This window comes from Vulcanococcus sp. Clear-D1 (assembly GCF_014654725.1).
In the GTDB taxonomy this organism is placed as follows: domain Bacteria; phylum Cyanobacteriota; class Cyanobacteriia; order PCC-6307; family Cyanobiaceae; genus Vulcanococcus.
In genome coordinates, this window is sequence record NZ_JACVZV010000030.1 from 108,716 (window position 1) to 218,377 (window position 109,662).

114 protein-coding genes, 5 tRNA genes, 1 other RNA gene and 2 pseudogenes (1 of these 122 running past the window's edge) are annotated in these 109,662 nt (G+C 64.4%); 67 read left to right on the plus strand and 55 right to left on the minus strand.

Translation table 11 applies throughout. The features are described 5' to 3' along the window. On the minus strand, window positions 1-1,813 hold the 5' portion of the coding sequence (gene topA, locus H9532_RS12035) for a type I DNA topoisomerase (RefSeq protein WP_296368800.1). Its footprint begins 902 nt before the window's first position; 1,813 of the gene's 2,715 nt are visible here — the first part of the coding sequence; it begins with the start codon at window positions 1,811-1,813; its stop codon lies off the left edge, out of view. A 119-nt stretch (window positions 1,814-1,932) separates the two neighbouring features. On the opposite strand from topA, the gene H9532_RS12040 reads away from it, so the two are divergent. Beyond that, complete coding sequence (locus tag H9532_RS12040; protein ID WP_296368802.1) at window positions 1,933-3,504, plus strand: NAD(P)H-quinone oxidoreductase subunit N; 1,572 nt, start codon at window positions 1,933-1,935, stop codon at window positions 3,502-3,504. Then, window positions 3,504-4,214, plus strand: coding sequence for an ABC transporter ATP-binding protein (locus H9532_RS12045; protein ID WP_296368804.1), 711 nt, complete (start codon window positions 3,504-3,506; stop codon window positions 4,212-4,214). The genes H9532_RS12040 and H9532_RS12045 overlap by 1 nt, the downstream gene beginning before the upstream one ends. Here H9532_RS12045 and H9532_RS12050 read toward each other — a convergent pair. Continuing rightward, window positions 4,211-5,248 carry a M23 family metallopeptidase gene (locus H9532_RS12050; protein ID WP_296368806.1) on the minus strand — a complete coding sequence of 346 codons (1,038 nt, stop codon included), beginning with the start codon at window positions 5,246-5,248 and terminating at the stop codon, window positions 4,211-4,213. The genes H9532_RS12045 and H9532_RS12050 overlap by 4 nt on opposite strands. A 279-nt stretch (window positions 5,249-5,527) precedes the next feature. Here H9532_RS12050 and H9532_RS12055 point away from each other — a divergent pair, with 279 nt between their 5' ends. After that, window positions 5,528-5,710 carry a hypothetical protein gene (locus H9532_RS12055; protein ID WP_296368808.1) on the plus strand — a complete coding sequence of 61 codons (183 nt, stop codon included), beginning with the start codon at window positions 5,528-5,530 and terminating at the stop codon, window positions 5,708-5,710. 111 nt (window positions 5,711-5,821) lie between these two features. Continuing rightward, window positions 5,822-6,091, plus strand: a complete 270-nt coding sequence (locus H9532_RS16065; protein ID WP_366664571.1) for a HEPN domain-containing protein — start codon at window positions 5,822-5,824, stop codon at window positions 6,089-6,091. Window positions 6,092-6,118: 27 nt separating this feature from the next. Here the strand turns inward: H9532_RS16065 and H9532_RS12060 are convergent, their stop codons facing one another. From H9532_RS12060 to H9532_RS12075, 4 genes are read right to left on the minus strand one after another with little or no spacing between them, the layout of a single operon-like run. Further along, the gene (locus H9532_RS12060; protein ID WP_296368810.1) at window positions 6,119-6,874 is read right to left on the minus strand and encodes a biotin--[acetyl-CoA-carboxylase] ligase; all 756 of its coding nucleotides are present in this window, start codon (window positions 6,872-6,874) and stop codon (window positions 6,119-6,121) included. Continuing rightward, window positions 6,856-8,076 carry an aminotransferase class I/II-fold pyridoxal phosphate-dependent enzyme gene (locus H9532_RS12065; protein WP_296368812.1) on the minus strand — a complete coding sequence of 407 codons (1,221 nt, stop codon included), beginning with the start codon at window positions 8,074-8,076 and terminating at the stop codon, window positions 6,856-6,858. The genes H9532_RS12060 and H9532_RS12065 overlap by 19 nt, the downstream gene beginning before the upstream one ends. After that, on the minus strand, window positions 8,063-8,383 hold the full coding sequence (gene trxA / locus H9532_RS12070) for a thioredoxin (protein ID WP_296368814.1): 321 nt from the start codon (window positions 8,381-8,383) through the stop codon (window positions 8,063-8,065). Before trxA ends, H9532_RS12065 begins: the two co-directional genes overlap by 14 nt. Before the next feature lie 32 nt (window positions 8,384-8,415). Next, on the minus strand, window positions 8,416-9,183 hold the full coding sequence (locus tag H9532_RS12075; RefSeq protein ID WP_296368816.1) for a PspA/IM30 family protein: 768 nt from the start codon (window positions 9,181-9,183) through the stop codon (window positions 8,416-8,418). Between the two features lie 88 nt (window positions 9,184-9,271). Here H9532_RS12075 and H9532_RS12080 point away from each other — a divergent pair, with 88 nt between their 5' ends. Beyond that, window positions 9,272-9,826: a DUF721 domain-containing protein gene (locus tag H9532_RS12080; RefSeq protein ID WP_296368818.1), complete on the plus strand. Its 555-nt coding sequence runs from the start codon at window positions 9,272-9,274 to the stop codon at window positions 9,824-9,826. A gap of 18 nt (window positions 9,827-9,844) precedes the next feature. Here the strand turns inward: H9532_RS12080 and H9532_RS12085 are convergent, their stop codons facing one another. Genes H9532_RS12085 through H9532_RS12095 form a run of 3 tightly spaced genes read right to left on the minus strand, consistent with a single transcriptional unit; the run spans window position 9,845 to window position 13,704 of the window. After that, entirely contained in the window at window positions 9,845-11,635 is a 1,791-nt protein-coding gene (locus H9532_RS12085) for a glycosyltransferase family 39 protein (protein ID WP_296368820.1), read from the minus strand. A 33-nt stretch (window positions 11,636-11,668) separates the two neighbouring features. Further along, window positions 11,669-12,745: a glycosyltransferase gene (locus tag H9532_RS12090; protein ID WP_296368821.1), complete on the minus strand. Its 1,077-nt coding sequence runs from the start codon at window positions 12,743-12,745 to the stop codon at window positions 11,669-11,671. After that, the gene (locus H9532_RS12095) at window positions 12,742-13,704 is read right to left on the minus strand and encodes a DMT family transporter (protein WP_296368824.1); all 963 of its coding nucleotides are present in this window, start codon (window positions 13,702-13,704) and stop codon (window positions 12,742-12,744) included. Before H9532_RS12095 ends, H9532_RS12090 begins: the two co-directional genes overlap by 4 nt. Window positions 13,705-13,754: 50 nt before the next feature. Between H9532_RS12095 and sppA the strand changes: the two genes are divergently transcribed. From sppA to H9532_RS12155, 12 genes are all read left to right on the plus strand, one after another. After that, a complete protein-coding gene (gene sppA / locus H9532_RS12100) occupies window positions 13,755-14,567 on the plus strand; it encodes a signal peptide peptidase SppA (protein WP_296368826.1) in 813 nt (270 codons plus the stop codon). After that, on the plus strand, window positions 14,564-14,935 hold the full coding sequence (aroH, locus tag H9532_RS12105; RefSeq protein ID WP_296368828.1) for a chorismate mutase: 372 nt from the start codon (window positions 14,564-14,566) through the stop codon (window positions 14,933-14,935). The genes sppA and aroH overlap by 4 nt, the downstream gene beginning before the upstream one ends. Before the next feature lie 109 nt (window positions 14,936-15,044). Further along, window positions 15,045-15,629, plus strand: a complete 585-nt coding sequence (locus H9532_RS12110) for a DUF2808 domain-containing protein (protein ID WP_296368829.1) — start codon at window positions 15,045-15,047, stop codon at window positions 15,627-15,629. 58 nt (window positions 15,630-15,687) lie between these two features. Further along, the gene (rpmH, locus tag H9532_RS12115; protein ID WP_010303865.1) at window positions 15,688-15,825 is read left to right on the plus strand and encodes a 50S ribosomal protein L34; all 138 of its coding nucleotides are present in this window, start codon (window positions 15,688-15,690) and stop codon (window positions 15,823-15,825) included. A 36-nt stretch (window positions 15,826-15,861) separates the two neighbouring features. Further along, window positions 15,862-16,251, plus strand: a complete 390-nt coding sequence (rnpA, locus tag H9532_RS12120; RefSeq protein ID WP_296368832.1) for a ribonuclease P protein component — start codon at window positions 15,862-15,864, stop codon at window positions 16,249-16,251. After that, window positions 16,248-16,700, plus strand: coding sequence for a PH domain-containing protein (locus H9532_RS12125; protein WP_296368836.1), 453 nt, complete (start codon window positions 16,248-16,250; stop codon window positions 16,698-16,700). Before rnpA ends, H9532_RS12125 begins: the two co-directional genes overlap by 4 nt. A gap of 55 nt (window positions 16,701-16,755) precedes the next feature. Continuing rightward, the gene (yidC, locus tag H9532_RS12130) at window positions 16,756-17,892 is read left to right on the plus strand and encodes a membrane protein insertase YidC (protein WP_296368837.1); all 1,137 of its coding nucleotides are present in this window, start codon (window positions 16,756-16,758) and stop codon (window positions 17,890-17,892) included. Between the two features lie 4 nt (window positions 17,893-17,896). Beyond that, a complete protein-coding gene (locus H9532_RS12135; protein WP_296368839.1) occupies window positions 17,897-18,442 on the plus strand; it encodes a DUF177 domain-containing protein in 546 nt (181 codons plus the stop codon). Continuing rightward, window positions 18,439-19,929: an AAA family ATPase gene (locus H9532_RS12140; protein WP_296368842.1), complete on the plus strand. Its 1,491-nt coding sequence runs from the start codon at window positions 18,439-18,441 to the stop codon at window positions 19,927-19,929. The genes H9532_RS12135 and H9532_RS12140 overlap by 4 nt, the downstream gene beginning before the upstream one ends. A gap of 93 nt (window positions 19,930-20,022) precedes the next feature. Further along, complete coding sequence (locus H9532_RS12145) at window positions 20,023-20,184, plus strand: hypothetical protein (protein WP_296368844.1); 162 nt, start codon at window positions 20,023-20,025, stop codon at window positions 20,182-20,184. Between the two features lie 14 nt (window positions 20,185-20,198). After that, a complete protein-coding gene (locus H9532_RS12150) occupies window positions 20,199-20,363 on the plus strand; it encodes a 2TM domain-containing protein (protein ID WP_296368845.1) in 165 nt (54 codons plus the stop codon). 18 nt (window positions 20,364-20,381) lie between these two features. Further along, window positions 20,382-21,554: an aminotransferase class V-fold PLP-dependent enzyme gene (locus H9532_RS12155; protein ID WP_296368847.1), complete on the plus strand. Its 1,173-nt coding sequence runs from the start codon at window positions 20,382-20,384 to the stop codon at window positions 21,552-21,554. Here H9532_RS12155 and H9532_RS12160 read toward each other — a convergent pair. From H9532_RS12160 to yidD, 3 genes are all read right to left on the minus strand, one after another. Then, the gene (locus H9532_RS12160) at window positions 21,551-23,071 is read right to left on the minus strand and encodes a UDP-N-acetylmuramoyl-L-alanyl-D-glutamate--2,6-diaminopimelate ligase (RefSeq protein WP_296368850.1); all 1,521 of its coding nucleotides are present in this window, start codon (window positions 23,069-23,071) and stop codon (window positions 21,551-21,553) included. The two genes, H9532_RS12155 and H9532_RS12160, sit on opposite strands and share 4 nt — an antisense overlap. A 106-nt stretch (window positions 23,072-23,177) precedes the next feature. Then, entirely contained in the window at window positions 23,178-23,432 is a 255-nt protein-coding gene (locus H9532_RS12165) for a glutaredoxin family protein (RefSeq protein WP_296368851.1), read from the minus strand. After that, window positions 23,432-23,668 (minus strand): membrane protein insertion efficiency factor YidD, encoded by a 237-nt coding sequence (gene yidD, locus H9532_RS12170; protein ID WP_050778733.1) that lies wholly within the window; start codon window positions 23,666-23,668, stop codon window positions 23,432-23,434. The genes H9532_RS12165 and yidD overlap by 1 nt, the downstream gene beginning before the upstream one ends. Window positions 23,669-23,814: 146 nt before the next feature. Between yidD and rpsD the strand changes: the two genes are divergently transcribed. Next, complete coding sequence (gene rpsD, locus H9532_RS12175) at window positions 23,815-24,423, plus strand: 30S ribosomal protein S4 (RefSeq protein WP_010303956.1); 609 nt, start codon at window positions 23,815-23,817, stop codon at window positions 24,421-24,423. Between the two features lie 83 nt (window positions 24,424-24,506). Here the strand turns inward: rpsD and H9532_RS12180 are convergent, their stop codons facing one another. The 6 genes from H9532_RS12180 to H9532_RS12205 form a co-directional block, all read right to left on the minus strand. Then, complete coding sequence (locus H9532_RS12180; RefSeq protein WP_296368854.1) at window positions 24,507-24,737, minus strand: hypothetical protein; 231 nt, start codon at window positions 24,735-24,737, stop codon at window positions 24,507-24,509. A gap of 210 nt (window positions 24,738-24,947) precedes the next feature. Next, on the minus strand, window positions 24,948-25,832 hold the full coding sequence (trpC, locus tag H9532_RS12185; protein ID WP_296368855.1) for an indole-3-glycerol phosphate synthase TrpC: 885 nt from the start codon (window positions 25,830-25,832) through the stop codon (window positions 24,948-24,950). Window positions 25,833-25,836: 4 nt separating this feature from the next. Then, window positions 25,837-27,279: a dihydrolipoyl dehydrogenase gene (lpdA, locus tag H9532_RS12190; RefSeq protein ID WP_296368857.1), complete on the minus strand. Its 1,443-nt coding sequence runs from the start codon at window positions 27,277-27,279 to the stop codon at window positions 25,837-25,839. A gap of 36 nt (window positions 27,280-27,315) precedes the next feature. Further along, window positions 27,316-28,116 carry an RNA methyltransferase gene (locus tag H9532_RS12195; protein ID WP_296368859.1) on the minus strand — a complete coding sequence of 267 codons (801 nt, stop codon included), beginning with the start codon at window positions 28,114-28,116 and terminating at the stop codon, window positions 27,316-27,318. Then, a complete protein-coding gene (locus H9532_RS12200) occupies window positions 28,116-28,364 on the minus strand; it encodes a hypothetical protein (RefSeq protein WP_296368861.1) in 249 nt (82 codons plus the stop codon). The genes H9532_RS12195 and H9532_RS12200 overlap by 1 nt, the downstream gene beginning before the upstream one ends. A gap of 172 nt (window positions 28,365-28,536) precedes the next feature. Continuing rightward, window positions 28,537-28,620, minus strand: a tRNA-Leu gene (locus tag H9532_RS12205). Window positions 28,621-28,767: 147 nt separating this feature from the next. Between H9532_RS12205 and murA the strand changes: the two genes are divergently transcribed. From murA to H9532_RS12230, 5 genes are all read left to right on the plus strand, one after another. Continuing rightward, window positions 28,768-30,063 (plus strand): UDP-N-acetylglucosamine 1-carboxyvinyltransferase, encoded by a 1,296-nt coding sequence (gene murA, locus H9532_RS12210; protein ID WP_296368863.1) that lies wholly within the window; start codon window positions 28,768-28,770, stop codon window positions 30,061-30,063. Window positions 30,064-30,089: 26 nt separating this feature from the next. After that, window positions 30,090-30,171, plus strand: a tRNA-Leu gene (locus H9532_RS12215). Between the two features lie 41 nt (window positions 30,172-30,212). Further along, entirely contained in the window at window positions 30,213-31,424 is a 1,212-nt protein-coding gene (locus tag H9532_RS12220; protein ID WP_296369062.1) for an aspartate aminotransferase family protein, read from the plus strand. Next, on the plus strand, window positions 31,394-32,617 hold the full coding sequence (locus H9532_RS12225) for a Mur ligase family protein (RefSeq protein ID WP_296368865.1): 1,224 nt from the start codon (window positions 31,394-31,396) through the stop codon (window positions 32,615-32,617). Before H9532_RS12220 ends, H9532_RS12225 begins: the two co-directional genes overlap by 31 nt. A gap of 20 nt (window positions 32,618-32,637) precedes the next feature. Beyond that, entirely contained in the window at window positions 32,638-33,162 is a 525-nt protein-coding gene (locus H9532_RS12230) for a pentapeptide repeat-containing protein (protein ID WP_296368867.1), read from the plus strand. Here the strand turns inward: H9532_RS12230 and H9532_RS12235 are convergent. From H9532_RS12235 to H9532_RS12245, 3 genes are read right to left on the minus strand one after another with little or no spacing between them, the layout of a single operon-like run. Further along, the gene (locus tag H9532_RS12235) at window positions 33,159-34,574 is read right to left on the minus strand and encodes an FAD-binding oxidoreductase (RefSeq protein ID WP_296368869.1); all 1,416 of its coding nucleotides are present in this window, start codon (window positions 34,572-34,574) and stop codon (window positions 33,159-33,161) included. The genes H9532_RS12230 and H9532_RS12235 overlap by 4 nt on opposite strands. 7 nt (window positions 34,575-34,581) lie before the next feature. Beyond that, on the minus strand, window positions 34,582-35,883 hold the full coding sequence (locus tag H9532_RS12240) for an amidohydrolase family protein (RefSeq protein WP_296368871.1): 1,302 nt from the start codon (window positions 35,881-35,883) through the stop codon (window positions 34,582-34,584). Continuing rightward, on the minus strand, window positions 35,873-36,211 hold the full coding sequence (locus H9532_RS12245; RefSeq protein ID WP_296368873.1) for a DUF4359 domain-containing protein: 339 nt from the start codon (window positions 36,209-36,211) through the stop codon (window positions 35,873-35,875). The genes H9532_RS12240 and H9532_RS12245 overlap by 11 nt, the downstream gene beginning before the upstream one ends. Window positions 36,212-36,322: 111 nt before the next feature. On the opposite strand from H9532_RS12245, the gene H9532_RS12250 reads away from it, so the two are divergent. Beyond that, window positions 36,323-36,395 (plus strand) — tRNA-His (locus H9532_RS12250). 44 nt (window positions 36,396-36,439) lie between these two features. Here the strand turns inward: H9532_RS12250 and H9532_RS12255 are convergent. Both H9532_RS12255 and H9532_RS12260 read right to left on the minus strand, forming a co-directional pair. Continuing rightward, complete coding sequence (locus tag H9532_RS12255; protein ID WP_296368875.1) at window positions 36,440-37,540, minus strand: DUF1611 domain-containing protein; 1,101 nt, start codon at window positions 37,538-37,540, stop codon at window positions 36,440-36,442. Continuing rightward, complete coding sequence (locus H9532_RS12260; RefSeq protein WP_296368876.1) at window positions 37,540-38,604, minus strand: dipeptide epimerase; 1,065 nt, start codon at window positions 38,602-38,604, stop codon at window positions 37,540-37,542. The genes H9532_RS12255 and H9532_RS12260 overlap by 1 nt, the downstream gene beginning before the upstream one ends. A gap of 185 nt (window positions 38,605-38,789) precedes the next feature. Between H9532_RS12260 and miaB the strand changes: the two genes are divergently transcribed. The 5 genes from miaB to ftsZ all read left to right on the plus strand — a co-directional run bounded on the left by miaB (window position 38,790) and on the right by ftsZ (window position 43,875). Further along, on the plus strand, window positions 38,790-40,184 hold the full coding sequence (gene miaB, locus H9532_RS12265) for a tRNA (N6-isopentenyl adenosine(37)-C2)-methylthiotransferase MiaB (RefSeq protein WP_296368878.1): 1,395 nt from the start codon (window positions 38,790-38,792) through the stop codon (window positions 40,182-40,184). A 53-nt stretch (window positions 40,185-40,237) separates the two neighbouring features. Then, window positions 40,238-41,332, plus strand: coding sequence for a D-alanine--D-alanine ligase family protein (locus H9532_RS12270; protein ID WP_296368880.1), 1,095 nt, complete (start codon window positions 40,238-40,240; stop codon window positions 41,330-41,332). Further along, window positions 41,329-41,739, plus strand: a complete 411-nt coding sequence (locus H9532_RS12275) for a hypothetical protein (protein ID WP_296368883.1) — start codon at window positions 41,329-41,331, stop codon at window positions 41,737-41,739. Before H9532_RS12270 ends, H9532_RS12275 begins: the two co-directional genes overlap by 4 nt. After that, on the plus strand, window positions 41,736-42,635 hold the full coding sequence (locus H9532_RS12280) for an FtsQ-type POTRA domain-containing protein (protein ID WP_296368885.1): 900 nt from the start codon (window positions 41,736-41,738) through the stop codon (window positions 42,633-42,635). Before H9532_RS12275 ends, H9532_RS12280 begins: the two co-directional genes overlap by 4 nt. A 127-nt stretch (window positions 42,636-42,762) precedes the next feature. Next, on the plus strand, window positions 42,763-43,875 hold the full coding sequence (gene ftsZ, locus H9532_RS12285) for a cell division protein FtsZ (protein WP_296368887.1): 1,113 nt from the start codon (window positions 42,763-42,765) through the stop codon (window positions 43,873-43,875). Window positions 43,876-43,884: 9 nt separating this feature from the next. Here the strand turns inward: ftsZ and ffs are convergent. Then, window positions 43,885-43,981, minus strand: an RNA gene (gene ffs, locus H9532_RS12290) — signal recognition particle sRNA small type. 42 nt (window positions 43,982-44,023) lie between these two features. On the opposite strand from ffs, the gene panB reads away from it, so the two are divergent. Next, entirely contained in the window at window positions 44,024-44,845 is an 822-nt protein-coding gene (panB, locus tag H9532_RS12295) for a 3-methyl-2-oxobutanoate hydroxymethyltransferase (RefSeq protein WP_296368889.1), read from the plus strand. On the opposite strand, the gene hemW is transcribed toward panB, so the two are convergent. After that, a complete protein-coding gene (gene hemW / locus H9532_RS12300) occupies window positions 44,763-46,070 on the minus strand; it encodes a radical SAM family heme chaperone HemW (protein WP_296368891.1) in 1,308 nt (435 codons plus the stop codon). The two genes, panB and hemW, sit on opposite strands and share 83 nt — an antisense overlap. On the opposite strand from hemW, the gene H9532_RS12305 reads away from it, so the two are divergent. The 5 genes from H9532_RS12305 (at window position 46,069) to H9532_RS12325 (ending at window position 50,913) form a co-directional block, all read left to right on the plus strand. Continuing rightward, on the plus strand, window positions 46,069-47,220 hold the full coding sequence (locus H9532_RS12305) for a PIN/TRAM domain-containing protein (protein WP_296368893.1): 1,152 nt from the start codon (window positions 46,069-46,071) through the stop codon (window positions 47,218-47,220). The two genes, hemW and H9532_RS12305, sit on opposite strands and share 2 nt — an antisense overlap. A gap of 31 nt (window positions 47,221-47,251) precedes the next feature. Next, complete coding sequence (locus tag H9532_RS12310) at window positions 47,252-47,953, plus strand: ATP-dependent Clp protease proteolytic subunit (protein ID WP_296368894.1); 702 nt, start codon at window positions 47,252-47,254, stop codon at window positions 47,951-47,953. 87 nt (window positions 47,954-48,040) lie between these two features. After that, on the plus strand, window positions 48,041-48,643 hold the full coding sequence (locus H9532_RS12315) for an ATP-dependent Clp protease proteolytic subunit (RefSeq protein WP_296368895.1): 603 nt from the start codon (window positions 48,041-48,043) through the stop codon (window positions 48,641-48,643). Window positions 48,644-48,704: 61 nt separating this feature from the next. Continuing rightward, window positions 48,705-49,700: a ketol-acid reductoisomerase gene (ilvC, locus tag H9532_RS12320; RefSeq protein ID WP_296368897.1), complete on the plus strand. Its 996-nt coding sequence runs from the start codon at window positions 48,705-48,707 to the stop codon at window positions 49,698-49,700. Between the two features lie 22 nt (window positions 49,701-49,722). Further along, entirely contained in the window at window positions 49,723-50,913 is a 1,191-nt protein-coding gene (locus H9532_RS12325; RefSeq protein WP_296368899.1) for a CobD/CbiB family cobalamin biosynthesis protein, read from the plus strand. On the opposite strand, the gene H9532_RS12330 is transcribed toward H9532_RS12325, so the two are convergent. Together H9532_RS12330 and H9532_RS12335 are read right to left on the minus strand one after the other, a co-directional pair. Further along, on the minus strand, window positions 50,907-51,587 hold the full coding sequence (locus H9532_RS12330) for a sugar transferase (protein ID WP_296368902.1): 681 nt from the start codon (window positions 51,585-51,587) through the stop codon (window positions 50,907-50,909). The two genes, H9532_RS12325 and H9532_RS12330, sit on opposite strands and share 7 nt — an antisense overlap. Window positions 51,588-51,662: 75 nt before the next feature. Continuing rightward, window positions 51,663-52,859 (minus strand): glycosyltransferase, encoded by a 1,197-nt coding sequence (locus H9532_RS12335; RefSeq protein WP_296368904.1) that lies wholly within the window; start codon window positions 52,857-52,859, stop codon window positions 51,663-51,665. Between the two features lie 98 nt (window positions 52,860-52,957). Between H9532_RS12335 and H9532_RS12340 the strand changes: the two genes are divergently transcribed. Together H9532_RS12340 and H9532_RS12345 are read left to right on the plus strand one after the other, a co-directional pair. Then, the gene (locus tag H9532_RS12340) at window positions 52,958-53,200 is read left to right on the plus strand and encodes a hypothetical protein (protein ID WP_296368906.1); all 243 of its coding nucleotides are present in this window, start codon (window positions 52,958-52,960) and stop codon (window positions 53,198-53,200) included. Next, a complete protein-coding gene (locus H9532_RS12345) occupies window positions 53,200-53,400 on the plus strand; it encodes a hypothetical protein (RefSeq protein WP_296368908.1) in 201 nt (66 codons plus the stop codon). Before H9532_RS12340 ends, H9532_RS12345 begins: the two co-directional genes overlap by 1 nt. A 91-nt stretch (window positions 53,401-53,491) precedes the next feature. Here H9532_RS12345 and H9532_RS12350 read toward each other — a convergent pair. Then, window positions 53,492-53,576, minus strand: a tRNA-Ser gene (locus tag H9532_RS12350). 36 nt (window positions 53,577-53,612) lie between these two features. Beyond that, on the minus strand, window positions 53,613-55,613 hold the full coding sequence (locus H9532_RS12355; protein WP_296368910.1) for a ComEC/Rec2 family competence protein: 2,001 nt from the start codon (window positions 55,611-55,613) through the stop codon (window positions 53,613-53,615). A gap of 64 nt (window positions 55,614-55,677) precedes the next feature. Between H9532_RS12355 and H9532_RS12360 the strand changes: the two genes are divergently transcribed. Beyond that, entirely contained in the window at window positions 55,678-56,346 is a 669-nt protein-coding gene (locus H9532_RS12360; RefSeq protein ID WP_296368912.1) for a LysM domain-containing protein, read from the plus strand. Here H9532_RS12360 and glyQ read toward each other — a convergent pair. The 4 genes from glyQ to hisF form a co-directional block, all read right to left on the minus strand. Further along, window positions 56,343-57,212, minus strand: a complete 870-nt coding sequence (gene glyQ / locus H9532_RS12365; RefSeq protein WP_296368914.1) for a glycine--tRNA ligase subunit alpha — start codon at window positions 57,210-57,212, stop codon at window positions 56,343-56,345. The genes H9532_RS12360 and glyQ overlap by 4 nt on opposite strands. 243 nt (window positions 57,213-57,455) lie before the next feature. Next, window positions 57,456-58,172, minus strand: a complete 717-nt coding sequence (ubiE, locus tag H9532_RS12370; RefSeq protein WP_296368916.1) for a bifunctional demethylmenaquinone methyltransferase/2-methoxy-6-polyprenyl-1,4-benzoquinol methylase UbiE — start codon at window positions 58,170-58,172, stop codon at window positions 57,456-57,458. Beyond that, window positions 58,141-58,437 (minus strand): hypothetical protein, encoded by a 297-nt coding sequence (locus H9532_RS12375; RefSeq protein WP_296368918.1) that lies wholly within the window; start codon window positions 58,435-58,437, stop codon window positions 58,141-58,143. Before H9532_RS12375 ends, ubiE begins: the two co-directional genes overlap by 32 nt. Window positions 58,438-58,487: 50 nt before the next feature. Continuing rightward, window positions 58,488-59,261, minus strand: a complete 774-nt coding sequence (hisF, locus tag H9532_RS12380) for an imidazole glycerol phosphate synthase subunit HisF (protein ID WP_296368920.1) — start codon at window positions 59,259-59,261, stop codon at window positions 58,488-58,490. A 78-nt stretch (window positions 59,262-59,339) separates the two neighbouring features. Here hisF and H9532_RS12385 point away from each other — a divergent pair, with 78 nt between their 5' ends. Genes H9532_RS12385 through H9532_RS12395 form a run of 3 tightly spaced genes read left to right on the plus strand, consistent with a single transcriptional unit; the run spans window position 59,340 to window position 62,633 of the window. Further along, window positions 59,340-59,552, plus strand: coding sequence for a DUF2862 domain-containing protein (locus tag H9532_RS12385; RefSeq protein ID WP_296368922.1), 213 nt, complete (start codon window positions 59,340-59,342; stop codon window positions 59,550-59,552). Continuing rightward, entirely contained in the window at window positions 59,506-60,573 is a 1,068-nt protein-coding gene (chlG, locus tag H9532_RS12390; RefSeq protein ID WP_296368924.1) for a chlorophyll synthase ChlG, read from the plus strand. The genes H9532_RS12385 and chlG overlap by 47 nt, the downstream gene beginning before the upstream one ends. Before the next feature lie 56 nt (window positions 60,574-60,629). Next, entirely contained in the window at window positions 60,630-62,633 is a 2,004-nt protein-coding gene (locus tag H9532_RS12395) for a transglycosylase domain-containing protein (protein ID WP_296368926.1), read from the plus strand. An 8-nt stretch (window positions 62,634-62,641) separates the two neighbouring features. On the opposite strand, the gene H9532_RS12400 is transcribed toward H9532_RS12395, so the two are convergent. Further along, complete coding sequence (locus H9532_RS12400; RefSeq protein WP_296368928.1) at window positions 62,642-64,006, minus strand: 16S rRNA (cytosine(967)-C(5))-methyltransferase; 1,365 nt, start codon at window positions 64,004-64,006, stop codon at window positions 62,642-62,644. Continuing rightward, window positions 64,003-64,359, minus strand: coding sequence for an MGMT family protein (locus H9532_RS12405; RefSeq protein ID WP_296368930.1), 357 nt, complete (start codon window positions 64,357-64,359; stop codon window positions 64,003-64,005). Before H9532_RS12405 ends, H9532_RS12400 begins: the two co-directional genes overlap by 4 nt. 62 nt (window positions 64,360-64,421) lie before the next feature. On the opposite strand from H9532_RS12405, the gene trmH reads away from it, so the two are divergent. Beyond that, complete coding sequence (trmH, locus tag H9532_RS12410; RefSeq protein ID WP_296368932.1) at window positions 64,422-65,117, plus strand: tRNA (guanosine(18)-2'-O)-methyltransferase TrmH; 696 nt, start codon at window positions 64,422-64,424, stop codon at window positions 65,115-65,117. Between the two features lie 3 nt (window positions 65,118-65,120). On the opposite strand, the gene H9532_RS12415 is transcribed toward trmH, so the two are convergent. Further along, on the minus strand, window positions 65,121-66,011 hold the full coding sequence (locus tag H9532_RS12415) for an ABC transporter permease (RefSeq protein ID WP_296368935.1): 891 nt from the start codon (window positions 66,009-66,011) through the stop codon (window positions 65,121-65,123). Between the two features lie 87 nt (window positions 66,012-66,098). On the opposite strand from H9532_RS12415, the gene H9532_RS12420 reads away from it, so the two are divergent. Continuing rightward, window positions 66,099-66,809, plus strand: coding sequence for a response regulator transcription factor (locus H9532_RS12420; RefSeq protein ID WP_296368938.1), 711 nt, complete (start codon window positions 66,099-66,101; stop codon window positions 66,807-66,809). Continuing rightward, on the plus strand, window positions 66,806-67,165 hold the full coding sequence (locus H9532_RS12425) for a response regulator (RefSeq protein WP_296368940.1): 360 nt from the start codon (window positions 66,806-66,808) through the stop codon (window positions 67,163-67,165). The genes H9532_RS12420 and H9532_RS12425 overlap by 4 nt, the downstream gene beginning before the upstream one ends. Here H9532_RS12425 and H9532_RS12430 read toward each other — a convergent pair. Then, window positions 67,149-68,633, minus strand: a complete 1,485-nt coding sequence (locus H9532_RS12430) for a HAMP domain-containing sensor histidine kinase (RefSeq protein WP_296368942.1) — start codon at window positions 68,631-68,633, stop codon at window positions 67,149-67,151. The genes H9532_RS12425 and H9532_RS12430 overlap by 17 nt on opposite strands. Before the next feature lie 154 nt (window positions 68,634-68,787). On the opposite strand from H9532_RS12430, the gene H9532_RS12435 reads away from it, so the two are divergent. The 7 genes and pseudogenes from H9532_RS12435 to H9532_RS12460 all read left to right on the plus strand — a co-directional run bounded on the left by H9532_RS12435 (window position 68,788) and on the right by H9532_RS12460 (window position 73,187). Continuing rightward, window positions 68,788-69,297 carry a type II secretion system protein gene (locus H9532_RS12435; RefSeq protein ID WP_296368945.1) on the plus strand — a complete coding sequence of 170 codons (510 nt, stop codon included), beginning with the start codon at window positions 68,788-68,790 and terminating at the stop codon, window positions 69,295-69,297. Window positions 69,298-69,316: 19 nt separating this feature from the next. Next, window positions 69,317-70,840 (plus strand): hypothetical protein, encoded by a 1,524-nt coding sequence (locus tag H9532_RS12440; protein ID WP_296368947.1) that lies wholly within the window; start codon window positions 69,317-69,319, stop codon window positions 70,838-70,840. A 20-nt stretch (window positions 70,841-70,860) separates the two neighbouring features. Beyond that, window positions 70,861-71,433, plus strand: a complete 573-nt coding sequence (locus H9532_RS12445) for a GspH/FimT family pseudopilin (protein WP_296369065.1) — start codon at window positions 70,861-70,863, stop codon at window positions 71,431-71,433. Then, window positions 71,411-71,497: pseudogene (locus tag H9532_RS16070) on the plus strand (prepilin-type N-terminal cleavage/methylation domain-containing protein); the annotation flags it as partial. The gene H9532_RS12445 and the pseudogene H9532_RS16070, both read left to right, overlap by 23 nt. Before the next feature lie 54 nt (window positions 71,498-71,551). Continuing rightward, the gene (locus H9532_RS12450) at window positions 71,552-71,758 is read left to right on the plus strand and encodes a hypothetical protein (RefSeq protein ID WP_296368949.1); all 207 of its coding nucleotides are present in this window, start codon (window positions 71,552-71,554) and stop codon (window positions 71,756-71,758) included. A gap of 189 nt (window positions 71,759-71,947) precedes the next feature. Further along, a complete protein-coding gene (locus H9532_RS12455; RefSeq protein ID WP_296368951.1) occupies window positions 71,948-72,568 on the plus strand; it encodes a calcium-binding protein in 621 nt (206 codons plus the stop codon). A 187-nt stretch (window positions 72,569-72,755) separates the two neighbouring features. Next, window positions 72,756-73,187, plus strand: a complete 432-nt coding sequence (locus tag H9532_RS12460) for a hypothetical protein (RefSeq protein WP_296368953.1) — start codon at window positions 72,756-72,758, stop codon at window positions 73,185-73,187. 24 nt (window positions 73,188-73,211) lie between these two features. Here the strand turns inward: H9532_RS12460 and H9532_RS12465 are convergent, their stop codons facing one another. From H9532_RS12465 to H9532_RS12480, 4 genes are read right to left on the minus strand one after another with little or no spacing between them, the layout of a single operon-like run. Beyond that, a complete protein-coding gene (locus tag H9532_RS12465) occupies window positions 73,212-73,844 on the minus strand; it encodes a prepilin-type cleavage/methylation domain-containing protein (RefSeq protein ID WP_296368954.1) in 633 nt (210 codons plus the stop codon). Window positions 73,845-73,848: 4 nt separating this feature from the next. Then, window positions 73,849-74,352 (minus strand): GspH/FimT family pseudopilin, encoded by a 504-nt coding sequence (locus H9532_RS12470; RefSeq protein WP_296368957.1) that lies wholly within the window; start codon window positions 74,350-74,352, stop codon window positions 73,849-73,851. Next, a complete protein-coding gene (locus H9532_RS12475) occupies window positions 74,352-74,774 on the minus strand; it encodes a hypothetical protein (RefSeq protein ID WP_296368959.1) in 423 nt (140 codons plus the stop codon). The genes H9532_RS12470 and H9532_RS12475 overlap by 1 nt, the downstream gene beginning before the upstream one ends. After that, a complete protein-coding gene (locus H9532_RS12480; RefSeq protein WP_296368961.1) occupies window positions 74,774-75,220 on the minus strand; it encodes a hypothetical protein in 447 nt (148 codons plus the stop codon). The genes H9532_RS12475 and H9532_RS12480 overlap by 1 nt, the downstream gene beginning before the upstream one ends. Here H9532_RS12480 and H9532_RS12485 point away from each other — a divergent pair. Next, complete coding sequence (locus H9532_RS12485; RefSeq protein WP_296368963.1) at window positions 75,219-76,034, plus strand: hypothetical protein; 816 nt, start codon at window positions 75,219-75,221, stop codon at window positions 76,032-76,034. The two genes, H9532_RS12480 and H9532_RS12485, sit on opposite strands and share 2 nt — an antisense overlap. Here the strand turns inward: H9532_RS12485 and H9532_RS12490 are convergent. Continuing rightward, the gene (locus H9532_RS12490) at window positions 76,021-76,740 is read right to left on the minus strand and encodes an alpha/beta hydrolase (protein WP_296368965.1); all 720 of its coding nucleotides are present in this window, start codon (window positions 76,738-76,740) and stop codon (window positions 76,021-76,023) included. The genes H9532_RS12485 and H9532_RS12490 overlap by 14 nt on opposite strands. Next, complete coding sequence (lepA, locus tag H9532_RS12495) at window positions 76,737-78,545, minus strand: translation elongation factor 4 (RefSeq protein ID WP_296368967.1); 1,809 nt, start codon at window positions 78,543-78,545, stop codon at window positions 76,737-76,739. Before lepA ends, H9532_RS12490 begins: the two co-directional genes overlap by 4 nt. 83 nt (window positions 78,546-78,628) lie before the next feature. On the opposite strand from lepA, the gene H9532_RS12500 reads away from it, so the two are divergent. The 3 genes from H9532_RS12500 to serS are packed head-to-tail and all read left to right on the plus strand — an operon-like array spanning window position 78,629 to window position 80,631. Then, window positions 78,629-78,967 carry a multidrug efflux SMR transporter gene (locus tag H9532_RS12500; RefSeq protein WP_296368970.1) on the plus strand — a complete coding sequence of 113 codons (339 nt, stop codon included), beginning with the start codon at window positions 78,629-78,631 and terminating at the stop codon, window positions 78,965-78,967. 56 nt (window positions 78,968-79,023) lie between these two features. Then, window positions 79,024-79,314 (plus strand): NifU family protein, encoded by a 291-nt coding sequence (locus tag H9532_RS12505; protein WP_296368973.1) that lies wholly within the window; start codon window positions 79,024-79,026, stop codon window positions 79,312-79,314. Window positions 79,315-79,356: 42 nt separating this feature from the next. Continuing rightward, entirely contained in the window at window positions 79,357-80,631 is a 1,275-nt protein-coding gene (gene serS / locus H9532_RS12510; protein WP_296368975.1) for a serine--tRNA ligase, read from the plus strand. 140 nt (window positions 80,632-80,771) lie between these two features. Here the strand turns inward: serS and mqo are convergent, their stop codons facing one another. Beyond that, the gene (mqo, locus tag H9532_RS12515) at window positions 80,772-82,229 is read right to left on the minus strand and encodes a malate dehydrogenase (quinone) (protein ID WP_296368978.1); all 1,458 of its coding nucleotides are present in this window, start codon (window positions 82,227-82,229) and stop codon (window positions 80,772-80,774) included. Window positions 82,230-82,276: 47 nt separating this feature from the next. Between mqo and rseP the strand changes: the two genes are divergently transcribed. The 3 genes from rseP (at window position 82,277) to H9532_RS12530 (ending at window position 86,058) form a co-directional block, all read left to right on the plus strand. Then, the gene (rseP, locus tag H9532_RS12520) at window positions 82,277-83,365 is read left to right on the plus strand and encodes an RIP metalloprotease RseP (RefSeq protein WP_296368980.1); all 1,089 of its coding nucleotides are present in this window, start codon (window positions 82,277-82,279) and stop codon (window positions 83,363-83,365) included. A gap of 52 nt (window positions 83,366-83,417) precedes the next feature. After that, entirely contained in the window at window positions 83,418-83,720 is a 303-nt protein-coding gene (rpsN, locus tag H9532_RS12525; protein ID WP_296368983.1) for a 30S ribosomal protein S14, read from the plus strand. Between the two features lie 184 nt (window positions 83,721-83,904). Beyond that, window positions 83,905-86,058, plus strand: a complete 2,154-nt coding sequence (locus H9532_RS12530; protein WP_296368986.1) for a polyribonucleotide nucleotidyltransferase — start codon at window positions 83,905-83,907, stop codon at window positions 86,056-86,058. A 68-nt stretch (window positions 86,059-86,126) separates the two neighbouring features. Here H9532_RS12530 and H9532_RS12535 read toward each other — a convergent pair whose 3' ends face one another. Continuing rightward, on the minus strand, window positions 86,127-87,047 hold the full coding sequence (locus tag H9532_RS12535; protein ID WP_296368987.1) for a 3'(2'),5'-bisphosphate nucleotidase CysQ: 921 nt from the start codon (window positions 87,045-87,047) through the stop codon (window positions 86,127-86,129). Window positions 87,048-87,070: 23 nt separating this feature from the next. On the opposite strand from H9532_RS12535, the gene rsmI reads away from it, so the two are divergent. Next, window positions 87,071-87,943, plus strand: coding sequence for a 16S rRNA (cytidine(1402)-2'-O)-methyltransferase (gene rsmI / locus H9532_RS12540; RefSeq protein ID WP_296368989.1), 873 nt, complete (start codon window positions 87,071-87,073; stop codon window positions 87,941-87,943). Further along, a complete protein-coding gene (locus H9532_RS12545; protein ID WP_296368991.1) occupies window positions 87,943-88,182 on the plus strand; it encodes a hypothetical protein in 240 nt (79 codons plus the stop codon). The genes rsmI and H9532_RS12545 overlap by 1 nt, the downstream gene beginning before the upstream one ends. On the opposite strand, the gene H9532_RS12550 is transcribed toward H9532_RS12545, so the two are convergent. Further along, window positions 88,164-88,595: a hypothetical protein gene (locus H9532_RS12550; protein WP_296368994.1), complete on the minus strand. Its 432-nt coding sequence runs from the start codon at window positions 88,593-88,595 to the stop codon at window positions 88,164-88,166. The two genes, H9532_RS12545 and H9532_RS12550, sit on opposite strands and share 19 nt — an antisense overlap. A 30-nt stretch (window positions 88,596-88,625) precedes the next feature. After that, a complete protein-coding gene (locus tag H9532_RS12555) occupies window positions 88,626-89,387 on the minus strand; it encodes a helix-turn-helix domain-containing protein (protein WP_296368995.1) in 762 nt (253 codons plus the stop codon). 83 nt (window positions 89,388-89,470) lie between these two features. Here H9532_RS12555 and H9532_RS12560 point away from each other — a divergent pair. Next, window positions 89,471-89,544 (plus strand) — tRNA-Arg (locus tag H9532_RS12560). 6 nt (window positions 89,545-89,550) lie between these two features. Here H9532_RS12560 and H9532_RS12565 read toward each other — a convergent pair. Then, entirely contained in the window at window positions 89,551-90,552 is a 1,002-nt protein-coding gene (locus H9532_RS12565; RefSeq protein WP_296368996.1) for a J domain-containing protein, read from the minus strand. Between the two features lie 130 nt (window positions 90,553-90,682). On the opposite strand from H9532_RS12565, the gene H9532_RS12570 reads away from it, so the two are divergent. After that, window positions 90,683-91,150, plus strand: a complete 468-nt coding sequence (locus tag H9532_RS12570) for a hypothetical protein (protein WP_296368998.1) — start codon at window positions 90,683-90,685, stop codon at window positions 91,148-91,150. An 8-nt stretch (window positions 91,151-91,158) separates the two neighbouring features. Here H9532_RS12570 and H9532_RS12575 read toward each other — a convergent pair whose 3' ends face one another. The 4 genes from H9532_RS12575 to H9532_RS12590 form a co-directional block, all read right to left on the minus strand. Further along, on the minus strand, window positions 91,159-91,413 hold the full coding sequence (locus H9532_RS12575) for a Nif11-like leader peptide family natural product precursor (RefSeq protein ID WP_296369000.1): 255 nt from the start codon (window positions 91,411-91,413) through the stop codon (window positions 91,159-91,161). Window positions 91,414-91,445: 32 nt separating this feature from the next. Next, window positions 91,446-91,808 (minus strand): YbjQ family protein, encoded by a 363-nt coding sequence (locus H9532_RS12580; RefSeq protein ID WP_296369001.1) that lies wholly within the window; start codon window positions 91,806-91,808, stop codon window positions 91,446-91,448. A gap of 71 nt (window positions 91,809-91,879) precedes the next feature. After that, window positions 91,880-92,155, minus strand: a complete 276-nt coding sequence (locus H9532_RS12585; protein WP_010304426.1) for a hypothetical protein — start codon at window positions 92,153-92,155, stop codon at window positions 91,880-91,882. Window positions 92,156-92,310: 155 nt separating this feature from the next. Then, window positions 92,311-92,556 (minus strand): hypothetical protein, encoded by a 246-nt coding sequence (locus H9532_RS12590; protein WP_296369005.1) that lies wholly within the window; start codon window positions 92,554-92,556, stop codon window positions 92,311-92,313. A gap of 43 nt (window positions 92,557-92,599) precedes the next feature. Between H9532_RS12590 and H9532_RS12595 the strand changes: the two are divergent. Beyond that, window positions 92,600-92,935, plus strand: a pseudogene (locus H9532_RS12595) (MazG nucleotide pyrophosphohydrolase domain-containing protein); the annotation flags it as partial. Here the strand turns inward: H9532_RS12595 and arfB are convergent. Continuing rightward, window positions 92,917-93,363, minus strand: coding sequence for an alternative ribosome rescue aminoacyl-tRNA hydrolase ArfB (gene arfB, locus H9532_RS12600; protein WP_296369007.1), 447 nt, complete (start codon window positions 93,361-93,363; stop codon window positions 92,917-92,919). The pseudogene H9532_RS12595 and the gene arfB sit on opposite strands and share 19 nt — an antisense overlap. A 52-nt stretch (window positions 93,364-93,415) precedes the next feature. Here arfB and H9532_RS12605 point away from each other — a divergent pair, with 52 nt between their 5' ends. The 4 genes from H9532_RS12605 (at window position 93,416) to H9532_RS12620 (ending at window position 108,127) form a co-directional block, all read left to right on the plus strand. Then, window positions 93,416-93,565, plus strand: a complete 150-nt coding sequence (locus tag H9532_RS12605) for a hypothetical protein (RefSeq protein ID WP_296369009.1) — start codon at window positions 93,416-93,418, stop codon at window positions 93,563-93,565. Between the two features lie 114 nt (window positions 93,566-93,679). Continuing rightward, window positions 93,680-94,270 (plus strand): 2OG-Fe(II) oxygenase, encoded by a 591-nt coding sequence (locus tag H9532_RS12610; RefSeq protein WP_296369011.1) that lies wholly within the window; start codon window positions 93,680-93,682, stop codon window positions 94,268-94,270. A gap of 49 nt (window positions 94,271-94,319) precedes the next feature. Continuing rightward, the gene (locus H9532_RS12615; protein WP_296369013.1) at window positions 94,320-95,771 is read left to right on the plus strand and encodes a hypothetical protein; all 1,452 of its coding nucleotides are present in this window, start codon (window positions 94,320-94,322) and stop codon (window positions 95,769-95,771) included. Window positions 95,772-96,001: 230 nt separating this feature from the next. Further along, the gene (locus H9532_RS12620) at window positions 96,002-108,127 is read left to right on the plus strand and encodes a PA14 domain-containing protein (protein WP_296369015.1); all 12,126 of its coding nucleotides are present in this window, start codon (window positions 96,002-96,004) and stop codon (window positions 108,125-108,127) included. Between the two features lie 35 nt (window positions 108,128-108,162). On the opposite strand, the gene H9532_RS12625 is transcribed toward H9532_RS12620, so the two are convergent. After that, window positions 108,163-109,062 carry an IS3 family transposase gene (locus tag H9532_RS12625; RefSeq protein ID WP_296369017.1) on the minus strand — a complete coding sequence of 300 codons (900 nt, stop codon included), beginning with the start codon at window positions 109,060-109,062 and terminating at the stop codon, window positions 108,163-108,165. Between the two features lie 26 nt (window positions 109,063-109,088). Beyond that, complete coding sequence (locus H9532_RS12630; RefSeq protein ID WP_296369019.1) at window positions 109,089-109,319, minus strand: hypothetical protein; 231 nt, start codon at window positions 109,317-109,319, stop codon at window positions 109,089-109,091. Between the last annotated feature and the right edge of the window lie 343 nt (window positions 109,320-109,662).

Sequence of the window (109,662 nt, forward strand, 5' to 3'; positions counted from 1 at the left end):
GCGAGGCGGTGGGGTCGATGTCGCCCTCGCGCTGCTGCACCTGGGCTTCCAGGCCCTGGTCGCCCTTGTAGAAGCTCTCCAGGTAGGGCAGCCACTGCACCTGCCCGTGGGAGATCTCATCGAGGGTGTTCTCCATGCGAGCGGTGAAGCTCGTATCCACCAGGTCGGGGAAGTGCTCCTCGAGCAGAGCCGTCACCGCAAAGGCCGTGAAGCTGGGGGTGAGGGCGTTGTTCTGGAGGGTGGCGTAACCCCGATCCACGATCGTGCCGATGATCGAGGCGTAGGTGGAGGGGCGGCCGATGCCCTCCTTCTCCAGCATCTTCACCAGGGCCGCTTCGCTGTAGCGGGCGGGGGGCTGGGTTTGGTGGCCGAGGGCTTCCACGCCCTTACAGGCGGGACTGTCGCCGGTTTTCAAGGAAGGCAGCAACACCTCCTGACCTTCCAGGGCGGCATCGGGATCGTCGCTGCCTTCCACGTAGGCGCGGAAGAAACCGGGGAAATCGATGCGCTTACCGGTGGATCGGAATGCTGCGGGGCCGAGGCTGCCGCCATCCACCTCCAGATCCACGCTCAGCATCGTGAGCTTGGCGTCGGCCATCTGGGAGGCCACGGTGCGCTTCCAGATCAGCTCGTAGAGCGCAAGATCACGGCCATCGAGACCTGTGGCGGAGGGGTCGCGGAAGCTCTCACCGGCAGGACGAATCGCCTCGTGGGCCTCCTGGGCGTTGCGAGCTTTGGTGGAGAACTGCCGAGCCGAAGGGCTCAGATACTCCTTGCCGTACTTATCGGACACACAACTGCGGGCGGCATTGATCGCCTGATCGCTGAGGTGCACCGAGTCGGTGCGCATGTAAGTGATGAAGCCGCGCTCGTACAGGCCCTGGGCCGTGCGCATCGTTTCGCGCGCCGAGAGCCGCAGTTTGCGGTTGGCCTCCTGCTGCAGGGTGCTGGTGGTGAAGGGCGCCACCGGCTTGCGGGTGGTGGGCTTCTCCTCCACCGCCGCCACCTTCCAGGGGGCTGCCAACACCGCTTCCCGCAACTGACGCGCCTCGGATTCAGCCAGAAGGCGGACCTTGCTACCGGCCTTCAGAGCGCCCGTGGCTTCATCGAAATCGGAGCCCCCGGCAATGCGTTCACCCTTGAGGTGGGTGAGCTTGGCTTCGAATCCAGCGCTGCCCTGATTCAGCTGTGCCTTGAGGTCCCAGTAGCTGCCGCTCTTGAAGGCCCGCCGCGCCCGCTCGCGCTGCACCAACAGACGCACCGCCACCGATTGCACCCGGCCGGCGCTGAGGCCCCAGGCCACCTTCTTCCACAACAGTGGCGAGAGGGTGTAACCCACCAGACGATCGAGGATGCGCCGCGTTTCCTGGGCATGAACCAGCTCCATATCGAGCTCGCGGGTCTGCTCGAGGGCTCGGCCGATCGCTTCCTTGGTGATCTCGTGGAACACCATCCGCTTCACCGGCACCTTCGGATTGAGCAGCTGCAGCAGGTGCCAGCTAATCGATTCACCTTCCCGGTCTTCGTCCGTCGCGAGCAGCAGCTGGTCGGCGCCCTTGAGGGCGTCTTTGAGTTCTTTCACCACCTTTTTCTTGTCCTTCGGAACCACATAGAGCGGCTCGAAGTTGTTGGCGGTGTTCACGCCGAGATTGGCCCACTTCTCACCCTTGTGGGCGGCCGGAATCTCGCTGGCGTTGTTGGGCAGGTCGCGCACGTGCCCCATCGAGGCTTCCACCTTGAAGTCCTTGGGAAGGAACCCGCGGATGGTGCGGGCCTTCGTGGGGCTCTCAACGATGACGAGGGTGTGCGCCACAGGCAGGCGGTAAACCGCTTCCCTCTTTATCGCACCGGCGGTCAAGCCCTGGGGTGAGGCGACAAATCCCGCCGTCAGCGCGGCTACAGTCCTCGCCAACGGGCGACCCTGAACCAGCTGTGCTCTCTCTTCTGGCCGCCGCCGATCCCGGCGCCGCACCTGCGGTGAGTGCGATCACCTCCCTGCAGCTCAATGCAGGCGCGGTGGCACCGGAAGGTGCGGTACTCCTGGCGATGTTGGCCTGCCTGCTGGTGGATCTGGCCGGCGAGAAGGCCGCATCCCGCTGGGTCCCCCTCTTCTCTTACATCGGTCTTGGCAGCGCCCTGGGTCTGCTGGCGCTGCAGTGGAACGCTTCGCCACTGGAGCCCTCCTTCCTGGGCTCGTTCCTGGCCGACAACCTCGCCATTGCCTTCCGTGCCGTGGTGGCAGCCTCCACGCTGCTGTCTCTGCTGATCAGCTGGCGCTACGTGGAGCGCGCCGGCACACCGGTGGGTGAATACGCCGCAATCCTGCTGGCCGCCACCCTGGGCGCGATGTTGCTATGCGGCTCCACCGATCTGGTGAGCGTGTTCGTCTCGCTGGAAACCCTCTCGGTGGCCAGCTATCTGCTCTCCGGCTACATGAAGCGCGATGCGCGCAGCTCGGAGGCAGCACTGAAATATCTGCTGGTGGGCTCGGCGGCGGCGGCCGTGTTCCTCTACGGCGCCTCACTGCTTTATGGCCTCACGGGTGGCAGCACCAGCCTCGAAGCCGTGGGCATCGCGCTGCAAACCAGCGCCTCGCCGGTGGCGGCCCTCGCCCTGGTGTTTGTGCTCTCCACGGTGGCCTTCAAGATCGCGGCGGTGCCCTTCCACCAGTGGACGCCGGATGTCTATGAAGGCTCCCCCACTCCCGTTGTGGCCTTCCTCTCGGTGGGCTCGAAGGCAGCTGGTTTTGCCCTAGCCCTGCGCATCCTGGTGGGCTGCTTTGAGCCCTTCGAGACCCAGTGGAAGCTGCTGTTCACCGTGCTGGCGATCCTGAGCATGGTGCTGGGCAACGTGGTGGCCCTGGCCCAAACCTCCATGAAGCGGATGCTGGCCTACAGCTCCATCGGCCAGGCGGGCTTCGTGATGATCGGCCTGGTGTGCGGCACCGAAGACGGCTACGCCGCCATGGTGCTCTATATGGCGGCCTACCTGTTCATGAACCTGGGGGCTTTCGCCTGCATCATCCTGTTCTCGCTGCGCACGGGTTCCGATCGCATCAGTGATTACGCCGGCCTCTATCAAAAGGATCCACTGATCACCCTGGGCCTCAGCCTTTGCCTGCTCTCCCTGGGGGGCATCCCTCCGATGCTCGGTTTCTTCGGGAAGATTTATCTCTTCTTCGCCGGCTGGGCTGACGGCCAATACCTGCTGGTGGTGGTGGGCCTGCTCACCTCGGTGGTGTCGATCTACTACTACATCTCGGTGATCAAGATGATGGTGGTGAAGGAGCCTCAAGAAGCTTCTGAGGTGGTGAAGGCTTATCCAGAGACAACCTGGAATGTGGCTGGTCTTCAACCGCTGCGGGCCGCTCTGATTTCGTGCGTGGTGGTGACCGCTGTGGGAGGCATCCTTTCCAATCCTCTGTTCGGCTGGGCCAATGGAGCCGTGGCTGGCACCCCGATGCTGCAGAAAGCGCTGGCAGCCTCCGGCATGCCGATCGGCTGATGACCAGCCCCGCGGCTCCGCTGGTGGCGGAGCTCGATCACATCCGCAAGGTGTATGGCAGCGGCGACACCGCTGTTGCCGCACTGGATGATCTCTGCCTGAACGTACGCCGCGGTGAATACCTGGCGGTGATGGGCACCTCCGGCTCGGGCAAGAGCACGGCGATGAACATCCTGGGCTGCCTGGATCGCCCGAGCAGCGGCAGCTACCGCCTCAACGGCACCGCTGTGGAGCACCTCAGCGACGATCAACTGGCGGATCTACGCAACCGCGAACTGGGCTTTGTGTTTCAGCAGTTCCATCTGCTGCAGGAGCTCACCGCCCTGGAGAATGTGATGCTGCCAATGGTGTACGCCGGAGTGCCGGCGGAACGGCGCCGCGAACTCGGCATCGCGGCGCTGCAACGGGTGGGATTAGGCGAGCGGCTGCACAACAAACCCAACCAGCTCTCCGGCGGCCAGCAGCAACGGGTGGCGGTGGCCCGGGCGATCATCAACAACCCCAATCTGCTGCTGGCGGATGAACCCACCGGCGCCCTCGATTCCCGCACCACCAAGGAGGTGTTGGATCTGTTTGATGAGCTGCACCGCGAGCAGGGGATGACAATCCTGCTGGTGACTCACGAACACGATGTGGCCGCCCGCGCCGAGCGCATCGTGCATTTCCACGATGGGCGGCTCGTGGATAGCGGCGCAGGTTCCCAGGCTTAGGTCTTCGCCTGAGGCCGCTCCAGGCTTTGCAGCAGCTGGCCCATCAGCAGCGCGATCGCATCGCTGCCCTTGAGGCCATTGCCGGGGTCGAAGTCGCCCGGATCGATCGCCACCCAACCGCCGGCCGCCGGCTCCCGCAGCTCGAAATGCAGATGCGGACCGGTGCTCAACCCTGTGCTGCCCACCCGGCCGATCACCTCGCCCTGGCGCACCACATCACCGGCTTTCACATAGAACTCGGAGAGGTGCCCATAGAGGCTGCGCCGCAGCGGCCGCTGATGTTCCACCTCCACGGCCAGGCCGTAGCCGCCCGCAAGACCACTGCTCACCACCCTGCCGCTCAAGACCGCCACCACCGGAGTGCCCTCAGGCGCCGCCAGATCTTCACCGGCATGCAACCGCCAAGCCCCAAGCAGGGGATGCAGGCGCCAGCCGAAGCCGCTGGTATTCACCGCGCTGCCGATGATCGGCAGCAGCAGGCTGCGGTTGCCATTGCCCAGCACCGGCGCGGGACGAGGCGTGACCCGAAACACACTGGCCAGGTTGAAACTGCCGCCATTGCCGGCGAGCAGAGCCGACACCGGCACGGTGAGCGGCGGCAGGGGCATGCCATCGGCACCGATACGACCGCCCCAGGCGGTGTTGCCATTGCTGCCGCTGCGGCGACCCCATCGCAGCGCAATCCCGCCGCGGCATTCCCGGGCGGAGAGCGCACCACCCCGGCAAGCCTGCTGGAACGCTCCCACATCCAGCGGAGCCAGCGCACCGCCGCCGCCACCGCGCACGAGGTTGCGCTCGCTGGGGGTCACCACCCCTTGGCGCACGAGTTCATCGAGGGATTGATCGAAACGTTTTGGCGCCGTTGCTGCACCACTCAGCCGCGCGGGATCAGGCCGCAGCGGCCCGGCGGTGCTCCCCGGCGGGGGCAACAGCGGCGCCACCGGTGCCGATGTTGCCGATGGCGTCTCAGGCTGGGAAGCCTCCAGCTGGGCCCAGGCCAGACCTCCGCCGAGCAGCGCGGGCAGCGCCACCATCAGGCTCAGCGGTTGGAGGCGAGGCACAGCTATCGCATACAAAGCGGCTCAAACTCTAGAAACCCCGCCGCAACACAGCTAGGACATCCCAACGACCCAAGCACCGACTTCAAGAACAGGCGAGGATGCCTCCATGACCGGCACACCATCCCCACTCGTTACCGCAGAGGCACTGCAGGCCTTCACCTCAAGGTTGGTCCAACATTTCACCCCTCAGAAAGTGATTCTGTTCGGCTCCCTGGCCGCGGTGAGGGTCAGTGGGATTCCGATGCTGACCTGATGGTGGTGATGCCCTTTGAAGGCTCCCATCTCCACAAAATCCGCGAGATCCGCAAAACCTGTCAAGCCACATTTCCGCTAGACCTGCTGCTCTGGCGCCCCGAAGAAGCAGCTGTTCGCTATCAACAAGGTGACCCTTTCCTACGGGAAGCCCTCGACCACGGGCAACTTCTGTATGGCTGAGTCAGATCTGAGCCCATTGGTTCAGCAACGGATTCAGAAAGCCGAGGATGACTGGGAGGCAGCGCGACTGCTGATCACCAGTCCCTCACAAGCAGCAACCACCTGTTTCCACTGCAGCAATGTGCCGAGAAACTCCTCAAAGCGGCGCTGTTGGCAAGCGGAGGCGCCATTCCAAAAACGCACGACCTCAACACTCTGTCCACTCTGCTGAGCGGCCTTGATCCCACTTGGGTTTGGGATCTGGATGTTCTCGAGGAGTTGAGCACCAACGCTGTCGCCAGCCGATATCCGGGTGACACGCTCGATCCTCAAGATGCTGTGAACACCACGCATCGCGCCGGCGAGCTGCGATCCGCTCTGTTAAAGCGCTTGGCGTTTTAGGCCGGAAACTGACGTTTTCAGAAGCACTCAGAACTGACGTATCAGCACAACCTCCGTGTTGTTTCTGCAAAGCCGCAAACCTCCATCAGCCGCCAAGCCCGCCACGCTCCAGAGCTCGCCGTTGTGCTCAATTCCATCGGGTTGCCAGAGGCGCTGCTCTACCTGACGCCGCACCAGCTCGGGCTGATCGGCGGCCGCTGCTGCCCACTCCAGGCCCCGCAACAGCCGCGCAGCGAGGCACGCCGGCTGGGCCTGGGGGTGCTGACGCTGGCCCAGGGCCTCCGCCAGGTTGATGGCACCGGCGGGCACCCGGTTCAGCCCATTCAGTCCCACCCCAAGCTGGGCGTAGCGCACCCGGCCGCCGCGCCAACGCAGCCGCGGCAGGATGCCAGCCAGCTTGCGGCCATCGATCAACAGATCATTGGGCCACTTGATCTGAGGCTTCAGCCCGAGCGACTCCAGTTGCAGCGCGATCCCCACCGCCGCGGCCAGGGCCAGCGAGGCCGCTTCCGCAGGCTGAGCCGGCCAGGGCAGGGCAGCACTCAGCCAAACACCCCCGGGCGGCGACTGCCACACCCGGCCCTGTTGCCCATGACCATGGCGCTGCTGCTGCGCCAGCAACGCCAACGGCGGCTGGACGCCGGCCGCAAGCCAACGCTCCAGCTCCAGTTCTGTGCTGGCGCACACCGGCAGCACCCTCAGCCGCCAAGCCAGCGGTTGATCCGCCGGAATCCGCCGCAAGGCAGCGGCAATCGAAGCGGCCGTCAGAGCTGAGCCAGCCAAGCCACCATCCGCTGGGCACCGGCCTCGAGTTGCTCGATCGGATGCACCAGCGCCAATCGGGCAAACCCCTCGCCGCCTGGACCAAAACCATTGCCCGGCGTGAGGCACACCCCGCTGGCTTCCAGCAGCTGGGCACAGAACGGCTCCGAATCCAAACCCGCAGCGCGGGCACGGTCCGGCAGCTCCAGCCACAGATACAGCGCCATTGAGGGGATCCGCAGCGGCCAGCCGGCCTGTTGCAGCACCGCAGCCATCCGATCACGCCGTTCGCGGTAGATCGGCTTGATGCGCTCGGGCCAATCGCCGGCCTGCTCCAAAGCCGCAATAGCGCCAGCCTGAAGCGCCGTGCTCTGGTTGAAATCCACCACACCCTTCAGCTGCCGCAGTGCCGTGATCAAGGGCTCAGCGCCAATGGCGAAGGCAATGCGGTAGCCCCCCAGGCACCAGCCCTTGGAAAACGAGAAAAACTCAATCCCGCACTGGCGCCAGAGCGGTGAGCGCAGCAGTGCCGGTGCGTCACCCTCCAGAGCCAGATCCACGTAGGGGTTGTCGTGGGCAAACACCACGCCGTGGCGTACGGCCCGCTCAGCAGCCTCATCCACCCAATCCTGTTGGCCCGTGGTGGCGGTGGGGTTGTGGGGAAAGCCCAGAACCATCAGCTTGAGGGCATCCCAGGCACTAGTGCTGAGCTGATCAAAGCGGGGCGCAAAGCCCTGAGCCGGATCGAGCTTGAGGAAATGCGGCTCGGCTGAGGCGAGGCGAAGACCGCCGAGATGGGAGGGGTAGTAGGGATCAAGCAACAACGCAGGATCACCCGGGTTGAGCACAGCCAGAGGCAGGTGGGCTGTGCCCTCCTGAGAGCCCACCAGCAGCAACACCTCCCGCTCCGGATCCACCGAAACCCCGAAGCGTCGCCCTGCCCAGGCCGCCACGGCCTCACGAAATGGCAGGGTGGCGCCATGCAGGCAGTAAGCAGCGCTCTCTGGCCGTCCCAGCTGATCGCGGATCGCCTGGATCGCCGCTTCAGGGGGCTGGAGGTCGGTCGAACCAAGCGAGAGATCCAGCAGGGGCGGCTGACCGGATGCCGCAGCAGCGAGCCGGTAGGCCTGCTTGCGCTGATCGTTGCGGGCGAACACACCGCTGCCGAGAGCAGCAACCCGATCGGAGCGATGCAGTGCCGTCAGCGCCTCAGAGATGGGCATCCAGGAAGGCCTTGAGCTGGGGTTGAGCCATGGCACCTTCGTGGCGTGCCACCTCCTGGCCGTTCTTGAAAATCACGAGGGTGGGCAGGCCCTGAATCCCCATCTGATCGCGGGCCGTTGGGTTGGGATCGGCCTCGAGCTTGCCCACAGCCAGCTGGCCGGCGTATTCACCGGCAGCCCAATCCATCATCGGGGCCATCAGCCGGCAGGGCCCACACCACTCGGCCCACACATCCACGAGCACCGGGGTGGTGGCATCCAGCACCTCGGCCTGGAAGTTGGCATCAGTGAGGTGCAGAACAGACACGGCGACAGTCAACGCTGCGGCGATTGTATGGATCAGAGCTTGTCGATCGAGCGCTTCAGCTCCTCGAGCTCCGCATCCACCTCCTCCACCTTCACCGGTTGCACCGCACCGCCCGCTTCAGGCAGTGCCGCCGCCGGAGCAGTGCCGGCCAGCTTGCCCTTCAGGGCGGCCAGTTCGTCATCCACCTCAGGCGCACCTTCGAGGGCAGCGAACTGACTCTCCAGATCAGCACCAGCCAGCTCAGCGGCTGCCTGGCTGCGGGCTTCGAGGCTTTGCACCTTCTCCTCCATCCGCTCGAAGGCGGCCATGGAGCTGTTGGTGCCGAGGTTGCCCACAGCGCTCTGCAGCTGCTCCTGGGCCTGAGCCGCCTGGGCCCGGGCCTTGAGCATGTCTTTCTTGGTTTTGGCCTCGGCGATCTTGCTCTCGAGCTTCACCAGGCTCTGCTTGAGCTGCTCCACCTGACCGGCCTGGCTCTGGAGCTGGGTGTTGAGCGCCGTGGCGGTGTCCTGGCAGGTTTTGCGGCGGCCCAAGGCCTCGCGCGCCAGGTCTTCCTCGCCTTTCTTCAGCGCCAGTTCAGCGCGCTCATACCAAGTGTTGGCCTGGGCTTCGGCTTGCTCGGCCTGGTTCTGAATGCGCTTCTGGCTAGCGATCGCTGTCGCCACCGCCTGGCGCAGCTTCACCAGGTCGGCCTGCATGTCGGCCACCGACTGATCGAGGATCTTGGCCGGATCCTCCATGGCCCCCACCACGGCATTGGCGTTCGCGCGCACCAGACGGCTGAGGCGATCAAAAAAGCCCATGGCTAGGGATACGGGGCAGGCGACGAGGCTAACCAGTGCCCGCCGCAGCGGCACAGCGTGATTGCCGCATCTCCCGTAGCGTGACGCCATGCCTGCCGCCCCCCGCAATCAAACCCGGCGCCAGGGCAGCGTGAACCTGCTGGTGCCGCCACCGCGGCCACCGCTGCAAACCGTGGTGGGCTGCTTGGAGCAGCTGCAGCGCCAGTGGCAGCGCGACGAAAACCTGGCGGCCCTGTGGCAGGCCTGGCCAAAGATTGCTGGCGCCCAACTCGCCCCCCATTGCCGGCCGCTGCGGCTGCAGGGCGGGCGCCTGGTGGTGGGCGCCAGCCATCCCCAATGGCTGCAAGCGCTGCGCTTCAACAAACACCGCTTGCTGGGTGCCCTCCGCGGTGCTGGCTTTTCGGTGAAGGATCTGGTGCTGCAGCAGCATCAAGCCACCCCCCTCCCTCCCTTCGGCAGCGATGAAGAGGCGCAGGTGTGGGCGCACCACCCCAGCCGCGTCGATGTGTTCGGCATGGCCAGCTGCCCCAGCTGCCAGCGACCAGCCCCCACCGGTGAACTGCAGCGCTGGGGGCACTGCAGCTTCTGCCAGCGAGAACGAATGGACAACGGCGTCGCCATGGGGACACCCGCCGACGGCTGAGCGCATGCCCTGCTGAGCTCAGTAGCGCTCGGGCCTCGGCTGCTGCCAATCCGGCGGGGGCAAGCCCGCAACCCGCAAGTGCTGGGCCCATTGATCCAGGGCTTGCCGTGGCACCCGCCAAAGGGCAAACAAGCCCTCCTGTGCCAGGGGCTGGTGGGCCAGACCCCGCCAATGGGGTAGCTGGGCGGTGCGTTGATCGATCACCACCAACACGGTGTTGCTGGCGGCCGCCGGGGATGGTTGCTGCCCGGCGCGGCGCTCCTTCCATAGGCGGTCGTTGAGGTTGAGCGGGCCATTGGCCTGCACGCCCTCGTAGATCACCACCTGATCGGTATAGAAGTGCAGTGAGGGCTTGAGGATCCCGACCATCGCCAGGGGTTCGCCGCTGCGCCTCTGATCCAAGGCAGCGGCTGCGAGGCGCCGCAGCGGTGCCTGCCGCAGGCGATCACCCAGGGCCACCAGGGGCTGCAGAGCCGTGACGACAAACGTCACCACTGCCAGCTGCTGGGCCAGCAGCCAACCCCGCCGCCATGGAGTCTGGGCCCACCAGAGCAGCACCCCGGCCAACAAGGCAAGGCCAAAACAGGCGGCGGCGCGGCTGAGCAGTCCACCCGCCAGCAGCTCGGCCGGCAGGGTGGGCAGTTCAGGTTCGTTGATCAGCGGTACCCAGCGATCGGAGGCCGCCAACCCCGCCGCCAGCACGGCCTGCAGCGCCAGGGTGCTCACCATCACCCAGCGCGCCGGGCGCTGCTGCGCCGCCATGGCGATCAACAGACCGGCGGCAGGGGTGGCAGGGATCCAGTAGCTGGGCAGTTTGGTGGCCGCCAGGGTGAAAAACAGCAGCACTGCCAGCAGCCAGCAGATGGCGTAGCGCTGCAGGGATTGCTCGGGCGGAAGGCTGGCCGCTCGGCTGCTGAACCCTCCCACCAATCCGGCGAGCAGTAGGGGGGTGAACGGCAGCGAAGCCACCACCAGCACCGGCAGGAAAAACCACCAAGGCTGCAGGTGGTTGTTCACCACGCCGGTGAAGCGCTGCAGGTTGTGGTATCCGAAAAAGCTGTCGATGAAGGGGCGCCCTTCCACCAGCGCCGCCAGGCCGTACCAAGGGAGGGCCACCAAAGCCGTCATGGCGAGTCCAGGCCAAGGGCGCAGCCGGGCCATCAGCCCGCGCAGATCGCGCTGCCAGAGGCCAAAGGCACACAGTGTGAGAGCGGCCAGCACCAGCGCCACGGGCCCCTTGGCCAGCACCGCCAGCCCCAAGAGGATCCAGGCCAACCAGCACCAGCCGCCACCGGCGTAACAACGCCAGAACAGCAGCAGCACGGCCCCGAGCAAACCGGTGAGCAAAGCATCGCTCACGGCGATGCGGCTCCACAGCAACACCAGCGGTGAGAGAGCAAAAGCCAGCGCAGCACTCACCGCGGTGATCGCCTGCTGGGAAGGCAGAGGCGAGCGTCCGCCAGGCAAGGGCTGGGGCCAGCGCAGCAGCGTGGCCGCGATCACCAGCATCAAGCCCACACTGCTCAGGGCCGACGGCAACCGCGCCGCCCAGGTGCCGAGGGGATCCCATTGCGGCTGGCCGGGCAAGGCGTAGATCAGCCCCATCAGCCAGTACACCAGCGGTGGCTTGTCGTAGCGGGGCAAGCCATTCACCCGGGGAATCAGCCAGTCGCCCGTGCGCGCCATGGCCCGGGCCGAGGCGGCAAACAGCGGTGGCGTTTCATCCACCAACCCCGTGCTGCCAAGCCCCCAAACAAACAGGGCAAGGCCGCAGATCAGCACCAACGGCAACACGAACCTGCGGGGCACCAGGGCGAGCTGCGTCAGGCACGACGTTATCGCTTACGGCTGCAGCCCCTGCTCCAACCAGGCCTCGATGCGCTCCGCCAGCACAGCCCGCGATGCGTGCCGCTCCACCCACTGGCGGCAGGCGCTGCGATCGATCTGCTCCACCCGCTCCACCGCCTCCACCAGGGCCGTCACGTCGTCGGGGGCCACCAGCCAGCCATTCACACCAGGCTGCACCAGCTCGCCCGGCCCACCGCGGCGGTAGGCCACCACAGGCACACCACAGGCCATGGCCTCCACCACCACGTTGCCGTAGGCCTCATTCCATTTGGGCGTGTTGAGCAGCGCCCGGCAACTACCCAGCTCCGCCTGCAGCTGTGCCGTGGGCAGAAAACCACGCCATTGCAACGTGCACTCCGGCACGGAGGCCTCCACCGCGGCGGCATAGGCCTCGTCTTCCACCAGGCCCCACACCGCCAGGGGTAGCCCGCAGCGGGCCGCCGCCGCCGCCGCATCCTCAAGGCCCTTCTCCGGCGCCACACGACCCACCCACCCCAGCAGCACTTCGGGCTGAGCTCTGAACTGATAGGCGCTCAGATCGAAGCCATTCCCCACCAGCAGCGGCGGATGGGCCAGGGCGAAGTCGGCAGCCTGAGCAGCGGTGTGAAAGGCCAGGCGACGCTGATCCCAGGCGGCCACCTCGGCGATCACCGCATCCATGGCGGCGTTCACCGAACCCATGCTCACCAGGTGAAACAGCGGCAGCGGCGCTGTTGGCGTGAGCCAGAAAGGCAGCCAGTCGTAGCCGAGGTTGAGCACCGCCTCAAAGCCCGCCGCTGGCGCCTCAGTGAGAACCCGCTGCCAAAAACGAGCCAGCAAGGCATCCGCCGGCATGGTGATCAGCGCCTCGCGGCCCTGGTGCTGCACGCTCGGCTGAGGCGACCCACCGCAACTCCAGAGCTCTGCAGCCGCGCAATCAGCCGGCAGCTCCGAGCCTTGGGCCGCCAACACGGTGATCCGATGCCCCCGCTGCAGCAGCCCTGCCACCAAGCCGGCGAGGGTGAGCTCCACCCCGCCGCCGCGGCCGCTGCCCAGAGGCCCAAGGGCCGTGGCCACCACCAACAGCTTCATGGCACCACTTCAGCCGCTGCGCCGCCGGGATGCCAGAGCAAGGCACGGCGATTAATCAGCACCACGCTCACCAGGGCCAGAGCAGCACCCAGCCACTGCAGCGGCTCCAGTTGCTCGTCGAGCAGCACCACACCGCAGAGCAAGGCGAACACCGGCGTGAGGAAGGTGAGCGACGTGAAGCTGGTGAGATCGCCGTGGTTCGCGAACCAGAAAAACAAGCCGTAGGCCACGGCACTACCGAGCAACGCGGCGTAGACCATCAATCCCCACTCCAGCGGGCTCCAGTGGGGCCAAAACGCCGGCGCTTCCGCGCCAAAGGCCGGCAGCATCGCCGATCCGACCAGGAGCGGCAGAGCACCCAACAGCATGTGCCAACCCGTCACCGCGACCGCATCGCTATGACGGCAGGCGTAGCGGCTGATCACGGTGCCAACGGCCATGGCCAGGGCGGCGGCAAGCATCCAGAGCTCGCCATGGCTCCAGGCCTGATCCCCCAGGAACTCAGGTCCCATCAACCACCAGTGGCGCAGCAGTGGAGCCGGCAAGCCCAGGCAGAGGATTCCGAGCAACCCCACCAACAGCCCTAGCCAGCCCACCGGATTGATCGCATCACCGAACAAGCTGCGGGCCAGCAGAGCCACCAGCAGCGGCTGCGAATCGATCAGCACCGAACCCAGACCAGCGCCCGTGCCCACCAGGCCGCGGGCGAGCAAGGCCTGAAAGGCGGTGGCATCAACCAGAGCAAACAGCGCCAGCCACAGCCAATCGCGCCGATCCACCCGCCAGTTGCCGCGCCAGAGCCAGGCGGCCAGCAGCAACACAACGCCCGCCGGCAGCAGCCGCATCCAAGCCAGGGTCAAGGGCCCTGCCTCCACCAGCAACGGCTTCATGGCCGCCATCGCCGTGCCCCAGAGGGCAAACGGCAACAACATCAGCAGCCAGCGCACGTTCACCAGCACCAGCGGGCTACAGGCTCCTTTTTAAGATCCAGCCACTGCACACCGCTTCGATGGTCTGGCCCTGGCGCCGCAAGTCCCGCCGCAAACTGGCACGCATCGCCATCGAAGGGGCGATTGCCTCGGGAACCCGTGAACGGGTGCTCAGAGCGCTGCGGGAGGTGGAGCAGCGCGAGTTCCCTGCCCTGCTACTGCGCATCGACAGCCCCGGCGGCACCGTTGGCGACAGCCAGGAGATCCATGCCGCCATTCAGCGACTGCGGGAGAAGGGCTGCCGGGTGGTGGCCAGCTTCGGCAACATCTCCGCCTCCGGCGGGGTGTATGTCGGCGTCGCAGCGGAGAAGATCGTGGCCAATGCCGGCTCGATCACCGGCTCCATCGGCGTGATCCTGCGCGGCAACAACCTCTCCCGGCTGCTGGAGCGGATCGGCGTGCAGTTTGAAACCGTCAAAAGCGGCCTTTATAAGGACATCCTTTCGCCGGACCGCGCCCTCACCGCCTCCGAGCGCCAGTTGCTGCAGGAACTGATCGACTCCAGCTACGCCCAGTTCGTGGCCGCTGTGGCTGAGGGCCGGGGCCTTGAGGAGAGCGCGGTGCGCAGCTTTGCCGATGGCCGCGTATTCAGCGGCGCCCAGGCGCTGGAGCTGGGCCTGGTGGATCGGCTAGGTGATGAGGAGAGCGCCCGCCGCTTGGCTTGTGAGCTTGCCGAACTCGACGTGGAGAAAACCAGGCCGGTCAACTTCGGGCAGCCCAAGAAGGGCCTGGCGGGGATGATCCCCGGCCGCAATCTGTTTGCCCGCCTCAGCGATGCACTCCACCTGGAGCTGGCCTGGAGCGGCCAACCCCTCTGGCTGCACCGCCCATGAGCACCTCCCAACTGCGGGCCCTGCGCGGCGCCACCACGGCCACGGCCAACACCAGCGCGGCCATCAGCGAGGCGGTGGCTGAGCTGATCGATGCCCTGGTGGAACGCAACAACCTCCAGGGAGGCCAGATCCTGTCGGTCACTTTTTCGGTGACTGCCGATCTCGATGCCATCTTCCCGGCCGCGATCGCCAGGCGGCGTGAGGGGTGGGATGGGGTGGCCCTGCTCGATTGCCAGCAGATGGCCGTGGCGGGAGATCTGCCCCGCTGCATCCGCCTGCTGGCCCATGCCTGGCTGGAGCAGCACCAGCCTGTTCGTCATGCCTACCTGCGTGACGCCTCCCGCCTGCGCCCCGACCTGGCCGGCTGAGTTGCACCTGGTCACAGCTTCCAACCCCCGGGCCGGCACCCTGCGGAGCCCCGGGGTCAGCTCCGGCTGCCAAGAATGGTTGCAACTAACCACTTGCCCGATCCAATCCATGGCTGGGTTCCGCATGGGTGCCGCTGGCACCGCTCTGGCAGCAGCCCTGGGGCTCGCCAGCGCCGCCGCCGCTCTCGCACCAATGCTTCCGGCCAAGGGCCAGGGCACCCCCGGGCTGGTTGAGTTCCGTTGGGACTCCAGCAAGGACTACCGCAAGCTCTACTACTTCATCACTGATACCAAGCGCCTGAAGCGCTCGGAGTATTACCTGATCCTCAAGCCCAAGGACCGCAAGACGGCGATCCTCAAGCTCACCGTGGGGATCCCCAAGAGCTTCGACACCAAGATCGATCCGAAGTTCGTCAAGCTCTGCTACATGAAGGAAGGCGGCATGCTCGCCCGCACCCGCTGCGAAGCCGATATTCCCGCCACTGTGGAGGTGGCTGCCGATGGCACCGCCATCGAGATCTTCCCGGATACACCGGTACCCGTGGGCAAGACCATCGGCGTGTACATCAACCTGTTCAATCCCTTCAACATCGGGATGTATCAGTTCAACGCGCTGGCCCAGGCCCCGGGTGACGTGCCCGTTTCGGGCTACCTCGGCAGCTGGGTGATCCAGATCGATCCCCAGGGGGATTGAGCCAAGGCGGACTGGTAGGTTGGGCGATCGACGTTGAAGGCGTAGCCGAGCCGGAGCCATGACCAAGCGCACCCTTGAAGGAACCAGCCGTAAGCGCAAGCGTGTGTCGGGCTTCCGCGTTCGCATGCGCAGCCACACCGGCCGCCGCGTGATCCGCTCCCGCCGGAAGCGCGGCCGCGCCCGCCTGGCCGTCTGAGCTTCCGGATCAACCGCCCCCGCCAGCCCGTTTCCCATGGTGTTATCCCGGGAACACAGGCTGCGGGGGCGGTTTGTGTTTGACCGCCTCTACCAGAAAGGCCAGCGCCATCACGGAAGCCTGATGGTGCTGCGTTGCCTGAACGCGCAGCCCGAACTGCTCAAACCCGATCCCCGCGACCACAGCCCCAACAGCTGCCGGCTGGCGGTGGTGGTGAGCACCAAGGTGAGCAAACGATCCGTGCGCCGCAATCAGCTGCGCCGCCTGTTCCACAGCCACCTCACGGCGGCTGTGCATGCGCTTCCGGATCAAGCCAGCGGCCGGTGGCTGCTGATCTCCCTCAAACCCGGCAGCGCCGAAGCCAGCGACGAGGCCCTGCTGGGAGAATGTTCTCAACTCCTCGCCAAGGCAGGTCTACGGCCATGACAGGCACGCCCAAGACGCCCCCGGTGGCTCCCGGAGCCAGCATCAACGAAGACGTCTTCTACGCAGGCGGGCCCGCCAAGGGCGACCTGATCACCAACCTGCTGTTCGGCCTCACCCTGATCGGCATCCCCTTCGCCGTGGGAGCGATCGTGCGGGCCCTGTGGCTGCGCTTCCGCATCACCAGCCGGCGCGTGGAAGTGAGCGGTGGATGGCTTGGCCGCGATCGCAGCCAGGTGGTGTACAGCCAGATCCGCGAGGTGCGCTCGGTGGCCCGCGGGCTCGGCTTCTGGGGCGACATGGTGCTCGTGCTCAACGACGGCACGAAGCTCGAGATGCGCGCCGTGCCCCACTACAAGGACGCCGAGGCTTACATCCAAGAGCGCATGGCGGCCAGCCCGGCCGCCAAGGCCAGCGCCAAAACCGGCTTCAACAACAACGCGGCGGCCTGAGCCATCCGCCTGACACACTGGCTCCACTTCCCTTCTCCCCGGACCTGCACACGCCGTGATCGGCTACATCTCCGACAACCTGCTGCTGCCGATCCTCGATTTCTTCTACGGATTGGTGCCGAGCTACGGCCTGGCGATCATTGCCCTCACCGTGGTGATCCGCCTGGCGCTGTTCCCCCTCAGTGCCGGCTCCATCCGCAGTGCCCGTCGCATGCGCATCGCCCAGCCGGTGATGCAGAAGCGGCAGGCCGAAATCAAGGCCAAGTACGCCAACAACCCCCAGAAGCAGCAGGAGGAGCTGGGGTCGCTGATGAAGGAATTCGGCAGCCCTCTCTCGGGTTGCCTGCCCCTGCTGGTGCAGATGCCGATCCTGTTCGCGCTGTTCGCCACCCTGCGCGGATCACCGTTCGCCGATGTGCCCTACACCCTCAACCTCAAGGTGCTGCCGGCTGAGCAGATTGCCGCCGTTGAACCCAAGCCGTTCAACAGCCCCAGCCATTCGATCTTCGTCACCGCCACCAATCACGTGCCGGTGGTAGCCAGCCTCGAGAAGGGCACCAAGCTCGGGGTGGGTGACACCGAAACGGTGAGCCTGCACACCAAAGATGGTTCCAGCTTCGCTTCGGTGCTGAGCGGCGTGGAGAACGGCAGTGCCTTCACCCCCACCTGGAGCGTCACCAAGGGTGAAGGCCTGGTGAGCGTCGATCAGAACGGCACCATTCACGCCATTGCCCCGGGCGATGTGACCGTGGAAGCCAAGATCCCCGGCCTGGCAGCCCGCAGCGGCTTCCTGTTCATCAAGGCCCTGGGCCAGGTGGGCTTCTACACCGATGGCGTCATCAACTGGGATATCGCCATCCTGGTAGCCGCCTTCGGCGCCAGCCTGTTTGTGAGCCAGATCCTCTCGGGGATGGGCATGCCCGCCAACCCGCAGCAGGCCACGGCCAACAAGATCACGCCCGTGATGATCACCGGCATGTTCCTGTTCTTCCCGCTGCCCGCGGGCGTGCTGCTCTACATGGTGGTGGCCAACATCTTCCAGGCCGCGCAAACCTTCCTGCTCTCCCGCGAAGCCCTGCCTGACAACCTGCAGGCGATCCTCGATCAGCAGCTGGCCACCGAAGCCAAGACGGTCACCGCCACCGTGAGCGGCAGCGAGCGCTTGCCCTTTGAGCCCAAGGGCAAGAAGTGAGTCGATGAGCGCAGCGCAACCGGCGGGTGATCCCCTGCAGCCGGTGCCGCTGCAGGAGCTGCGGCCCCTGGCCGAAGGCCGCCACTGGCATGTGGATCAAACCCTCAGCGAGCTGGAGAGCCTGACCCCCGTGCGGGGTGAACTCCACGCCGTTCATCGCGGCAACATCCTCGAGGTGGATGGCCACGCCAGCACGATCATCACCCTGCGCTGCGATCGCTGCCTGCAGCACTACAACCATCCCCTGAGCTTCGAGCACCACGAGGTGCTTTGGCTGGGTGATCAGGCACGTCTGGAGGGCATCGCCGCCGACACCGTGCTGGAGGGGGGCAGTGATGTGCTCGAGCTCGACCCCGACGCGCTCACAGAAAGCCTCGATCCCACAGGCAACTTTGATCCTGAACACTGGGTGTTTGAGCAGCTGAGCCTGCAGCTGCCGCTCGTGAACCGCTGCGGCAGTGATTGCCCCGGCCCCGAGCTGCTTGGCGCGCCCGCTGAAGACGAACCGATCGATCCGCGCTGGGCGGCCCTCAAAAAGCTGCAGCCATGAGCCAGGCCTGGGCCGACCACCTCGATCTGCTGATCCGGGCGCGAACTCCCATCCTCTGGATCCGCAGCCAGGAGGAGGAGCGCATCGCCGCCCTACTGGCTGCCGCAGCCCGGCGCCTCGGAAACCGAGCACTGGCCCGCTGGGATTTCATCAGTGGCCTTCAGGGCTGGCCTGGGCGCGATGGCGAGGCTGCACGCAATCCTCTGGCCGCCCTTGAGAGCCTGTCCGCCCTTCCCGCTGAGCAGCCCGCGTTGCTGGTCCTGAACGACTTCCACCGCTACTGCGAGGACGCCAGCATCTGCCGCAAGCTGCGCAACCTCGCCACCAGCCTGCGCCAACAACCTCACACAGTTGTGATCACGGCCACCGACTGGCAGCCGCCTCGCGATCTCGATGAGTGCATCACCCTGCTGGATCTGCCCCTGCCGGATCAGCAGGAAATCGAGGCACTCCTGCGCAACATTGCCCAGGCCAGCGGCAACACCCTGGATGTCACCGTGCTCGAGCAGCTCAGCCAGTGCTGCAGCGGCCTCAGCGAACAACGCATCCGCCAGGTGGCTGCCCTGGGCCTTGCCAGCCGCGGCGAACTGGGTCTGGCCGATCTCGACGAGGTGCTCGAGGAAAAACGCCAGGCCATCGCCCGCAGCGAACTGCTCGAGTACTGCCCCACTGAAGCCACCCCCGCCGATATCGGCGGACTCGATGCCTTGAAGCGCTGGCTGGAGCAGCGCCACATGGCCTTCAGCGATGACGCACGCCGCTACGGCCTGCCGCTGCCCCGCGGTGTGCTGCTGGTGGGCCCGCAGGGCACCGGCAAATCACTCACCGCCAAGGCGATCGCCCACAGCTGGACGATGCCGCTGCTGCGCCTGGATGTAGGCCGGCTGTTCGCCGGGCTGGTGGGCGCTTCAGAAGCGCGCACCCGCGACATGATCCAGCGGGCCGAGGCGATGGCCCCCTGCGTGCTCTGGATCGATGAGATCGACAAGGGCTTCGGCGCTGCCGGCGATGGCCGCAGCGATGGCGGCACCAGCCAGAGGGTGCTGGCCAGCCTGCTCACCTGGATGGCGGAAAAGAGCAGCGCCGTGTTTGTAGTGGCCACGGCCAATGGTGTGGAGAAACTGCCGCCAGAGCTGCTGCGCAAGGGCCGCTTCGATGAAATCTTCCTGCTCGACCTACCGGATGCGGCTGAGCGCAGCGCCATCCTCGATCTGCAGCTGAGGCGCCGCCGCCCTGATCACACCCTGCCGCTGGAGGTGGTAGTGGACCGCACCGCCGGCTTCTCCGGCGCCGAGCTGGAGCAGGTGGTGATCGAGGCCATGCACCAGGCCTTCAGCGAGCAACGCGAGTTTGGCGAGAGCGATCTGATCAGCGCCGCCGCTCAGTTGGTACCGCTCTCGCGCACGGCGCGGGAACAGCTGGAAGCACTGCAGCAGTGGGCCAGCAGCGGCCGCGCCAGGCCCGCCTCCACCCGCCAACGCAGCTGACATTGCGCCGCGTAACGAAGACCAACGCCAGGTAAAGAAGCCAGGTCTTGCGCCGTTGCCCCCAGCAAGCTGCCCGCAATCGAGCCCAAGCCCGTGGAGCAGCGTCCAGCCCTCACCACCCAACTGGCCGTTGCCTGCCTCGGCGCCGGCGTGATCACCAGCTTTGCCGTAGCCCAGGGCCAAAACCCGCTCACCGCTCTGAGCATCACCCTGTTCTCAGCCGTTGCGGCTGTGATGGTGGGTCAGGTGATCTGACGGCTCACCAGACCATGACGAGCCCTGATGCCGTATGGGCAGCCAGCGGCCGCGGCTATTTCTGGCCGATCTGGCCGATCTTCGGCTGGGGCGCGAGCATGGTGATCCAAGGCTGGAAGATGAGCCACCCGCTGCGGCCCTTCAGCGAGGACGAGATCCAGCGTGAAATGCTGCGCTGATCGGATCGATCACCGCCCTTGAGCTCCCTCCTGCGCGATCTCTGCCCCGCCCTCGCCAACAAGACCTACTTCAACTACGGCGGCCAGGGCCCCCTGCCCAGACCTTCTCTTGAAGCGATCAATGCCAGCTGGCAGCGCATTCAAGAGCTTGGGCCCTTTACCGGGGCGGTTTGGCCGTTCATCGAACAGGAAACCGCACGGGTCCGCCACGCCTTGGCTGCTCTCTGTGGCGTGGGGCCCCATCGTTTGGCCCTCACGGAGAACGTCACCAGCGGCTGCGTGCTGCCGCTCTGGGGCCTGCCCTGGAACGCTGGCGATCAGCTGCTGATCAGCGACTGCGAACACCCTGGCGTGGTGGCGGCCTGCCAGGAATTGGCGCGGCGCGAACGCCTGGAGATCCGCTGGCTCCCGGTGCTGGAGCTCTGCCGCAACACACCACAATCCGATCTCGATGACGCCGTGCTGGAGGCCCTGGAGCGGGCCCTCACCCCAAGCACGCGCCTGCTCGCGCTTTCGCACCTTTTATGGAATAGCGGCAGCGTGATGCCGATCACGGCTGTGGCCGACCGGCTGAAGCAGGATTCCAACAAGCCCTGGCTTCTGGTCGATGCGGCCCAGTCGATGGGGTCGATCCCTGCAGAGGAGGCCGCTGCCGCCGCCGACATTTATGCCTTCACCGGGCACAAATGGTGCTGCGGCCCGGAGGGTCTCGGCGGTGTCGCCCTCTCCGAGCGGCTGCTCGAGCAGGCGCAACCCACGCTGATCGGCTGGCGCAGCCTGCGCCACGAGGCCTCCGCCGGCAGCAGCTTCCACAGCGATGCCCGCCGCTTTGAGGTCGCCACCTCCTGCCTGCCGCTGTGCACCGGCCTTGCCACCTCGCTGGAGCTGCTGGCGGCGGCGGGCACAGCCGAGCAACGGCTGGAGCGGATTCAGGCCGGGAGCCACCGGCTCTGGCAGGGGCTGCAAACGATCACGGGGGTGAGCACCCTGCTGCCGGAACCTCCGCGGGCAGGACTCGTGAGCTTCACGCTGGCTGGACTCCCCAGCGCCTCAGTGGTGGAGCACCTTGGCGCCCAGGGCCTCTGGATCCGGCGGCTGGATGATCCGGATTGCCTGAGGGCCTGCACCCATATCACCACCGCCGAAGCGGAGATCGACAAGCTGCTGGAGGCCCTGAGCGCGTTGGCCTAACAAGGCCGATCACGCAGCGCTTTCTCGGCTTCTTCGCGATCGTCGAAGTGGATCTTGGTGGTTCCGAGGATCTGATAATCCTCGTGGCCCTTCCCGGCGATCAGCACCAGATCGTCCGGCTGCGCACCCGCCACCACAGCAGCGATGGCTCGGCCCCGATCGGCCTCCACCTGCACCGCCACGCCCTCTGGAATACCAGCGATCACGTCGTTGAGGATCTGCTGAGGGTCTTCGGTGCGGGGGTTATCGGAGGTGACCACCACCTGATCGGCTAAGCGCGCCGCAATGGCGCCCATCAGGGGCCGCTTGGTGCGATCGCGATCACCACCGCAACCGAACACGCAGATCAACTGCCCCCGCGCAAACGGCCGGCAGGCCTTCAAGGCGCTCTCCAAACCATCGGGTGTGTGGGCGTAATCCACCAGCACCGCTGGCAACGAGCCTTCGCAGCACTCAGCCCGACCCACGCCGACCCGCTCCATCCGTCCCGGCACCCCCCGGAAAATGGTGAGGCCCTGCAGCAGGTTCGCCAGGGGCAACCCTTGCTGGAGCAGCGCCCCCACCGCCTGCAGCTGATTCATCAGGTTGAAGCGGCCCAGCAACGGCGACTGAAAGGCCCCGCTCCCAACCGGACTCACCAGTACCCCGCTCACCCCTTCGGAGCTGAACTGCAGCTGCTCCATCCGCAGCTCGGCATCGCTGCCATCCTGCAGGGAGCAGCGCCAGGCATGCCCGCCCAGCCGTTGTGCCAGCCTCTCGCCCCAGGGATCGTCCACATTCACCACCGCCGTGGCCTGGCCCGGCTTGAGCTCGAGGAAGCCAGAGCCGAACAGGCTGGCCTTGGCCTCGAAGTAGGCCTCCATCGACGGGTGGTAGTCGAGGTGATCCTGAGTGAGGTTGGTGAACACCGCCCCGGCGAACCGGCAGCCGCTGACGCGCTGTTGATCCAGCGCATGGGAGCTCACCTCCATGGCCCCCACCTGGGCACCGGCCTCAGCGGCCTGAGCCAGCTGCCCCTGCAGCACATCGGCGAAGGCCGTGGTGTGTTGCGCGGTGACGCTGTGACCAGGCCAACGGTTGACCAACGTGCCAAACAGGGCCGAAGGCATGCCGCCATGGTCCGCGAGATGCTCGATCAGGTGGGTGGTGGTGGTTTTGCCATTGGTGCCGGTCACCCCGATCAGGTGCAGGCGTTGGCTCGGCTGCTGCCAGAACTCCGCCGCCAGCATTCCGGCCCAACGGGCCACGGGTTCGGTGACCACCAGCACCGGATCATGATCGGCGGGAGGGCAGGCCTCAGCGGCAGCACGGCCGATCACAGCCAGCACCGCACCAGCCTTGAGCGCCTGAGGCCAAAACACCCCGCCATCCACTTGCGCGCCAGGCAACCCCACAAACACGGTGCCTGGCCCCACACGCCGCGAATCGCAGCTGACGCTGGTCACCTCACCGTTGGCCAACCCAGGCGGCACCGCCAGGCCAACCTGACGCAGCAGAGGGTGAAGCCGATCGGACATGGCGGCAGCGCTGATGCGCTTGTTTTAAGCGCATTCCAGGCCGGCACGGTTGCCGCTGCGACCAGTCTTGTGAGCCTCAGGCAAGACTGGAGCGCCGGCCGCCCGCTCAGGCCACGCCTTGACCCTCCAGCCAGGCGCGCAGCTGGGCAGCGGGCAAGCGCGGCGACACCCGCGGCAACTGCCGCTCCTGGCCGGCCTCGCGCAACAGCAGCACCGGCACCTCCAGATCAAAACGGGCCAACAGCTGTGGATCGGCATCCACATCCAGCCGACTGAACGGCAGTGCCAGAGCCGCCAGCTTCTCCTCGAGGCCTTCGCAGAGGCAGCAGCCCTCGCGGGTGATCAGCACCAACTCAGTCATCAATCGGGCACCGGGTCGCAGCCACAGGGGGTGAAGGGATGGCAGCGCAACAGACGCCGCAAGGTGAGCCAGCTGCCCCTCCAGGGGCCGTGCCGCTCGATCGCCTCCAGGCCGTAGGCACTGCAGCTGGGGATGAAGCGGCAGCGCGGTGGCCCCAGCAGCGGCGAAATGAACAGGCGGTAAAAGCCGATCAAGGCCAGGAGCAACCGTTGCAGCAGCTGGTTCATAGGCGGCATGAGGGTGAAACCAGGGCTGAGCGATAGGATCGACAACTGGCGTGGCAACAGCCCGCTGGATGAGCTGTCTGCTTCGCGAGATTCTCGCAAGGCCGCTCTACCAGCCACGGCTCGCACCGCTCCATTGCCCAACCACACGGTTTTCTATGTCTCGCTACCGCGGCCCTCGCCTGAGGATTACGCGGCGCTTGGGAGACCTTCCCGGTCTCACCCGTAAGTCCGCCAAGCGGTCTTATCCCCCCGGTCAGCACGGCCAAGCCCGTCGCAAGCGCTCCGAATACGCCATCCGCCTCGAAGAGAAGCAGAAGCTTCGCTTCAACTACGGCATCTCCGAGCGTCAGCTCGTGCGCTACGTGAAGAAAGCCCGCGCCCAGGAGGGTTCCACCGGAACCAACCTGCTGAAGCTGCTCGAGAACCGTCTCGACAATGTGTGCTTCCGCCTCGGCTTCGGCCCCACCGTTCCCGGTGCCCGTCAGCTGGTGAACCATGGCCACGTGACCGTGAACGGTCGCGTCGTGGACATCCCCAGCTACCAGTGCAAAGCCGGTGATGTGGTCGCCATCCGCGAGCGCAAGCAGAGCAAGAAGCTGGCCGAAGGCAACCTGGAGTTCCCGGGTCTGGCCAACATTCCTCCCCACCTCGAGCTCGACAAGAACAAGCTGACCGCCAAGGTGATCAGCAAGTGCGAGCGCGAGTGGGTCGCTCTGGAAATCAACGAACTGCTGGTGGTGGAGTTCTACTCCCGCAAGGTCTGATCTTCAGGCACCCCTTCAGCAGCAAAGCCCCCGCACCGCGCGGGGGCTTTTTTATGCGGCTTTTTCTCGCGGTTGATCAGTGATCAGTCGCCACAGAACTCCTTCACCCAAGCGATCGCATCGCTCTTCGAGATGCCTTTGTAGTCCACGTTGTAGGAGCCATCCTCGGTGCAGGCTCCGTTCACGAAGGAACCGTCGTTCCAAAAGACAGCCATGTGGTAGCCGTCGTCGCACACCTTGATCGGTTCACCGCCATCATCCACATCAGCTTCACATTCACCGGCCTTCCATTGCTCAGCAGAGGCTGGTGACACCACAAGCATTCCAGGCGCCAAAGCGAGTGCGGATGCAGTAACCAACGCTGCAATCAATCGATGCGACAGTCGAGCAGACGAATGAGGGCCGAAGCTGTTGACACGTAAGGCCATACCAGGCAACCGCCCGTGGATCCAATCAATCTAGGCAGGAAGTTTGCATTGGCCATTCCTTGTACTGAATCAATGCAGACCTCTAAACCGCCAACCTCATCCAGCAATCAGAGTCTCGAGCGCAGCTGTCACATCCGGCTGACGCATCAGGGATTCACCGACCAGCACCGCATCGGCGCCGGCACTTTGCACACGATCGAGATCGTCACGGCTGAACAGCCCCGATTCACTCACCAACAAGCAGCCCTTGGAGCGGAGTTGATCGCCATAGCGCTCGGTGAGCTGCTCGGTGGTGGCCAGATCCGTTTCAAAGGTGGCGAGGTTGCGGTTGTTGATCCCGATCAACTGCACACCCTCGAGGGCCAGCACCCGCTCCAGCTCCTCGGCGTCGTGCACCTCCACCAAGACGGTGAGTCCGAGGGCGCGGGCCACCTTCAGCAGGTAGGCCATATCGGCATCGGTGAGGATCGCCGCGATCAGCAGGGCTGCATCGGCACCGGCGGCGCGGGCTTGATATAGCTGATAAGGGCTGAGGATGAAGTCCTTGCACAGCAGGGGCAAGTCCACCACCTGGCGCACTTGCACCAGCACCTCAAACCCGCCCTGGAAGAACTGCTTATCGGTGAGAACTGAGAGGCAGCTCGCACCACCAGCGGCGTAGCCCTGGGCAATGGCAACCGGATCGAAGTCTTCGCGAATCACGCCTTTGCTGGGGCTGGCCTTCTTCACCTCGGCAATCACCGCCGGCTTGCAGCAGGCCGCTTTCAACGCCCCCAGGAAGTCGCGGGTTAGGGGCAGCTCGGCCACCTGCTTCTTCAATTGATCGAGGCTGACGCGATCCCGGGCAGAGGTGACCTCGCGGTCTTTTTCCCAGACGATCTTCTCGAGGATGTTGCGGGGTTCGCTCTCCTCATGGGGGATGGCGTACTCCAGGTGAGCCACCTTCACCTTGGGGTTGGGCGGCCGGCGACGGATCTCCATCGCTTCAGGCTCCCACGGCCATGGCGGCCTGCTTGTAGGCCACTTCCACCACTTCGCTCAGGGTGGGGTGGGTGTGCACCTCCGTCACCAGCTGCTTCACGCTCTGGCGGCGGGCGACGGCGTTGGCGATCTCCTGGATCAGATCCGCCGCGTGCAGACCATAGATATGGGCGCCGAGCACTTCGCCGGTGCTCTTGTTGAACAGCAGCTTCATCAGGCCATCGCTCTCGAGCTCAGCTAGGGCCTTGGAGTTGGCCTTGAAGTAGCTGCGCACCGAGCCCAGCTCAAAGCCTTCCTTGGCGGCAAGCTCCTTGGCATCGGCTTCGCTCAAGCCCACCGAGCTGATCTCGGGGTGGGTGAAGGTGGCCGCTGGAATCGAGCGGTAATCGATCTGGCGAGGGTGGCCCAGGATGTTGTCCACGGCCACGGTGCCCTGGGCAGCGGCGGTGTGGGCCAGCATCATCTTTCCGGTTACATCGCCCACAGCCCAGAGGTGGGGTACGGGTGCACCGTTCACCAGCACACGCATGGCGTCATCCACGGGAATGAAGCCGCGGTTGGTTTCAATGCCGCAGGCCTCCAGGTTCAGACCCTTGCTGCTGGGCACACGGCCGGTGGCCACGAGCACCGCATCCACCTCCAGGGTTTCCACGGGCTCTTTGGTCTGCATGTCCACCAGCTCGATCTGCACCGGCGAGCCGGGCTTGATCGACTTGGCCAGCACGCCGGAGCGAGCGTCGATGTCGCGGCCGTCGATCAGGTTGCGGGCGGCGATCTTGGCGATGTCGGGATCAAAGGTGGGCATCACCCGATCCAAGGCCTCGATCATCGTCACCTCACAGCCCAAGGCCGTGTACACATCGGCGAATTCCAGGCCGATGTAGCCGCTGCCGATGATCGCCAGCCAGCGGGGCAACCACTCCAAGCTCACCGCTTCGTCGCTGGTGAACACGGTGCGGCCATCGGTTTCGATGCCAGGCGGCACAAACGGATCAGAACCGGTGGCGATGATCACGTCGCGGCCGCTGAGCACCCGGTCGACACCGTTGATCTCCCGCACACCCACCTTCTGGGGGCCCTCCAGGCGGCCAGCGCCACGGATGATCGTGACGCCCGCACGCTCCAGGGTTTTGGTGAGGTTGCCGCGAATCGTGGCCACCAGCTGATTGGCGTGATCAGCGATCTTCTGGCGCTCGAAACGCACCGGTGCTGCATGAATCCCGAAACCCTTGAGGTGCTCGGCATCGGCCAGCTCACGCACGCGGCCGCTGGCGGCCAGCAACGCCTTCGAGGGCACGCAGCCGCGGTTGACGCAGGTGCCGCCCATGTCGCGGCTTTCGATGATGGCGGTGCGCAGGCCGTGGTCGGCAGCGTGCTTGGCCGCATCGAAGCCGCCATAGCCGGCGCCGATGACGATCACATCAAAATCGAAGCTGCCGTCGCTCACCGGTTGCCCTGCGCAGTTGGCGGGCATTCTCTCCTGTCAGGCCCCCTCAGCAGCGTTGCAGTCCTGGCGCCAGCGCTCCAGCAGTAATGGCGCGGCCGCCACCGCCACATTCAGCGATTCCACCGCAGCGCTGTGGGGAATGGTGATCCGATGGGTGGCCAAGGCCGCCAGCTGCGGATCCAGGCCCGCCCCTTCATTGCCCATCATCAAGATGGTGGGGCGGGTCCAGTCGAGCTGCCAGTAGGGCTGGGCGCCAGGCTGCACCTCGGTGGCCACCAGCTGCTGGCCAGCCGCAGCAGCCCGCTGCAGCAAGGGCAGCAGCGCATCACCCTGAGCGAGCCGCAGCAGCGGCAACGCCAACGCAGCGCCGGCGGAGGCCCTCAGCACCTTGGGTTGCAGAGGGTCGGCGCCGCCCCCAAGCCACACCTCATCCACACCAGCCGCCAGTGCCGTGCGCAGCAGCGTGCCGAGGTTGCCGGGATCCTGGAGCTGATCAAGCAGCAGCACGAAGGAGCCATCGCCCCTTGCGATGGGCAAGGCCTCTCTAGCCAAGGTGGCCACCACACCATCCGGGTGATCGGTGGTGGCCACTGCAGCCATCACCTCATCGCCTACGGGCTGCAGCGGCAGGGACCCCGCCGCCAGCAAGCCGCCGTTGCGCTCGATCCAGCCTGGGGTCGCCAGCACCTGTTCGGGCCGCAGACCCAACCGCAGCAACTCCTGCAACTGGTGGGTGCCCTCCAGCAGCAGCAAACCCTGCTCTCTCCGGCCCTTGGGTTGATGCAACGCCCTTAGGCGCCCCACCAGCGGGTTACGCCGGCTGGTGATCAACTCCATCAGAAGGCTTCGCGCCGGCGGACGTGCAGACCGTCCTCCACCTCGAGTCCATGCTCATGCAGCGCCAGGCCGCGCACCGCAGCCACTTCACCTTTGAGACCCTCGGCGCTGAGGTTTTTGATCAACTCCTTGATCAACACGTCCTCCACGGTTTTTTCATCGAGGGCATCGGGGGTGAGCGCCTCTAGGAAGCGTCCGATCTTGGCCGCCACGACATCCGAGGCATTGGTGATCTTGAGAACGAGCATCGACGGGCCGTGCAGCACAAACGATGAAAGCAGCAGCCGGGGTACCGGCGCTGCGTTTCAACCCTGGCAAGCCCAGCCGAGAACAGCAACAGCTGGCAGCCACCCGATTGGGCTAATGATCCGAGGGCAACAAGCAATAAAAAAGCTCCCCTCAATGAGGAGAGCTGTTCAGTGCGGATGGGGAGACTTGAACTCCCACGACATTGCTGCCACTAGTACCTGAAACTAGCGCGTCTACCAATTCCGCCACATCCGCAGGGGCTGGCGTGTCGCGTCGGCGACCCCGGAAATGTACCCCATCAGGGGTGGCGCCCCTGGGCCAAGCCAGTTCCGGCGCCGGACGTCTTGCCGGTCTCAGGGCCGATTGTCAGGATGAGGCACCTGAGGCGGGACGCCTGTAGACATGACTGTGACCGCTGTCCCGTCTCAACAGATTCTCAACCCCCAGCTTGAGATTGCGGGCAATCGCCGCCTCTCGGGCGAACTGCGGGTGAGCGGCGCCAAGAATTCAGCCCTGGTGCTGATGGCCGCCAGCCTGCTCACCGAAGACCAATTGCGGCTGCGCAACGTGCCGCCCCTCACCGACATTCAGGGCATGGGGGAAATCCTGAGCTCTCTTGGGGTGAAGGTGCGCCGCAATGGCGAAAGCCTCGAGATGCACGGATCTGGGCTCAACCAATCCGCGCCGCCCTACGAGCTGGTGAACAGCCTGCGGGCCAGCTTCTTCTGCATCGGCCCGCTCCTGGCACGGCTGGGTATTGCCCGGGTGCCCCTTCCCGGTGGCTGCCAGATCGGCACCCGCCCGGTGGTGGAGCACGTGAAGGGTCTGAAGGCGCTTGGGGCCCAGGTCACGATCGAGCACGGTGTCGTGTCGGCGGTGGTGCCCGGCCGCGGCCATCGCCTCAAGGGGGGCCGCATTCACCTCGATTGCCCCAGCGTGGGCGCCACTGAAACGCTGATGATGGCGGCAGCCCTCGCCGAGGGTGAAACGGTGATCGAAAACGCCGCCCTCGAGCCGGAAGTCGTGGACCTGGCCGGCCTGCTCCTGGCCATGGGCGCCAAGGTGCGCGGCGCCGGAACCCCCACCATCACGATCGTGGGGGTGGAGCGCCTCCACAGCGCCGACTACGCCGTGATCCCCGATCGGATCGAGGCCGGCACCTTCCTGCTGGCCGCCGCCATCACCCGCTCAACGCTCACCGTGGGGCCTGTGATTACGGATCACCTTGGTGCGGTGCTCACCAAGCTCGAAGAAGCCGGCTGCAAGCTCAGCATCGACGGCACGTTGGTCACGATCAGCGCTGAGGAAATCCGAGCGGTGGATCTGCGCACCCAACCCTTCCCGGGCTTCCCCACCGATCTTCAGGCCCCGTTCATGAGCTTGCTGGCCACGGCCCAGGGAACGAGCGTGATCACCGAAAACATCTTCGAGAACCGGCTCCAGCATGTGGCCGAACTGCAGCGCATGGGCGCTGCGATCCGCGTGCAGGGCAGCACCGCCTTCATTGAAGGGGTCGCGCGCCTCAGCGGTGCACCGGTGCAGGGCAGCGACCTACGGGCCTCTGCCGCCATGGTGCTGGCCGGCCTGGCGGCGGAAGGCATCACCACGGTGCAGGGCCTGGAATACCTCGATCGCGGCTACGCCGATTTCGAGGGCAAGCTCAACCGCGTCGGCGCCTCGATCCGCCGCGTCGGCTGAAGGCTGACCCTTAAAGTCGGCCACGCGGGAGCGTGCCGGAATTGGTAGACGGACTCGACTCAAAATCGAGCGCCTTCGGGCATGTGGGTTCAAGTCCCACCGCTCCTATGACTCCGCCCCCTCGCATCACCCCCGCCAGCTCGGCGGTGATGCAGACCTACGGGCGCTTCCCCCTCGAACTGGTGCGCGGCCGGGGCGTGTGGGTGTGGGACAGCCAAGGCCGGCGCTATCTCGACGGGGTGGCCGGCATTGCGGTGTGCACCCTCGGCCACAGCAGCGCGGTGATGCGCCGGGCTCTGGGCCGGCAGCTGCGCAAGCTGCAGCACGTGTCAAACCTGTATCGGATCCCTGAGCAGGAACAGCTGGCGGCCTGGATCACCGCCAACAGCTGCGCCGATGCGGTGTTCTTCTGCAATTCCGGCGCCGAGGCCAACGAAGGCGCGATCAAGCTGGCCCGCAAGCACGGCCATCAGGTGCGCGGCATCGGCAATGAGGCCGGCGGCCCGCTGATCCTCACCGCCCAAGCCAGCTTCCACGGCCGCACCCTGGCGGCGGTGACCGCCACCGGTCAACCCAAGTACCACCAAGGCTTTGAACCGATGGTGCAGGGGTTCCGCTACTTCCCCTACAACGACACCGCCGCCTTCGAGGCCCTGTTGGCCGAATGCGAGAAGGATGGTCCGCGCGTGGCCGCCGTGATGCTGGAGCCGCTTCAGGGCGAAGGCGGCGTCAACCCGGGCAACCAGAGCTTCTTCCGCCGGGTGCGGGAGCTCTGCGATCAGCACAACATCCTGCTGATCTTCGATGAAGTGCAGGTGGGCGTCGGCCGCACTGGGCGCCTTTGGGGTTATCAGAAGCTCGGTGTGGAACCCGATGCCTTCACCCTGGCCAAAGGACTGGGCGGCGGCTTCCCCATCGGCGCGCTGTGCGTGAAGGCGGCTGCCGATCACCTCAGGCCCGGTGAACATGCCAGCACCTTCGGCGGCAACCCGATGGCCTGCCGCGCCGGCCTCACCGTGGCGGAGGAGCTGGTGCGCCGCAACCTTCCCGCCCATGCCGAGGCCATGGGCCAACTGCTGCAGGAGCAGCTCGCCGGTTTGGTGGCGCGTCACCCCACCCTGGCGGAGGGCTGCCGCGGCTGGGGGCTGCTGCAGGGGCTGGTGCTCAGGCCCGAAGGCCCTGCCGCCATTGATGTGGTGAAGGCGGCCATGACCGAAGGGCTGCTGCTGGTGCCCGCCGGCACCAATGTGGTGCGCTTCGTACCGCCCCTCACCATCGAACCCCGCCACATCCGCGAAGCGGTGAAGCGTCTGGAACGAGCCCTGATCGCGTGCCAGGCCCAGACCCCTTCAGCGAGCTGATCGCTCCCTTCAGTCGCCGGGGCGTCGACCTTGGCCTGGAACGCCTGCAGGCGGCCCTGGCGGAGCTGGGCCATCCCGAACGGCGTTTTGCGGCGATCCAGGTGGCCGGCACCAACGGCAAGGGCTCGATCAGCACAATGCTGCACGCCATTGCAGGTGCCGCCGGCATCCGCTGCGGGCTCTACACCTCGCCCCATCTGCTCAGCTGGTGTGAGCGCATCCGCCTGCCGGAGAGCCTGATCAGCGAGGACGCCCTGCAACGGCTGCTGCGGAACTTGCAACCGCTGGCCCTGCGCCACAACCTCACCCCCTTCGAGCTGATCACCGCCGCCGCCATGCAGGCCTTCGCTGAGGCCGGCGTGGAGCTCGCCGTGCTGGAGGTGGGCCTGGGGGGTCGCCTCGATGCCACCACGGTGCATCCGGATCGCCAGGTGCTGGCTTTCGCCAGCATCGGCCTCGATCACACCGAACATCTGGGGCCCACGATCGCGGCCATCGCTGCTGAAAAAGCCGGCGTGCTGCATCCCGGGGCCTCAGCCGTGAGCGGCCCGCAAACCGAGGAGGCCGCCCAGGTGCTTCGCCAGCTGGCGGCCCGCCAGGGCTGCGCGCTGCGTTGGGTGAAACCTTTGGCCCCGGCGGACCAGGGCGGCCCTGCGCTGGGGCTGAGGGGGGATCTCCAGCGCAGCAACGCCGCTGTGGCCAGTGCGGCAGCCGAGGCCCTGGCGGATCGCGGCTGGCCGATCACCCCAGCCGCGATCGCCGAGGGGCTGCGCCAGGCCCGCTGGCCTGGCCGGCTGGAGCTGCGCCGATTCCAGGGCCAGCCGCTGCTGGTTGATGGCGCTCACAACCCACCGGCCGCCGAGGCGCTGCGCCGCGAATTGGATCAACGCACCCACGAAGAACCGCTGGGGCGGCGCTGGCTGATCGGCATCCAGCGCCACAAGGATGCGCCGTCGCTGCTGCGCACCCTGCTGCGCGAGGGCGATGCGGTGCGGGTAGTGGCCCTGCCGCAGGAGCACAGCAGCTGGAGTGCCGGCGATCTCGAGGCCGCAACAGGGTTTCAGCTGGAGACAGGGGCCCCTGAGCTAGCCAGCAACCTGGCCTGGCTTGTGGACTCACCCGCCCTGCCTGTGGCCTGCGGCTCGCTCTATCTGGTGGCGGAGCTACTGCCCCTGCTTCAGACGACAGACTGATCGCAGACGCCCGAGCCGCCATGCCGATCCGCCGCCTCATGGCCCTTGTGGCCAGCCTCTGGCTACTGGTGGCCGCCTTGCCGGCTGTGGCTCTCGACACGAGCACCGGAGTTGGCCTTCAGGATCGGGCCCTGTTCCAGGACACCGTGGATTACACGCTCACCAACCAGAGCGGCAAAGACTTCTCCGGCCAGCAGCTGGCCAACACCTCCTTCGCCGGCGCGGTGGGCAAGGGCACCAACTTCGCGGGCGCCGATCTGCACGGTGCGATCTTCACCCAGGGGGCTTTCCCCGAAGCCGATTTCAGTGGCGCTGACCTCAGCGATGTACTGCTCGACCGCACCGACATGAGCCACACCAACCTGCGCGATGCGCTGCTGGTGGGTGCGATTGCCGCTGGTGCATCGTTTAATGGCGCCGACATCACCGGCGCCGACTTCAGCGACGCCCTGATCGATCGCGCCGATCAACGGCAGCTCTGCGCCCAGGCCAGCGGCACCAACCCCCGCACCGGCGTCGACACCCGAGCCAGCCTCGGCTGTTAAGCGCCAACCAGCGCTGAACGCTCGAGCCAGCCGCGCAGCTTGCCGGGATTGAGCAGCCCGGCAGGGTCGTAGGAGGCCTTGGCCGCCACCTGCTCGGCATCCACGCCGCCCAGGCCGCCATCTTCCACGGTGATCGCGTGGGGGTTGAACAACAGGCAGCCCAGATCGCAGGCCTGGCGGATCAGCTCCTCCAAGGCCTCGCGGCCGCGCCAGCGCACGAGCGGTAGACAGGCCAGCCGCTGCTGCCCCTGGGCCCGCACAGCCTCCAGGTGCCAAAGCACGTCGTGGCCCCAGCGCTGGCGGAGCGCCTCGAGGGCTGCCTGCTCCGGCTGGGGCAGCAGCAGTTGCAGGTAGGTGAAGCCGGGGTCGTGGCTGCGGGCGTGCAGGGTGGTGTGGTTCCAGCACAGCTCCCGCAGCGGGATGCCCCGGCTCTGCCCCTGGGGCGCCTCCCACACCAGCTGCCCCCCCAGGCGCGGCAGCAGCGCATCCAGAGCCAGCCGTGCATCCGGCGCCGCCAGGATCAACAGGCGATGGCCCGATGCCGTGGCAGGAGGGCAGCCCTTGGGCCACGGCATCCATTGCGCCACAGGCCCCTCCAAGGCGCAAAGGGCGTTGAGCAGCAGGGCCGTGTTGGGCAACTGCTGTGCCGCCGCCAGGGCCTGCTCCCAGGATGCAAACTCCAGCACCCACTGCTGCCAGGGCACGGCAGCTGCGCTGGCCATGGTGGCGCTGGTGATGATGCCGTTGCAGCCATAGGCGTGGTTGATGGCCTGGGCTTCCGCAGCTCCGAGCTGCAGCAGCCGCGGCGTGGATTCAAGCGTGACGATCTCAAGCCCGAGCAGATGGCCTGGATCCCGCAGAAATCCCCAGCGCAGCGAGCCGATCCCACTGGAGCCGCCGGCCAGATACCCCGCCAGGCTGGCGCTGCGCACGGTACTGGGCACTAGGCGCAACTCACGGCCCCGCACCTGCAGCTGCTCCTCCAGATCGACCAGCAGAATCCCCGCCTCCGCCGTGAATACGCCGCTGGCGGGATCGAGCTGCTGCAATCGGTTCATGGCGCTGAGCTCCAGCACCAGGCCGCCGGCCAAGGGCGTGGCTTGGCCGTAATTGCCGGTGCCGGCACCGCGCAGGGTGAGGCTCACCCCATAGCGCCCGCAGGCCGCCGCCACCGCCAGCACCTGTTCCGCGTTCACGGCCCGCACCCCAAGTTGCGCCCGCAACCCCTGAAGCAGCGGTTGCAGCACAGGTGAATACACAAAGGCATCGGCGGAGAGCTGCTCCAGCTCTCCGCTGCTGCGCAGGGGCATCAAGCCAGCCGCCCGCAGATCAGCAGCCAGCTGCTCCAGCTGCTGCGCCGAGGCCGGTTCCGGCAGGGGCTGCGGCAGGGCGCTGGGCAGCAACGAAGCCATCAAGCAATCAACAGGGTGTTGGAGTCTCCAGCCTGGCAAGGGCTGGCGAGGGCTGCTGCGTGGGCGCCGCCGGCAGCCATTGGCCGCTGCGCAGCACCCGCCGCTGGGGCGGACGGGCCAGCAGCTCGCTCCAACGGGTGGCGCTGGTGATCACCAGATCAGCCGGGGAGCCCTGGCGCACGATCCCATCCCACGCCAGACCCAGCATGCGCGCTGGCGCTGTTGTGAAGGGGGTCAGCCCCTGGCGCTGCCAGGGTGAGCAGTGGCAAACACGGCTGGCCAGGCGCAGCAGCTCGAGGGGGTCAAAATCGCTGCCGGGATCCCAGGGGTCCTGCACGTTGTCACCGCCCACAGCCACCACCACCCCGGCCCGCTGCAACTGGCGCACCGGCGCCAGGGGGCGCTGAGCCAAATCGTCATCCCCGCGCCTCCCGAGCAGCCAGAGGTTGGTGGTGGGCAGGGCCACCACTTCCACCTGCAAGCGCGCCAGCCGCTCCGCCAACCGCTGCTGCGCTGCGAGCGGCAACAGACCCATGCTGCTGGCATGGCTGCAGGTGATCGGCAGCTCCGGCCGCCGGCGCTCCAGCTGCTCCAGCAACAGCGCCACCCCCTGGCCGGGGGCCTCGCCGCTTTCATCCACGTGCAGATCGATGCCGCAGCCGAGCTGCTCGGCCAGCTGCAACATCTCCTGCAAGGCCTGGCGGTCTCGGCGGGCGCGGGGATAGGGCGGTCCGAGCACACCCCCCAACAAGCCGCCGGCCTGCGCCACCCGCTCCGCCAAGGCCCGACCCGCCTCAGTGCTCCAGTGACTGATCGGCACCAGGGCCACCAGCTGCAGCTCCACGCGCCCGAGCCAGTGCTGCTTGAGCTCCAGCACGGCCTCCCAGCTAGCCGCGGCTCCCGGCCCGCCACTGTCGATGTGGCTGCGGATGGCACGCAGGCCATAGCGCCAGGCCTGATCCAGGCCGCGACCGGCGCGCTGGCGCACCTGCTCGAGGGTGCGCTGCTCGCCCTCCCGCAGATTCACGCTCAAAGCGGTAGCCATCTGGCCGCTGCGGTTGGGGTGCTGCGCCCAGCTGAACGCCTTATCGAGATGGGCATGGGCCTCCACTAGAGGCGTCAGCGCCAGGGGCAACCCCTGCGACGAAGCCAGGGGGCGGATCGCCGCCACCCGGCCGGCCTGCAGCTCAAGCTGCACCGGCACCAAACCATCGGCATCCCCGCAGGGCAGATCGCGCTGGCAGGGATCCAGCAGCAGGCGCGGCAGCTGCAGGTTCAGCCTGCTGGGCCCGGGCGCATCAGCCCTCATCACGGCTGGCTTGAAGGGTCACCAGCTGGCCGGCCACCCCAAGCGTGAGAATCCGATAGCGCGGCAGACGCAGACCAGGCAACAGCGACTGCCCACCGAGCTGGGTGCTGTAGAAGCTGAACAAACCGGCATTGGTGCGTGTGCTGCCTTGCAGGGCCAGGCTGCCCAGCACGCGCTGCTGCCCTTGCACCAGCTCGGAGCAGTTCTGAATCAAGAGCCGCGCCACCATCGGCAGGCCGCCCTGATCGCAGAGCTCCTCGTCCACCAAACGCACGAGCCGCTCACCGGCGAACTCCTCAAAATCCTGTTCGTCAGGGTTGGTGGCCACCAGGGCTCCCCCAAGCGCCACGGCCGCGAGGCACCACCCCCATGGCCTGCTCAGCCCGCCAAGCCGCTCCATTCGAGGCTGCACACGCATTGATAGGATCGCGCAGCCCTGGCGGGCGTAGCCAAGTGGTTAAGGCACCGGATTGTGATTCCGGCATTCGGGGGTTCAAGTCCCCTCGTCCGCCCCTGAACGAAAGCTCCATCACTCGTTGAGTGGTGGGGCTTTCGCCTATGCGGCCGCAGGCTTCTTCAACAAAGCTGCAGGCGGTTCGAGCAGAGCTGCCAGCAACTGCTCAGCCCCGTGGCGCACCGGATCAACCACCGGCAAGCCGGTGAGCGCTGTGATCTGCTGGGCTTCGCGCTCCGCCTGGACCGCATCGAGCAAGGCGGTGTTCAGCGCGATGGCCCGCACCCGCGGCCGCCACCCGTCGGGCCGGCCCAGGGCCGCCAACGCCTCACAGGCCGTGATCAGCTCCGGCAGCGGCGGAATCGCCACGGGGGCCGCGCCTGGCCGCGTGCGCACATGGCTCTGACCAGCGCGGTGCACCAGCAGCAGATCTGTGGGCTGGCTGCCGCGTAGCAACGGCAAGGTGGCCGTGGAGCCCGGATGCGCGAGCGAACCCTGCCCCTCCACCAGCACCCAGGCCTGGGGCCCGGCCCCCTCCGCCACGGCCATCACCGCCGACTCCACGGCTCCAGCGGCGTAATCCACCCGCACCGCATCGAGGGCCACACCCTGGCCGCTGATCAGGATGCCGGCCTGGCCGGTCCCCACAAAACGCGCATCGATACCGGAGCGCTGCGCAGCCCGCTGCAGCTCCAAGCAAGCGCTCATCTTGCCCACAGCCATATCGGAGCCCACCGCCAGCAACCGCCGGCAAGGCAGCGCTGCACAGCGCGCCGCGGCCACCTCCAGCTCCGCCGGCTCATGGCGCAAATCCCAGATCCACTGGCCCGGCGCCAGCGGGATCGCAGCAAACTCCGGATCCGCCGCCAGGCGGCTGTGCAAACCACTGGCCAGGCTCAGCCCCGCCCGCAGCGCCGCCACCACATCGGCGCGCATCTCGAGCGGCAACCGTCCGCCGGAGGGGGCCAACCCCACCACCGCCACAGCCGGGCCAAACGCCAGGGCGGACTCCAGATCCGCCACCACGGGCACTGGACGATCGATCCCGGTGATCGCACGAAGATCGCTGCCAGCATGAGCGGGATCAATCACCGCCACGATCGGACCCTGGCGGTAGCGGAGCATCGCCAGCCCGGTCTTGCCGGAGAGGTTGTCGAGGCCGCCGTGCTGCAACAGCACCAGCGGAGCATCAGAGCTGAGCATCAGGCCACCTCCTGTAGCCGCTGGGCACCCAGGCCGGGCCGCGCCGGCGGCCGCAGCACATCTCCATCCCGATCGGGTCCGGCGAAGGGGTCATCGATCAGGTTGAGATGGCTGTCGAGATCCGGCCACTGCACCAACGGCAACAACTGAGCAGCGCCGCTGTTGAGCAGGCCGCCATCGGAGTAGCAGCCGAGCATCACCCCAAGCCCGAGTCGCCGGGCGGTGCGCGCCATCAGCAGCCCCTCGCTGAGGCCGCCGCACTTCACCAATTTGATGTTGATGCCATCCACATGGGGGGCCAGGCGCAGCAGATCGCCCAGATCCCAGCAGCTCTCATCCGCCACAACAGGAATCGGCGCCAGCCCCTGCAACGCCGCAAAGCCGGAGGTATCAGCCTCAACATCCCGGAGCGGAGCCAGCGGTTGCTCCACCAGCACCACCCCCTGCTCCGCCAGCCAGGGGATCATCTGCCGGGCCCCCGCCAGATCCCAACCGCCGTTGGCATCGATTTGCAGTTCATCGCCCGGGCGCAAGGCGGCGCGCACGGCCTGCACCAGCGCACGGTCGTGATCGAGGCCATCGGGCGATCCCAGCTTGAGCTTGATGCGGGTGGAGGGGAGCTGCCGCCGCCAGCGCTCAAGCCGCGCCAGCACCGCCGAGGGCTCCCCCAACCCGAGGGTCACGCTGGTGGCGACACAAGCTCCCGGATCCAGGCCCCAGAGCCGGTGCAGCGGCTGCCCCAGGCGCTGCCCCCACCAATCGTGCAGGGCCAGATCGAGGCCGCAGCGGGCCGGCGGGCTGAGGGACTCCAGCAAGGGTTCCAACGCTTGTAGAGGCTGAGGATTCAGCGGCTCGAGCGCAGGCCCAAGGGCCTCCAGCTCAGCGGCGATGGCGGTGGTGTCGTAGCTGCGGTGGCCGGTCTCAAAGCCACCGGTCTCGCCGCGACCGATCAAGCCCTCGTGCTCGAGCTCGAGCCACAGGTGCTCCACTGCGGTGGTAATACCGCGGCTGATCGCCAGCGGCACAGCCTTGCTCAGGCGGAAGCGATGCAAGCGAAGGCGCATGGCCCCTCGGCGCTGCCTTCAAGCTGGCATGTGGACGCCACAGCCGCCAGGCCCGAAGGCGGGCAGAGCTGATCGGCTGCATCTCCGGGAGTGGGACCACATCAAGCCAGATCTGGTCCCACTCCCGGAGGCAACCCAACAACTAGCAACAGCAAGGTGAACCAGCGATACCGGAGACTGAGTGGATGACGGCGACATCTCTGCGCACATCTCCCTCCCCCTCCGCAACGGGCGGGCGCGGCAGCTACTGGATCACCACCTTCGGCTGCCAGATGAACAAGGCGGATTCCGAGCGCATGGCCGGGATCCTCGAATCGATGGGCTATCGCGAAGCCCAGGCGGAGCTCGAGGCCGATCTGGTGCTCTACAACACCTGCACCATCCGCGATAACGCCGAGCAGAAGGTTTACAGCTATCTGGGCCGGCAGGCGCAGCGCAAACGCGTCAATCCCAACCTCACCCTGGTGGTGGCCGGCTGCGTAGCCCAGCAGGAGGGCGAATCGTTGCTGCGGCGCGTGCCCGAGCTGGATCTGGTGATGGGCCCCCAGCACGCCAACCGCCTCGATGTGCTGCTGGCCCAGGTGGAGCAGGGCCAACAGGTGGTGGCCACCGAAGAGCACCACATCCTTGAAGACATCACCACCGCCCGCCGCGACAGCAGCATCTGCGGCTGGGTGAATGTGATCTACGGCTGCAACGAGCGCTGCACCTATTGCGTGGTGCCCTCGGTGCGCGGCAAGGAGCAATCGCGCCTGCCGGAGGCGATCAAGCTGGAGATGGAAGGACTGGCCGCCCAGGGGTTCAAGGAGATCACCCTGCTGGGCCAGAACATCGATGCCTACGGCCGCGATCTGCCCGGCATCACACCCGAGGGCCGCCGCCAGCACACCCTCACCGATTTGCTGCAGTTCGTGCACGACGTGGAGGGGCTCGAGCGCATCCGCTTCGCCACCAGCCACCCCCGCTACTTCACCGAACGGCTGATCGATGCCTGTGCCGATCTGCCCAAGGTGTGCGAGCACTTCCACATCCCCTTCCAGAGCGGCGACGACGAGGTGCTGAAGGCCATGGCCCGCGGTTACACCGTGGACCGCTATCGCCGCATCATCGACCGCATCCGCGAGCGCATGCCCGATGCCTCGATCAGCGCCGATGTGATCGTGGCCTTCCCCGGCGAAACCGATGCCCAATACCACCGCACCCTCGATCTGATCGAGGAGATCGGCTTCGATCAGGTGAACACCGCCGCCTACTCGCCCCGCCCCAACACACCCGCCGCCGACTGGCCCAACCAGCTGAGCGAGGAGGTGAAGGTGGAGCGCCTCAGGGAGATCAACGCCTTGGTGGAACGCGTGGCCAGGCAGCGCAGCGCTCGTTATGCCGGCCGCAGCGAACAGGTGCTGGTGGAGGGCATCAACCCGAAGGATCCCGAGCAGGTGATGGGCCGCACCCGCACGAATCGGCTCACCTTCTTCCCAGCCGCCCGCGCCGGTGGCGGCCAGTGGCAGGCCGGCGATCTGGTGGAGGTGCGCATTGAAGAGGTCCGGGCTTTCTCCCTCAGTGGAACGGCGCAGCCGTAACCCTGGTCAGCGCCGAGATCGCTGATACGTTTGGCCTCTCGATTCAGTCGCCCATGACCAGCGAACCCATGCAACTCGGCCTGGTGTTCGGCGGTGTGTCGGGTGAGCATGCGGTGTCCATCCGCTCAGCCAACACGGTGGCGGCGGCCCTGCGCCGCGGCGCCAATGCGGAGCGCTACCAGCTGAGCTGCTTCTACATCGATCAATGGGGTCACTGGTGGCCGCCGGCGGTGGCCCATGCCGTGCTGGCCAAGGGCACGCCCGCCAGCCGCGAGGAGCTGCCGGCAGCGCCACTGCGGCCCGGTTTTCAGGGCTTTCCCGAAGGCGCCCTCGACATGCAGGTGTGGGTGCCAGTGCTGCACGGCCCCAACGGCGAGGACGGCACGATCCAGGGCCTGTTCAGCTTGATGCAGGTGCCCTTTGTGGGCTCAGGCGTGCTCGGATCGGCGGTGGGCATGGACAAACAGGCCATGAAGGCGGCCTTCGCTGCGGCTGGGCTCCCGCAAGTGCCTTACGCCTGCGTGGACGCCCAGGAGCTGGAGGCACATCCCCAGCCACTGCTCGATCGGCTCGAGCAGCAGCTGGGCTACCCCTGCTTCATCAAGCCCGCGAATCTCGGCTCCTCGGTGGGGATCAGCAAAGCCACCAACCGCAGTGAACTGTTGGCCGGTCTGGCGCTGGCCGCCAGCCATGACCCACGCCTGGTGGTGGAGCAGGGCGTGGATGCCCGCGAACTGGAATGCGCCGTACTCGGGGGCCGCAGCATGCAGGCCTCTGTGCTGGGCGAGATCTGCTTTGACGCCGACTGGTACGACTACGACACCAAATACAGCGACGGCAAAAGCCACACCGTGATTCCGGCTGAGGTGAGCAGCGAGCTGAGCGAGCGCGCCCGCAGCATGGCCATCGCCGCTTGCCGGGCCGTGGCGGCCGAGGGGCTGGCCCGTGTGGATTTCTTCCTGGATCGCAGCAGCGGCCAGCTCTGGCTCAACGAAATCAACACGCTTCCCGGCTTCACCAGCCAGAGCATGTACCCCATGCTCTGGGAGGCCAGCGGGTTACCACTTGAGGAGCTGGTGCACCAACTGGTGCAACTGGCGCAAGAATCGGGCGCACCGGCGATCGGGAGGAGGGCTGAAGCCGCATGAGTCACGGGTTGCTCTGGCTGCCGCTGCTGGTGGTGTTCCCCCTGATCACAGCCCTGGGCTGGCTGGAGCGGCGGCGCCAGCGCCTGTTCCGCGAGTGGGCCGAAGGGGCGGAACTCTCCAAACTCGACGACTGTGGTGGTGCCCGGCTGATGAATGGGGTGCTCGCCTGGAGCGTGTTCGAATCGGGCAAGCTCGTGGAGCAGGGCCAGTTCCAGGTGAAGACCCTCGAAAAGGTGGAGCTGCTGGCGCTGGGATCGGGCGAAGCCCCGCTCACCGATGAATCCCAGGGGGCCTGCCGGCTGCGGCTGATCAGCGGCAGCGAGCACCAGGACGTGCCCTTCGCCGATGCCGAGCGCGCCCGCCGCTGGATCGCGGAGCTGATGGCGCGCTCGCGCTGCGAGCTGTGACGCGAACCCCAACGCGCCCCGTGATCGCCCCTGAGCGGCGGCGGCAACTGCGGCAGCAACGCCGCCAAGAACGGCTTCGGCAGCTGTGGCGCATCTGCCTGTTCAGCGCAGCGGCGGCGGGCTTGGGATGGGGCCTGCTGCGAGAGGGTTGGGTGCTGCGCACCCCCGATCAGATTGAGATGCTTGGCAGCTCGCAGGTGAGCCGTGAGCAGGTGATCCGCGAAGCGCAGCTGCGGCTGCCCCAGCCCCTGCTGGGCCTCAAACCCCAGGAGCTGGCGCAGCGCCTCTCAGCGGGCCTGCCGGTGGAACAGGTGCAGGTGAGCCGGCTGATGTTGCCGCCCAGATTGCGGATCAACCTGGTGGAACGCGAAGCGATCGCCCAGGCCCAGCGCCGCTCGAGCAAAGGGATGGAGCGGGGTTATGTGGATCGCCTGGGCAACTGGATGACCAGCCGGCAGCAGCGCGGCAGCGGTGCCAATCGCACTCCTCAGGTGGTGGTGATGGGCTGGCAGGAACGCCTGCGCGCTCCCTTGGCAGAGGTGATCGCGCAACAGGATCAGCTGGGCAGCACGCTGCAACAGGTGCGCTTTGAGCCCAATGGCAGCCTCTGGTTGCGCACGGCTGCACTGGGTGATGTGCACCTCGGGCTCCCGGATGAACGTTTGAGCCGCCGGCTGGATGTGCTGCGCCATCTCTCCACCCACCTGCCCAAGCAGATCAAAACGCTCAAGATCCAATCGATCGATCTGAGCGATCCTGAGCAACCCGAACTTGGCCTACCTGGCAAGGGCCGACTGAGCATTGCAGCCCTGCAGAAAGCGACAGCGCAGGCCAATCGCCCCAAACCGGCCACAGGCACGACACCCCCGGCAGCTACAACCCCCTCAGCGGACTAGACGACGTTCAAACGGTGACAGCCCATTGCTTCACCTGTTGCTACCGGCAAAGGTGTGATGATTCCTGCGGCTGATCGAACAGATCAACGACATAATGCTGCGCAGCACCACAGGCATGGGACCTTCTATGGAGATCGCAGCTGAAGGCCTCAGTGCCAGCAGCAATGGAGCCACCGGCATCGTGCCCAGTCAATCGGCCCGCATCGAAGTGATCGGTGTGGGGGGCGGCGGCAGCAATGCCGTCAACCGCATGATCGCCTCGGATTTGCAGGGTGTGGGCTATCGCGTGCTCAACACCGATGCCCAGGCTTTGTTGCAGTCAGCTGCCAAACAACGGGTGCAGCTGGGCCAGAAACTGACCCGCGGGCTTGGCGCCGGCGGCAATCCAGCCATCGGCCAGAAGGCCGCTGAGGAATCCCGCGCCGATCTCGCCCAAACCCTGCAGGGAACCGATCTGGTGTTCATCGCTGCCGGCATGGGCGGCGGCACCGGCACTGGTGCGGCCCCGGTGGTGGCGGAAGTGGCCAAGGAATGCGGCGCCCTCACGGTGGGCATCGTCACTAAGCCATTCGGGTTTGAAGGCCGCCGGCGCATGCGTCAGGCCGAGGAAGGCATCGCGCGGCTCTCGGAGCATGTGGACACGCTGATCGTGATCCCCAACGACCGCCTGCGTGAGGCCATCGCCGGCGCCCCTCTGCAAGATGCCTTCCGCGCCGCCGACGACGTGCTGCGCATGGGCGTGAAGGGCATCAGCGACATCATCACCAAACCAGGCCTGGTGAACGTTGACTTCGCCGATGTCCGCTCGGTGATGACCGACGCCGGCACCGCCCTGCTGGGGCTGGGTGTGGGTTCCGGCCGCTCCCGTGCTACCGAAGCTGCTCAGGCCGCCATCAGCAGCCCCCTGCTCGAAGCCGCCCGCATTGATGGTGCCAAGGGCTGCGTGATCAACATCTCCGGTGGCAAGGACATGACACTTGAGGACATGACCACCGCCTCAGAGGTGATCTACGACGTGGTGGATCCCGAGGCCAACATCATTGTTGGCGCCGTTGTGGATGAGCGCCTCGAAGGCGAGATCCACGTGACCGTGATCGCCACCGGTTTTGAAGGGGGCGGCAGCTACCGGCCGGAGCGCTCGATCGCCAGCTTCGCCAGCACCAACAACGGGAACGCGGAAGCGGATCAAGGCGGTGCCGCCATCCCCTCCTTCCTGCTCAATCGTCAGCGCGAGAGCTGAACGGAAAGGGGTGACCCGGAGTCCACGCCTGCTCGGAGCATCCCGTGTGGCTGCTCCCTTCCGGTCCTGACCAGATTTGGGCGTCCGGGCCGCATGGGTCCGAGTCGGATAGATGCTAGCAATGGGCCTCGGCCGGGAGGGATCCGGGGTGCGTCCAGCTGATCTGCTCACCTGCAAGCAGGAAGGGAGGCCCATCGCCGCCCTCACCGCCTGGGATGCGCTATCCGCGGCTCTGGTGGAGCAGGCGGGCGCCGATCTGATCCTGGTGGGCGACTCGCTGGCGATGGTGGTGCTCGGCCACGCCACCACCCTGCCGGTCACTCTCGAGGAAATGATCCTCCACACCCGCGCGGTGGGGCGTGGGCTGCAGCGGCCTCTCGCCCAGCAACCCCTGATCGTGACCGATCTGCCTTTTCTCAGCTATCAGTGCGGCGTGGACGCCGCAGTGGGTGCTGCTGGACGGGTGCTCAAAGACAGCCCGGCGGCAGCGGTGAAGCTCGAAGGAGCCGAACCGGAAACCATTGCCGTGGTGGATCGCCTTGTGCGCAGCGGCATCCCGGTGATGGGGCACTTGGGGCTCACACCGCAGTCGGTGCATCAACTGGGCTACCGGCGCCAGGCCAACGATCCCCTCAGCCAGGAGCGCTTGCGCCGCAACGCCCGCGATCTACAGGCGGCAGGCTGCTTTGCCTTGGTGCTCGAGCACGTGCCTGCAGAGCTGGCCGCGGACCTCAGCCAGGAGCTCAGCATTCCGGTGATCGGCATCGGAGCCGGCGAGCAGTGCGATGGGCAGGTGCGCGTCACCGCCGATTTGCTGGGCCTCACGGAACGGCAGCCCCCCTTCTCACCGCCGCTGCTGGCCGGCCGGCAGCTCTGTATCGAAGCCCTCAGGGGCTGGGTGGCAGGCCTGCAACCCCAATCCCCTCCTCCTCCCACCACGCCAGCAGCTCCCGCAGCACCGCATTACTGAGGGCGAATCCCTCCGGGTCTCGCAAACGCCAGCGCGGACCCTCCTGAATCAGCAGACCACGCTCGACGAAGGGCTGCCAGCGGCGGTGCAGAGCCTCCGGCACTTGGAGTCTCACCCCCTCCCGCCGTCTGAACCCCACCATCCAGCGCTCATCCAGGGGCATCCCTGCCTCCGGCTGGGGAGGCGATGACGCTGCGTTCAGATGCCTCGCTGCTTCTGCCTGCACCAGCCAGGCGGCGTAGCCCTCGCGCGTGCGCGGCCTGGCCTCGCGCAGGCCCCAGGGCGCTGCGGTCGCTCCCATACCAAAACCCCACCAACCAGCGCCGCTCCAATACACGCGGTTATGGCGGGAGGCATGACCCGGCAGGGCGTAGTTGGAGATCTCGTAGTGGCCGTAGCCGGCTTCCGCCAAACGGCGGGCGGTGAGCTCCATCAGATCGGCCGCCAGGTCACTCTCGGGCAGCTCAAGGGCACCGCGCTGCTCCAGGCGCTCAAACACCGTGCCGGGCTCCACGATCAGGTCGTACACCGAAAGATGTGGCGGCCGCAGAGCGATCGCCTGCTCAAGCTGCTCCCGCCAGCCGCTGAGGGTTTGTCCCGGCAAGCCCTGAATCAGATCCAGGCTCCAGCTCTGCAGGCGGCCGCTGCGCTGGGCCTGCTGCAGCCAGTCGGCTGCCTCGAGCAAATCAGCGCGGCGATGGCGGCGGCCCAGGGATTCGAGCACCGCGTCCGTGAAGCTCTGCCCCCCCAGGCTCACGCGGGTCACCCCGGCCGCCAGGTAGCCGGCCAGGCGCTGCTCATCGAAGCTGGCGGGGTCGAGCTCGAGGCTCAGCTCCGCACCCGGTGCCAGGCCGTAGCGGCGCCGCAGCGCCTCCAGCAGGGCCCGCAGCTGCTCCACGCTCAACAACGAGGGAGTGCCACCACCCACATACACCGTGGACAGCGGCGGCCCGGAAGGGGCGGCGGCGATCTCGCGATGCAGCAACTGCAGGTAGGCGGCAATCGAGGCGCTACCGGGGGCACCGGGGTCGGCGGAGGCCCGGTCCCCGAGCGGCACCACGGGGAAATCGCAGTAAAAACAGCGCCGGTGGCAAAAGGGAATGTGCACATAGGCGCTGCGCGGCGGCCATCCGAGCGGCGCATGCCGGTTACCTTCCCGGGCCAAAGCCGCCGGGATCAGGCATGCTGCCTCTTTCAAGCCGTCGGCAGCCACAGCACCGGTCATGGTGGACACCCTCATCCTGGTGCTGTTCGTGGTGTCAGGGGCCGCCGCTGGATGGCTGGGGGTCGACCTGCTGCCCGAACAGCAGCTGATCCGCATCGCCAACCTCGAGCAGCTGAGCTGGATTCTTGGGGCGGGGGGCGGTCTAGCCGGCCTACTGGCGGGCGTGGTGTTCCAGCGGCTGCGTAAGCGCCTGATGGAGCAGGTGCGCACGATGCCCACCGATCTCCTGGTGAGCCGTGCGGTTGGCCTGATCCTCGGCCTGCTGGTGGCCAACCTGCTGATCTCACCGATCCTGTTCCTCTCCCTGCCCTGGGAGCTGGTGCTGGTGAAGCCTCTGGCGGCCGTAGCGGCAAACGTGTTCTTCGGCGTGTCGGGCTACAACCTGGCGGAGGTGCACGGCCGCACCCTGCTGCGCCTGTTCAATCCCAACAGCACCGAAGCCCTGCTGGTGGCCGATGGCGTGCTGATGCCCGCCAGCGCCAAGATTCTCGACACCAGCGTGATCATCGACGGCCGGGTGCGCGGCCTGCTCGATTCAGGGTTGCTGGAGGGCCAGGTGATCGTGGCCCAGTCGGTGATTGATGAACTGCAGGCTCTGGCCGATTCGAGCAACAGCGAAAAGCGCAGCAAAGGCCGCCGCGGCCTGAAATTGCTCAGCAGCCTGCGGGAGCGCTACGGCCGCCGCCTGGTGGTGAACACCACCCGCTATGAGGGCAATGGGGTTGACGACAAGCTACTCAAGCTGGCGGCCGACACCGGCGGCACCCTGCTCACGGCTGACTACAACCTCACGAAGGTGGCTGAGGTGCAGACCGTGAAGGTGATGAACCTGAGCGAGCTGGTGATCGCCCTACGCCCCGAAGTGCAGCCGGGCGATGAGCTCAACCTCAAAATCGTTCGCGACGGCAAGGAAGCCAACCAGGGGGTGGGCTATCTCGACGACGGCACGATGGTGGTGGTGGATGGGGCCCACGGCCGCAGCGGCGAGCGCCTGCCAGTCGTGATCACCGGGGCTCTGCAAACCCCCACGGGCCGGATGGTGTTCGGCAAGCTCGAAGGAGCAACCGGGCCATCCCCGGCCAAACCCCGATCCCCGGGAAAGAAATCCGCACCGTCCAAAGGCGATCCGGGCACCGCCAACCCCCGCTAGGCTCCCGGCTCAGGCCTGCAGTGATCCGCGGATGTCGGTGTCAGCTCCCTACTACGGCGATTCCGCCGTGATGCGCACCCCACCGCCGGATCTGCCGTCTCTACTGCTGAAAGAGCGGATCGTGTATCTGGGTCTGCCGCTGTTCAGCGATGACGATGCCAAGCGCCAGATGGGCATCGACGTGACGGAGCTGATCATTGCCCAGCTGCTCTATCTGGAGTTCGACAACCCGGATAAGCCGATCTTCTTCTACATCAACTCCACCGGCACCAGCTGGTATTCCGGCGATGCCATCGGCTTTGAGACCGAAGCCTTCGCCATCGCCGACACCATCCGGTACGTGAAGCCCCCGGTGCACACCATCTGCATCGGCCAGGCCATGGGCACCGCCGCGATGATCCTGAGTGCAGGCACCAAGGGCCACCGCGCCGCCCTGCCCCACGCCTCGATCGTGCTGCACCAACCCCGAAGCGGCGCCCGCGGCCAGGCCAGCGACATCCAGATCCGGGCCAAAGAGGTGTTGCACAACAAGCAGACGATGCTCGAGATGCTCTCGGTCAACACCGGCCGCAGCGTGGAGCAGCTGGCCAAGGACTCCGACCGCATGACGTACCTCACCGCCGAGGAAGCCGTGCAGTACGGCCTGATCGATCGCGTGCTCACCAGCCAGAAGCTGCCGAGCGCCCTTCCAGCTGGCGCCGGCATCAGCCCCGGCAATCCCGGTATCAGCTGAAACCGGCTGGGCCTCTCAACCGGCCTAGACCCTCAACCACTTCTCTTCACCAAAGGCCTCCCGCAGGCCACCACCACCGCATCCGCCATGCCCATCGGCACCCCGAGCGTTCCCTACCGCCTGCCCGGCAGCCAGTACGAGCGCTGGGTTGACATCTACACACGTCTGGGCGTGGAGCGGATCCTGTTCCTGGGCTCCGAGGTCAACGACGCCATCGCCAACAGCCTGGTGGCGCAGATGCTCTACCTCGACTCCGAGGACAACTCCAAGCCGATCTACCTGTACATCAACTCACCGGGTGGCTCGGTGACTGCCGGCCTGGCGATCTACGACACGATCCAATACGTGAAATCAGATGTGGTGACCATCTGCGTGGGCCTGGCCGCCTCGATGGGTGCCTTTCTGCTGGGTGCAGGCACCAAAGGCAAGCGCCTGGCCTTGCCCCACAGCCGGATCATGATTCACCAGCCCCTGGGCGGCACCAGCCAGCGCCAGGCCAGCGACATCGAGATCGAAGCCCGCGAGATCCTGCGCATTAAAGACATGCTCAACCAGAGCATGGCGGACATGACCGGCCAAGAGCTCGCCAAGATCGAGAAGGACACCGACCGCGACTACTTCATGAGCGCCGCCGAGGCCGTGGAGTACGGCCTGATCGACCGCGTGATCGCCCATCCCACGGAGGCCTGAGGGAGTGCGGCGGGCGCTTTCGTAAGCTCGACCCTTGCCCAGCGCTGAACCGAAGCCCCTGATGGCCAAGCTGTATTACGACACCGACGCCGACCTCAGCCTGCTGAACGGCAAAACGGTGGCCATCATTGGCTACGGCTCCCAAGGCCATGCCCACGCTCTGAACCTCAAGGACAGCGGCGTGAACGTGGTGGTGGGCCTCTACGAAGGCAGCCGCTCCGCCGAGAAGGCCAAGGCCGACGGCCTGGAAGTGCTCAGCGTGGCTGACGCCGCCGCCAAGGCCGACTGGATCATGGTGCTGCTGCCCGATGAAACCCAGAAGGCCGTTTACGACAAGGAAATCGCTCCTCACCTCAGCGCCGGCAAGGTGCTGAGCTTCGCCCACGGCTTCAACGTGCGCTTCGAGCTGATCAAGCCCCCCGCCGACGTGGATGTGGTGATGATCGCTCCCAAGGGCCCTGGCCACACCGTGCGCTGGGAGTACCAGAACGGCATGGGCGTGCCTGCGCTGTTCGCCATCCACCAGGACGCCACCGGCAACGCCCGCGCCCTGGCCATGGCCTACGCCAAGGGCATCGGCGGCACCCGCGCCGGCATTCTGGAGACCAACTTCAAGGAAGAAACCGAAACCGACCTGTTCGGCGAGCAAGCCGTGCTGTGCGGCGGCCTCTCTGAGCTGGTGAAGGCTGGTTTCGAGACCCTCGTGGAAGCCGGCTATCAGCCCGAGCTGGCCTACTTCGAGTGCCTGCACGAAGTGAAGCTGATCGTGGATCTGATGGTGAAGGGCGGCCTCACCGCCATGCGCGATTCGATCTCCAACACCGCTGAATACGGCGACTACGTGAGCGGCCCCCGCCTGATCACCGCCGACACCAAGGCCGAGATGAAGCGCATCCTGTCCGACATCCAGGACGGCACCTTTGCTCGCAACTTCGTGGCCGAGTGCGAAGCCGGCAAGCCCGAGATGCAGAAGATCCGCGACCGCGACAGCCAGCACCCGATCGAGCAGGTGGGCAAGGGCCTGCGTTCGATGTTCTCCTGGCTGAAAGCCGCCTGATTCAGGCCGCGTCAGCGCAGCCATGACGCTGCTCGCTTCAGGGGTGGATTCCTTCACGGGGATCCACCCCTTTCTGCTGGTGATCGCCGCCGCTGGGCTGGATCGGCTGGTGGGGGACCCGCGCTGGTGCCTACACCCGGTGGTGGTGATGGGCTGGGGGATCAGCTGGCTGCGCCGGCTGGCGGAGCAGTGGGCGGGGGATCGGCCGCTGGCGCTGAGGCTGGCCGGTGGCGTGATCACCGCGCTGCTGGTGGGTGGCAGCGGTAGTGCCGGCTGGGCGCTGGAGCAGGCCACACAGCACCTTGGTCGGGCGGAGCTTCCGGCACCGCTCTCCGTGACGCTCGGCCCGCTGCTGCTGCTGGTGGCGCTGGCCAGCGCCCTGGCGGGCCGCAGCCTGGAGCAGGCGGTGCGCGAGGTCCTGCGCGCCCTGCCGCCGGCGACCAGCCCGCTCGGTACCAGGACACAAGCCCGCTCAACTATCCAGCATTCCGTACGGCCTGTACGGATCGCGCAGGCTGTTGAGGATCCTGAGCCATCCAGTGGTCCGGGCCCGGAAGATCTGGAGCCTGCTCGCCGCGCCCTGAGCTGGATCGTGGGACGCAGCACCGACGACCTCAGCAGCGCCGAGATCCTGCGGGCGGCGGCCGAAACCGCCAGTGAAAACGCGGTGGACGGCCTGTTCGCCCCCCTGTTCTGGATGCTGGTGGGCGCCGCCCTCTGGAGCGCAGGGCTCACGGGCGGCCCCGGGCCGCTCTGCCTCGCCTGGGGCTTCAAGGCCGCCAGCACCCTCGATTCGATGCTCGGCTACCGCCGCGGCCGCCTCACCTGGCTAGGCACCGCCGGCGCCCGCCTCGATGATCTACTGGTGTGGCTGCCCTGCCGCCTGGTGGCGCTAAGCCTGCCGCTGGTGGCTGGAATCCACGCCACGAAGCGCTGCGTTGTCCTGCTCCAAGCCGCCCTGCGTGACGGTGCACCCGACCCCTCACCCAATGCCGGCGTGTCGCAGGCGGCCTATGCCCATGCCGCCGGCGTGCAGATGGGGGGCCTGAACCGCTATGGCGACGCGATCAAAGCCAAACCCTTGCTAGCGAAGGACTGCCCACCGGCCAGTCCAGCCGCCGTGCAGCGAATCCTGAAGCTCAGCCTGAGGCTTGAGGCCCTGTGGCTAGCGGCAGGTCTGGCACTCGGGGCCGGCATCAGCGCTGCTCAGTAGGCGCCGCGGTCCATCGGCAGGAGCACCACACCAATCGTGCGCAGCACGATGCCGAGATCCAGCCAGAAGCTGCGGTTGCGCACATAGGCGAGATCGAGGCGCACGCGGGTGCGGTAGGTGAGGTTGTTGCGGCCCGACACCTGCCAAAGGCCCGTGAGGCCAGGCCGCACTGACAGCACCTCATCCATGCTGCGGCCATAGCGCCGAAGCTCATCCCACACGATCGGGCGGGGCCCCACCACGCTCATCTCGCCCCGCAGCACGTTGATGAACTGGGGGAGTTCATCCAGGCTGGAGCGACGCAGAAATTTGCCGAGGGGCGTGATGCGCGGATCGCGCTTGAGCTTGTGATCCCGCTCAAACTCAGCCCGCAGCTTGGGATCAGCATCGAGCATGGCCGCGAGCACCCGATCGGCATCGCGCCGCATCGTGCGGAACTTCAAGCAACCAAAGCCCTTGTAGCCGCGGCCAATCCGGCGCTGGCAATAGAAGATCGAGCCGCGGGAGCTCAGCTTCACCAGCACCGCCAGCAGCAGAAACAGGGGCGAGCCAAGGCTGAGCACCAGCAGCGAAAACACGATGTCGCCGCCACGCTTGAGCACCCGCCCACGCAGCGACTGAGCAGCCAGCAAAGTGCTGGCCGTGGACTCAGCCGGGATGGAGGCAGAGGACAAACGCCGAGCGCTCGCGGTGCACAGTGGCTTCATTAAAGAAGTGCGCCGCTCCGCGGGCCCACGGGCGGCGGTCACTCACCCCAGAGGCACAGACATGGCGCGGCCGCGCTGGGCGAGCTGGCGCTGGTGGCGGCTCCACACCTGCTCAATCAGCGCCTGGGAGCGCTGGCGGAAACGCTGCGGGCTGAAGCGCTCGGCCCACTGGCGCAGGGAATCCGCCGGCAGCTGCGCCCAAAGCCTGTTGGCCTCGAAATGCTCAAGCGCCCCCACCAACGACGGCACGGATTGCTGCGGGAAGAGCAACCCGGTGGGGTGATCACAACCGCTGCTGATGCAGCGCACGCTGTCGAGCAGGCCGCCCTGGCCCAGACCAATCACCGGCGCGCCCGAGGCCATCGCCTCCACCGGTGCAATCCCGAAATCCTCCAATCCGGCATACACGTAGGCGCGGCACGAGGCGAGCCAATCGTTCACCTGCTCCTGGGGCAAGCGGCCGAGCAGCCGCACATTGGGCCCAGCCATGGCCTCCAGAAGCTGCCGCTCCGGACCATCGCCAATCACCACCAGCGGCAAGCCGGTGGCGTTGAACGCCTGCACCACCAGATCCACCCGTTTGTAGGGGACCAACCGGCACAAACAGAGATACACATCGCTGCGGGGCTGATCCCAGCTGAACCGCTCCACGGCCACGGGCGGATGCACCACCGTTGAGGAACGGCCCCAGTAGCGGCGGATGCGGGCCGCGGTGAAGCGGGAGTTGGCGATCAGGGCATCGGGCCGCTGGGCGCTCAACACATCCCACTGGCGCAGGCGATGCAGCTGCCAGCGAATCAAAGGAGACAGGCCACGGCGCGCCAAGGCCGATTGGCGCAGGTAGGCGTGCATCTGGTCCCAGGCGTAACGCACGGGGGTATGCACGTAGCTCAGATGGCATTGATCCGGGCTGGTGAGCACGCCTTTGGCCACCAGATGACTGCTGCTGATCACCAGGGAATAGGCAGCCAGATCGAGCTGCTCGATCGCCAGCGGCAGCAGCGGCAGGTACTGCTGCACGTGGCTCACGCCCCAGGGCAGGTGCTGCACAAACGAGGTGTGGATCGAGCGGCCTGCGAGCCAACTTTCGGGGCGGGCGCTCTCCCCATCCACCAGGGCAGCCAGCTGAGGCCGCTCGAGGAGGACATCGAGCTGCTGCACCACCAACTCCGCCCCGCCCACTGAGCGGGGAGTGAACCACTCGTGCACGAGCGCGGCGGGGCCAGGGAGAGATGCCATCGCGGCCAAGCTAAGGATTGCTCAGCAGATCACAAAAACTGTCAGCTGATTGCGTCTCGAGCGGCAGATCTCGATGCTGACGCCAGAGCCCCTTTGCCATGGCGATCCGCGAGCTCCTGGAAGACGCACTCGATGAGCCCTCGATCGGGGAAACCCAGCGATTTGTCTGGCATGCCACGCCGGTAGGCATTGCGGCGCTGTGGACCGATGGCCACCCCCCGACGCCTCCCCCGTTCGACAACGCTCTAGAGGAAGGCCTACAGGTGGGTCTCGACCTCAGCCGTGAGGAGCGAGAATTCCACCAAGTGAGCCGCGGCCTGGTGCTGTTATTCCACAGCTGATGTCCCACCCTCTCTGGATGCTGGTTCCCTGGGCGGTGTTTGCCCTCGCTGCTGGGCTGAAGTTCTGGCGACTCACCAGTGTGTTTCGCCATCAGATGGCCAAAGCCCAAACCAATCCGGAGCGCTTCAGACAGTCGCTGGAGCGAATCTGGCAACAGGATCAACAGGCGGCGTCATCGAGTCATCGCCACAGTGAATAGCTGAAGAGAACCGAATACACCCCCAATCGCAAAAATCCCACCGCCGCAGGGGACGGGGGATTGGGTGGTTCTTGGCAGGACCTTCTGAATACGGAGAGGGTGGGATTCGAACCCACGGAAGGTTGCCCTTCAAACGATTTCGAGTCGTTCGCTTTCGACCACTCAGCCACCTCTCCAGGCGACGGATGCAGTGTAGAGACCAGGGTGCCAGCTCAGGCCTGGCGCCATCCGCTGGCTGAACCGGCAGCGGGCCACCACAGCCGCTGGGGCGGCAGCGCGGGCAAGGCGGCCTGCTCAGCGGGGCGGGGCCGAAACCCGAGCCACAGGCCATCCACCGCCAGACCGGGCTGTTCCCGCCAGCTCCACCAGGCCTGGCGATCCGGCAGCAACCCCCAGCGCCAGCGACCGGCGGCCAGCAGCAGCGCCTGACTGGTGTCCGACACCGCCTCCACCGCCAGCCCAGCGCTCTGCAGCCGCTGGCCACGGGCCAAAGGCGAACTGCCGTTCTGACCCGCCAACAGGGTGGGCGTCAGCGCCGCCCAACAGGCAGGGGTCTCCGGCGGAAGCGCATCCAGCGAGAGCACCCAATCGAACCGCTGCACGCCCAGCCCCTGGGCTAGCTGCGCCCCGCGACTGCAGCTGAGACCATCAGCGCGGCGGCTGATCAGGGCGGCCCGTCCGCCATGGCGCGCCAACAACCACTGGCGGCTGCCGTCCTCCACCAGCAGCAGCTGATCAGCCTGTAGCAGTTGGACCTGCAAGGCCGCCACACATCCCAGCAGCAGAGCCGCCCACACCCGCCAGCGGCGGAGCTGAGGTACCAGCCAGGGCAGCAGGCCCAACGCCGACGCCAGCGCCAGCCAGGGCGAGAGGCGGCCCAGCTGACACTGAGCCAACGGCAACGCCGCCATCTGGCGCACCAGCCACACCAGCAGCTGCGCCGCCGGCACCAACAGCCAACCCAGGGCCGTCATCAACGGCGGGCAGAGCAAGGCCAAAGCCGCCATCGCCATCGCCCCCAAGGTGAGCGGTGTCAGCAGCGGCCCCACCAGCAGGTTGGCGGGCACGGCGTAGAGGGGCAGCACACCGAAATGGAGCAGCTGCAGCGGGATCGTCCACAGCGAAGCCGCCACCGGCACCGCCACAGCGGCTGCGGCCCAGGTGGGGGCATAGCGCCGCAACTGCTGCTCCAGAGGTCGGGCCGTGAGGATCAAGCCCGCTGTGGCAGCGGCACTGAGCTGAAACCCCACATCGAGCAACCAGGCCGGCCGCAACACCAGCATCACGAGCAAGCACAGCAACAACACCGCAAGAGGACGACTGCGCCGGCCGCATTCCTGCAGCCCGAACGCCACCGCCCCCATCAACACAGCCCGCACCACTGAGGGCTGCGCACCGGCCAGCAGCAAAAAGCTCCCCATCGCGCCGAGGGCCAAGGCCCAACGCAGGGCAGCCGGCAACGGCCGAGCGATCACCAGCACCGCACCGAGCAACACGCTCAGATGAAATCCACTGGCCGCCAACGCATGGGACAACCCAGCCGCCCGGAACGCCTCCCGCACCTCCTGCGGCAAGGGGCTCACGGCACTGCCAAGCACTAGGGCTGAGAGCACCCCACCGGCCTGCTCGCCGCCGGCCTGGCGCAACGCCGCCCCGATGTGGCGCCTGAGGTCGGCGATGGGGGTCGGCGCCCGCTGCACCAGCTGCCACTGCTGCACATCCAAGGCCGTCCAGGCTTCATGGCGCTGCAGGCGCTCGGCTGAACCGGAGAGCAGGGGGTGGGGCGCTGGCGGCAGCTTGCGCAACGTGCCATCGACCTGCAATCGCCACCCCTGACGCGCCGATGGGCAGGGGCTGAACTGCAGCTCGCTGCGGCCGCCGGGCAGCTGGGCGAGAGCCCGGCAGCGCTTCCCAGTGGGATCGGGCCGTGGATCCTCCAGCAGCCTCGCGGTGAGCACAACCTGCTGATGCACACCATCCGCCAGGCGATGCACCGGATCAGAGGGAGCCGGGTGGGGCTGGCCGAGCAGTCCTCGCGCGCAACACAGCGGCAGCACCAGCAACAAGAGCACCAGCAGGCGCGGCCGGCGCCTCAGCCCAAGCACCAGCGCCAGGAGCAGCACCCCGAGCAAGCCAAGCTTGAGCGGCCCGCTCAGCGGCAACACCCCGATCGCCAGCGCCAGCAAGAGGACGCCCAGACCCACGGCACCCATGGCCAGATCCGCAACAGCACTACAGGGAGTGTTCCCTTAAGGTTCCGCCGAGATCCCTGTGGTCATGCGGCGACGGCAGCGTTTTCTGGCAGTGGCCTGCACTCTGGCGGTGATCGCTGCAGGGCCCACGTGGGGCCAGTCGCGCACGATCACAGTGGTGGAAGGCGACACGCTCGAGGAGCTGGCCCTGCGCTACCGCGTGGATCTGCAGGCCCTGATCGAGCTCAACGGCATCCGCGACCCCACGTTGCTGCAGGTGGGCGAGGTGCTGAAACTGCCCGGACAGCCCACCCAGAAGAGCAGCAACAACACCCCAACCGGCGCGATGGCCCCACCTCCACCGGAGGGGAGCAGCGCCGAGGCGTCAGCCGCGTTGCTGCTCAGCCCCGCCGAACGCCGCGATCGCGCCGAACTCGAGTGGCGGGAGCAATCGGGGCAAGCCCGCTGGAAATGGTTCAACAACACCGCCGTGGATTGGTCGGGCTGGAAGCTGCACCCCGGCGGGGTGCGCATCACCCTGGTGAAGCCCTCGATCAGCGACCTCGGCCTGAGGGGCTCAGCCGCTACAGCCGTTGCCGTGCAGTGCACGAGCTTGCGGCAGAACTGGCGGATCGACGGCACCTGGCAGGGCTGGGATACCCCCGTCCCGGGCAGCGTGGGCCAGCGGATCGTGCTCGATCTGTGCAGCAACACCCTCGATGGCCCCGCCGTGCCGGTGCCGCCGGCGCCTTAGCGCTCAAGCAAGGGGAAGCCCAGCGCTTCTCGCTCCGCCAACCAGGCTTCCGCCACCTGCCGCGCCAGGTTGCGGATGCGGCCAATGGTGGCGGTGCGCTCGGTCACCGAGATCACGCCGCGGGCCTCCAGCAGGTTGAAGGTGTGGCTGCACTTGAGCACGAAATCCAGCGCGGGGGCGGGGAGCTGCTTGGCCACCAGATCAGCGGCTTCCGCCTCATAGATCGCGAACAGCTGCTTGAGGCGCTCGGGATTGGACGCCTCGAAGTTGTAGGTGCATTGGCCCTTCTCAAACGGCAGCCAGATATCGCCGTAGGAGCGCTTGCCATCCCAAGAGAGATCCCAGATGCTTTCCACGTCTTGGAGATACATCGCTAGGCGCTCGAGGCCGTAGGTGATTTCGATCGACACGGGCCGGCAGTCGATACCGCCGCACTGCTGGAAGTAGGTGAACTGGGTGACTTCCATGCCATCGAGCCACACCTCCCAACCCACGCCCCAGGCGCCGAGGGTTGGTGATTCCCAGTTGTCTTCCACGAAGCGGATGTCGTGGTCGGCCGGCTTGATGCCCAAGGCCTCAAGGGACGCCAGGTAGGTCTCCTGAATGCCATCGGGGGACGGCTTGATCAGCACCTGGTACTGGAAATAGTGCTGCGCCCGGTTTGGGTTATCGCCGTAGCGGCCGTCGGTGGGGCGCCGGCAGGGCTCGGGGTAAGCCACCGCCCATGGCTCAGGGCCAATCGCCCGCAACACCGTGTGGGGGCTCATCGTGCCGGCGCCCTTCTCGGTGTCGTAGGGCTGCAGGATCAGGCAGCCCCGCTCAGCCCAGAAGCGGTTGAGGGTGCTGATGATGTCCTGAAAATGCACGATCTGCTCCTGATGAGGCCGGCGTGGGCACGCACGGCCACCGATTCTGCCCAGCGGCGGATCAGAGCAGGCACAACCACCTACTGACGCGCCCGCAGCGCAGATCCACGCTGAAAGCACTCGCCGCTCTCAGATGGGACCCGATCTCGGACTCAGCATCTTTCTGCCTGCTCTGCTGATCAGCGCCATCACCGTGATGCTTTCGGCCAAAGAAGAGCGAGAACTCCACCAACAGCAGCGCGCTCAGGCCACCAACTGCAGAAGCCCCATCTGGCCGCCCGCCAACAAGCGATGACGGGCGCGGCTGAAGCCCGCTGCCACCGCCAGCTCCTCCTGCTGCGCCCCCGTTGGGAAACGCTCGAGGCTGCGCTCGAGATAGGCGTATTGATCTTCCAGCCCAGCCCGGCGGGCCAACGGCACCACCAGACGGCGCAGATACAAGCGCTGGAAGGCCGCTGTAGAGCCGTGGGGCTCGGCCGGTCGATTGAAATCGAGCACCGCAGCGCGGCCACCGGGCCGCAGCAAGCGGCGCAGCTCCAGGAGCCCGGCCGCCGGATCGGGAAGATTGCGCAACCCATATGCCACCACCGCGGCATCAGCTGAGGCATCCGCCAGGCCCGTAGCCGCCGCATCCCCCTGGCGAAACTCCACCGGCAACCACGGTTGAGCGCGAGCCCGCTCCCGGGCACGCTCCAGCGGCGCCGCCGCTGCATCAATCCCCAGCACCAGGCCAGCCGGGCGCACCTTCTCGGCCAGCACCAGGGCCAGATCACCTGTGCCGCAGCAGAGATCGAGCACACACTGACCTGCTCGTGGCTCCAGCCAAGCAACGGCTTGCCGCTTCCAGATGCGGTGCAGGCCCAGGCTGAGCAGGTCGTTGAGGCGGTCGTAGGCCGGAGCGATGCGATCAAAGAGATCGCGAACCTGCTCAGGATCGCCGGGTTGGATCGAAGCTGGCATCCCAGGGCAGGGAGATCGCATCGAGACTGACACCTCCCGCCTGGAGCTGGGCCTCAACGCGATCCGCGCTGGTGAAGCTCATCACCATCACTGCCGCCAAACCCACCGCAGCGGAACAGACCATGCACCCCGCCAGCATCAGGGAAAACTCTTTGCGATCGGCGGCCGCCTGCATCAGCTGCAATGCCCAGGCCACCATGGCCACAACAGCCAGCACCAGCACCACGGCCAGCGTTGTGGAGTGGGTCTGAACCAGGGCGTGCACGAACGCGCCATCAATCGAATCTGAGACAAATGTAACGGCGCGTAACAGGCCTACGCGAGCGGGCGGATGTTGAAACCCCGACCGAGGAGATCCCGCTTGATCTCCTCCACAGTGAGCACGCCGTCGTGCAACAAGGAGGCGAGCAGGGCCGCGGAGGCATGGCCGCCCTGGGGGCCGGCATCAAGGGCTTGGGCGATGTGATCGATGCAGCCGGCACCGCCGCTGGCAATCACGGGCACGTCCACCGCGTCAGCCACCGCGCGGGTGAGGTTGAGCTCATAGCCGGCCTGGGTGCCATCACCATCCATCGAGGTGAGCAGGATCTCGCCCGCCCCCAGAGCCACCACCTGCCGGGCCCACTCCACCGCATCGAGGCCGGTGTTCTCGCGGCCACCCTTCACATACACATCCCAACCACCCTCGCGGCGGCGGGCATCGATGGCCACCACGATGCACTGACAACCAAACCGCTCCGCCCCCCTGGCCACGAGCTCGGGATCGCGCACCGCCGAGGAGTTGAGGCTCACCTTGTCGGCTCCGGCGCGAAGCAACTCCGTGATCCCCTCCACCGTGCTGATCCCACCGCCCACGGTGAAGGGAATGGTCACCGCTTCAGCGGTGCGGCGCACCAACTCCACCAGCGTGGCGCGGCCCTGGTGGGACGCGGCGATGTCGAGAAACACCAGTTCATCGGCACCGGAGGCGCTGTAGCGGCACGCCAGCTCCACGGGATCGCCGGCATCGCGCAGCCCCACGAAATTCACACCCTTCACCACCCGGCCCTCAGCCACGTCGAGGCAGGGAATGATCCGTTTGGCAACCATGGCGGCAGGGGAAGGGCTGACGGCCAGATGGCCGCAGGACAGGGGCTAACCTGGCGCCACTTTTGCGTCGCGCCGGACATGTCCCAGGCTGCCATCACCATCGGCTCGAAGGTGCGGGTCACCCGGGTGCGCGACCGCATCCCCGCTGATCTCGTGGCCGCCCTTCAGGCCGATGCCACCGGCACCGTGAAGGACTTCAAGGTGACCGACGGCAAGGGCATCGGTGTGGTGGTGGAGCTGGCCAATGGCACCACCACCTGGTTCTTCGACGACGAGATCACCGCTGCCTGATCCGTCAGCCCCTGTGAGCGAAACCACGAGCGACTCCAACCCCAACTCCCCCAACCCCACCGCCAGCAGCGGTGCGGGTGCACGCCAGCTGCTAGGCATGAAAGGTGCCAGCGGCACCTCCAACATCTGGAAGATCCGGCTGCAGCTGATGAAGCCGGTCACCTGGATCCCCTTGATCTGGGGTGTGCTCTGCGGTGCCGCCGCATCGGGCAACTTCCACTGGACTTTCAGCGAAGTGGGCGCCTCGATCGCTTGCATGTTGATGAGCGGCCCTCTGTTGGCCGGCTACACGCAAACGATCAACGACTACTACGACCGCGACATCGACGCGATCAACGAGCCCTACCGGCCGATCCCCTCCGGCGCGATTCCGCTCTGGCAGGTGAAAGCGCAGATCTGGGTGTTGCTGCTCGCCGGGTTGGGGGTCGCCTATGGGCTCGACCTCTGGGCCGGCCACAGCACGCCGGTGCTGTTCCTGCTGGCCTTGGGTGGATCGTTCGTGAGTTTCATCTACTCAGCTCCCCCGCTCAAGCTCAAGCAGAACGGCTGGCTGGGCAATTACGCCCTCGGCGCCAGCTACATCGCTCTGCCTTGGTGGGCTGGTCAGGCCCTGTTTGGCCACCTCACCTGGACCACAGCTCTGCTGACCCTTGCCTATTCCCTTGCTGGTCTAGGGATTGCGGTGGTGAACGACTTCAAGAGCGTCGAAGGTGATCGTGCGCTGGGCCTTCAATCACTACCCGTGGCCTTCGGCATTGAGAAGGCCAGCTGGATCAGCGCCGGCATGATCGATGTGTTTCAGCTGGCGATGGTGGCCGTGCTGATTGCCATCGGGCAGCATTTCGCTGCGGTGCTGCTGGTGTTGCTGATCATTCCCCAGATGACCTTCCAGGACATCTGGCTGCTGCGCGATCCCGTGGCATTTGATGTGAAGTACCAGGCCAGCGCACAGCCGTTCCTGGTACTGGGGATGTTGGTGACCGCTCTGGCCATTGGCCACAGCGACCTGGTGGTGATGTGACGGCCAGGCGCCGCCGCCCTCTTTTGCGGGCCGGCCTCATTGGGGCCAGCGCCGGAGTGGCCGTTGCCGTAGGCCAGAACCTGCTGGTGCAGGGCGTGGATGCGCTCCTGCCCAACGTGCAACGGGTGAGCAGCTACAACCGCCCCGGCACGGTCACCGTGCTCTCAGCCGATGGACAGGTGATCCAGAAGCTGGGCCCAGCCACTCGCGAGAAGCTCATCAGCGGCCAAATGCCGCTGCTGGTGCAGCGTGCCTTCATCGCCGCGGAAGATCGCCGCTTCTATGAGCACGACGGCATCGATCCCGTTGGCATCAGCCGAGCGCTGCTGCGCAATGTGCGGCGCGGCGCGGTGGAGGAGGGCGCCAGCACAATCACCCAACAGCTGGCGCGCACGGTCTTCCTGAGCCAGGACCGCACGATCATCCGCAAGCTCAAGGAAGCGCTGCTGGCCGGGAAGCTGGAGCGCCAGCTCAGCAAGCAACAAATCCTTGAGCAATATCTGAACTTTGTGTATCTGGGCTCAAGCGCCTATGGCGTTTCAGATGCTGCTTGGATTTATTTCTCCAAAACGCCCGCCGAGCTCACCCTGCCTGAGGCGGCGCTGATCGCAGGGCTGCCGCCAGCCCCCTCGGTGTATTCACCCCTGGTGAATCCCGATCTAGCTCTGGAACGACGAGCCACGGTGCTCCGGCGCATGCGCGAAGCCGGCTTCATTGATGATCTGCAGCTGCAGAGCGCCAATGCCGCACCACTGCTGCTCAAACCAGCAGAGCCGAAATACTGGACCAGCCGGGCGCCTTATTTCACCAGCTGGGTGGCCCAAGAGCTCCCCAAGGTGCTCAGCCCTGAAGATCTGGAGGTGGGTGGTCTCACCATCCGCAGCAGCCTGAACCTGGCGTGGCAGGAGCGGGCCCAAGCCACGATCAACAAACACGCCCCTGGCGCCATGGAAGGCGCCGTGGTGTCGATGGAACCGGGTACCGGCCTGGTGCGCACGATGGTGGGCGGCAAGGATTTCGAGACGAGCCAGTTCAATCGCGCCGCCCAGGCCCTGCGCTCACCGGGCTCCACCTTCAAGTTGTTCGTATATCTCACGGCCCTCAAGGAAGGGATGAAGCCCGAAGACAAAGTGAACGACAAACCCCAGTGCTTCGGCGGCTACTGCCCGCGCAACTTTGGGAACAAATACCGAGGTGTGGTGCCGCTGTGGGTGGCACTGCAGCAATCGCTGAACACCGTGTCGGTGAGCCTGCTCAAACAGCTGGGCTTCGACAAAGTGATCGCCACAGCTAAGAGCCTGGGCATCACCCGCGAGCTGGGCCGGTTCTACCCGCTGGCCGTGGGCGCCACCGAGCAGACCGTGCTCGACATGACCGCTGCCTACGCCGCGATCTTCAACCGCGGCGTGTATGTGACGCCCACGCCGTTCGAAGAAATCCTCGGCCCGAACGGGGAGTTGCTCTGGAGCCGCCGCGTGGATGGCGATCGGGGCCGCCGCGCCGTGCCCAGCGACATTGCCGACGCCATGCTCTGGATGCTGCAGCAGGTGGTGAAGGGCGGCACCGGCTACGGCGCCGTGCCGCCGGATCGCCCCGCCGCCGGCAAAACCGGCACCTCCGAGGGGGGCCGTGATCTCTGGTTCATCGGCGGCGTGCCCCAACTGGTGACCGGCCTGTGGCTCGGCTACGACAACAACAAAGAAACCAAGAGCACCAGCGCCGTGGCCGTGGTGGCCTGGGCCGACTACATGGGCCCGATCCTCAAGGATCTGCCGGTGCGCCAGTTCCCGCCGAAGCCCCAGCTGGCCGGCAAATTTGACCCGCTCAAAGTCCTCAAGCCCAAGCCCGAAGCCACGGCCCCAGCTACCACTCCCGCCGAACCGCTGGCCCCAGGCCCCAACCCCGAGGGCCCTGCCGAACCGGTGATTCCCGAGGGCACTCCGTCAGGGCCCGGCCCTGCAGCACCGGCCGCGGCCCCCGCTCCCGTGGCAGCTCCGCCAGCTCCACCACCGCCGCTGGCACCACCCGCACCGCCTTCGGCGCCACCGCCACTGCCCTGAGGCTGCGGTTAACCGTGCCGCTGCAGCAGCGCGGCATAGAACCCATCCCCTGCCCCGAGCACGTCTCCGGGCCAGAGCTGCCAGCTCTGCTGCAGCTCTAACTCCGGGTGCTCTGCCAAAACTGCATCGATCAGCTGCGCGTTTTCACGGGGGTGCACGGTGCAGGTGGCGTACACCAGGTGCCCTTGAGGCTTGAGTAGCGGCAGCAACCCATCGATGAGCTGGCGTTGCAGCACGACCAGCTCATCGATGGCAGCTGGATCAATCCGCCAACGGGCATCGGCATGGCGAGCCAGGGTGCCCAGCCCCGAACAGGGAGCATCCACCAGGATGCGATCAAAGCTGGCCAGCAGCTCGGGCTGCTGCTGCGCCAGGGTCGTGGCATCGCCGTGCTGCACCACGATGCTGCGCAGGCCAAGCCGTTCTGCATTGCGGCTCACCCGCCGCAGCCGGGCCTCACCACGATCAAGAGCCAGCACCAGGCCTTGATCACCCATCAACTCGGCCAGATGGGTGCTCTTGCCACCGGGGGCCGCGCAGGCATCGAGGATGCGCTCGCCCGGCTGCGGATTGAGCAGGGGAGCAATGCGCTGAGCGGCGCGATCCTGCACACACCACTGCCCCTCGGTAAAGCCAGGCAAGCGGCTCAGATCACCACTGCGGCCCTTCAGCGTGAGCCCGGCGGGTCGTCCCTCGATTGGGATGGCCTCCACCCCCGCGCCAGCCAGGGCCGCCTGCACAGCGGCGGGGCTGCTTCGCAAGCTGTTCACCCGCAGATCCAAGCTTGGAGGGCTGTTGGAGGCACGGCCAAAGGCCTCAACGCGGTCGGGCGGCAACCACTGCAGCAGCTCGCGTGTGAGCCAATCCGGCAGGGAGTGGCGCACCCCCAACGAAACCGCCAGATCGGCTGATTGGGCTGGCGAGAGCGGCAGAGAATCGCCGGCTTCGCGGCGACGCAGACAGGCACGCAGCAGGCCATTGGCCACCGGTGCCAACCGCGCAAGCCCACCCCGCTTGGCCAGCTCCACAGTGGTGCTCACCGCCGCGGAGGGCGGCACGCGATCGCTGGCCAGCAGTTGATACAGGCCGATGTGCAGCAGCCAGCGGAGCTTGGGGGGCTGGCGCTCTGCGGGCACCTTGCCCAACTGATCCAGCCAGGCATCCAGCAGGCGCCGCTGCCGAATCGCGCCATAGGCCAACTCCGTGGCCAAGCCTCGATCGGCTGGCGAGAGCGATGTGCGCCCCAGTTCACGCTCCAGCGCACCATCGGCATAGGCCCCAGCCGCCACCGCTTGCAGCACCTGCCAGGCCAACCGCCGCGGCGCCAGGCCCTTGGGTTCAGCGGCCGTTGCAGCGGTGGGGGTCGAGCTCAACAGGGCAGCGCATCAGACGTTGCTCCACAACTAGCGCCCGGCGGGAGCCAGCGATAACGACTGAGCGGCAGCCGCCCCTGCTCATCCACCGGGATGCCCTCAGCAAGCAAGAGCTCGCGTTGCATCCAGTCGGATCCTTCGCGGCTGAGGCTCATGCTGATCCGCCCCTGGGCATTCACCACCCGGTGCCAGGGCACCTCGGAGGGCAGCACCAGACGCCGGAGGGCCCAGCCCACCTGACGCGCACAGCCATAGGCAGCGATCAACTCCGCGATCTGGCCATAGGTGGCGAGCTGACCCGGCGGGATCTGGGCCACCACCTGCTGCACGCGCTCGTCGAACGTTGGCTCCACAGGACAACGCTATCGGGGCTGGCCGGCGATCCAGGACGATGGAGGCAAGCCCGCCAGCACCGATGCCCCTGCTGCCCCGCCGTTTCGAGCGCCTCCAGGCCGTGCTCAACCGCCGGATGGGCGATCTCACCGTGGTGCTGGAAGCGGTGGATAAACCCCACAACCTCTCAGCGATCCTGCGCACCTGCGATGCGGTGGGCGTGCTGGAGGCCCATGTGGTGAGCCTGCCCGGGCGGCCCCGCACCTTCAACAAAACGGCCAAGGGCAGCCAGAAGTGGGTGCCGCTGCATCCGCACCCCAGCATCGAAACCTGCCTGAGCGGGCTGAAAGAGAAAGGCTTTCGCATCTACGGCACCCACCTGAGCGTGGATGCCCGCGACTACCGCGACTGCGACTTCACCGGCCCCAGCTGCTTCCTGATGGGGGCCGAGAAGTGGGGCATGAGCGATGAGGCGCTGGCGATGGTGGATCAGCCGCTGTTCATCCCGATGACCGGCATGGTGCAGAGCCTGAACGTGAGCGTGGCTGCCGCGACCCTGTTGTTTGAAGCACTGCGGCAACGGGATCGGGCCGGACTGGTGCCGAGCCAGGGCGAAGGAGTGCCCGGCGGCGAGGAGGCCTACCGCCAGCTGCTGTTCGAGTGGGCCTATCCCCAGGTGGCCGATTGGTGCCGCCGCCAGGGTCGCCCCTATCCACCGCTCAGCGAGGAAGGCGAAATAGCCGAGCAGCTGCCTCGCACGCTGAAGCTGCGCTACTAAGCCTCAGCTCTGCGCGCGGTTGCTGCTGCCGCTGCCACTGAGCCAGCTCTCCAGCCCCTCCCCCAGGAACGAGAGCCCCAGCACCAACACAAACATCGCCACACCGGGGTACAGCGCCGTCCACCAGATGCCGGTAGGCAGCGCGCTGAGGGCTTGCTGAAGATCGCTGCCCCATTCGGGCACGGTTTCCGGGAGACCCAGGCCAAGAAAACCGAGGCCACCGAGCACAAGCACCGCATCAGCAGCATTGAGAGTGAGCAGCACCGGCACCGACGTGATCACATTGCGGAACAAATAGCGGCGCAGGATCCAAACCGGACCAGCCCCTAGCGAGCGTGCTGCTTCTACGAACAATTCCGCCTTCACCTGAGCGCTCTGATTGCGCACCACCCGGAAATACTGCGGCACGTACACCACACACAACGCGGCCGCTGCATTGGGCAAGCCTTTACCAAGCAGAAAGGCCAACACCACTGAGAGCAGCAACACCGGCAGGGTGTAGAGCGTGTCCATGAGCAGCACGAGGCTGCGGTCGATCCAGCCGCCCAGATAGCCGCTCACCATCCCCAGCGGGACCCCGATCACCAGGGCAGACACCAGCGCAATCGCCACCACCTGCAGCGCAACACCGCTACCGGCCAGGGTGCGGCTGCAGACATCGCGCCCCAGGCGATCGGTGCCGCACCAGTGGTGCCAGGAGGGCGGTGCATAGATGGGGTTATCGAGGCCGGCGTTGACATCCGGCAGCAAGCCGAGATGGATGAACAGCGGCGTGAGTAGGGCGATCAGCAGGTAGACGATCACGATCACCACCCCCCAGCGGGCCATCCGGCCCGCCAGGTTGCGAGGCCGCCAGGCGAGCAGGCGCGATGCGGGGGAGAGAGGGGTGCTCATCGCGGCTCACCATGCCACCGACCAGCGTGCGCAGCCAAGCCAAGCGCTGCAAATCCGGGTAAGAAGGGTGCAGCCCTGCGGCAATTGATGGAAGCCACCACCGTGCTCCTGGCCGACGATGATGCACGGCTGCGCCAGTTCCTGGAGCTGGAGCTGAGCGAAGAGGGCTACGCGGTGCGCAGCTGCGGCGATGGCATCGGCGCCCTCACGCAGATCCGCCAGGAACCGCCCGATCTACTGGTGCTCGATTGGATGCTGCCTGATCTGAGCGGCGTGGAGGTATGCCAGCGGCTGCGCTCCACCGGCGTCAATCTGCCCGTCCTGATGCTCACCGGCCGCGACGCGGTGAAGGATCGCGTGGAAGCCCTCGATGCCGGCGCCGACGACTACCTGGTGAAGCCGTTTTCGATCGAAGAACTACTGGCACGGCTGCGAGCACTGGGCCGGCGAGGGACCGGAGCGGCCAACGCCCCCCAAGACCTGCTGGAGCTCGACGATCTGCAGCTGAATCTGGCCAGCCATGAGGTGAACCGTGGCGGCGTGGCGGTGCACCTCAGCCACACGGAATTCCAACTGCTGCGCTGCCTGATGAGCGAGCCGGGCCGCGTGCAGAACCGCCAGAGCTTGCTGGATGCGGTGTGGGGCAGCAACTTCGTGGGCGACGCCAACGTGCTGGATGTCTACGTGCGCTATTTGCGCCGCAAGCTCGAACCACCTGGACAGCCCACCCTGATCCAGACGGTGCGCGGCGTGGGGTTTCTGCTCAAGGCCGGGCCCTTGAAGGAGACCGCACCGTGAGCAAGCCTCTCGTGGCCGTCGTCGATGACGACCCCCGCATCCGTGACCTCCTCGCTGCAGAACTGGAGGATCTGGAGGCCACCGTGTTGCGCTGCCGCGAAGGATCAGAACTGCTGGCTCAGGAGCAGCTCGATCAGGTGGAGCTGGTGTTGCTGGATTGGATGATGCCGGGCCTCGATGGGGCCGCCACGCTCAAGGCGTTGGCCGATCTGTCGTTTAGGGGACGAGTGGTGGTGGTAACAGCTCTCTGCGATCCAGAGGTGCAGCGCATGGCTGGGAACGCCGGTGCTGCAGCCACCCTGCTCAAAACAGAAGCGTTGGAGCAGCTGAGCGCATGGCTCAGCCCCCAGGGGTAAACCAGCGCCGCAGGCTGGCACTGCGGCTGGGCCGTTCGCTGACCGCCGTGCTGAGCAGCGCCGGCAAGCGCAACTGAAAATCCGCACCACCGCCGGGGGCATTCACCACCTGCACGCGGCCTCCCATGCGCTCCATCAGCGTTTTCACCACCGCCAGGCCGATGCCATGGCCGCTGATCTCGCTGCTGCCACTACCGCGCACAAAGCGCCCAAAGATCTGCTCACGCTCGGCCTCGGGCACCCCGGCACCGTGGTCGCGCACGTGCAGCACCACTTCGTTCACATCGCTGCTCAGGGCCAGCTCGATCGGCTGATGGGCGGGGCTGTATTTGAGCGCGTTCTCCACGAAGTTGGTGAGGCACTGGCTCAGCCGTTCCGGATCAGCGCTCACCTCGGCATATCCCTCCGGCACGGGCTGCAGGAGCAAGCGCCCGGCACACGACGCCTGCAAACGCTGATGCAACTCCTCCAGTAGGAGAGCGGGATCGAGCTGCCGGCAGTCGAGCTGCAGGCGCCCTGCATCATCGCGGGCGATTTCTAAGAGGTCGTTCACCAAGCGCCCCATGGACTCCGCCTCCGCTGCCACCAGCTGCAGCTGATCGCGCTGCTCAAGATTGAGGCCATCGGCGCGGCGCAACAAACGCCGGCTGTAACCACTGATCAGGGTGATCGGCGTGCGTAATTCGTGCGACACACCATTTACAAAGGTGCGCTGATGCTCCCAGGCCTCCGCAAGGCGATCCAACAGATCATTGAACGCATGGGCAATCGGATGCAGCTCCCGCGGTTGGCCTTTGAGGGAAAGACGCTCGGTGCTTAAGGAGCCGCTGGAGATGCCCGCCAGGGTGGTGCTGAAGCTGTCAAGGGGAAGCAGGCCGCGATGAATCACCAAACGCAGCAAAGCCGAGGTGAATAGCGCTGAGGCGCCAGCCACCGCCACCAGCAACAAGCTGATCAGTTGCTCCTGTTCAGTTTCGAGGGTGAAGTCCTGCAGAAAGCGGAGCTCGTAAGGGCGACCTGCCAGGCGCACCGGTATCGCACAGGTGAAATAAGTGCGCCCGTTGAAGCGGAAGTCGCGGGGCTGGCCATCAGCTCCCCGGGCCTCATCAGCCGCGCGGATCAAGCCCGAACCCGAACGGAACTCACGAAACGCATCGCCACTCGGGAGGATCACCGGACCGGCACCACGGTGGCTTGGCTCCATCCACACCATCCACACCAGCAAGGAAGGGCTGGCGAAATCGGCCAGATGACGTTGGAGTTGCTGGGTGCTGCTGAGCTGCTCGGGCATCAGCTGCTGCAAAGCCTGGGTGGTGGCCTGCACCTGGGCCTGATGACGATCCAGCCGCAATCGCGCCGAAAGCTGGCGGTTCACCAGCAGCAACACCACATAGCCCGCAAGCACGGCCAAGAGGCTGGTGGCCTGCAGATGCCGCCGGATCGAAGCAGCTGGGCGGGAGCGCGGCACCCAAGGTCTACAGATGCTGCAACCGTAGGCAGCATCCGGGCGTCTCACCACTCGAGCTCACTCTCAGCAAACTCTCAGCCAATCAACAGGCCACGCTTGTGGTGCAGCAGATCCGCGCTGCATACGGTGAAAAGAAGCCCGAATCCATCCACCCATGACGGCATCCACCCTTGGCCCCCAAATGCGCTCTGCTCTGCTTCGGCAGATCAGCAAGAACGACACCAAGAAGAAGAACCTGCTCCAGAAAGGCTTCACCTTGGTGGAGCTAATGATCGTGATTGTGATCGTTGGCATCCTCTCGGCAATTGCATTACCCAACTTCCTGAGTCAGTCCGACAAGGCGAAAGCGACGGAGGCCAAACAGCAATCATCCTCATACTTGAAGCAGGTTTATGCCGCCTACCAAGAGGGCGGATCAACCGCCGAAGGGGCTGCCGATGGCACAGGGAGCATCCCTTGCCCACTAGCAACAGTTAACGAGGCTGATAAATACTTCAGCTACACGTGCGACCCAGCGGCAGCATCTATTACTGCCGAGGGAACAGCAAAAGCAGGGAGCCTTGATGGTCAGACAATGACTTCTTCCGTTGATCTTGACACCGGTGTAGTGACCATGGGCGCCTTAGCCGCTGCTGCCGCAGCGCCCGCACCAGCCAACCCCTAAGGAGGCAGATACAACGAGAATGACGAATGCAAAGTCAATCAAATTTCATCACAGAGCATTTCGTCATAACCTTAAACTAACTCCAGGGGAAGGCTTCATTCTTCCCCTAGTCGTCATCCTTGGCCTGATCCTGGCGGTGGGCGGCTTCACCATGCTGGCCCGCAGTTTTGCAGGCCTTTTTGGCGCCACGAGGCAAGAGCAGGCCAGACAGGCCAGAGAGATTGCCGAAACCGGTCTCGCCACCACCGTTGAACTTCTGAACCGCAAATACAGCTATCTCCTGATCAACTGCTACTCCCTGAGCGGCTCCCCACCAACACCCAACGATTGCATCAACACAGGAACCTGGAGCTCTCCACAGCTGCCATCCTCCATCTGCCCGGGGTCGGACACCTCAACCGCCAACTTCCCACTCACAAAAGAGATCAATACGCCCAAAGGCCGCTATCGCATTGAGTTCTACGCCTACGCCGGCACTCAGTTTTACGGCGGCACTGGCAAGCTCAAAGCCACTGGAGAGCGGCTCAGCAACGATGGCAGCCGCATCCTCGCAAGCGCCAGCGTGGAGCAGACATTTGACGTGAAACCCAAGCCCTGTGACGCACGCTTTGGAGACCCCGCCACCTCCAGCGGCTTCCCTGGCCTTCTGGGATGGACGGTGAGTCTCGGCAATAACGACGTGAAGGGGGTCACCTCAGGCAATGTGCTCTGCATCCTCTGCACCGTGACCAATCCGTCGAAAAGTGATGGCACCTACACACAAGCCGAGGCAGAAACAGCTGTTGGAGCCCTGGCCAACAGCGACGTGGATGGAAAGATTTTCCTGGGCAAGATCAGCACACCAGACGTACCGATTTTTCCAGCAGCACTGAAGCCCTACGTCACTGAAAAATCTATCACTGGCAACACAACGATCACAGCCAGCAGTACGCGAACCACCTCCACTGGAACCAGCAATAACAGTGGCATGTGCGCCACAGATGCCAGCACACCACCCATCACGCACTGCCTGATCAGCCGCATCGATCTACAAGGCCAAAAAGTGTTGACCGTGGACACCACAGCAGGTCCGGTGAGGCTCTATGTGAGCGGTGACATCAACGCTGGAGGCCAGGCAGGCATCTCTCACGCCGGCGATCCGGGCCGGCTGGGCTTGTTTGGCAATCCGATCAGCAGTGATGCAAGCTGCAGCAGCAACCCCAACTTCACGAATCAGACCATCACCCTGGCGGGGACATCAAAACCAAGCAAAGCAGCCGGCGTGTTCGCGTACTTCCCTTGCGGAAAAATGGGCATCAACGGCGGCGCACAGGCAACAGCGACATGCACGCCCGATGGAGAATGTGGAGGCGGAGACGTTTATGGAGCGTTATGGACCAAGATCTGGAACGGATCAGCATCTAACCAAGCTCAGCTTGTCGTTCCCAAAGACATGGGATCCCAACTACTGGAGAATTTCGGCACCAGTTTCGCGATCAGCATCCGCGACTACGTAGCGCTGGGCATCAACAGCTGGCGCGGATTCCAGGGGTTCAGCCAATGAACAACAAACCCTGGCAAGCCATGGAACAGCCACCGGCATTCACACTGGTTGAACTGATCGTGACTGTTGCAATTCTCGGCATTCTCTCCGGGATCAGCTTCGTCACCTTCACAAGAAACTGGCGCGATGAGCGGGTGAAGGCCGCTAGCAGGGAAACGGCGGCCTGGCTTGATGAAGCTCGGCGTATCGCTATCCAGAAAGCCACGCCATGCCGCATCCGTGTTGATCGAGAGCTCCGGCAACTCTCCCTTGATCCCAATCCCAACAACCCCTCCGAATTCTGCGCCACCACTCTCTATGCCCCGCTGGATCTACAAACCAGAGTTCAGAACAGCAGCGAGCTCATCCTCTGCAGCACCGCCCTCGTGGCCAATGAGGATCCAGCCATCACATCCCTGAGCTGCACCACAGCTCAAGACGGCAGCAGCAGTGTGGTGTTCACACCCAGAGGCACTGCCCCAACAGGCCTGTTGCTCAAATTCCACATGCCCCAGGCGGGAGCTGATCGATGCGTTGCCGTCTTGGCACCTCTCGGCCAGGTCCGTTCCGGGAAAGCCACCTCCACCGGCTGTGACTTCACAACTGCCTTCTGAAGGACGGGGCTTCACCCTCCCGGAGTTGCTGATTGCAGCAGCCATCAGCCTGCTCACGGCCACAGTCGCTGGCGACTTACTCATTTCCCACATCCGCAGCAGCGAACGGGCTGAAGCGATGGAGCGACAACGCAGCGACTGGAGTCGCACCACCAGCTTCATCGAGGCCGAAGTCGCTCTTTCAGAAAGGGTGATTGATGCTGTCAACAACATTGGCATTCCGGCCGCTTGTGGATTCAACAACAACGAATTCAGGCTTGGCCTTGATCTGCGACGCGATCTGCCGCCTGTGATCTATGCGATCAAACCCTCAACTTCGGGCTAGCTCCCCCAGAACACCCTCTGGCGCTGCGGTCCTGGCCTCAATAACGACGGCTCCTACAACAACACACTCACCCTCGCGCCGATCCTCGATGGCCTGGATGGATCAGCAAACGGAGCAGGATTCATCGCATCGGCCTCGTCGGATGCCAAACAAGCGGCGTTCACCCTGGCACTGAAAGGTCATGCAAAAGTGACCTACAGCCAGCAAGACTCAGCCCACACACGCATCAGCCCGCTTTACTCCAGACCCAATGAGAACAGCCTCTGTGATGCAGCCAACCTGGTGAGGCTGGAAGGAAGTGCGAACCAGGCTGACACCTTGGTAATGAGCATTGCCCAGGTCGAGGTTGGAGAGGATGTACTGATCTGCGGAAGGGGCTTTGGAACCAGTGCTGTCGGCGCATCCGGCGACAACATCACCGGTTCTGATGGCGCCAACGACATCCTGGAAGCCGGGGATTATGGGCGAGCAACTTTGGACGGCAAAGGAGGAAATGATGTTCTACGGGGAACTCTCGAGGCCGACATCCTCAATGGGGGAAGTGGCGACGATGTTCTGATTGGACGCGATGGAAACGACACCCTCAATGGAGGCAGTGAACAGAACAGCTACCTGCCGGGTTCAGGCAACGATGCCGTCAATGGCGGTTCCAATCTTGATGTTGTCTTCTTCTCGGGCAACCGCTCCAGCTACACCTTGGGCAATTGCACCAAAACCAGCTGCAGCGTCACCGGTCCCGACGGAACTGACACCCTCCAGAACGTTGAGATTCTGATTTTCCAGGATGCCCGCGTTGATCTTCCTGATTAAGAGCGATGAAGCCGATGTTTTCGCACAGGCCAAGCCAAACGCAAGGCCAGCATCTGGCCTATTGTTGGGACGTAGAGGCATGGCACCTCCGGGAGGTCATCCTTTGAACGTCAACCTCAGACGACACCGCAAGCAGGCAAGAGGCTTCAGCCAGGTTGAAGCCATGGTGGCTTCTGCGATCCTGATGATGACCGTGACCCAGTCCACGGCACTGTTCACCAACTCCATGCAGGCCACGGGCAAAGCCAAGCTTCGTGATGGCGTGAACGCAGCCGTGAACGCTGATCTGGAACAGGTGCGCCATGAGGTTTCGAAGTGGTCGTTGAGCGCCAACAACGATGGTCAGCTCGCCTACAACCCAACCGCCTCGGCTTGCGCGGATGGAACTCTGGCGCAAACCTTGCTCACCGATCGATCCAGCCAGCTGCCCGTGGTCAGCACTGTGGATCTCACAGGTGTGCCGATGCGACAAGGAACGGTTGTGATCAATCGAGCGATCACGATCCCATCCGACAACAAAAACCTGATCGCCATCAGCTACAGCTCCACAGCCGATAGTGCGATTGCGCTCAAACTCAACACAACGCTCACCACGCCAGCGCAAGGCTGGTGCCCCTGAGCACCTGATTTAGACAGCACGTCTCTAAAGCACGATCTGAGTAACAAGTTCTTGGCTCATGTGCTGCTCGAGAGAGCCAGCGTTGTGCTTGAAGACCTGCTCAAGACGCAAACCCAAAAGCCCTGTTCCCACCTGCAGGCAAGCCGAAAAACCAAGCGCTGACGACCCGGCCAAATCAATTGGCTCGTTGCTCATCAACCCCACCATGGGTGAGCACGCCTGCCATTGAGTGGGCTTCACAGCCAACCCATCAATCACGACTCGATTGATGGGCTGTGTGCCACCCGTCATCAGCCCATCCAAGCCAAACGCAGGCCCACAACGCATCAACACGCGACCTCGCCAGATGCTGCTCGGCGCGGCACCCACTGAATAGGTGATCGCTCCGGCGGCTGTACTCAGATGCAACACGGCTGTGCGCCCCGCCAGGCTGCAGCCGTGCTGCTCCAGCTCCGGCGTTGTGCTCACAGCGTGGGCCTGGGCCAGATCGTGTTTCACCAGCTCCAGGGTTCGTCGCTGAGCGGCACGCTCCCTCAACAACCTTGAGAAACGCGCTCCGTTCTGCCCATCAGCCATCAGACCCTGCAGCATCACGCCACTGAGCGCCATACCCAGGCTGAGCGAGAGCATCAGTTCCACCAATGAAAAGCCGCCCATAGCCCTACAGCGCAGGGTCGGGATCACAGCGACCGCTCTGGTAACGGCCCAGCCGGGTAATCCCGAGCGGCAAGGCCATCACCAGACAGCGTTGCAGCGTTGTGCCGGAGCTCGTGAGCACTGCGGTGCCTCCATCAAGCACCAGACCATTGCTGCTGAAGCGGAGTACAGCCGGGAAGTTGTGCACCAACTGCATCTCCCCAGCAGCAATGGGCTCCTGCAGGGTGTCGAGCGTTTGGAGGCACGGGGGAAGGCTGCTCTGAGCCGGCGGGGTCCATCCCTCAGGCTGGAGACTCAGACCACAGGGTTGCCCCAGCTTCTGAGCCTCGGCCCGGCCGCGCTGGATGCCCTGATCCAGCCTGCGCGTGGCGGCTTCCAGCCGCTGACGAGCCAGGGTTTCGCGACTGCCGCTCCAGCCCAACACAGCCAGCAGGCCAACAATGGCGATCCCCACCAGGAGCTCAGCCAACGAGAACCCGTCGGGTTGCTGACGATTCACGCGCACCATCACGGCAAGCCCTCCACCTGGCTGTCGGTGAGCGGCTCATCAACCGTGCAGGCGGTTCCCAGGCCAGCCGTGGTGACTAAACGCTCGCGCACCACAACTGACTCCCCGGCAAACCGCCAGCGAAGCCACAGCTCATCGGGCTCCTCACCCAGCAGCACCTCGCGCTGCAGCTGCGGTGGAGCCGGTACAGAAGCCGCCATCTCCCTCAGCTGCTCAGAGCTCACAGCACACGAGTCGGCTGACTCCACTGCTCGGCGCCAATAGGCTTGCAACTGCAAGCGGTCGAGCTCGATCCTCGCGATCCGCTGTTGGCGGAGCTCACCTTGCTGCGCGCTGCTGGCCGCCTGGGCAAACAGCTGCAGGGAGCCGCCGGAGGCAGCGGTGAACACTGCCGCGGCCACCATCACTTCCACCAACTGCATCAGCCCAGCTCCTTCACGCCCGCCGTGCCCAGCCAGTAGCGGCGCTTCAGGCCGCCGTCTGGAAGCTGGAGCTGCAAAGCACCACCACCGGGCTGCGGCATCCAACCCGCCAGCTGGAGCGGCTGCCCATCGATCCAAATCCGCTGGAGGGCGTCTGGATCCAACCCGGATGGGCAGGGTTCGCGCAGCGCCTGCAAGCGCCACTCCGCCAGAGGCACCGCTTTGAGGCAGGCAAGGCGCCCCTGGAAGTCAGCCGCTAAGCGCTGCGCCCCTGAGGCCAAGCGATCTTCCGCCTGAAGGCGCATGCGTTCAGCCGCCTGCACCTGCCGGGTGTGTAGCACCAACGACTGCAGCGACAGGCTGCTCAGCAGCAGCACCAGAGCCCCAGTGATCGAAAGGGGCAACACAAATCCAGCCTCCCCGGCCGGGTGAACACGCTGAACCATGGAGCATTCCGGCAAACCATGGGCTGAGCATTCCCCCTACAGCTACAAAGGAGCCATCGGCAGCACTGCTGCGATGGCCGAAGGGCTTGACCGCGACATCGAACTGCTGGAGATCCACGAAGTCTCCGCCTGGCGCCAGCAGCTCGGAGCGGCCGCCGCAGGCCTCTTCACAGCGGGGCCGATGGGGTTGATCGCCTCCCTGATCGCCTTTCGCAAGCTGGAAGGCAACTGGCTGCCCTGGGCCCTAATCGGCGTGCTGGCGGCCCCGCCCCTGGCCTACGGCCAATGGCGCGGTGTCGAAGCGCTGCAGCAGCTGCGGACAGGTGGGAATGAGCAAGCGGCCTTTGATCTGGCGGCAGCACAGCTGATCACGGAATCCGATCAGATCGCCCGCAGCTGCGCCCTAGCCCAGCGCCAAGGCAGCAGCGACGGCCCCATCCGCAATCCGCTCGATGGGAGCGATCTGTTCTGTGATCCCAGCTACCCCACCACAGTGGTGATCACAAGCCGAAGCTTTGCACCGTTGCAGCAGCCCCGCAGCTGCGGCGGCAGCACCCTGGCGCCGGGAACCAGTGCGGCGCAATGGTTGGTGTCACCAGCGGGAACACTGGTCTGCCAGGCGATTGCCAGCTCCGGCTTCTGGTGGTGGGAGCAGGCCGTGATCGATCGCCAAGCGCTCTATCGCCGCTGCACCGAGAACCTGCGCCAGGAGGCCCGCACTGGTTTCAGCCGCACGGCCCATCAGCTCGGCCTGCGCGACTACTGCGCCGAAGAGCGGGCTCTGCTGGCCCGCGATCGCATCAGGGCGAAGTAGCAGCTACGGGAGCAGGGTTCATCGCAGCAGCCTGCAAACAAGCCGGCAAAAACGCCCACCAACTCAGTGTTGAGGTGCACTGCGCCGGGTTTTCACAAGGCAGGCTGGAGCAGCGCTGCGTGGGAGGGCCGCCGAGCTCCACCACAAAAGTGGTGGGCAGCTCCCGCAGGATGCCCATCGCCGAGATCGTGCCGCCCTTGGCGTTGCGCAGGATCGCGGCCCGCAAGCCTTCCACCCGCAGGTCGCGGCCAGGGGCCAACAACGGCCTGAAGGCCTGGGTTTGCTGCTGCAGGAAAGCGACGCCGGCCGGCGAGTAGAGGAAATTGGAGAGAGGCACCAGCCCCACGGCATAAGGCTTGGCTAGAGCGGCCCGGAGCTGATCATCAGGCCAGCCGGAATTGGCCGCCAGCTGGAGCAGGCGCCGGTCGGTGAACGTGCCATCGGCCACGAACTGCTGCAGGGCGGCGTAGGGAATGGTCCAGAGCTCGGCGCCGCTGGCGAGCCGCAGGGTCTGGGTGGCGCCGGGAGGCTCCAGGGGCGCTGGCGGAACGATCACCGGACCAGCGGGAGCAGGCTGACCCGGAGTGACCGCTGGGGCTGTGGGCGAGCCGGCAGCTGGTGACAGCTCAGCGGCAGATGCGGCGTGGAGACCCATGCACAGGCCAGCGCCGAGCAGAGCGGCGGCAGCCTTCGAAACGCGGATCACTGGTTGAGCTTGAGCACGGCCATGAAGGCCTCCTGGGGCACATCCACCTTGCCCATAGCCTTCATGCGCTTCTTGCCCTTGGCCTGCTTCTGCAGCAGCTTTTTCTTGCGGGAGATATCGCCGCCGTAGCACTTGGCGAGCACGTCTTTACGCATGGCGCTGATGCTCTCGGAGGCGATCACGCGGCTGCCGATCGAGGCCTGAATCGGGATCTTGAACTGCTGGCGGGGGATCAATTCCTTGAGCTTCTCCACCAGCCCCTTGCCCACGTTGTAGGCCTTATCGCGGTGCACGATCGTGGTGAGCGGATCGGCCTTTTCGCCGTTGATCAACACATCTAGGCGCACCAGATCGTTCTTGCGATAGCCGATCAGGGAATACTCCATCGAGGCATAGCCCTTGGTGCGGCTCTTCATCTGATCAAAGAAATCGGTCACCACCTCTGCCAGGGGCATCTCGTAGTGGAGGGTCACCCGGTCGGTGGTGATGTATTTCATGTCAATGAATTCACCACGCCGCTCCTGGCACAGCTCCATCAAGGTGCCGTTATAGGTGTTGGGGGTGTAGATCTCGAGCTTCACGTAGGGCTCTTCGATTGATTCGCGCTTCTGCGGATCAGGAAGCGTGGCGGGATTATCCACCATCACGGTGGTTTCATCGAGCATGTTCACCTGATAGATCACCGACGGCGCGGTAACGATCAGATCCAGGTTGTATTCGCGCTCCAGGCGCTCCTGCACGATCTCCATGTGCAGCAGGCCAAGGAAACCGCAGCGGAAACCAAAGCCCATGGCGCTGCTGGTTTCAGGCTCGTATTTGAGGGCCGCATCGCTGAGCTGCAGCTTGTCGAGCGCTTCGCGTAGATCGGGGTATTGATCCGCATCGGTGGGAAACAGGCCGCAGAACACCATCGGCTTGGCCTCGGTGTAGCCCGGCAGGGGCTCAGAGGCTGGGTTGTTCACCAGCGTGATCGTGTCGCCCACGCGGGCATCGGCCACGGCCTTGATCGACGCCGCCAGGTAGCCCACTTCGCCGGCCTGCAGACTGTCTACCTTGCGCTGATCGGGGGCCATCACGCCCACTTCATCGAGCTCATAGGTTTTCTTGCTGGCCATCAGCAGCACCTTGTCTTTGGTGCTGATCGAGCCAGAGATCACCCGGAAATACACAATCACGCCCCGGTAGGGGTCGTAATAGGAATCAAAAATCAGGGCCCGCAGCGGCTCGTTCACCCGATCGGGCGGCGGCGGCACGCGATCCACCACCGCCTGAAGGATGTCGGGCACGCCCAAGCCGCTCTTGGCGGAGCAGGGGATCGCTCCTGTGCAATCGAGGCCAATGATCGCTTCGATTTCTTCGCTGATGCGCTCTGGATCGGCGCCGGGAAGATCAATCTTGTTGAGAACCGGAATGACCTCGAGATTGTTCTCAATTGCCAGATACACGTTCGCCAGTGTTTGCGCTTCCACGCCCTGGCTGGCATCCACCACGAGCAGTGCCCCCTCGCAGGCCTGCAGCGAGCGGCTCACCTCATAGGAGAAGTCAACGTGACCGGGGGTATCAATCAGGTTGAGGATGTAGGTCTCACCATCCGCCGCCTTGTATTCCATGCGCGCGGCCTGGAGCTTGATCGTGATGCCCCGCTCACGCTCAAGCTCCATATTGTCGAGAAACTGCTCCTGCATATCGCGGGCAGCCACCGTGCCGGTTTCCTGCAGCAAGCGATCGGCCAGGGTCGACTTGCCGTGGTCAATGTGAGCAATGATGCAGAAATTGCGGATCCGTGAGGCGGGAACGTCGGTCATTCGCTGATGGGCTCTCGGGTACGTCCCGGCTCGGGGCGGTGGATCTCGGTGGGGTGATCCTAGGGAGAGGTGCCGATCCCCCAATGCCCACCAATCCCGCCTGGCTGCTTCTACTCCTCGCCATCGCCTCGGAAGTGGTGGGCACCTCGTGCCTGAAGCTGTCTGCCGGCATGAGCCGGCCCCTGCCCACCCTGGTGGTGCTGGCGGCTTATGGCAGCGCGATGCTGCTGCTCTCCAAGGTGGTGCAAACGATCCCCCTGGGCGTCACCTACGCCCTCTGGAGCGGCATCGGGATCGTGGCGATCGTGCTGGTGGGCGTACTCGCCTACCGCCAGATCCCCAGCGTCGGCCAGTTGGTGGGAATCGCCCTGATCACAGCAGGGGTGGCGGTTGTGAATCTCACGGGCCCCCTGCACGAGTGAGCCGGGCCAGGCCGCCAAGGGGGCTACCTAAGCTCGGCTCAACACCAGAGCACCCCATGAGCACCGACACCGCCAACGCCACTTCAGAAGCCGCTGCTCCTGAAGCCAGCGATCCCCGCGCCCTCACCCTGGAGAACGTGGAGCGCACCCTCGATGAGCTGCGCCCGTATCTGATGGCCGACGGCGGCAACGTGGAAGTGGTGGAAATCGACGGCCCGATCGTGAAGGTGCGCCTGCAGGGCGCCTGCGGCTCCTGCCCCAGCAGCACCATGACCCTGAAGATGGGCATCGAGCGCAAGCTGCGTGAAGCCATCCCCGAAGTGAGCGAAGTGGTGCAGGTGCTCTGAGCACCGGCCCCTAGGCTCGGCCCACCAAATGAACGTGGGCCCGTGCTGGATCAGCGCCTGTTGCGCGACAACCCCGAGCTGATCACACAGCAGCTGGGGCGTCGTGGCATGTCGCTCGACCTCATGGGCCTGCAACTGATGGCGCGCCAGGAGCGCGACCTCGAAGAGCAGCGCAGCAACCTCCAAGCCGAAGGCAACCGCATCGGCAAGGAGGTGGGACTGAAGATCAAGGGCGGCGCTGCTCCCAACAGCCCTGAAGTGCAGGAGCTGCGCAACGAAGGCAACCGCATCAAGCATCAGGTGGCGGTGCTGGAAGAAGAAGAAAAAGCACTCGAGGCCAAGCTGCGCGAGCAGCTACTGACCCTGCCCAACCTCCCGTCGCCCGAGGCCCCCGATGGCCGCAGCGAAGACGACAACGTGGAGATCAAGCGCTGGGGCACCCCCCGCGCCAAGGAAGACTGGCTTGAAGAGCACTGGCAGATCGCCGAGCGCCTCGAGCTGTTTGAAGCCGAGCGCTCCGTGCGCATTGCCCAGAGCCGCTTCGTCACGCTGCTGGGCCAGGGCGCCCGGCTTGAGCGCGCCCTGATCAACTTCATGCTCGACCTGCACGGCGGCAAGGGCTACCGCGAGGTGCTGCCGCCGATCCTGGTGAACAGCGCCAGCCTCACCGGCTCAGGCCAGCTGCCCAAATTCGCCGAGGAGAGCTTCCGCTGCGCCGAAGACGACCTCTGGCTCACCCCCACCGCGGAGGTGCCCGTCACCTCCCTGCACCGCGATGAGGTGATCCCAGCCGAGCAGCTGCCGCTCAAATATGTGGCCTACACCCCCTGCTTCCGCCGCGAAGCCGGCAGCTACGGCCGCGATACCCGCGGTCTGATCCGCCTGCACCAGTTCAACAAGGTGGAGCTCTACTGGTTCTGCCACCCCGAACACTCCGCCGAGGCCCATCAGCAGATCACCGCTGACGCCGAAGCCGTGCTCGAGGCCCTCGAGCTGCCCTACCGCAAAATCGAGCTCTGCACGGGCGACATGGGCTTCTCCGCCTCACGCACCTACGACCTCGAGGTGTGGCTACCCGGCGCCGGCGCTTACCGCGAGATCTCGAGCTGCTCGGTGTGCGGCGACTTCCAGGCCCGCCGCTCCGCCATCCGCATGAAAGAGGGCAAGGGCACCCAGCTGGTGCACACCCTTAACGGCAGTGGCCTGGCCGTGGGCCGCACCATGGCTGCCCTGCTGGAAAACGGCCAACAGGTGGATGGCTCGGTGAAGCTCCCGGCCGCCCTGGTGCCCTACTTCGGCTCTGAGCGCATCGGCTGAAGCCTGCGCTGCGGCGCTCCGGGGCCTGGGCCATCGTGCGTGGGGAGCTCTCCGCGGTCGGATATCCATGGATATCCAGGGGCAGACAGTGGCCCAACAGATGCCACACCCCAGCCAGCCCCGGCGGATCCCGCGACGCCTCAGCTGCCCGTCAGCTGCAGGGCGGCGTCCGCACGCTTGCGAAGGCCGCGCAGGCGCTCGGGATCGGCGCCGAGGTCTTCACCCCAGCTGGGGATCAGGCCGCGCAGCTTGTCTTGCCAGGCAGCGCTGTTGAAGCGCTCGGGCCAACAGCGTTGCAGCACCTCCACCATCGTTGTCACAGACGTGGAGGCTCCCGGTGAAGCCCCCAGCAGGGCTGACAAGGAGCCATCGGCGCTGCTCACCACCTCGGTGCCCATCTGCAGGGTGCCGCGGCCATCGATCTGCTTGATGATCTGCACCCGCTGGCCGGCCACCGCCAGCTCCCAGTCGTCGCCGCGGGCCCGGGGGAGGAACTGGCGCAGGCTCTCGAGCCGTTGCTCCTGGCTCTGCACCACCTGACCCACCAAATAGCGCACCAGATCAAAGTTCTGACTGCCCACCTGCAGGCTCGGCAGCAGGTTGAACGGCTTCACCGATCGGCCCAGATCCCAGAGGGAGCCTTGCTTCAGGAAGCGGGTGCTGAAACCTGCGTAGGGGCCAAACAACAGAGCGCGCTGGCCCTCGATCCAGCGGGTATCGAGGTGCGGCACCGACATCGGCGGTGCCCCTACAGCCGCCTTGCCGTAGACCTTGGCGTTGTGCCCGGCGATCACCTCCGGGTTGCGGCACACCAACCACTGACCGCTTACAGGGAAGGCGCCGTACTGCCGCGCTTCCGGGATGCCGGAGCGCTGCAGCAGCGGCAAGGCGCCACCACCAGCGCCAAGAAAGACAAACGGCGCCTCAAACACCTGCGACGCGCCACTGGGTGTACGCGCCTCCACCAACCAGCCGCGGCCGCCGCGCTCAAGGCCCACCACCTCATGCTGGAGCCGCACATCCATGCCCTCCAGCAAGGCTCCCGTGAGGGCGCCGAAATTCACATCCGTGCCGCGGGCCACGCGCGTGGCCGCCAACGGCTGATCGAGGCTGCGGCCCGCCATCACCAGCGGCATCCATTCGCGCAGCTGGGCGCTGTCGCCAGTCCATTGCATGCCGGCGAACTGGGGGGTGGCGTTCAACGCTTCCCAGCGGCGACGCAGGAAGGCCACGTTGTGCTCTCCCCACACCAGGCTGAGGTGAGGAACCCCGCGGATGAACGCTGCGGGATCCTGCAACACGCCCTGCTCCACCAGGGCACTCCAAAACTGCAGGCTCAGCTCAAAGGCGCCATTGATGGCCAGTGCCTTGGCGATCGGCACCGATCCATCGGCGGCCTGGAGGGTGTAGTTGAGCTCGCAATTGGCCGCATGGCCGGTGCCGGCGTTGTTCAGGGCCGCGCTGCTCTCCGCCGCCACCCCTGGCAGCCGCTCGAGCACCACCACCTCGAGGGATAGATCGAGCTGACGCAGCAACCGCGCCAGGGTGGCGCCCATGATTCCGGCCCCCACCAGCAGGGCGTCGCAGCGGTGCGTCATCGGGCCTAGGCATCCCTCCACAATGGAGTCACTTTGCACCTGCGCGGATGGGGGTTCTCACGGCCCTGGCGATCCTGGCCGGCTTGATCGTGGTGCACGAGGCCGGCCATTTCTTTGCCGCCACCTGGCAGGGCATCCGCGTCAGCGGCTTCTCCGTGGGGTTCGGGCCGGTGCTGCTCGAGCGCCAGCGACGTGGCGTGCAGTTCGCCCTGCGGGCGATCCCCCTGGGGGGCTTTGTGTCGTTCCCCGACGACGACGAAGAGAGCACCATCCCCGCCGATGACCCCGATCTGCTGCGCAACCGCCCGATCCCCCAACGGGCGTTGGTGATCGCCGCGGGAGTGCTCGCCAACCTGCTGCTGGCCTGGAGCGTGCTGGTGGCTCAGGGCTTGATGGTGGGCATCCCGGCTGGCTTCAGCACCACACCCGGCGTGCTCGTGGCTGGCGTTCAGCCAGGGCAGGCCGCCGCGGCGGCGGGCCTGCGCCCCGGCGATCGCATCCTCAAGGCCGATGGTGTGGATCTGGGCGGGGGCCAAAGCGCCGTGGCCCAACTGGTGGAACGGGTGAAAGGAGCACCGGATCAAACCCTGCAGCTCCAGGCTGAACGCGCCGGCAAAGCGATCAGCATCAACCTCACACCGGCGGATCTCAGCGGTGTTGGCCGCATCGGTGCCCAGCTGCAGCCCAGCGGCACTGAAGCCTTCCGCCGGCCCCAGGGCCCGGGCGAGATCGTGCACCAGGCCAACCATGACTTCGTGAGCCTCACCCAGCGCACGGTGGAGGGCTTCGTCACCCTTGCCACCCACTTCGGCGAAACGGCCAGCCAGGTGTCAGGCCCAGTGAAAATCGTGGAAATGGGCGCATCGCTGGCCAAGCAGGGCGGCAGCAGCCTGTTTCTCTACACAGCGCTGATCTCGATCAACCTGGCTGTGCTCAATGCCCTGCCCCTGCCCCTGCTGGATGGCGGGCAGTTCGTGCTGCTGATGCTGGAGGGCCTCCGCGGCAAACCCCTGCCCGAGAAGTTCCAGATGGCCTTCATGCAGTCGGGGTTTGTGTTTCTGGTGGGCCTCAGCCTGGTGTTGATCGTGAAAGACACCAGCCAGCTGGCGGCTGTGCAGCAGCTGCTCGGCCGTTAAGGGCACCCCGAGGGGTACGCTGGTTTGTCATTGCCCGTTGAGTTCAGGCCGCATGGCGAAGAAGTCGATGATTGCGCGCGACGTGAAGCGCCAGAAGACGGTTGAGCGCTTCGCTGCCAAGCGCGCTGCTCTGATGGCTGCCTTCGACGCGGCTGCCGACCCGATGGAGCGCCTGGAGATTCACCGCAAGATCCAGGGTCTGCCCCGCAACAGCGCCAAGGTGCGCCTCCGCAACCGTTGCTGGGCCACCGGCAAGCCCCGCGGTGTGTATCGCGATTTCGGCCTGTGCCGCAACCAACTGCGCGAGCGTGCCCACAAAGGTGAACTGCCCGGCGTGGTCAAGTCCTCCTGGTGAGCCTGGCCTCCCAGCCAAAGACTCTTCAAAAGCGCCTCACGGCGCTTTTTTATTGGCTTGCGCAGGTGGCGCTCAGACTTGCGCCTTCCCTCCCACACTTTCCAAAGAGATTGGGGACGTTGTCACGGCATTCGCACGTCGGATGCGAGAATCGCACTTGACAACAAACAAGACATAAGCCCAAGTGCAAGGTCACACTCAGTCGATCTCCTTCGATGGTCGGGAGATCCGGCTGACCACAGGCCGCTTTGCCCCTCAGGCAGGCGGTTCAGTCATGGTCGAATGCGGAGATACAGCCGTTCTGGTCACCGCCACCCGCTCCGGCGGTCGTGAGGGCATCGATTTCCTCCCCCTGATCTGCGATTACGAAGAGCGCCTCTACGCCGCTGGCCGCATTCCCGGCAGCTTCATGCGCCGTGAAAGTCGTCCGCCCGAACGCGCCACGCTGATTGCCCGCCTGATCGACCGCCCCATGCGGCCGCTCTTCCCCGGTTGGCTGCGCGACGACCTGCAGATCGTGGCCACCTGCATGTCGCTCGATGAGCGCGTGCCGCCCGATGTGCTCGCCGTCACCGGCGCCTCCCTGGCCACCCTGCTGGCCAAGATCCCCTTCCACGGCCCGATGGCGGCTGTGCGCGTGGGTCTGCTGGGCGACGACTTCGTGCTCAACCCCAGCTACCGCGAAATCGAGCGCTCCGACCTCGATCTCGTTGTGGCCGGCACGCCTGAGGGCGTGATCATGGTGGAAGCCGGTGCCAACCAGCTGCCCGAACAAGACGTGATCGAAGCGATCGACTTCGGTTACGAAGCCGTGTGCGAACTGATCAAGGCCCAACAGGCCCTGCTCAAGGAGCTCGGCATCGAGCAGGTGATCCCCGAGCCGCAAGCCACCGACGAAACCCTGCCCAAGTTCCTCGAGAAGGAATGCGCCAAGGGCATCGGCGATGTGCTCAAGCAGTTCAAGCTCACCAAAGCTGAGCGCGACGAACAGCTCGATGCGATCAAGGCCCAGGTGGCCGAGAAGATCGACGGCCTCAAAGACGACGACGCCATCAAGGTGGCGGTGAGCAGCAACGGCAAGGCGCTGGGCAACAGCTACAAGTCGCTCACCAAGAAGCTGATGCGCGACCAGATCGTCAAAGACGGCAAGCGCGTGGATGGCCGCAACCTCGATGAAGTGCGTCCGATCAGTGCCGCCGCCGGCGTGCTGCCCAAGCGGGTGCACGGCTCTGGCCTGTTCCAGCGTGGTCTCACCCAGGTGCTCTCCTGCGCCACCCTCGGCACCCCGAGCGATGCCCAGGAGATGGACGACCTCAACCCGTCCAACGAGAAGACCTACCTGCACCACTACAACTTCCCGCCCTACTCCACCGGCGAGACCAAGCCGATGCGCAGCCCCGGCCGCCGCGAAATCGGCCACGGCGCCCTGGCGGAGCGGGCTCTGATCCCCGTGCTGCCCAGCAAGGAATCCTTCCCCTACGTGCTGCGCGTGGTGTCGGAGTGCCTGAGCTCCAACGGCTCCACCTCCATGGGTTCGGTGTGCGGCAGCACCCTGGCCCTGATGGATGCGGGCGTGCCCCTGAAGGCCCCCGTGAGCGGCGCCGCCATGGGCCTGATCAAGGAAGGCAAAGAGGTGCGGATCCTCACCGACATCCAGGGCATCGAGGACTTCCTCGGCGACATGGACTTCAAGGTGGCCGGCACCGAGAAGGGCATCACCGCCCTGCAGATGGACATGAAGATCACCGGTCTTGAGGTGAAGACCGTGGCCGAGGCGATCAACCAGGCCCGCCCGGCCCGCCTGCACATCCTCGAGAAGATGCTCGAGGCGATCGAGAAGCCCCGCGACGTGCTGAGCCCCCACGCTCCGCGCCTGCTCAGCTTCCGCATTGATCCGGAACTGATCGGCACCGTGATCGGCCCCGGCGGCCGCACGATCAAGGGCATCACCGAGCGCACCAACACCAAGATCGACATCGAAGACGGCGGCATCGTCACGATCGCCAGCCACGACGGTGCTGCCGCTGAGGAAGCGCAGCGCATCATCGAAGGCCTCACCCGCCGCGTGTCGGAAGGCGAAGTGTTCAGCGGTGCTGTCACCCGCGTGATCCCGATCGGCGCCTTCGTGGAAATCCTGCCCGGCAAGGAAGGGATGATCCACATCTCGCAGCTCAGCGAAGCCCGCGTGGAGAAGGTGGAAGACGTGGTGCGCGTGGGCGATCACGTAACCGTGCGCGTCCGCGAAATCGACAACCGCGGCCGCATCAACCTCACCCTGCGCGGCGTGCCCCAGTCGGAAGAACCCGCCGCTGCAGCAGCAGTGGTTGTGGCCGAGTGATCAAGGCCTCAACGCTCTGAATGATCAGCCCCCGGCAACGGGGGCTTTTTCATGCGCCGCCGAGCGGTTCAGACAGGGAAGCCCGGATCGATCACCGCCATGGCACCGGCAGCCTTGTCACACAGCTGCTGGTGGCTGCGGCCGTGGCTGGCGATCAGGCAGCCGGCCTGGCGAATGTCGCCGTCGTTGTAGCTGAGGCGGCGGCCATCAGCGTGGGTGAAGGCGCCACCGGCAGCGCGGAGCACCGCCTCAGGGGCCGCCATATCCCAATCCTTCGGGGCGCTCTTGCCGGATAAGGAGATGTAGAGATCGGTTTCGCCGCGCAGAATCGTGGCCACCTTGCCTCCCACACTCCCGATCGCCTTGGTATCGCCCAGGGCCAGGGCCTCCAGCAGCTGCTCCAGCCGCTGATCGCGGTGGTTGCGGCTGGCCACCAACACCAGATCCCCCAGGGCTTGGCGAGGGCTGAGGCTGGCAGGACGCTGCTCTCCGGCACGGTTTTCACACCAGGCCCGCTGCTGCGGCACCAGGCCAATCCACAGCTCCTCCATCTCAGGCAGCAACACCACACCCAGCACCGGCTCGCCGTTGTGGGCCAGGGCCAGATGCACCGCGTATTCGCCGGTGCCCTGCAGGAAATCCTTGGTGCCATCGAGGGGATCCAGGATCCACAACCACTCGGCATCGAGGGGCTCACCGGCCGTGAGCTGCTCCTTCGCGGTCTCCTCGCTGAGCAGCGTCCAGCCGGCATCGGGGAAGGCCTTCACCAGACCATCCAGGAGCCACTGATTCACCGCCAGATCCGCGGCGCTCACCGGGCCTTCGCCGCCCTCATCCACGCTCAGCGCCTTAGGAAAGCCGAAAGGGGGCTGGTCGCCGCGGCCATAGGCGAGCAGGATGTCGGCAGCACCCCAGCTGAGGCGGCGCAATTCCGCCAGCAGCTGCTGCTCATTGATCCCCGAAGGCATGCAGGCGGCGGCGGGCATCATGGAGCTGGCAAAGGGGCATTGTGATGCAGGGCGCCGAACCGGCTGCAGGAGTGCTCTATCTGGTGGGAACACCCATCGGCAATGTGGGCGACCTGTCGCCCCGCGCCCGCCAGGTGCTCGGCGGCGTGCAGCGCATCGCCTGCGAAGACACACGCCACAGCGGCCTGCTCCTGCACAACCTCGGCCTGCGCAGCGGTGATCAGCCCCCCCGACTGGTGAGCTTCCACGAGCACAACCAGAGCAGCCGCATTCCTGAACTCCTCGAGGCCCTGGCGGAGGGCGAGGCGATTGCCGTGATCAGCGATGCCGGCCTGCCGGGTATTTCCGACCCCGGCGAAGCCCTGGTGGCCGCCGCCCGATGCGCCGGACGAACCGTGATCTGCGTGCCGGGGCCCTGTGCGGTGACCACCGCCCTGGTGAGCAGCGGCCTGCCTGCCGGGCGCTTCTGCTTTGAGGGGTTCCTGCCGCCCAAGAGCACACAACGCCGCGCCCGGTTGCAGGAGCTGGCGGCAGAACCCCGCACCTTGGTGCTCTTCGAGGCCCCGCATCGCCTGCTCCACCTGCTCGAAGACCTACTGGCGGAACTGGGGGATCGCCCGATCGCCGTGACGCGTGAGCTCACCAAACGGCATGAGCAACAGGTAGGCCCCAGCGTGTCGGCGGCGCTCGAGCATTTCCGCCAGCAGGCACCGCAGGGGGAATTCACGATCGTGCTGGGGGGCGCCCAGGCGGTTGCTGCCGCACCACGCAGCGAGGCAGAACTGCAAGACGCCTTGAATGCCCTGGTGGCCTCCGGCCTGAGCCGCAGCGATGCAGCCCGGCAGCTGGCGCAGGAAACGGGCATGGCCCGCCGAGAGCTCTACGCTCTGCTCCATCGCGCTGAGGAGCCGAGCTGATGCTGCTGCGCCTGCGCCTGCTGGTGGCCAGCCTGGGTGGCGGCGTACTGCTGCTGCTAATCCTCTGCCTGGGAGCCCAGAACCTGGATCAACGCGCGCGGCTCAACCTGGGCTTCGGCAAAACAGCTGAACTGCCCACGGGGTTTCTGTTGGGGGTGGCGCTGGTCACCGGTGTGATCAGCGGCGGCGTGACCACAGCGCTCCTCCTCCCCCGCGGCGATCAAGGCCGCAATGTGTAGGTGATCCACTCACCCGGTTGGAACTGGGGCAGGGTGCTGGCCAACACGTCGTCTTGAGTGGAGAGGGCCTCATGCCCCTCAGACGTGCGCACCACCACGACACCCGGGGGCTGGCTGTACTCGTAGATATTGATCCCGGAAGACGGGGTGTAGCTGCCCTTCCCGATCGTCACGAACGGCTGGCTGCCTTTGCCGCGGAACCAGGTTTCCTTGAACGAAAACTGATTCAACCCAGTGGTCACCTGCCGCACGCTGCTGTAGGCGCCGGTTGATGACTGCCCATACCAGCGGGAGCTACTGGTGTTGAGGGCAGTACCCGGGGGATCCGTGCGCAGGCGCCCGGGGAGGGGATCACAGCCACTGAGCAGACCCGCCAACACCCCGGCAGCGATGAGCCACAGCCCTGAACGCATGCGTGTGAGGAGAACTCATTCGGTGTTAGCTCAGTTATTCGACAAGGCAAACAGGCTGCCCCCTTCCACCACCAACCGGGTGATGCCCTGCGCCACGAGATACGAGGAGCGGCGCTCAAGCACGCCCGCATCCGGCACCTTGATCACCCGCTGGGTGCGGCCGCACTGGCGCTTGGCCTGACGCGGATTGGTGTAAAGCATCAGGGCCTGACGGGCCTGCTCTTCTTCCGGCAGAGAGCCGAGCTCCGTGAAGTCAGCCAGAGGCCTGGGCTGAAGCTCCACGGTTTTGTCCACCAACATGTACACGCTGGCGGGGAGCGCTCCTGGGATTAGGGGCTTAGCTTCAAGCACCACAACCGGATCGGCAACCACAAGCGGATCGGCGTCCGTTTCGTCGGTGTCGTCATCGCCCTCGCTGTCATCGAGGCCGTCATCGCCGAAATCGTCGGCGTCGTCGATGGCGAGGGTGGTGGGCTCCTCCTCGTCAGCAGTGGAAGAGGCGGGCGTCTGGTCGGCTTCAGCAGCACCGGGGAACGCAAGCTCGACTGGGAAAGCCGGGGCTGGGTCAGCTACCACCTCCGGCAATGGATCGGCCACGGGCGCAGGGGTGCGGCCCCTGGACTGCCGCTTGATCGCCTCCATTTCACCGGGGTCAAGCGCCGCCTTCAGCACCCGGCTCACGGTGTTGGGACTGCAGCCGAAGGCAACCGCCAGGGCCTGGGCTGTTTCACCCTGGCGGTAGCGAACCACCAGCTCCTCTTTTTGGCTGTCGTTGAGCCGTGGAGCGGGCATCGAGCACAAGTGCGCAGCACACCACCATAGAAGCCACGGTCTACGGCGTTGCCAGGGATCAAATGCCACAATGCCCAGCGTCAGCTCCCTTAGCTCAGCTGGATAGAGCAGCTGCCTTCTAAGCAGCCGGTCGATGGTTCGAATCCATCAGGGGGCGTTTCGGTCAGAGCCGGGCGGCGCTCATCCAATCGGCGCGTGGATCCACACTGCGAGCGGCGCGTAACTGCTCGAGCAGCTGGCGCTCCTGATCGCTGTAGCTGGCCGGCTGTTTGAGGCTGAGGCTGAGCAGCAGATCGCCCCGCCCTCCCTTGGTGGGCCAGCCCTTTCCCTTGAGGCGGAGGCTGCGGCCCACGTCCATACCGGGGGGCACCGTCACCGTGGCCTCACCATCGGGGGTGGCCACACGCACCTCACCACCCAGGGCCAATTCATCCAGGCTGAGGGGAAGGTCAGCCTTGAGCTGATCACCCTCGAGGCTCCACACCGGGTGATCCTGCAGTTGCAGGTTGAGATAGAGATCACCGCGCCGGCCGGTGCCGGGCTGCAGATTGCCCTTGCCCTTCAGGCGAAGGCGGCTGCCGGGCTTCACCCCAGCAGGGATGCGCACCTGCACCCGCTCATCGTTCACAGCCAGGGTGCGTTCACAGCCTCGAAAGGCCTCCGAAAAGCTGAGCGTGATGCTCGCTTCTGCATCGAGGTTGGGAGCCTGCGCCCGCTGGCCGCCGCCGGCAAAGCCGCCACCAGGAAAGCCCGAGGCACCGAAACCACCCGGGAAGCCTGAGCCAAAGCCACCAAAGCCGCCGGGTCCACCCGCGAAGCCACCGCCGCCAGGGCCACCGAAGCGGCCGAGCAGGTCATTGATGAAGTCGTCGAAGTTGCCGTAGCGGCCAAAATCCACATCAACACCACCAGCCCCGGCGGCACCTCCGGCTTGGTTCCAGTACTGGCCGAACTGCTCGTAGCGCTTGCGCTTGTCGGGATCGGAGAGCACCTCATAGGCCTCACTGATCTCCTTGAATTTCGCCTCGGCGCCCTTGTCGCCGGGGTTCACATCTGGGTGGTACTGACGGGCCAGCTTGCGAAAGGCCTTTTTCACCGTGTCGGCATCGGCACTGCGATCCACCCCGAGCACCTTGAAATAGTCGCGATATCCGTTGGCGCTCATCGCAGGTGCTGGGAAACCGGGGCCGGCCCCACCAGTCTCCCAGCCGCCCGGGGTGCAGGCGGCCCCAGCGCGGGGCGGAAGGCCGAACGCTCCAGCGCGCTTAAGGTCTTGCCGAAGCGCGCGCGACACAATGCCCCGTGGTTCCGATCGGCTTCTGCAGCCCCGGCAGGCCATCAAGGCCTGGAGGATCCTCCCTTGGGCGCTTGGCTTGATCGCGGCAGGCTCGATAGCGGCCGGTTCTGCCACCCCAGCAGCCGAAAGCAGTGGCAACAGCACCGCCAGCAGCACGATTCAGCCCTCCAACAATCGCCAGAAAGGCCTGGCCCAGCACCTCAAGCTCAAAGGGGCGGTGGTCTACGGGGCCTGGTGGTGCCCCCACTGCAACCACCAAAAGGAGCTGTTCGGGGTCGAAGCGATCGAGCTGCTGCCTTATGTGGAATGCGACAAAGACGACGCAGGCAGACAACGCTGCCAGGACTCCCAGGTAAGGGGCTACCCCACCTGGGAACTCAACGGTGAGCGGCGCCTTGGCGTGCTCAGCCTTGAAGAACTGGAAATCTGGAGCGGCTACAACACGGGATCAAGCAGCAGCCGCTAAGCCGGAGCTCACTCCTCTTCGGTGGCCCCGAAGCAGTGCATCAGAGCATCGCCCCAGCTGTTGATCCCTTTCAGCTGGTGGTCGCTGGCTCCGCTCAGGGCTTCGCCGTGGGCGCGGAGCACAGAGGCCTTATCCACACTGTGGCCATGGGCTGCAGCCAGATCCACGATGTCATCCATGCCGGAGGCGGCGTGGAGCTTCTGACGCAGGTCCTCGTCGGACTCAACCTTCGCGAGGAACGCCTTCAGATCAGCAACAGACACAGCGAGATGGCGGGGATCTGGCAGCGATGCTGTCAGACGGGTGGCCCCGCAGCCAAGAGCGGCTCAACCAGCACAGCAGTTCCGTAGCAAAGGACTTCTGTGGCGCCCGTCGAGCCCGTCTCCACCGTGGAGCCGTCGTAGCGCATGCCGACGATGGCGTTGGCACCGAGTTGGCGGGCATGCTCCACCATCTCATCGAAGGCCTGCTGACGCGTTTGCTCACACATGGCGGTGTAAGCGCCGATGCGGCCGCCGATCATGGTTTTCAGGCCACCCAGAAAGCCCTGCAGCAGCGTGGGGGAGCGCACCACAATGCCGCGCACCACACCGCGGCTTTCAAGAATGCGGTAGCCAGGCAGCTCAAACGTGGTGGTGACCGGCAGGGGACGAGCCATACGACTTGATCGCTCCAGTGGCGCAAGGATCAAGCCCCAGCCTGGATCCGCCAACCCTTTCCCACCAACATTCAATCGAGCGGGTGAGCCAATAACTGCTCTTCCACCGCTTCGCTGATGCCGTGATCGGAATACAGCGACGATGGAGGGAAGCGCAGATCCCGCAACCACTCCACCAGGAGGCGCCGATCCCGCATCGCCACCGACAAGGCCAGGAAGTCGCGCCCTAACAAGCCATCGAACTGGATCGTCTCCTGCAGATCGTCCAGCTCGATGCAAATGGCCCGGTAGAGGCAAAAGTCGCGCAGGCTGAGCTCAGCGAGGTGCCGACGGCGCGAAGGATCCATACAGGACATCCTGCGCACATCGACAAGGGTCGACAGGCCAAAGCAGCACATTTGCAGCCCATCGACTGAAACTTAAAAGGGGCCTCCCAGCCCCCGTGGATCATTTGTCTCTAAGGTGTCACTTATGCAGCGTGAGACTGCCTTCCTGAGCCCTGCTACTCCATTCCTTGACAATGCGTTGACAACGGCGCCTGATGAAGCTGCTGGCCGATGGCATCCAGCTGCATGGAGGCATGGAATCGCCAGGCGTATTCGTTGAGGTGACGGCCAAACCAGCGCAGTGCCATCGCCAAGTAGAGCGGGTCCTTGCTGCTGGCCAAGCTGATCCATGCGTGCTCGGCTCGCTTGAGCTCTGACATGCCTTGCTCTGCGGTCCGTGCAACGCAGGACTCAGGAGGCATGGAGCTGGTGGTGGTGGACTCGAGGGTCAGTCTGCCGTGACTGGCCGCGGCCGGCTTCAAGTGGGACGACATGGCCGGCGTGTGGGAGAAGGTGCATGAAGAGCTCAACGAGCTCAAGGAAGCCGTGGCCAGTGGCAACAAGGCCCACGCCCAGGAGGAACTCGGCGATGTGCTGTTCACCCTGGTGAACGTGGCCCGCTGGTGCGGCATCGACCCCGAAGCGGGTCTGGCTGGAACCAACCGCCGCTTCCTCGATCGCTTCTCCCGCGTGGAGGCGGGCCTCGGCGGCGACCTCCAGGGCCGCAGCATCCGCGAACTCGAAGGCCTATGGCAAAAGGCAAAGGCAGAGATCCGAGCGGCTCAATCCTCTGACGGCTGAATCCGCCCGCGCCGCTGCTGCTTCACAGCGCTGCGCTGCTTCTTGGCCGCCAAGCGCCGTTGCACCGAACCGCGCGTGGGTTTGGTGGGGCGCCGCGGCGGTGGCGGCGGCTTGATCGCCTCCTTGAGAAGCTCCACCAAACGCCGCTGCGCCTCCACACGGTTCTGCCACTGGGAGCGGTGCTCACTGGCCGCGATCACCAAACAGCCCTCCACCAGCCTGGCGCCAAGACGCTGCAGGGCCCGGGCCTTTAACGCCCGCGAGAAAGCCGTCGTCGCCCTCAGATCAAACAGCAGCTCCACCCGCGAATCGGTGGTGTTGACGTTTTGCCCGCCCGGCCCAGACGAGCGGGGAAAACGCCACCGCAGCTCGCTGGCGGTAATCAGCCCCGGTGAGCGCCCCGCCACTGGCACCTGCCAATCAACCATCGAAGGGGCACGCCGGGGATGCGCAATTCTGGAATGAATCGCCCCCGCGCCCATGATCGAGACCGACTGGATTGATAAAATCTTCGACGGGGTGGGCTATGGCAAGGGCCTGCTGATTAATTGCTACTGGATGACAGCCGCTGGTGCCCTCACCCCAGCTCAAGCGCAAACCGATCGCCCGGAGAGCCTGGGAGCCCCTTGATGGTGTGGTGCAACAGATGCGAGCTCGAAAGGCTCTGGCGCTAGACCAAGGCTCAATTCGGGCTAGGAGGAGCTGCGAAACCGCCTAGCCTGAAGCAGGAGACTGTGATGAGCCATGCAAGAACCGAGGATCCTTGAGCACAGCATCGGGTCCGACTTCATCGGCTGCTTCGAGACCAACCACCAGCCTCTGGCGCTGGAGCAGTTCTTCACATACCTGCAGACCAACGGCCTGATCGTGGAGCGCCAGCGGGGCCGCGAGGAGGTCCACGACCAACAGGCTCTGCTCAACCGGGTGGCGCCACGCTTTTATCAAGACCGGTTGATCGCACCGATTTATCACCACTATTCGAGTCTCTGCGACCAGGCCCTGAAGCTCTACTTCGAGCGCTATCCCATTCTCAAATCAGGCCGTTATTTCCATCTCAACTGCAAGTTTCAACGCACCAGACCGGGAGAGGGCTTTCACGAATGGCACTTCGAAAACGGTGGCGACAACGCTTATCGAAAACTGGTCACGATGCTTTACCTCAACAGCGTCGAAGAGGGTGGCGAAACCGAATTTCTTTATCTGCACAGACGCATTAAGCCGCTTCAGGGGCGACTGCTGATTTTCCCCGCCGCCTTCACCCATACCCACCGGGGCAACCCTCCCCTGCGTGGCGATAAATACATCCTCACCTCCTGGCTTGAAGAGTTCCCCTGACAGCGAATCCCCCGCGGCAGCCTCAACCCCTGCAGCAACGCAGGCGGTGATGCGCGCCGCGATGGAACGCGGCGACTGGCAGACAGCGATCCAGGCAGGCCAGAGCTGGCGTGAGCAGGGCGGCCGCGACTGGCGGCTCACCCTCAATCTGGCCCTTTGCGGCTGCCGTGCGCACCAGGGTCCCGAACAACACTGGCTGGCGCTGGCAGAGGAGGCCCTCCAGAACAGCCACCACCACCCCCATGCACGCCTCGCTGCAGCCGAGATCGCTGCCGGCAGCGGCCAATGGGAAGCGGGCCTGGAGCTGCTCAAAGGACTGCAGCCACCACTGCCCGCAACAGCCCTGCAACTGCGCAGCGCGCTGCTCGCCAAGCTCAACCGCAGCGACGAAGCCCTCGCCCTGCTGCTGCAGATTGCAGCGGCCGACCGCGACTGGCGCTGGACCATGGCGCTGGCTGCGGTGCATGTGCACAGCAGCAACTGGAGTGCCGCTGAGCAGCTCTACCGCGCTGTACTGCAGCAACGCCCCCGGCAGCGGGAAGCCCACCTCAACCTGGCTCTCGCCCTGCTGAGCCAGCGCCGCTGCGCTGAGGCCTGGCCCCATTACGAATGGCGCAGCAGCAATCCCAGGCTCCGGCCAGACGGCAGCCCCAGACCCCTGCCGCCTTTGGAGGAGCTAGCGCAACACCACGTGATCGTGCAGGGCGAACAAGGCGTGGGGGATCAGATCATGGCCAGCCGCTACCTGCCGCCCCTGGCAGCTGCCTGCCCCAGGTTGCGGGTGGAGCCGGCGCCCCGGCTGGCCGGCCTGCTACGGCGTCAGCTGCCGCCCCATGTGAGCGTGGCAACCGGCAGCCAAGCGCGCGGCGACGATGCGGTGGTGATCGGCAGTGGCAGTCTGGCCATGCTGCTATGGCCTTGCCTGGGAATGGCCGCAGCGGGGAGCCAAGGCTATCTGAAGGCCGAGCCCCAGCGAGTGGCGCACTGGCGGTCCAAGCTTGCAAAGATGCCACCGGGCTTGCGCCTGGGCCTGGGCTGGCTTGGCGGCGCCAGCGGGTCCGAACGGCGTGAGCGCAGTCTCTCACCCACGGAGCTCAAGCAGCTGGGCGCCTGGCCCGGGGTGCAGTGGCTCGACTTGCAGTACCTGCCCAGCGGCGATAGCCACTGGACCCAGCTCAGTCGCGATGCAGGTTTGCACCGGCTCGGAGAGCCCGGCCATGACCTTGACGACGCCTTGGCCCTGATCGCCGCCCTCGATGGAGTCGTCACGACGCGCCAAACCGTGGCCCACCTGGCCGGGGCCCTGGGCCAAACAGGCCAGGTGCTGGTTCCTGCCCGGCCCGAATGGCGCTACTGGGGCGACGGCATCCGCTGGGCCTGGTATCCCACGCTCGAGCTCCTCCAGCAATCCCAACGGGGGAGCTGGACAGAGATGCTGGAGCAGGCCGCACAGCGCTGGCTGGCGCCGCCTCAGAACGCAGCCAACAAAAACCGAGATTGACGCAGCAGGCGCTGGTGAGCGAGGCGATGCAAAGGCCAGGACACAGGAGTTGTCAACTGGAACAGCGCGACCCCATCAGCCCTATCCACAACCCACTCAGTTCGGATCCATTTCTATCAGTAACGGAAACTTCAGCCCTGCTAGCCAACAAGCAGGAACCCAGCGTCCAAGAACTTGGCCGATCTGAGTCTTAGGCCACACAATGGGAGAACGCAAACGCACCGTTCCCCATGGGAGTCAACACCGGCAATGCCAGGCCCTATTGGGGCAATGGCCACTACTACGCCTTCACCCAAGAAACCGCCAAATGGCACGACGGTCGCGACCGCTCACAAGCCCAAGTGCTGAATGGGCTCAATGGCTACCTAGCAACGATTACATCGAGCGGCGAAAACGACTTCATCAAACAATATTCTTTTGGCGGCAGAGCCATCCCCGGAACCGGCTTTATTGCAGGCACTGACGATAACGCGCAGGGGACGTCGGAAAGCAATTGGATCTGGAAAGCTCCTGGCTCAGCCGAAGATGGCGTGAGATTCAGATCCGGATCCACCAACACTGGCTATGCCAACTGGAACGGCGGTGAACCGAACAATAAAGACAACGAAGATTTCATGGTAATCTATAACACAGGCTACTGGAACGATGACGACCCAGATAACAATAGCGGTGGCGGCTATGTCACTGAATGGGGCAAGAGCGGCGTCGAGTTCACGGCAGGCTTTACGGCTCTGAATACCAACAACTATACTGACTATATTGCAAATGGCTATGAGAATGGCTCGGCGCTGCCGAAAATGACGATCACCTTTGATCGTTTCGTGCCCGACGACTATGTCGATATTCGCAACTCAACCGCCCTAATTGACATTCCGATCACCTTCGGCGGCACAGCCGTACTTAACACCGATTACACTATTTCACTAACAAGTAGTGGCAACAGCAGCATTAGCAACGGCATATTATATGTCAAAAATACTCAATCGGTCACGCTCAACTTCAACCCGATCAACAACAACACCTGGCAGGCCCCTCGCACAATCACGGCCACGTTGGGTGCAGATGGAAGCGAGGGAATCTACGGGCTCACGAGCACCACTGGAAGTCAGGTCTGGTTGTTTGATGATGAGCCACTCTTAAGCCTGGGACAAGGCACCTACAAATTCATCCGCGCCCCGTACATTTACACCTCGAGCACCAACACTCTGCCGGCCAACAGTAGCGATCTCAGCACCAACGCCGACGTGCTGGTGTTTGACAGCGATGGCATTTACGAAACAGACACAAGCTTCAATGCAGCCGGTCTTTATGACACGTTCGCGATTCGCTGGGAAACATACATTCGCATTCCCGAAACCGGTAATTACGTGTTTCGCTGCACGAGTGATGAAGGCAGAAAACTGACGGTCAAACGCAACGACAGCAACGGAACCGTTCTTGACAGCTTCAGCAACTGGGTCCTCACTGGCACCAGCAGCAGTAGCACAAAAAACATCAGCCTCAACAAAGGGGATGTGGTATGGATTCAATACGATTATTTTGAAAATTACGGCGGCGCCACTGCAGGACTCTACTGGGACCGCCCCAATGGCAGCGGCGGAACAATCAGCAATGAGCTCGTACCGGCGAGTGCCATGTTTTTGTCCAAAGAACTGGCACAGGGCGTAAACCGCAGCGAACCCAGCAGCGACCAGACCAGTCTTGGCTTCCAGTTGTTCGCCAACAAAAACAGCAATGCCCTCGACGTCAAACTCAGCTCCAGCTCAGAGTCAGCGAACACCACAGCCAATAGCACCCTGGCACAACGGCGTACCGCCAGCACAAAAGTTGGTGATGACTACGCCCTGATCAGCAGCAATGCCGTTGTCAGCAGCGATCTCATCGGCCTCAACGGCGTGGTCAATGGCGCCAGGCTGTCGAGCTTCGGGCAAGTGGCTAACGCGGCGACAATGAGCCGTGATACCGCCACCAGCGCTTCGCCGGTGAATGGAGTCCCTCTGCGAATGGTGGTCAGCAACAATGACCCATATCTAGTGACATATAACAGCAGTACCTGGAATGTTGCCGAGGCAAAGCAAGGTGAGACCTGGACGTTGAGCGTCTATGCGAAGGCAGACCGCTCAACCACAGGTCAACTTTTCATTTTTGAAGCCAACGAAAACGGCGCTTACACAAAAGCACCGGCAACCACCATTCAAATTGGCACAGATTGGCAGCGCTACTCCTTCAGCTATACGTTTGCCGATCCTGCAAGTCGTTATATCCAAGTCAGGCTGGATGGCCCTGATAGTGGCGGCACAAATACAGTGATTTGGTGGGATGGCGTACAACTCGAAAAATCAAATCAGGCCAGTACCTTCACAACCGCATCAAGCGTTAATCGCTTTGCTGGCAAATTCAATCCACTGGATCTCTACAACGCAGGAGTTGGAACAACACAATGGACACCGAATCAAACACCTAGCTCCCTAAAAAACTATCGAGACTTTGACCTCACCACCTACCGAGACGACTACGCCGAAGGCACTGAATCTGTCACGCTCAACCTGATCGAAAGCACGGGTTATGGCGTAGACAATAAGAGCCAAACTCTAACCATCGGCAGCAACGGACCGGTACTGTCGATTCGAGCGGGCCAAAATCCAACCGAAGGAGGCAGCAAAGAAAGCGATCTGGGCTGGTTCACCATCACGTCGAACGTACCCATTCCCAAAGATTTATTTAAAGTCCGCTATGCGATTTCGGGCGGCACAGCAATTCGCGGCATTGACTACACGGCACCACAGGCAACGCTGACGACGGCAAATTTCAAAGCGGAAGACATCGTGGTGATGTCGCAAAATTCCACAGAAGCCAAGATCTATATTGCAGCCATCGCCGACGCCATTCGCGAGGGAACAGAAACGGTTACAGTCAAGTTGGTTCAGGATCTGACCACAGACGACAAAGGTTTCAGCAACTATAACTATAGTATTGATGCAGTTAACAACCAGGCCACACTTAATATCACAGACAGCAATGCTTACATCCCGGCAGTTGTTGTTACACCGGCCGATCGCACTGGTAGCAAAACAGTTCGTGCACTCTTGGTCAATGGTCAGCAACAGGGCAGCTTTGATGTCCATCTCACAAGCCAACCCCAAAGCACAGTCACGCTGAACCTCAGCACAACCAGCGGCACCCTCTCCACCAAACAGCTGACCTTCAGCAGCAGCAATTGGAGCAGCCCCCAGAGGGTCACCCTGAACGATCAACGCACCGATCAGGACACCACGGTTTCGATCACCAGCACTAGCAGCGACAGCTACTACTCCAACCTGAAGGCCAGCCAGCGTCTGATTCCATCTAACTGGTCAACGGAACTGGATCTGACCCTCTGGGAGGGCGGAGCCCTGGTACCGATTCAACCGGCAGCAGGTGTGATAGCCATCGATGGCAGTGAAGACGCCAACAGCCGCCTTGGCTTCAAGCTGACTCTGGGGGCACCGGTGATCGACACCCCCGTTGAGCTCCTCTATCAGTTGACAGCATCCAATGGTTTTGTGCTGTCGGATTCAGGCGATGCCATTCACCAACCCGATGCCACCTACAAACCGCTGGTGCTGCAGAACACAAGCACCAGCGGCGGCAATGCCTATGCCGAAGTCAGCGGGCTGACCACCGTCAGCAACGAACGCGAATTCAGCGCTCAGGCCTGGGTCCGCCGCGATGCCGTCACGACGTCGGCAGGAATCCTGGAATTCAGCGACAGCAATAACAGCAACTTAATCAAACTCGGTTTCTCGGGGTCGACCAATCAGCCTCAGCTGGAGATCCGCGATTCAGCAGGTGCTGTGCTGATCAACCTGATCGCCGAGAGCGCCGTTGCCCTGGCCGAATGGAACCATCTTGCATTCAACGTCGACAGGCATGGTGTAGCCAGTCTTTACCTCAACGGCGAGCTGGCCAAGCGCGGTCATTTGTCGAATCCATCCGCACTGGTATCCAAAGCACGCAGCCTCAATTCGTTCGGACGGAGCGTGTCCAGCTCGAGCAGCAATAGCACGTCCGGGTTTCTCAATGGCGCAATCCGCAACGTAGGCATCTGGAATGCCTCGCGCAGTCAAGAACAGATCAAGGCGTCGATGCTCGACGCAGCTCTGAGCGGCACTGGACTCGTCGGGGCTTGGCCTCTGAACAACTCAACGAGCAATGGAGTCGCGGGTGCAGCATCGGCTGTCCTGAAAAACGGCTCGAGCAACACAGCCAGCTTTGCCAGCACCCCCTTCTACGGAATTCAGATTCCTGTCGATGCCTCGCGTGTCAGCTTGCCGATTGTGCCAATCGATGATCTCAGCGCTGAAGGCAGCGAATCACTGACCCTGACCTTGATCGACAGCGGCCGCTACAGCGTGGGCGGCAGTTCTGGAACAGCCACGGCTGTGCTCGACGACAACGACGAAGCTGACGTGCTGTTTCTTGCCGCCACCGAACGGGGTAGTGATGGCAGCGGAGACGGCTGGACAGTAAGCAATCAGTTTCGCGTCGAAGAAGCGGATCCCACACCCGTACCCATGGGCATCCGCCTGGGCAGCAAACCCAGTGCAAACGTGACACTGTCGCTCAACACCAGTTCCTTCAGCAGCAAGGAACTCAAGGTGACGGGCAGTAACAACGCCACCAGTGTGCAGCTGACCTTCACACCCGATACCTGGGACCAGGTGCAACAGGTTCAGATCCAGGGTGTGGACGACAACAATGACGACAACGACATCAGCCAGTGGGTGTCATTTAACGTCAGTAGCAATGACGCCATCTATGCCGGGCTGGCGCCAGGGGTGACGGTAGTCACCGTCGACGACGACGCCACAACAGCCAATGAAGCCCTAGCGAGTGAGCAAAATTCATCGGCGCCGTTGGCGCAGCTATCACTACCGTCGCTAAGCAGTATCGGCGAAGCCGGCAAAGCAAGTTTCACCATCTCCCTACCGTCGGCTGCATCGGTCGACACCTTGGTGTTTGCGGATCTCGACCTCCGGCTGAGTGATATCGCAACCAATGACATCACTCTCTCTATCGACAATAGTTCGCAATCGATGGCTGGGCTGAGACGCTTTGACACCACGTCAGGGAGCAGCTCAGAAACCATAAAGCTGGACAAGGATGGCATCAATGAAACCAGCACGAGTTTCTCAAGCAACAACCAAAATGGGTCCTTTACCAGCACGTGGTCAGGATATGTACGTATTCAAGAAAGCGGCTGGTATACCTTCAGCGTTCCAGTTCAGGGTGGAGTGCGGCTAAGCCTCGATGGCAAGACGGTGATCGATAAATATTTTGACTCGAAGAGTACTTGGAATGCAGATACCATCCAACTAGAGCAGGGAGATTATGTAGCCGTCAAACTGGATTACAGTTCCTTCAACACGTCAAGCCCGAGTGTATCCCTGCGCTGGACCCGGCCTGGCAATGGGGGGGCTGGAACGGTCGATGAAGTGATTCCCAGCTCAGCCTTCAGCCTTACTGATGGCTTCAGTCTGCTGATACCTCAGGGAAGCAGCAGTGCCAGCTTCAACGTCACAGGATTGCAAGACTCGCGCGATGAGCATGACGAAACCATTGCCATCTCGCTGCTCGCAGCCCGTGGCGTAGAACTGCTGATCAACGAACAGAGCACATCCTCCTCGGGCCGCCAAGTGCTGCAGGCCAGTCTCAACACCACCGATCGTGAGTCGATCACATTGCCAGCCGGAACGGTGCTCAATCTGGGTGAGAACCTAACTAGCACAGCTTCCCAGAGCGATACGATCGCCTCATTTACCCTCGACAGCGCGACAACGGTTTATCGCGATCGTGTCGCCAGCCTCAGCGGAGAATTGAGCTGGACGAGTTATGGGCAAACCACCAACTACAACACGTCAGTTAGTGGATTGGTTGCAGGCTATGGCGGAGACCGCTACCAGGTCGCCGATCCCAGCGTCTCGCTCACTCTGGCCGCGCCGCTGAACGCCGACAGCACGGGATCGCAATCCTACAAAACTAGCTTCACTCTGGATGCAACCAACCGTGGCACGGTGGATTTACCTGCCGGCACAACACTCACCTACACCGAACCCAACACTGACAAGAGCGTTGTATTGCAGCTGAGCAACACACTGAGCATCAAGAGCGGTCAAACGATCAGCAACGTGGCAGTCACCACAACCTCCGTGAGCAGTGGACTAGACATCAGCTCGAGTAATTCGCCCATTGTCGGCACAAGCAGCCTCTATTTACCCCCCAACAACAGTCAGCTGTTGATCAAAGATGACGATCAGGCTGGACTTCTTTTCAGCAGTGACAGCCAGGGCACTAAACCGATCAGTTCATCGACACGAACCAGCCTCAAGGAAGCTGGAGCCAGCGTAACCAGTTATGTGGCTCTCTCCAGCCAACCCACTGATGTGGTCACGGTGTACCTGGAAACATCTGATTCCAGCGAAGCACTATTGCAACTACCAGGTAGCAACCAGGCCCCAGCAGGCAATCGTGTCGCTCTCACCTTTTCACCCGATAACTGGAAGACAACCCAGGCCTTCACGGTTCTCCCTGCAGACGACAAATTGGTCGACGGGACCATCAACGTCGACATCCACAGCCGCACAGCCAGCAGCGACAGTTTCTTCAGCATCAGAGAAGCCGGCATCCTGGGATACAGCGTCACTGATAACGATCAGGCCAAGTTGGTTGTGGAGCTGCAACAGACCAGCATCAGCAGAGCTGGCAACGGCAGCCTGAACCTAAGCCTGACGGCTCAACCCACAGACGATGTGGTGGTGACCCTGGTTCCCTCGGACACCCAGTTCACCATCAACGACCGCAGTGGAGGGCGTAGTGAAACAGTCACCTTCACGCCAGATAACTGGTCGACCGCCCAGACCGTGACCCTATGGGCGGTTGATGACAACACAACCGAAGACATCACCTCCAGTCAGCTGCAACTGAGCACAACAAGCACTGACAGCCGCTTCAACGCCCTCAGCATCACGCCTGTGGGCATTGACATCGTCGATAACGATCTGCCCACAGCCAGCATCTCCCTGGTCACCGACAGCACCGAGGAAGCAAAGCCAGGGCGATTCAGCATCCAACTCACGAACCCCGCACCAAGCTCTGCTGGATCCGATGGGGTCGTCGTGAACTACCAGATCACGGCCATCAGCCTGGATTCGGGGCTCGGCTATGCAGCCAACCCCTCGAGCATCAACAAGATCACCCAACTGCCAGGTACAACCAGCGGCAGTGTGCGCATCGCCCCAGGCCAAACCACGGCCGATGCCTTGGTCGTGCCGATCGATGATTTTTACTCTGACTCAATCAACAAAGCCTTCACCGTTCAACTCACCAGTGGCACGGGGTACAACATCAGCGACGACAGCAATACAAACAGTGCAAGCGTTCAGATCATCAACAACGATATAGCTGGCATTGCCCTGATCATCTCTGGCGATCGCGTTTCGGTGGAAGAGAGTGGTGATCCCGCCACGTTCCAGCTGGCCCTGATGACCCAGCCATCGCACAACGTGACTGTCACCATCAATGAGCTGATCGCCAGTGGCGGCACACGTCAACTGGGTAGCAGTAGCACCGGATTCACCCGCACACTCACGTTCACACCGAGCAACTGGTTTGTCCCACAGCAGATCAGTGTCCAGTCATATGACGACGCACGCATCGAAGATGGAACAGGCGCGTATCAATTCACAGGCATCCACCCAGCACAACTGCAATACAGCTTCAGCAGCGATGATTCGGCCTATAACAGCAAATCAAACAAATCCGATCACTTCACGAATTTGGTCCAGGATGTGGACGTGGTCGACTTTAAGTTGCCCAACCAGACAGCCGAATCGCTTAATTCGTCACTCACCTCCCTGCAGGAGGGGATTGACAGCCTCGCTCTGCCGATCGTGGGAAGTCTCGATGGCAAAGCCGGCGGAGGCCTTCGCAAATTCATCACCAACCTGGTCAATAGCGTGCGTCAGATCGGCACGCCAACTCCCAGCAAACTCAGCAAGCTGCTGAGCAGCGAAATCGCCTCTGCCCTGGGCGTTCCAGAAGAGTCAGTGACCGTGAAGCTGGCCATGCAGGGCACCAGCGCCGTAGTGGTGAGCTTCCAGTTCGCCGACAGCTACGACATCTTCAGCGTTCCGCTTGCTGCCGACTTCGGCCTGCCCGGTCTGGGCCTGCAAAGCAGCGGAAGCCTTGATGCCAGCTTTGCCTATGACGCAGGGCTGGAACTGGTGTTTCCGCGCAGTGGTGATGTCTACCTCAATACGGCATCAGATAAGACGTATCTCAGTGCCGACTTCAACACCTCTCTGTCCCCCGACTTCAGCCTGACGGGCGGGCTTGGCTTCCTGCAATTGGATGCAGTCAACCAACCCAGCGTCAACGAAAATGTAACCATCCAAGGTGAGGCAGCCAGTACAGAATTGGATGTCAGTTTTGAACTGGATCTCAACGGTGGCGCAGGCAGCGACAACAAGCTGACCTACACCGAACTGATCAGCAGTGCGCTCAATGTGGAGGAGCTGTTCCAATATGAGCTGAGCGGCAATGCCGCCATGTCATTTGGCGTGACAACCAGCATCAACGGCTCGGCTGCGATTCCATCATTCAGTTTTGACCTGGCCAGCCTGTTACCGATCTTTGATTACTCCAACAAGGCTGAAAGTGAAAAAGAAGAAAACGCAACCAATATCTTCTTTGACAACATCAAACTTGACCTCGGAACCTACATCACTCAGATGTTGAATCCGATTGTTGATGGTCTTGATCAGATTTTAAATCCACTTTATCCAATCGTAGATGCCCTCTACGCTGACACCCAGATCTTTGCAACAATCGGCATAGAAAACGCTTTCGATGTCGACAACGATGGTCATGTCACGGCAATTGACCTGGCACAATGGTTTGCCGATCTTTACTCCACCTTCGATCCTGTTCGCGGCACAGAGCTCAAAGCAACAATCGACGCCACTGTTGAGTTTCTCGATGTTGTGAAAGGCGTCATGGATTTGATCCGTGACCTGGAAACGATGAGCGAAGAAGGCAATTTCTATATCGACTACGGCAGTTACGAACTCGAAGCTTTCAGCGCCGGCAATCCCGAAGCCGAAACCGAAGCTGTCAGCGTCGATGAGGCCTCAACGCCCGAACTCAATGATGAAACCGCAAGCCAGGCTGATGCTGGCGGCAGCGGCAGCGGTGGCAAATCGAGCAGCACCTTCAAGGACATCATGAAACAGCTCGATGAGCTGGGTTTCCAGATCCCCTTGATCGACGATCCGAAGAACGCCATCAAGCTGCTGCTGGGTCAAGATGTTGATCTCTTTGTATGGCACATGCCTGGCATGGGCATGTCGTCAGAGATTGAGGAAAGCTTCCCGATCTATGCCGGCATCGAAGGCATCATCGAAGGTGGCTTTGGCATCGACGCCAACATCGGCTTCGGGTTCGACACCCATGGACTGAATGAATGGAAAGACGATGGCTTCGAGGCCAGCGAGGCCTGGAAGGTCTTCAACGGCTTCTACGTAGCCGATCTCGATGCCAATGGCGTGGATATCCCTGAATTCAGCATCGACGCCACCATGGGGGCCGGACTAGGGCTCTCAGCGCTCGTGGTGAGGGCTGACATCACAGGAGGCCTCGAAGCTGCGGCCAGTTTCGACCTGCTGGATGAAGGTGAAATTGCAGGCACAGCCGATGGCAAGATCCGGGGCAGCGAAATCAGTGATCGCATCAGCAACCCACTTGATCTGTTTGAACTGGTGGGCAGCCTGTCTGCCTATCTCAAATCAAAAGTTCAGGTTGGTCTCGACATGGGCTTCTACTCCATCTGGGACACCGTATGGCAGGAGAAGCTGGCCTCCATTCCTCTGTTTGAATTTGGCGTCGGCGGAAGTTATGGCAGCGGCACGGTGTCCAATGGCTATTTGGAAGGCACCACTGTGTTTTTTGATGCCAATGGGAATGGTCAGATCGACTTGCTGGAACCCAGCACCACTGTTAGCGATGATGCTCACTACAACCTGCGCATCGATCACCGCCGCTTTGATCGCAACAGGAATGGCAAGATCGATGCCGATGAAGGGCGTTTGACGGCGTTCGGTGGCATCGACAGCAGCACAGGTTTGCCTCTAAAAGTGCCATTCCTGGCTCCGCTGGGGCAGATGTTGACACCGCTGACCACCCTGCACAGCCTCGGCATCGCACAGGGAATGAATGAAGCGAAGGTCAATCGCCTGATTCGTCGCAGTTTCGGCCTCGGCGATTTCGACTATCTCAGTCGCGACCCCGTGCTGATGCTCGAGAACGGAAGCGATCAGCCGATCAAAGATCAGCTCAAAGATCTGGCAGCCTATGCCGCGCACATCAAAGTGAACTTCCTCTGGGATGTGCTGGCAAACGGCTTGCAACAGCTGCTACCCAAGCAATTCCCCGACCGGCTACCTAATGAGCTCCAGCTGCTGGAAGCCTTTGCGAAGGAGTTCTTCACACTTCCAACAGAGACTCCAAACAACGATCGACTCGCCGTAGCAGCCCTGCGGGAGATCAAACAACAACTCGACATCGAGAAACCCAAAATCGCCAGAATGGCCAAGTTAGCCGCAAAGTTGGCCGCCAATGCGAGCTGGGAACTCTCCAATCAGTTAGATGCCATCATTAATCATGTGCGCCAAGGAGAAGTATCACCTCAGCAAGCTCTGGCCTTGATCAACAGCATCAAGTCAGACTCTTTCGACTTCTACCGCAACGCCAGCGAAAAGATCAACGAAGGGCTCTACAAGGTTGAGAGTCTGTCCGACTTGCGCCAGCTGGCCCTCGGACGTCTTCAGGCCGTCCATAGAAGCTTCGTCAAAGACTACTATATCGAAACCGGCATCGAAGCCCTGGACCAGCTCTCAGAAGGATGGCAGATTAATCCGGACGGAATCAACATCAGCCGCACACCATTCAGCAGTGTCAACATCCTAGAAAAGCGGAAAACAACTCTCGGCAATCGCCAACTAGAGGTGAACCTGGAGCGACGCCCCGACGATCAAGCAAGCATAGATGAACCTGCAAGGGTTCTTGCTGATTTGAGGAGCTTTGGTTTAAACGAACGCACCAACGGCAAAGCCTTCACCTACTACACCGACACGGATACAATCCCGATTCCCTTCCTATTCAATCCCAATACTCAAACAGGTGCCCGCCTATTCAACCTCGGCAAAGGACAACCACTCCTTGTTGAATTGTCCTTCCGTGACGGTGAAATCGGTGACCGTAATCAAGCCACGAGTGGCATCAAAGCAGTAGGCACCTCTGGGGAGGTGAAGCAAACGCGCAGCTTGTCGACCGATCCCGCATCTAGAATCTTGAGCATCTCAGCACCACTCCGGAGGCTGCGATCGGGAGCTGTCTTTGCCCGCACAGAACTATCTCGACCAGGAAGCAAGGTCAATCAGGTGGGCTATCTTTTGTTGGAACCCGGAGAGCAATGGGATCCTTCATCCTTAACACTTGATGCACTGCGGCAGCGGCTGCAGATTCTAGGTGCTGGCTTAACCAACAAGCCAGAGTTCAGCCAAAGACTGCATCAGTTCAGTGCCGGCAATCGGCTGGTGTTCATTGAAGTGATGAATGCCACCCTCGACGACCTGACAGCGGCAGGCAGCACCACACTGGATCAGCTCAGCAAACAGATTGGAGTTCTGGAGGTGGAAACCACGCAACTGCAGGAAAGAAACAGCGCTACGATCCGTTCAGAAGCCTCAGACTTAGCTGTCGAACTGACCATTCAGACGACGGATCCAGGGCTAATGGCCTTCATCGCCAGGCAACAGAACCAGGCTACCGTTCTCGACTTCACAGGCCTCGACGAAGCTGGCTTGGTCAAGGCCTCCGTAATGGGCACGCTCGAGATTTCGGGAGACAAAGCCAATCGAGACACCGTTGCTGGCTTCTATCGGGTGCTCAACAACAACGGCACCGTGCGCGATCACCTCACAGGCAACATGCTGGATCCGGGCCAGGAAGGGTATCTGCAGGCGGCACTGCATGAAACCAATCTGCTTGGCGATCTAAATGGGCTGACCAGATCCAACCAACACACGATCCGCAAAGATGTCACCATATCCGAGGCCGCTTTGTTTGCCCCTTACGCCATCGTCAACACAGACAACAGCAGCATCACCTATGCCGCATTCAGTCAGGCCAATCCCGACAACAAACAGCATTTCCAGGTGATCGGAGACAACACCTTTGCCCTGGAAAGCGACCTCGGAGGTCGTTTACGCGACTTCGACGACCTGACGCTGCGGTTCAGTCCTTCAGGCCTGGTGAGTTGAGGCACAGCCCGAGCCAAAAGATTCAGCCTGGTGGGTTAGTGGTTTATCCTATATGTGTGGGGTTCCCCCGGTTTAGTGGACAGTGATGAGATGCCCTTCTTTGTGAGTGTATGAGCAACGGTGAACTGTTGCTCGTAGTCGATCGTTGAATGACGCCGCTCTCGGTTGTAGTAGCCCTCAATCCAGAAGGCCAGATCGCGTTGCAGCTGTTTGGGATTGATCAGCTCCTTGCGGTTGTCGTCCAGAGCGAGTTCCAGCTTGAGTGTCGAGAAGAAGCTCTCGACCACGGCGTTATCCCAGCAGCAACCCTTGTCTGACATGCTGCAGCGGATCTGGTGCTTCTTGAGCAGCTCTCTGTAATCGGTGGCCCTGTACTGGCTGCCCTGATCGGTATGGATCAGCAGCTGTTCAGCCTTGACCTGGCGATTACCCAGGGCTCGATTGAGGGCCTCGATCACCAGAGCAGCATCCATCCGCTCGTCGAGCTTCCAGCCGACCACGCGTCGACTGAACAGATCGATCCACACCGCCAGGTAGCGCCAGCCTGCTGCTGTACGGATGTAGGTGATGTCGCCTGCCCAGCAACGGTTCGGGACTGGAGGCCGGAACTCCTGCCGCAGCAGGGTATCTGCCACGCCATGAGCTCCTCTCGAGGCGCTCTTGCACGGGCGGAATGGCCTGCGGGTGCGTGCCTGCAGACCAGCTTTACGCATCAACCGGGCCACACGGTGGCGACCGATGCACCAGCCTGCTTCCCGCAGCTCCTGATGAAGGCGTGGTGAGCCGTAGAAGCCGCGATGAGCCTCATAGACCGCCTGGATCTCAGCGGTAAGCACGGTGTTCGCGGCTTGCCGACGCCCTGGCGCCTTCTGCCGCCTACGCCAGGCGTAGAACCCACTGCGGGCTACGCCCAGCCGGCCGCACAGCCATTGCACAGAAAATCATCCGCCGAGCTGCTGGATCAGGCGAAACCTTTCGGCGACAGCTGCTCTTTCGCAAAGTGAGCCGCCGCCAGCTTGAAAAAATCCTTCTCCCTCCGGAGTTCGCGGTTCTCCTTGCGCAGCCGGGCCAGTTCCTGGCGCTCGTCGCTGGTGAGGGCAGCCTGATCACCAGGGCTGGGCTGCCCATGATCGATTGCTTCCTCCTTTTGCTGCACGGTGAAACGCCGGCGGCTACGGGTTGGGTTCGTCATCGGTGAACAGTCCGGTGGTCAGGTCGCGGGAACTACCGATGTGTCCACCAAACCGGGGGCACCCCAAACAAACGACTGACAAAGGCCAACGCCTCTGCCTTATCCATGCCGTCCAAGACCGCAGGGATTTTGACAACACTTTTGGCAACACCGCTTTTTTGAGGGTCTGACGTAATCGCCAGATCGCCTGCGCCAGAACGGTTGAAGGGGCCTCCCAGCCCCCATGGATCATTTGGTTGATAGAAATGACCTATGAAGCGTGGGACTGCTTTTCTGCGCCCTGGTGCTCCATTGCTTGACAAACCGTTGACAACCGCCCCTGGTGGAGCTGTTGGGCGATGGC

What these genes read in the sequence shown, in the direction of transcription:
- H9532_RS12045 (WP_296368804.1), top strand. Translation starts at nt 3,504, where the DNA reads ATGACCAGCCCCGCGGCTCCGCTGGTGGCGGAGCTCGATCACATCCGC.
- H9532_RS12050 (WP_296368806.1), bottom strand. Translation starts at nt 5,248, where the DNA reads ATGGTGGCGCTGCCCGCGCTGCTCGGCGGAGGTCTGGCCTGGGCCCAG.
- H9532_RS12055 (WP_296368808.1), top strand. Translation starts at nt 5,528, where the DNA reads ATGGTGGTGATGCCCTTTGAAGGCTCCCATCTCCACAAAATCCGCGAG.
- H9532_RS12065 (WP_296368812.1), bottom strand. Translation starts at nt 8,076, where the DNA reads ATGCCCATCTCTGAGGCGCTGACGGCACTGCATCGCTCCGATCGGGTT.
- H9532_RS12075 (WP_296368816.1), bottom strand. Translation starts at nt 9,183, where the DNA reads ATGGGCTTTTTTGATCGCCTCAGCCGTCTGGTGCGCGCGAACGCCAAT.
- H9532_RS12080 (WP_296368818.1), top strand. Translation starts at nt 9,272, where the DNA reads ATGCCTGCCGCCCCCCGCAATCAAACCCGGCGCCAGGGCAGCGTGAAC.
- H9532_RS12090 (WP_296368821.1), bottom strand. Translation starts at nt 12,745, where the DNA reads ATGAAGCTGTTGGTGGTGGCCACGGCCCTTGGGCCTCTGGGCAGCGGC.
- sppA (WP_296368826.1), top strand. Translation starts at nt 13,755, where the DNA reads ATGGTCTGGCCCTGGCGCCGCAAGTCCCGCCGCAAACTGGCACGCATC.
- aroH (WP_296368828.1), top strand. Translation starts at nt 14,564, where the DNA reads ATGAGCACCTCCCAACTGCGGGCCCTGCGCGGCGCCACCACGGCCACG.
- H9532_RS12110 (WP_296368829.1), top strand. Translation starts at nt 15,045, where the DNA reads ATGGCTGGGTTCCGCATGGGTGCCGCTGGCACCGCTCTGGCAGCAGCC.
- rpmH (WP_010303865.1), top strand. Translation starts at nt 15,688, where the DNA reads ATGACCAAGCGCACCCTTGAAGGAACCAGCCGTAAGCGCAAGCGTGTG.
- rnpA (WP_296368832.1), top strand. Translation starts at nt 15,862, where the DNA reads ATGGTGTTATCCCGGGAACACAGGCTGCGGGGGCGGTTTGTGTTTGAC.
- H9532_RS12125 (WP_296368836.1), top strand. Translation starts at nt 16,248, where the DNA reads ATGACAGGCACGCCCAAGACGCCCCCGGTGGCTCCCGGAGCCAGCATC.
- H9532_RS12135 (WP_296368839.1), top strand. Translation starts at nt 17,897, where the DNA reads ATGAGCGCAGCGCAACCGGCGGGTGATCCCCTGCAGCCGGTGCCGCTG.
- H9532_RS12140 (WP_296368842.1), top strand. Translation starts at nt 18,439, where the DNA reads ATGAGCCAGGCCTGGGCCGACCACCTCGATCTGCTGATCCGGGCGCGA.
- H9532_RS12150 (WP_296368845.1), top strand. Translation starts at nt 20,199, where the DNA reads ATGACGAGCCCTGATGCCGTATGGGCAGCCAGCGGCCGCGGCTATTTC.
- H9532_RS12160 (WP_296368850.1), bottom strand. Translation starts at nt 23,071, where the DNA reads ATGTCCGATCGGCTTCACCCTCTGCTGCGTCAGGTTGGCCTGGCGGTG.
- H9532_RS12165 (WP_296368851.1), bottom strand. Translation starts at nt 23,432, where the DNA reads ATGACTGAGTTGGTGCTGATCACCCGCGAGGGCTGCTGCCTCTGCGAA.
- yidD (WP_050778733.1), bottom strand. Translation starts at nt 23,668, where the DNA reads ATGCCGCCTATGAACCAGCTGCTGCAACGGTTGCTCCTGGCCTTGATC.
- rpsD (WP_010303956.1), top strand. Translation starts at nt 23,815, where the DNA reads ATGTCTCGCTACCGCGGCCCTCGCCTGAGGATTACGCGGCGCTTGGGA.
- trpC (WP_296368855.1), bottom strand. Translation starts at nt 25,832, where the DNA reads ATGGAGATCCGTCGCCGGCCGCCCAACCCCAAGGTGAAGGTGGCTCAC.
- H9532_RS12195 (WP_296368859.1), bottom strand. Translation starts at nt 28,116, where the DNA reads ATGGAGTTGATCACCAGCCGGCGTAACCCGCTGGTGGGGCGCCTAAGG.
- H9532_RS12200 (WP_296368861.1), bottom strand. Translation starts at nt 28,364, where the DNA reads ATGCTCGTTCTCAAGATCACCAATGCCTCGGATGTCGTGGCGGCCAAG.
- murA (WP_296368863.1), top strand. Translation starts at nt 28,768, where the DNA reads ATGACTGTGACCGCTGTCCCGTCTCAACAGATTCTCAACCCCCAGCTT.
- H9532_RS12220 (WP_296369062.1), top strand. Translation starts at nt 30,213, where the DNA reads ATGCAGACCTACGGGCGCTTCCCCCTCGAACTGGTGCGCGGCCGGGGC.
- H9532_RS12230 (WP_296368867.1), top strand. Translation starts at nt 32,638, where the DNA reads ATGCCGATCCGCCGCCTCATGGCCCTTGTGGCCAGCCTCTGGCTACTG.
- H9532_RS12235 (WP_296368869.1), bottom strand. Translation starts at nt 34,574, where the DNA reads ATGGCTTCGTTGCTGCCCAGCGCCCTGCCGCAGCCCCTGCCGGAACCG.
- H9532_RS12240 (WP_296368871.1), bottom strand. Translation starts at nt 35,883, where the DNA reads ATGAGGGCTGATGCGCCCGGGCCCAGCAGGCTGAACCTGCAGCTGCCG.
- H9532_RS12255 (WP_296368875.1), bottom strand. Translation starts at nt 37,540, where the DNA reads ATGCTCAGCTCTGATGCTCCGCTGGTGCTGTTGCAGCACGGCGGCCTC.
- H9532_RS12260 (WP_296368876.1), bottom strand. Translation starts at nt 38,604, where the DNA reads ATGCGCCTTCGCTTGCATCGCTTCCGCCTGAGCAAGGCTGTGCCGCTG.
- miaB (WP_296368878.1), top strand. Translation starts at nt 38,790, where the DNA reads ATGACGGCGACATCTCTGCGCACATCTCCCTCCCCCTCCGCAACGGGC.
- H9532_RS12270 (WP_296368880.1), top strand. Translation starts at nt 40,238, where the DNA reads ATGACCAGCGAACCCATGCAACTCGGCCTGGTGTTCGGCGGTGTGTCG.
- H9532_RS12275 (WP_296368883.1), top strand. Translation starts at nt 41,329, where the DNA reads ATGAGTCACGGGTTGCTCTGGCTGCCGCTGCTGGTGGTGTTCCCCCTG.
- ftsZ (WP_296368887.1), top strand. Translation starts at nt 42,763, where the DNA reads ATGGAGATCGCAGCTGAAGGCCTCAGTGCCAGCAGCAATGGAGCCACC.
- H9532_RS12305 (WP_296368893.1), top strand. Translation starts at nt 46,069, where the DNA reads ATGGTGGACACCCTCATCCTGGTGCTGTTCGTGGTGTCAGGGGCCGCC.
- hemW (WP_296368891.1), bottom strand. Translation starts at nt 46,070, where the DNA reads ATGACCGGTGCTGTGGCTGCCGACGGCTTGAAAGAGGCAGCATGCCTG.
- H9532_RS12310 (WP_296368894.1), top strand. Translation starts at nt 47,252, where the DNA reads ATGTCGGTGTCAGCTCCCTACTACGGCGATTCCGCCGTGATGCGCACC.
- H9532_RS12315 (WP_296368895.1), top strand. Translation starts at nt 48,041, where the DNA reads ATGCCCATCGGCACCCCGAGCGTTCCCTACCGCCTGCCCGGCAGCCAG.
- ilvC (WP_296368897.1), top strand. Translation starts at nt 48,705, where the DNA reads ATGGCCAAGCTGTATTACGACACCGACGCCGACCTCAGCCTGCTGAAC.
- H9532_RS12325 (WP_296368899.1), top strand. Translation starts at nt 49,723, where the DNA reads ATGACGCTGCTCGCTTCAGGGGTGGATTCCTTCACGGGGATCCACCCC.
- H9532_RS12335 (WP_296368904.1), bottom strand. Translation starts at nt 52,859, where the DNA reads ATGGCATCTCTCCCTGGCCCCGCCGCGCTCGTGCACGAGTGGTTCACT.
- H9532_RS12340 (WP_296368906.1), top strand. Translation starts at nt 52,958, where the DNA reads ATGGCGATCCGCGAGCTCCTGGAAGACGCACTCGATGAGCCCTCGATC.
- H9532_RS12345 (WP_296368908.1), top strand. Translation starts at nt 53,200, where the DNA reads ATGTCCCACCCTCTCTGGATGCTGGTTCCCTGGGCGGTGTTTGCCCTC.
- H9532_RS12355 (WP_296368910.1), bottom strand. Translation starts at nt 55,613, where the DNA reads ATGGGTGCCGTGGGTCTGGGCGTCCTCTTGCTGGCGCTGGCGATCGGG.
- H9532_RS12360 (WP_296368912.1), top strand. Translation starts at nt 55,678, where the DNA reads ATGCGGCGACGGCAGCGTTTTCTGGCAGTGGCCTGCACTCTGGCGGTG.
- ubiE (WP_296368916.1), bottom strand. Translation starts at nt 58,172, where the DNA reads ATGCCAGCTTCGATCCAACCCGGCGATCCTGAGCAGGTTCGCGATCTC.
- hisF (WP_296368920.1), bottom strand. Translation starts at nt 59,261, where the DNA reads ATGGTTGCCAAACGGATCATTCCCTGCCTCGACGTGGCTGAGGGCCGG.
- H9532_RS12385 (WP_296368922.1), top strand. Translation starts at nt 59,340, where the DNA reads ATGTCCCAGGCTGCCATCACCATCGGCTCGAAGGTGCGGGTCACCCGG.
- chlG (WP_296368924.1), top strand. Translation starts at nt 59,506, where the DNA reads ATGGCACCACCACCTGGTTCTTCGACGACGAGATCACCGCTGCCTGAT.
- trmH (WP_296368932.1), top strand. Translation starts at nt 64,422, where the DNA reads ATGCCCCTGCTGCCCCGCCGTTTCGAGCGCCTCCAGGCCGTGCTCAAC.
- H9532_RS12415 (WP_296368935.1), bottom strand. Translation starts at nt 66,011, where the DNA reads ATGAGCACCCCTCTCTCCCCCGCATCGCGCCTGCTCGCCTGGCGGCCT.
- H9532_RS12420 (WP_296368938.1), top strand. Translation starts at nt 66,099, where the DNA reads ATGGAAGCCACCACCGTGCTCCTGGCCGACGATGATGCACGGCTGCGC.
- H9532_RS12435 (WP_296368945.1), top strand. Translation starts at nt 68,788, where the DNA reads ATGACGGCATCCACCCTTGGCCCCCAAATGCGCTCTGCTCTGCTTCGG.
- H9532_RS12440 (WP_296368947.1), top strand. Translation starts at nt 69,317, where the DNA reads ATGACGAATGCAAAGTCAATCAAATTTCATCACAGAGCATTTCGTCAT.
- H9532_RS12445 (WP_296369065.1), top strand. Translation starts at nt 70,861, where the DNA reads ATGGAACAGCCACCGGCATTCACACTGGTTGAACTGATCGTGACTGTT.
- H9532_RS12450 (WP_296368949.1), top strand. Translation starts at nt 71,552, where the DNA reads ATGGAGCGACAACGCAGCGACTGGAGTCGCACCACCAGCTTCATCGAG.
- H9532_RS12460 (WP_296368953.1), top strand. Translation starts at nt 72,756, where the DNA reads ATGACCGTGACCCAGTCCACGGCACTGTTCACCAACTCCATGCAGGCC.
- H9532_RS12465 (WP_296368954.1), bottom strand. Translation starts at nt 73,844, where the DNA reads ATGGGCGGCTTTTCATTGGTGGAACTGATGCTCTCGCTCAGCCTGGGT.
- H9532_RS12470 (WP_296368957.1), bottom strand. Translation starts at nt 74,352, where the DNA reads ATGGTGCGCGTGAATCGTCAGCAACCCGACGGGTTCTCGTTGGCTGAG.
- H9532_RS12475 (WP_296368959.1), bottom strand. Translation starts at nt 74,774, where the DNA reads ATGCAGTTGGTGGAAGTGATGGTGGCCGCGGCAGTGTTCACCGCTGCC.
- H9532_RS12485 (WP_296368963.1), top strand. Translation starts at nt 75,219, where the DNA reads ATGGAGCATTCCGGCAAACCATGGGCTGAGCATTCCCCCTACAGCTAC.
- H9532_RS12480 (WP_296368961.1), bottom strand. Translation starts at nt 75,220, where the DNA reads ATGGTTCAGCGTGTTCACCCGGCCGGGGAGGCTGGATTTGTGTTGCCC.
- lepA (WP_296368967.1), bottom strand. Translation starts at nt 78,545, where the DNA reads ATGACCGACGTTCCCGCCTCACGGATCCGCAATTTCTGCATCATTGCT.
- H9532_RS12500 (WP_296368970.1), top strand. Translation starts at nt 78,629, where the DNA reads ATGCCCACCAATCCCGCCTGGCTGCTTCTACTCCTCGCCATCGCCTCG.
- H9532_RS12505 (WP_296368973.1), top strand. Translation starts at nt 79,024, where the DNA reads ATGAGCACCGACACCGCCAACGCCACTTCAGAAGCCGCTGCTCCTGAA.
- mqo (WP_296368978.1), bottom strand. Translation starts at nt 82,229, where the DNA reads ATGACGCACCGCTGCGACGCCCTGCTGGTGGGGGCCGGAATCATGGGC.
- rseP (WP_296368980.1), top strand. Translation starts at nt 82,277, where the DNA reads ATGGGGGTTCTCACGGCCCTGGCGATCCTGGCCGGCTTGATCGTGGTG.
- rpsN (WP_296368983.1), top strand. Translation starts at nt 83,418, where the DNA reads ATGGCGAAGAAGTCGATGATTGCGCGCGACGTGAAGCGCCAGAAGACG.
- H9532_RS12535 (WP_296368987.1), bottom strand. Translation starts at nt 87,047, where the DNA reads ATGATGCCCGCCGCCGCCTGCATGCCTTCGGGGATCAATGAGCAGCAG.
- rsmI (WP_296368989.1), top strand. Translation starts at nt 87,071, where the DNA reads ATGCAGGGCGCCGAACCGGCTGCAGGAGTGCTCTATCTGGTGGGAACA.
- H9532_RS12545 (WP_296368991.1), top strand. Translation starts at nt 87,943, where the DNA reads ATGCTGCTGCGCCTGCGCCTGCTGGTGGCCAGCCTGGGTGGCGGCGTA.
- H9532_RS12550 (WP_296368994.1), bottom strand. Translation starts at nt 88,595, where the DNA reads ATGCGTTCAGGGCTGTGGCTCATCGCTGCCGGGGTGTTGGCGGGTCTG.
- H9532_RS12555 (WP_296368995.1), bottom strand. Translation starts at nt 89,387, where the DNA reads ATGCCCGCTCCACGGCTCAACGACAGCCAAAAAGAGGAGCTGGTGGTT.
- H9532_RS12565 (WP_296368996.1), bottom strand. Translation starts at nt 90,552, where the DNA reads ATGAGCGCCAACGGATATCGCGACTATTTCAAGGTGCTCGGGGTGGAT.
- H9532_RS12570 (WP_296368998.1), top strand. Translation starts at nt 90,683, where the DNA reads ATGCCCCGTGGTTCCGATCGGCTTCTGCAGCCCCGGCAGGCCATCAAG.
- H9532_RS12580 (WP_296369001.1), bottom strand. Translation starts at nt 91,808, where the DNA reads ATGGCTCGTCCCCTGCCGGTCACCACCACGTTTGAGCTGCCTGGCTAC.
- H9532_RS12585 (WP_010304426.1), bottom strand. Translation starts at nt 92,155, where the DNA reads ATGGATCCTTCGCGCCGTCGGCACCTCGCTGAGCTCAGCCTGCGCGAC.
- H9532_RS12590 (WP_296369005.1), bottom strand. Translation starts at nt 92,556, where the DNA reads ATGCCTCCTGAGTCCTGCGTTGCACGGACCGCAGAGCAAGGCATGTCA.
- arfB (WP_296369007.1), bottom strand. Translation starts at nt 93,363, where the DNA reads ATGGTTGATTGGCAGGTGCCAGTGGCGGGGCGCTCACCGGGGCTGATT.
- H9532_RS12605 (WP_296369009.1), top strand. Translation starts at nt 93,416, where the DNA reads ATGATCGAGACCGACTGGATTGATAAAATCTTCGACGGGGTGGGCTAT.
- H9532_RS12610 (WP_296369011.1), top strand. Translation starts at nt 93,680, where the DNA reads ATGCAAGAACCGAGGATCCTTGAGCACAGCATCGGGTCCGACTTCATC.
- H9532_RS12615 (WP_296369013.1), top strand. Translation starts at nt 94,320, where the DNA reads ATGCGCGCCGCGATGGAACGCGGCGACTGGCAGACAGCGATCCAGGCA.
- H9532_RS12620 (WP_296369015.1), top strand. Translation starts at nt 96,002, where the DNA reads ATGGGAGTCAACACCGGCAATGCCAGGCCCTATTGGGGCAATGGCCAC.
- H9532_RS12630 (WP_296369019.1), bottom strand. Translation starts at nt 109,319, where the DNA reads ATGACGAACCCAACCCGTAGCCGCCGGCGTTTCACCGTGCAGCAAAAG.